This window comes from Kangiella shandongensis (assembly GCF_020005365.1).
Classification (GTDB): domain Bacteria; phylum Pseudomonadota; class Gammaproteobacteria; order Enterobacterales; family Kangiellaceae; genus Kangiella; species Kangiella shandongensis.
This window is the reverse complement of record NZ_JACNML010000001.1, coordinates 346,027-434,682: the sequence shown is the minus strand read 5'-3', so window position 1 is coordinate 434,682 and position 88,656 is coordinate 346,027. Positions and strand designations below refer to the sequence as shown.

Sequence of the window (88,656 nt, the reverse complement as noted above, 5' to 3'; positions counted from 1 at the left end):
GTGATGTCAGTTACTTCCTGATGAATTATTACAACTGGGAGCGACCGCATCAATTTAATGATGGTCTACCACCGGCAAAAGCCGAGAAATTAGCTAAAAAGGTGTCCGGGTTTTGTTGACCACTACAGCCACTACAACAAGCTACGAAAAAAGCGAATGTAAGGGGAAATTAACAGTAATAGAAGAAGATAAAGCGTTAAGTAAGGTAAATGTGGATATATTCTACGCCCTCTCGGGAGTTAAATAATTAGGGTCAGCTAGCGTAGGGTGCGTTGCAACGCACCGTTTTTCTGGGGTGCGTCACGACGCACCCTACGTTTACTGCGGAAAGGACGGTTATAAAGTAAGAGCACATGTAAAGATTAAAGGTGCTGGATTTGGCGGAGGCTGGCCTGTAGGGGCGACTGGCTCGGAGATAACTTTGAATGACCCTTCTGATAATGCTTACGGTAAAAGTTTGGAAGGTACAGCTATGGTGACAACATTGGGTGCAAGCGTAGGAATTGGGTGGCAATATTATAGTGTTAATTTTGGTACTGTTTCTGCATCTGGGTTTTCAATAACTGGTGGATTTGAGGCTGGTGGAACGGCTCTAGCGGGGCATAGCGAAATTGATAATACGCCTGGTACTTTTAAAAGATCAAAGTGTGGCTGTAAAGATGAGTAATACATTATTCGTATTATTCCTTTTCTCAGTAATACTAAATATTTTTTCTTCAATTGTTCTTGTGAGCAAATTGAAGAAATTTTATCCTGAGCTTTACAAGAAATATAATTATCCAGACGGGATTTTCATATCTTCAAAGAATGCTGAATTTTTCGGAGAGTTTGTCCTTACAAGTTGTTATAAGCATTATTTGGATGTGAAGCACTACAAGTTTGTGTATATAGTAAGAATTACCAGTGGACTTGGATTGCTATTATTTATAATGCTTTGTGTATCAATTCTTTCAGGTAAAGGATAAAAGGTAAGCAAGCGTAGCCTCGAAAGAACGTAAGCTAGCGAAATAATTGGGGTCAGAGTCTGACGAATCCCCACAAAATAGATAATTAATTCATAAAGTTAAGGAACATTCATGACGTTTGGTGATCAGATCTATCGCCAAACAAACCGTCACAAGGAAACGCCATGAATGTTGAAAAAGTATTGCATAATTTGCTCGGAAAATCCTCCCTTAACTGCCATAAATCACGATTAAAAGCACTGGCCACCAACGTTGACTCCTTACTTCATGGCCAGTGCCTGTCCGTCACCGGCTTAGGCCGTTCAAGCAGACGACAGTGTCTTACCAAGCACGCCATTAAACAGAGTGATCGGCTCGTCGGAAATCATCGTTTAGAACAAGACAGCTCACGGTTTTATCAAGCTATTTGCCGCCAGCTTATTAAGCACCGGCATCCTCGTATCTTAATTGATTGGTCAGACTTAACTGAAGATAGGGCTTATATTGTGCTAAGAGCATCACTGGTGTTCGACGGTCGAAGTATCACGCTCTATGAAAAAGTTCATAGCCTTAAAGAGTATGGTGGACGTAAAGTTCAGCATCAGTTTTTGCATAAGCTATCCCAGTTACTCCCCTCTAACTGTAAGCCCATCATTATTACTGATGCGGGCTTTCTAGTGCCATGGTTCAAAGTGGTCGAGTCATTGGAGTGGTACTGGATTGGTCGACTCAGAGGCAGCATTATGGTGAAAAGGAGTGGCGCTTGGATTAAATGCAACACTTTATATGCTCAGGCAAACTCGCGCATAAAACGTATTACCGATACGGAAATAGCGATGAGTAATCCGCTTCCTTGCCATCTGTATTACACTCAATCTAGGCCTAAACGTCGTAAAAAGATGACCAAATTAGGCGCTGTTGCCCGCTCTAAGCATAGCCAGAAAAACGCACGGCGAGAATCATCGCCTTGGATGATTGTTACCAATCTGCCTTCGACACTCGCTAAACCTCAAACCGTCATTAACATCTATAAAACCCGTATGCAAATCGAAGAAAGCTTTAGAGACATGAAGTCACACCAATTTGGTTTAAGCATGCGCTACAGTTTAACCAGGAATGTGCAACGATTAACAAACTTATTACTGATTGGAATGCTGACAGCCTACATTACTTTAATCTTGGGCTACCAGGCTGAGAAGATGAAACTGCATTACCGTTATCAGGCAAACACCATAAAGAACCGAAGGGTGCTATCACTCCAATACCTTGCCCTACAAATTATTAATGACGTTGGACTCAGGCACTCTCATAGAGACTGGTTACAAGCAATGTCATTAATCAAAGAAAAACTGTACTATGAACTCAGCTAAATTCGTGGGGATCCGTCAGGGTCAGAGTCGATTTAATTATTTTGTGAAGGAGATTAAGGAAAGGTTATGTTTTATAAGAAATTAGCCAGCTAGCGTAGGGTGCGTTGCAACGCACCGTTTTCTGGTTGGCTGAATATTTGGTGCGTCACGACGCACCCTACGTTTACTGACTGTTTTGGCTTCTTTAACGAATGTCCTTCTGCTTTATTGGAGTATCTAGGGCTATGACATATTTTGTTCCTGTAGCCAAGAAGAGCAGAGTTGAGCGGTTGGTAAATCAGTGGGCAAAGAATGAGTGAAAGCTATAAACTAGCTACGGAGTGAGAGAGGGATGGATTGAAACTTTTTAAATACTTTTTGAGCTTAGTTGCTATATCTCCTGTTCTGATTGTGTTGGGCTTATATGTTTTGAAACCAGCTGACATGAGGATCTTTTGGGACTATTTAGCCAGTGACTTTGATAAACCAGAAATAATCATTAGTGAGCAGATATCCGATAACTTTAATGAACCTTATACTTATTCAATAAATTTGGATGAAGATCGGTATTATGAGGTTGGCTTCATTTTCAATGAAAACACTCAAAAATATAGACCGAAAGTATCTTTAGGGAAGATTGGATTCGATATATATTGTGGACAAGAGTTAATACTCAAAGAGACTGTGGATAATTACGTATATGCTAACTATCAAGCTGGTGACTTAGACTATTTAAGGAAGATAGTTATTGCGCGTTTCCCTATGGGTATGTTCACAGTAGATGATAATTGTCAGTTAACTATAGATATGACTCGTGCTAATAAAAAGGCACTTAGTGATAGAGCCAAGCTTTATTACGGTCTATCTAATTATTTGTAAAAAAGCCCCGATTACCGGGGCTTCTTTATTGCTACTATGCGGCGTCACGCTCATCTTGCGAAGCTTGATGGTCTTCATACATTTTTTCTAGTTTTCTGGAGTTAGCTAACAAGTACTCAAATGATGCTAGCGATGCCTTTGAGCCTTCGCCCATGGAAACTACAATTTGTTTGTAGGGTACAGTGGTGACATCCCCGGCGGCATAGATACCCGGCTGCGATGTTTCGCATTTTTCGTTAATAATAATCTCGCCGAATTTAGTGGTCTCAACTACATCACCTAGGAAGCTGGTATTCGGTACTAAACCAATCTGTACAAACACACCATCCAGGGCGATGCTGTGAGCGGTTTCTGTGGCTCGTTCCTGATATGAAATCGATGACACTTTACCACTGTCTGCATGAATTTCTTGCGTCGCGACATTTTTCAAAATGGTGATGTTGTTTTTGGCTTCTGCCTGGTCGACTAACACTTTGTCGGCTTTTAATTCTGGCATAAATTCAAACACGGTTACGGATTTTACGATTCCTGCCAAATCCAGTGCGGCTTCGATACCTGAGTTGCCGCCGCCGATGACTGCGACATCTTTGCCTTTAAAGAAAGGGCCATCGCAATGTGGGCAGTAGGCAACGCCGTTACCGATATTTTCTTTTTCACCGGGAATGCCGAGCTCTCTCCATTTAGCGCCAGTAGCAACAATCACTGTCTTAGTGTCAATCACTTCGCCAGATGAGAGAGCGATGTTTTTAATATCACCTTGATTAATTTCGGTCACTCGCAAGTGCTCTTTAATCGTAATGTCGTATTCGTTCAGGTGTGCCTGTAGTGCTCCGGATAATTCGGGACCGGTTGTATTCGGGACAGAAATTAAATTTTCGATGCCCATGGTGTCTTTAACCTGTCCACCAATGCGATCGGCAATCAATGTTACTTTAAGACCTTTGCGTGCGCTATAAATGGCGCTGCTGACACCTGCTGGACCACCGCCAATGACAACAACGTCCTGTAAAGGAAGCTTATCGCGCGAGTCAGTTGTTGCGATTGATGGCTCCTGCTCCAGTAATTTATCGATGAGCTCTGCTGCTGTCACTTTACCGTTAGCGAATAGTTTACCGTTGAGATAGACGCTGGGAACACCCTGAATATCTCGTTCTTCGATAACATCCTGGAACAGACCGCCATCAATCATTTCTGCTGAAATGTTTGGATTCAGCACAGCAAATTGATTCAGAGCCTGTACGACGTCAGGACAGTTATGACAGCTAAGGCTGACAAACACTTCAAACTTCATTTCCTGGCCCACTTTTTTGACCATGTTTTGCAGCGAGCTATCCAGCTTGATCGGCGTTCCTGCTGACTGCAGTACCGCCAATACTAATGAGTTAAACTCGTGACCCGATGGGATGCCTGAAAATTGAATTCCTGTGTCGGTACCATCGACTTCAAGCAGGAAACTGATTGGGCTGCGAACTTTGCCATTAAGAGATTCTTTATTAAGATCCCGTTCTTCGAACTGGAGCTTATCGCTAACACTGGCAAAGCCTTCTAAAAATTCTTTTAGTTCATTGCGCTTTGAATGTTCACCGGTTTGCAAGACGAAAGTCACCGTCTTCTGCATCTCTGCGGTATAGCCTTTCAAAGTTTCTAAGATTTGATTGTTGAGCATGTTAACTTTCCTTCTTACAAGTATTGGTTTCAGGTTCAGGCCTGATGAGCCTTTATAAACTCACCAGGCTATTGCTTGCCGGCTAGTGTGGATTAGATTTTGCCAACCAAGTCCAGCGAAGGTGCTAGAGTATCTTCGCCTTCTTTCCATGCTGCTGGGCATACCTGGCCTGGGTTATCGCGAACGTATTGAGCGGCTTTAATTTTACGCACCAACTCTTCAGCATCACGGCCAACACCTTCTGCTGTGATTTCCATTACTTGAATTACGCCATCAGGGTCAACAACGAAAGTACCGCGATCTGCTAACCCTTGACCTTCGCGCATAACTTCAAAGTTGCGAGTGATTTCGCCCGTTGGGTCACCGATCATGCCGTATTTAATTTTTCCGATAGTGTCTGATGTTTCGTGCCACGCTTTGTGAGTGAAGTGTGTATCAGTGGATACTGAGAACACTTCGACGCCACGCTTCTGCAGTTCTTCGTAGTGATCCGCCAGATCGCCAAGCTCTGTAGGGCATACGAAAGTGAAGTCCGCTGGGTAGAAAAAGAATACTGCCCATTTGCCTTCGATATCCTTGTTAGATACTTCGACAAACTCGCCATCTTTAAATGCTGTTGCGTTAAACGGCTTAATCTCAGTATTGATAAGTGCCATGTTTGGCCTCCTGTTAATTTATTTAAGGTTGTATGTGATTACGGTGTTAATTATAAAGACGGCTTGTGTTTAGTAAATTTGAATTAATTGATGTTTATATTCTAAAATACTGAATATGGATCGCGTTAGGATTTAATCATGATTTCGTTTAAACAGTTGATCTACGCTCTGGCGGCGGAAGAAACGCTACACTTCAAGAAGGCGGCAGAGAAGTGCAATATCAGTCAGTCGGCTTTAAGCACTTCACTGACACAGCTGGAAGAGCAGCTGGGCGTGCAGATCTTTGAGCGGGATAATAAAAAAGTGCTGGTCACGCCAATAGGGCAGGAAGTGCTAAACAGGGCGCGCGAGATTGTGATGCAAATGGACTCTCTGCAACATTTGGCTGAAGGTCTGAAAGAGCCGCTGAGCTCCCCATTATCGGTGGGTGTGATCCCGACTATTGCACCTTACTTACTGCCAAAAATATTTCCTTTGCTCAACGAAAAATATCCGCAAGCTGAGCTGCGTATTGTCGAGGAGCAGTCGCATGTGCTGGTGGATATGGTGCGCAAAGGGGAATTGGATACGGCCATCCTTGCTTTGCCATTCCCGCATAAGGGGTTATTAGCTCTGGAATTTTGGCAGGAAGATTTCTACTGGGTCACTCTTAAGGGAGACAAACACAGTCAGCAGAAGGAGATCACCAGTGATGAGTTGGTACAAAGTAATCTGATGTTACTGAAAGATGGTCATTGTCTGAAAGATCATATTCTAGACGCCTGTAAGTTGGGGGCTGATGCTGCTGAACATGGCTTCGGGGCGACGAGTCTGAATACATTGATTCAGATGGTTATGGGGCGGCTTGGAACAACGCTGATCCCTGAAATGGCGATGGAGCAGTTGATTTCACAGAATAATGCGTTGTCAGCGGTCCATCTGAACGAGCCAGGGCCACACCGACGAATAGCTTTTCTAATTCGTCCTAACTTTACTCGGTTATCAAGCGTCGAAGCATTAAAGGGTGTATGCCAAGAGGCGTTAGATAAGGCCGTAACTTAAGTCATAGGGTGAGGCTTCCCCCGGTTCTCGCCATGAATTCGCCTTGCGGGCTATAGGCTCGGTCGTGGTTTTGTGTATAATGCGGTGTTTTAATTTCCAGTATAAATTCTAGGTTTTCTAGCAGATGGAACAATTATTCGAGTTTTTTGGCAATCACCCTTTCTTAGGAACCGCGTGGTTAGCTTTCGCATTATTGCTTTTGGTTAGTATTCTAAAAACCGCAACCAGCGGCAGCAAGTCTTTGACACCCTTGATGGCGACTCAGCTCATCAATAAAGAAGAGGCGCAGGTTGTTGATTTAAGAGCTGTTGCTGACTTTAATAAAGGCCATATTCATGGTTCAGTTAATATTCCTTTCACCAAGTTGAAAGATAGTATTAAAGACCTTGAAAAATATAAGCAAACCCCCATTATTATGGTCTGTGCCACCGGTGTGCAGTCGGGCAGTGCGGCAATTTTATTGCGTAAGCATGGCTTTGAGCAAGTGCATAAGCTCAAGGGTGGCATTCAGTCGTGGAGTGGCGATAACTTACCACTAGCAAAAGGTTAGGTCTTTATTATGGCTAAAGTTGAGATGTACACTAAAGGTTATTGCCCTTTTTGTGTTCGCGCGAAACATCTGTTGGATAAACTGGATGTGGCGTATCGTGAGATCCCTATTGATGGTGATAGTGAGCTACGTCAGCACATGATCTCACTTACCGGCGGGCATACCGTTCCACAGATTGTAATCAATGAGCAACCCATTGGTGGTTGTGATGATTTATATGCGCTGCACGCAGCTGGTAAATTAGAGCCGATGCTAGAAGCTTAGTACGGCAAATTTATACTATTACAACAATCAAAATATCGATTTAATAAGAGAGTACAGTTATGGCAGAGAATGAAAATGCAGTAAATCAAGGTGAGCAAAACGTTGAAACTCCAGAAGGTATGCAGTTAGTTGTTCAAACTATCTATGCAAAAGACATTTCTTTTGAAGCTCCGAACTCGCCAGACATCTTTTTAGAGCAATATAAGCCGGACATTAACGTTAATTTAAATAATCGCGTTAAAGATTTAGAAAATGACAGCTATGAAGTTGAACTTCAAGTAACCGTGACGTCTAAAGTTGGTGAAAAAACAGCTTATATCGCAGAAGTAAAATACGGTGCTGTTTTCGGCATTAAAGGTATGGAAGACGAAGTTCGTAGTCGTCTGTTGAGAACTTTCTGCTGTGAGCAATTGTTCCCATATGTCCGTGAAGCAATTTCTGAGGCGGTTTCTCGTGGTGGCTTCCCGCGCTTTGTGCTCCAGCCGATTAATTTCAACGCTCTGTATGAGCAGGCGCAACAGCAAGCTGCTCAACAGCAGGAAGAAGCTAACGCTTAATGTCTGATCATAAGTCTTTTGCGGTTCTGGGAGCAGGTTCCTACGGAACCGCATTAGCCATTGTTTTAGCCAGCAATGGCCATCGGGTAAAAATGTGGGCGCGAGATATACAGCAGGCACACGCCATGCAGGAAGAGCGCTCGAATACTCGATATTTACCCGATGTGGCTTTTCCGGAGACCTTGCAGGTCTCGAGTGATATTGCTGAGGTCATGAGTGACCCAGCTGTGGTGTTGGTTGCGGTGCCCAGTCATGCTTTCCGCTCAGCACTGGAAAGCATCAAACCTTATCTATCTAACACAACACCGATAATTTGGGCCAGCAAAGGCCTCGATCCGGATACGGGTGAGTTGTTGGGTAATGTACTGATAGAAGAGCTGGGTGGGACGCAACCTCACGCAATTTTATCCGGTCCCAGTTTTGCCAAAGAAATGGCACATGGGATGCCAACGGCAATCAGCCTGGCCTCGAACCAGCGTGAACTTGCCGAAGAGCTTGCGCTCGACTTTCATAATGATCGCTTCCGCGTTTATATCAGTACGGACGTCATCGGCCTGCAAGTCGGTGGTGCGGTTAAGAATGTGGTGGCAATTGGTGCGGGTATCGCCGATGGTTTAGGGTTCGGCTCGAATGCGCGTACGGCGCTGATTACTCGCGGCCTGGCTGAGATGAAGCGCCTCGGCGTAGCACTTGGCGGTAAACCAGAAACCTTTAATGGTATGGCTGGGATGGGCGATCTGGTGTTGACCTGTACTGATGATCAGTCCCGCAATAGGCGCTTTGGTCTGGCTCTAGGGCAGGGCGGTGATCGCGAAGGGGCTGAACAAGCGATTGGGCAGGTGGTCGAAGGCGTTCGAAACGCTCATGAGATTCATATGCTGTCTGAGCGCGCCGGTGTAGAAATGCCGATTTGCGAAGCTATCTATAAAATCATTTACGAAGGCGAAGATCCGAAAGCGGCAGCGCACGAGTTGCTGACTCGAGATTTAAAAGCCGAGTCTTAACCTACTCCAAAGAAAAGACCAAAAGTATACCTAAATATAGATGATAGGCTGCGGGTATAAGAATAAACCAGCAAAAGATATAAACCCCAAAGTGTACCTTATTCTTTGCAAATAAGCTGTAAAGTATGTTGGGTAATGACTGGGCGATTAAAATTATAAAGCCTACCCAAAACAGATTGCCAGAAAAGGGGAAGTCAGTTAGGTGATGAGCGTGTCTTATAATATAAATGTGACTAAGAGTCTGAATAATCCAACATAACGCAAGGCCTATGCTGAGGGTAGCTTTGTTAGTAAATTTCTTGTACAAAGAATGTAGGATAAACCAAGGTAAAGTCCAAGCTGTAATAATTAACAGTAGCTCTTTTTGTGTCAATAAGTCCATTTCATGTAATCCTGCTGAATGAGTTTAATTTAGCGTAGTAAACCCCAGTTGCCTAAGTGCTTCAAACGCCATAATAGCCGCTGTATTGGATAAATTCAGGCTCCTGCTACCATCCTTCATTGGAATGCGTAATAGCGTCGCTGACAGCTCTTGCAGGATATGCGCGGGCAAGCCTCGTGTCTCGGGGCCGAAAATAAAATAGTCCTCATCCTGATAGTTGATTTCGTGATAGTGTTTTGAGCCTTTTGTACTAAGAGCAAACAGCCGTTGTGGTTGCTGGTCTTTTTTAAAGGATTCGTAATTATCATGAATAATAACGTTGGCCCACTCGTGATAATCGAGACCGGCACGACGCATTCGCTTATCGTCCAGCTCAAACCCCAGAGGTTTAATTAAATGCAGTTGCATACCGGTATTGGCACATAGGCGGATAATATTACCGGTATTTGGTGGAATTTCGGGTTCGAACAGGACTATGTGTAGCATCAGTTATTCTTCTTTCTTGGGATTATTCTGCTGGTTCCAGTATTGTAGTTTGCGGGTCAGTGTATTGCGACCCCAGCCTAAAATTTTAGCCGCTTTCTGTTTGTGATCCTGACTCAGGCGTAAGGCTGAGCGGGCTATGAACTGTTCGAACTCCTGTTGCATTTCTATCAGCACTTCGCTGTTACCCTGGTGATAATCGCTGTCGATTTTTTTTTCGATATGCTGTAGCCATAATGGTAAGTCACTGGCTTCCTTGTGACTGTCTAAAGCTCGCTGACAAAGCTTGATAACATGGTTGATATCAAATGGCTTAGGCAAATAGTCAAAAGCACCGAGCTCATGAGTTTTGCTGCCGAGATCGGTGTCGGCATAGGCCGTTATCATGATCACTGGTATCTGTGGCCAGTTGAGGTTAATGGTTTCCAGTAATTCCAAGCCTGTCATACCACTCATTTGAATATCCGTGATTACAAGATCGGGTTGCTGCTCCTTGATGAGCTCCAATGCCTGCTGGCCACTGTCACAGGCTAAGACTTTCATCTGAGCATTATTTAAGGCTCGCGCCAGCACCCAGCGAATGGAGCTGTCATCATCGACTACGAGCACGGTATGGCTTAATTCATTCGTTTGCGTCACGGTTTTTCTCCAGTGCGGTAGTGATGTCATTCGGTAGGCTGCTGTTTTTCTTTATGACGGGTAGGTAAATACTAAAACAGGTTTTGCCAGGCGCGCTGTTAAATTCGATTAATCCCTTTTGTTGCTGAATCAGGCTTTGTGCAATGCCCAGGCCAAGACCGCTACTGTTCTTTCCACTAATCAAGGGAAAGAAAATATTAGGCTGTAATTCTGCTGGAATGCCGGGGCCATTATCCTCAACCTGAACGCAGACCGTCAACGGGTACTGGGTATCGTCAATGGTGTGGCGTGGCAGAGCTCGGGTGCGGAGGGTGATAGTCGCTTCTTGTTGCGACTCGACGGCGTCAATAGCATTTTGCGTCAGATTGAGTACGGCCTGATACACTGAGTCTGGCGCGCAGTAAAAATCCGGCAGGCTGGGATCATAGTCGCGGACAAACTCGACATGTGGTGGCAGGTTAATTGTGCACAGCTCTAACACTTTTTCCGTGGTTTCATGGATATTCATTTCGACGCGAGTTGCCTTGTGAGTTGATAACAACATCCTATCGACAAGCTCGGTTAGGCGGTTGCTTTCGTGCTCGATAATATCGGTGAATTCTTTTATTGAGTGTGCTGAGTCGTTCACCAACATTGATGATTCGTGCTGCAGTAGCTGCGCCGCACCACGAATACCGCTCAATGGGTTTTTAATTTCATGAGCCAGCTTTTGCAGTAAACGATCACTGACCCGGCTTTGCTCGGATAGCCCTTGAGCGAGCCCTCGGTGTGGAAAATGCAGTGGGTTTTGCCATTCAACGATGAGGTAGGGCTCTCTCGCCGTAAACCAGTGACCGGTAAGATCGACGGTGAGCTGCTGACCATTGAGCAGTTCCAGATTGACGTCGTCGAGAATAAACTGCCCATTTTGTCTCAACCCTTCCATGATTTCGTTCAATGGCAGGCTGTCGCTGGCAATAAAGTAACTGTAACGCTTACCGGTTAACACCTTGCTGCTGGTCGAAAAGGCTCTTTCAGCGGCTTGATTCAGGTAGACGAAGCGACCATGGGCATCAAATACAACGATGGCGGTTGAAAGGTTGTCCAGTAAACGTTCAAACTGCATGGGCTGGAGCGTGTTCAGTGGTAATGTCCGTCAAGTATAACAGCACTACAGCAAAACGCACCGTTTTGGTGCGTTTTGCCTGCCAACTAATTTCTTCGTTTATTGTGCAACCTCGATGCCCTGAGTACGTGGAATGTTATTGGCTGGCTGGACTGAATGACTTCTTGCGTTTTATCATTGATGACATCAATAGAGGCGGTATGTGTGCCCCGATCGACATTGGTCAAGTTGAAGTAGGGTAACTTTTGCGCAGAGCCATAAGCTGAGCCATCAATGACCAGTTGCAGGCTATGCTCTGCTTTAAGTTGTGGCGTTATACCGGCAATAATATTGATATTACCATCATTGGCGCGGATCCCTTCGTCATTTTGAGGGCTGTCAATGGCCAGCACTTCGTATTGGAACGCTTCTTCAGAGTCTTCGTCATTTACCTCTTGTCTGGTCCTGAAACTTGACCTGGGGGTTTCTACGGTATTTTTATCGGTATTGACTTTAACTGGCGTAGAACCAGGAATAGGTTTATCGGTAAAAATGACGTTGCCATCCTTATCGACTTTTTTATATAAAACGGTTTCGTTGGCGGCCAAAGCTGTTAATACACCGGCGCCAATGACTCCTGCAAGAAGCATTTTTACTAGCGGCCTCATAGCTGATCCTTGGATTAATGACTCTACTCTTTAGTATCTTAAACTGGCTCTAAGCTGTCAAAATAAAAAGCCCGGACTGTGCCGGGCTTTACATCTCTGCTTGAATTTACAGCTGATTATTACAGACTGTAGTACAGATCAAACTCAACCGGTGATGGTGTCAGCTTTAAGCGCTCAACGTCACCGCGCTTAAGTTCAATATAAGCATCCAGCATATCGTCAGAGAATACACCGCCACGAGTTAAGAACTCACGGTCTTCATCCAGCGCATTTAAGGCTTCTTCCAGAGAGCCGGCGACCTGTGGGATTGACAATGCTTCTTCCGCAGGAAGATCATATAAATCTTTATCCATGGCGTCACCAGGGTGAATTTTGTTCTGGATACCGTCAAGACCGGCCATCATCAAGCCTGCGAATGCCAGGTATGGGTTAGCCATTGGATCTGGGAAGCGAACCTCGATACGGCGTGCTTTGGCGCTGCCTACGTGTGGTACACGAATTGATGCTGAACGGTTCTTAGCAGAATAAGCTAACATCACCGGTGCTTCGAAACCTGGAACCAGACGCTTATAAGAGTTGGTGGATGGGTTGGTTAGAGCATTCAGGGCACGAGCGTGCTTAATAATACCGCCAATATAGTAAAGTGCTTCTTCAGATAGACCGGCATATTTGTCACCAGCGAAGATGTTAGTGCCTTCTTTGGCTAATGACATATGGACGTGCATACCTGAACCATTATCACCATAGATAGGTTTTGGCATGAAGGTAGCTGTCTTACCGTAAGCATGGGCAACATTGTGCACGACATATTTATAGACCTGAATTTCGTCTGCTTTTTTCACTAAAGAGTTAAACTGAGTTGCGATTTCGTTTTGACCTGCAGTACCCACTTCGTGGTGGTGAGCCTCGATGACCTGCCCCATACTCTCAAGCACTAAGCACATTTGCGAGCGTAGATCTTGAGAAGAGTCGACTGGCGGTACTGGGAAGTAACCACCTTTTACGCGTGGGCGGTGACCAATGTTACCACCTTCGTATTCTCTGTCTGAGTTCCACGCCGATTCAGGGTCGTCCACTTTATAGAAAGAGCCGCCCATGTCCGTTTTAAACTTAACGTCTTCAAACACGAAGAATTCTGGTTCAGGGCCGAAGAATGCCGAGTCAGCGAGGCCAGTTGACTTCAAATACTCTTCCGCACGTCTGGCGACAGAGCGTGGATCACGATCATAGCCACTCATGGTCGCTGGTTCTAAAATATCACAGCGCAACAATAGTGTGGCGTCTTCATAGAAAGGATCCATCACGGCAGTATCCGTGTTAGGCATCAATACCATGTCTGATTCGTTGATTCCTTTCCAACCTGCAATTGAAGAGCCGTCAAACATCTTACCCTCGGTCAGCAGATCTTCATCTACTACACGAGCAGGGATAGTGACGTGCTGCTCTTTACCTTTTGTATCGGTAAAACGCAAGTCGACAAACTTAACGTCATACTCTTCAATCATTTTTAAAACATTGTCTACTGACATAGTAAAACACCCCGATTTCTTGATGATTAAGTTGAAACTGGCGTCATTATAACCAGTCCCTGAATTTAAAACTATTTAGAACCGAGTAAAAACGTGAATGTGGTGCACTAATTTGGTGCAAGCTGAGAGAAAGATGTAAGTAAAGTCCTGTATAAGTCAGTCCTGCATTTTAGAGACGTTTGTGTAGTTCAATAAATGTACAAATGTTCGCTGAGTTCGTGAAAAAAATTAACGAGTTAAACTCAATAAAATCAGCGCGTTAAAGGGATAATTTGATCATTTGATTTAATGAAGTCATATGTAAATTTTGTTGACCAAATAATTTTAATGTGGTACCTATAGCATACTCCAAGGCTGTATTTTGCCATGGCCCTTATCTTATGGGAGGCGAAAAAAGGCTTTGGGACAACAAAGAAAATTTACCAACTTATCTATAGGTAGGAATTTTATGACTAACAAGACAATGATAGCTAAGGCTGTAAAAGTCGCTTTATATAGCGGTTTTGCTGCTTCTATGGCTGTTAGCGCTCCAGCAACTTTTGCTGCTGACGAAGACGGCGCTGAAGAAGAAGCAGAACGAATTGTTGTTACTGGTTCACGCTTGAAGCGTTCAGACGTTGAAGGCGCTAACCCGATTACAGTAATTGACCGTGAAACTATTGAGTTGTCTGGTGCAACATCTGCATCAGAATTAATGCGTGAATTAACGTTTAACAGCTCTGGTTCTTTACGTCCACAATCTGGTAGTTCGGCGCAAGGTGTTTCAACCATTAACTTGCGTGGTATTGGCTCAGGTCGTACTTTGGTTCTGATTGATGGTCGTCGTTTAACGCACTCACCTTCAACAGGTCAAGGCCAGGATTTAAACTCTATCCCACTAGGCGCGATTGAGAGAATTGAAGTATTGACTGATGGTGCATCAGCGGTATACGGTTCTGACGCGATTGGTGGTGTAGTGAACGTCATCACTCGTCAAGACTACAATGGCGCAGAATTGATGGTGAGCAAAGGTGAAGTAAGCGTTCCTGCGGACGGTGGTGACCGTGAAACTGGTCATGCTCTGTTTGGTTCGTCTGATGGTACTACAAGCTTGCTCGCTGGCGTATCATGGAATAAGCGTGAGATTATTTTTGAGCGTGATTTCCCGTGGGTTGAATCAGGCACATCTATCTATGGTGCTAACTTTACTTCACGACGTGCGTTTGACTTTGTCGGTATCCCTGGCGCCTGTTCAGAAGAAAACTACTTCAGAGATGGTGCTCTTTGCCGTTATAACTTCAACGCTACGAATGCGACTGAAGCATCAAATAACAACGAGTCTATCTTCTTAAAAGCTCGTCACCAGATTAACGACGATTGGGAATTGTACTCTAACGCTAGCGTAAATAAGACAAAATCTTTTGGTCGTTATGCTCCGGTACCTGATAGTACATTCTTCTATGATAATCTTTTAATTGACTCTAACAGTTACAATAACCCAACAAACCCAGACGCTTGGTATTACGATCCAAATAACCCGAACTCGGTTGCTTATGACGCAAGCCTTGTAGGGGCTCAGCGTGATGTTGACATCTGGCACCGTTTTGCTGCGGTAGGTAACCGTGATAATACTGTGAATAACACTAACACTGATTTCCTTGTTGGTGCTACAGGTTATGTTGGTAGCGCAGAGATCGATTTTGGTGCGCGCCGCGTTCGCAACAGTACGAAAGAAATCGGTAACGGTTATCTAGCTGCTGCAACTGCATGGGGCTTTGTTAATGACTTTAACCCAGGTTATGCGGTTTACGGTGATAACACAAGCGCGTTTGATCCTGATACATATTACTATGGTTATAATGTTCAGCAACCATCGTCAAACCCTGAGTCAGTATTAAGTGGTTCAGCTGTTACTACGTCGCGTGAAAGTGATTTCAATATTGATGAAGTTTACGCCTCTGTAGCGTTCGACATCATGGAACTTGACGGCGGTGCAATGCAGATGGTTGTTGGTGCTGAGCGTCGTGAAGAGTTTTACCAAGATTTATACGATGCACAGTCTGAAGCTGGTTTAGTCGGTGGTTCTGCTGGTAACTCTGCTGGTGGTGGTCGTGATGTAAACGCTATGTATTTCGAGACGTTAATGCCATTCATGGATAACTTCGAAGTGTCTTTAGCGGGTCGTTACGATGACTACTCTGACTATGGTAACGATTTCTCACCAAAAATTGGTTTCCGTTATCAACCGACAGATGAACTAACGTTGCGTGCTTCGTGGGGAGAAGGTTTCCGTGCTCCAACATTGGACATCTTAACCCAGAAGCCTGCATTCTCTGCTGACTCGATTACTGATGCTGACACTTGTGACGTGTTGAACGGTGATCGTACTGATGAGTGTCAGATTAACGGCTTGTCTATTTCAAACCCAGATCTATCATCAGAGCAGTCAGAACAGTATGCAGTAGGTGCTGTATGGCAGCCAGTTGACTGGTTTGATATGACTCTTGATTACTCTTCAATTGAAATTGAAGACCGAATTACTTCATTCTCCGCGCAAACGGTTGTAAACCGTCGTGGTACTGAGTCTGGTATCTATCAGCCAGGTGATGCTAACTATGATCCTCGTCCAATTGATGAGGCTATGATCGTGACTCGTGAGTCGCAGCCTTGTGCAGTTGACCCAACACAGACTTGTCAGGTAATTACTCAGGTAGTACGTGGTAATGGTAACGAAGGTACTCTTAACACTAGCAGCATTGACTGGAACATGCATACTCGCTTTGACCTAGGTGGCGGTGTTTTCGATTCAACGTTGCAGATCAGCTATGTTGATGAGTATACCATCAATGATGGTGAAGATTTGGTTGGTATCGCTAGTCTTCCAGAGTACCGCGCTCAATTGCGTAACCAGTACTCTATTGGTGACTTCCAGTTTGCACTTAATACAAATACTATTGATGCAAACGGTTTAGGTGATAACCATGTGGGTAGCTGGACTACACACGACATTCAGTTGAACTATAACACTCCTTGGGATGGTCGCGTTACAGTAGGTGCACGAAATGTCGGTGAGAAATTACCAACGTTAGTGACTTATGATAACCGTGACTACAACATGGATTTATACCATGGTTATGGACGTTTCACTTATGTTCAGTACACACAGACTTTCTAATAGTTAGTTACAGTGTTGAACAGGAAAGGGCGAATTTATTTCGCCCTTTTTCTTTTTAAGGTTAATAAATGAACAAAATAGAACGACAACAAAATTGGTCAAATTACTGGAAAAAGCACTTTGCAGACTCCTGTTGCCAGGGAATAGAGTCAGAAAACTCAGACATTGAACAGTTTTGGTTGGATTGTGCCTTAGCGTTAAATACTGGTAGCAAGGTTTTAGATCTATGTACGGGTAAAGGAGATGCAATAAGGAAACTTATTGACTCGCAAATCAAACTTGGTAGAGATATTTCATCATTTACCGGGGTTGACTTGTCAGAGGTAGACAAGGGAAAGGTCAAGGATAAGTTCACAGATCTTACTAAGAACGTAGACTTTTTCTACAACACCTCTATTGAAGACATGCCTTTTAAGAGTGGGGCCTTTGATGTTGTTATCAGCCAGTTCGGGTTAGAATATAGCTTAAATCATCAGACATTGAAGGAAGTCTTTCGGGTTTTGACAGAGGGGGGGACTGCCCGTTTTATCGTTCATCACGCCGAGTCAGTGTTAACTGATGTGGCTAAAGATGAGCATCAGCATACCACTTATTTGTTAGAAGACTCATCGTTTTTTAGTGTAGTAGAGAAATTAATCCCTGTATTTGCCAAGTTGAGGAATCCGGCAAATATTGAAAAATTAAAGCAAGATAAAGAAGCGATAGAGCTTAGAAAACGCTTCAATATTGAAAGCAATTTGATAGCATCAAAAATTGAGAGTAGCGCCATACCAGATGTCTTGCAGGAATCGTTAACATTGTCAGACCTAGTTTTCAGAATGGCGAGAGAACAAGGTGCTGCAAAAGCAAAAGAAAAGCTTCAAGAGTTTATTAAAGAACTTGAACAGAGCAACTCGAGGATAGAAGAGTTGATAGAAGCTGCATTAACAAAGAAAGAGTTGATTGAACTTTGTGATACGGTTAAACAATTTGGGCGTAATGTGGAATCGATGATAGAGCTAAGAAGTGACAATCATAAAGTAGCCTGGGGGCTGATTCTTTCGTAAAAAACTTATTATCAGCTTTTGTCTTCTCAGGTGAAAGAGCTTCAGCCCCGTATAAGGTTTATTTTTTTATCTGAAAAATAATTTCATTATCCACTTCTTCTGTCGACAGGACCTGATGATCATTGATACGGCACCAGGTAGGGATATCATTGAGAGTACCTGGATCGGTACAGATGACTTCTAATATGTCGTCATCATTTAGCTCTTTTAATGCATTTTGAGTACGGATCACCGGCATGGGACAGAGCAGGCGACGACAGTCTAAAGTTTGTGTACTCATACATGCCACTCCTGCTTGACGTCTTCTGCCGGCATGGGCTCGATGTCCATGACAAACGAGCTACCTTGATAGTTTTCCACCTGTACCGTGACATGATCGGCATGCTTTCCGCCCGAATATCGGGCGGCAATTTGAGCCGCGAGTTTGATGTCGTCTTTATTGAATTCACCATCTAATAGCGTTAACGGCCCGCCATGGCTCACCGTATGGATGCTGGTAAATTGTTTTTTGTAACCGCGAAGGAAATTGTTTTCACCTTCCTCGCGACTAACAATAAGTTTAAAGTTCTTTTTCGGACGAATATGACGGCCAACTTTTAACAGCATAATATCGTCTAATTCGTAGCGACGCTCACCGCGTGCGTCCCAAAGATCGGCTAATTTCTTCGAGTAATTAGCATCGGTCAGGAAGCAGCAACCACCAGCCGGTTGAGCATAATCTTCAAAGCCAAACTTTTTGGCCAGTTCAAACTGTGGCTTGCGGCTTCGACCAGAAAAGTCATACAGCTCCTCTCTGTTAACCCATCCCTCACGCTCTGGTAGCGTCGGCATTAAATTTTGGGCACACAGGGGGCGTAGCAGCCTGTCTTCTGCGCCGGATTCTCGAGCGATAATCGGCATGGTTTCTTTGCGTTGTGATTTAGGGCGCTGACCAATGACTTCGCCAGTGATGATAAAGTCAAAACCGTTTTCTTCGGCCCAAGCCCAGGCCTGTGCCTGATTAACCATGAATATCTTGCAATCCAGACAAGGGTTCAGGTTAGCCCCATAACCATGTTTGGGGTTTAAAACGATATCTTTATATTCTTCAGAGATATCAATGATATGTAGCTTGATGCCAAGCTGCTCTGCTACCCATAGCGCATTGTTACGCTTTTGCTTATCTTTGTCCTTTTTGCGGATGGCATGGGTGTGACCTTCTACACAGAAACCTGTGAAGAAGTTGATACCCTCAACGTGGACGCCTTGTTCTTGCACCACTTTTGCTGCAAGGAGTGAGTCTAAGCCGCCGGATATCAGGGCAACGGCTTTACGTTGCTTCTGGGGCTTTTGAGTATTTTGTACAGATTTTTGGGTAGTCATAACAGAAAAACAACAACTTATAACATTGTGGGTGCTCAAAAAATGGACAGCGATTATATATTAGCTGAGCCCTGGAGGCAAAGGCAACGCACAAGAATTTTTACGAAGGGTTGTAAGTTTTTGAAAAAACTGGGATATTAGGAATTATAACTATAAGGAGGTCGTTCTGGAAAAGCCTTTTGGGACTTTGACGAGAAGGAATCACTGGAAGTTCGTCTCTAGTGCGGGGGTATTAGCCTTTCTGGTTAATTATTTAGCACTGATTCCAGTGTATGGAAACATGAGTATACATCTGGGGCAGATCTTTGTCGTGATTTGCCTGATAACCCGTGGCTCCTGGCCAGCAATCATCACAGCCATTTTTGCTGCTGTCGGACTTTATTCATCCACCCAAAGCTTTCCCCTGGTTTTACTGTCTCTATTAGAATCTATTGCTTTGGTATTGCTGTATCGCAAAGGCGTGCTTCTCATATTGGCTGATGTTATCTTCTGGCTCTTGATCGGGATCCCGGTGGTTCTAATGTCTATCGTGGTGTTTTTTGATATTAGTTCCAGAGAGTTTATGCAGGTCATTTTGATCAAGCAGGCCCTGACCGGGATATTAAATGTCTCTCTGGCGTCGATGATTCGCCCTTTTATTCCACTGCGTTGGTATGCCCTTAAACATCAAGCAGTACTGCCAAGGTTATCCAGTAGAATATTTGAGTTGGCATTAATCAGTATTGCGCTGCCCTCGGTGATTATCACGTTTATTTTAAGTGACAATACTGCGGACAGATTTGAGCAGCAGCTGACTAAGCAGCTGGATATTCGAGCAAAGCACCTGACTGAGCTTGCTCAGGAGCACACTCGTTATCACCAGAAAGCCATTCAAAACTTGGCGGAGGTGTTTAGCCATAAAGACACCACTGATAAATTTAAGCAGGAGATGCTTAATGTCTGGGGCAAGCAGTACCCGGGTCTCCTTACCATGATTGTCACTGATGAACATGGGATTGTAACCCAAGGGACGCCATATGCGAATTTTGAGGAATTATTAAAGCAACCGATTGAGAAGCGAGACGTGAGCGATCGAGATTACTTTAAACAAACCAGGCAAAGTTTGCAGGCTTATGTTTCAGGTGTGTTTAAAGGGCGAGGTTTTGGTGCCGATCCAATTATTGCTGTTAGTGCACCAATCGTTATTGAGGGGCAATTCAGAGGAATTGTTGAAGGGTCGCTGAATCTACCGGACTTTGAGAGAATTGACCATTTGGGTGATGAAACGTCGGTTCTGGTATTGGATGAGTCCAATCATGTAATATATGCCTCTGAGGAACTGCAGCTGAGGGCGCTAGACCGTCTCGAGCTGGCAGAAACAGGTCAGCCTTATACCAATAGCTTAAAGGCTGTGGAACTGAAAAATGGCGCTTATAACTATAAAAGAGTGAGTACTGATGACGGTTGGCGGATTTTTGTTTTGACGCCGTTTGATGGCTTAATCGAGTCCTATAAAAAGGACTTTTATGGACTAATCATTATTTTATTGATTATATCGGGTATTGCGCTTGAGGTAACGAGGCGTATTGCGTTACAGGTGACTCGACCGCTTGAGCGAATGGTTAATTATTTTGCCTTACATCGGCCAGTACCGCGTAAGCCTGCTTCATATTTTTCCAGCCAGGAAATTGAGTCGGTCAGACAGCAGTTGCTTGAGTCGCAGCAGTTAATGCTAGAGTTTCAGGACGAGTTACAGCAGCAAGTGGATGACAAAACCAGGGAACTGGTGTTATTGAATCAGAAGTTAGAAAAACTCAGCACGCATGATCCTCTGACAGGTATTCTGAATCGTCGAGGCTTTGAGCAGGTGGTGGATAAGGTCTATCAGCTGGCCTGCCGGAATAAAACGCCAATGACCTTGGCGATCATGGATCTGGATCACTTTAAAGCGGTCAATGATGGTTATGGGCATTCGGCTGGTGATCGGTGCCTGATCCGCGTCGGTAAGGTCTTAGGGGATGTGTTTAAACGGGATACTGATTTTGTCGCGCGTTTTGGCGGTGAAGAGTTTATTGTCTTAATCGTTGGTACTGACGTTGCAAACCACTTACAGCTGTTAGAAAAGCTGAGACAGAATATCGAGTCAATGACGGTCGAGCATGGTGAAGAGCATATCCAGTTCACTATCAGTATCGGTGCTTACAGCCAGGTGGAGCAGTTTAATCTGGATTATCATCAAATGGTGTCGAAGGCGGATAAACTGCTCTATGAGAGCAAGAGACTGGGCCGTAATCGTATCACCACTGATAAACAATAAGACGCTACCAATAAATATTTGATTATTTTCTGTGCGAATGACGCTATCTGGTATAGAATGGCGCCAATTTTTTTGTGTAGAAGATATTTATGATTGATAAGTTACGAAACATTGCGATTATTGCTCACGTTGACCATGGTAAAACGACCTTAGTAGACAAGATGTTAGAGCAGTCTGGCACTTTGGGTGAGCGTGCTGGTGAGCAGGATCGCGTCATGGATTCCAACGATCTGGAGAAAGAGCGCGGAATTACCATTTTAGCGAAAAACACCGCCATCAAGTGGAACGACTACCGTATTAATATCGTGGACACACCGGGACATGCTGATTTTGGCGGTGAAGTTGAGCGCGTCATGTCGATGGTGGACTCGGTATTGTTGCTGGTGGATGCTCAGGAAGGCCCGATGCCACAAACCCGTTTTGTGACGCAAAAGGCATTTGCTCAAGGTTTAAAGCCTATCGTTGTCATCAATAAAGTCGATAAGCCGGGAGCCCGTCCAGACTGGGTTATGGATCAGGTCTTTGATTTATTTGACAATCTTGGTGCAACAGATGAGCAACTGGATTTTGATGTGGTCTATGCCTCGGCTATCAACGGTTGGGCCAGCATGGATGCCGAGCAGGAAGGCTCTGATATGACACCATTGTTTGAAACTATCGTCGACTGCGTATCCCCGCCACCAGCGAATTCCGAGGGTGGATATCAGATGCAGGTTTCACAGTTAGACTATAACTCGTATGTTGGGGTTATTGGCGTTGGACGCGTTAAACGCGGCACCGTCAAGGTTAACCAGCAGGTGACGGTGATCTCCGCCGACGGAACCAAGCGTAATGGTAAAGTCGGGCAGGTGCTGGGCTATCTGGGACTCGACCGTCATGAAGTGACCGAGGCGCATGCTGGCGATATTATCGCAGTATCCGGCCTGGGCGATCTAAAAATCTCTGACACTATCTGTGATCCTACCGCGGTAGAAGCGTTGCCGGCTTTGAGCGTTGATGAACCAACGGTTACCATGACTTTTCAGGTGAATACCTCGCCTTTCGCCGGTAAGGAAGGCAAGTTTGTGACGTCTCGTAACATTCTCGAGCGGCTGGAGCAGGAGCTAGTACACAATGTGGCTTTGCGTGTTGAAGAAACGGATGATCCGGATAAATACCGTGTTTCGGGACGTGGTGAGCTACACCTGGGTATTCTGATCGAAAATATGCGCCGTGAAGGTTATGAGTTGGCTGTATCCAGACCGGAAGTGATTATCCATGAGGTCAATGGTCAGCTGGAAGAACCCTATGAGACGGTAACGATCGATGTGCATGAAGAGCACCAGGGAAGTGTGATGGAGCGTTTAGGCGAGCGAAAGGCTGAAATGACCAACATGTCTCCGGATGGTAAGGGGCGTATTCGCATGGACTTTATGATGCCAAGTCGTGGTTTGATTGGTTTCCAGACGGAGTTCTTAACGCTAACCTCAGGCAGCGGCCTGATGTACCATACGTTCGATCATTATGGTCCGCATAAAGGCGGTGACATTGGTCAGCGAACCAATGGTGTTCTAATTTCTAATTCGCAAGGCAAGGCGCTTACCAATGCCCTGTTTAACCTGCAGGAACGTGGTCGCTTATTTACCAAGCATGGTGATGAAGTGTACGAGGGGCAGGTTGTCGGTATTCATAGCCGCGCCAATGACCTGACGGTCAACTGCTTAAAAGGCAAGCAGTTAACAAACGTGCGCGCCGCCGGTACTGATGATGCACAGGTACTGACGCCGCCGGTGAAGCTGACCTTGGAGCAGGCTCTGGAGTTCATTAATGATGATGAGCTGGTAGAGGTGACGCCTGATAATATTCGTTTACGTAAGAAACACTTAACGGAAAGTGAGCGCAAAAGAGCCGCAAGACCGCCGAAAAGCTGATAGATTAAAAGCCGCTGAAATCCAGCGGCTTTTTTGTAATGACAGTTACCGATGCTATGCTATAGTGATAGCCCATAATCAGATTAAAAGTTAGGAAAACTTTATGACTCAGGCAAGGTGTTTGCTGGTTACTTTGTGCAGTGTTTTAGCCCTGTCAGCGTGCAGCTCGACCAATGGCAATGGCTTTTTAAAAACCATGAGCCGTTTGCTGGGTGGGCAGCCGGATAAAACTGTCTTTATGGAGACTAGCGTTAAGGAAGAGTTGCAGTATGAGTATCGTCTTTGTCTGGATGATTATGAGGGCAATGAAGAAGACATGAGCCGCTGCATGCGACAAGCGTACGCCCGGATCGCTGAAGAGAAAGGTATCGGTGAGCGCCCTGAGGGTGGTGAAGTTATCATCGAAGAAGTGAACGAAGATGACGTCATCGACGAAGATAAAGAAGAGCCAGAAAATAATAATTAATTGCTATGATTGCATTAATACAACGAGTCACTGAGTCAAAAGTTGTTGTTGGAGATGAGATTGTCGGTGCTATTGAACAAGGCATTATGGCACTAATCGGTGTTGAGCGGGGTGACGACAAATCCAAAGCAGATAAGCTATTAAAAAAAATGCTGGGTTATCGTATTTTTGCCGATGAAGACGATAAGATGAACCTTTCCGTTGAGGCTATTCAGGGAGGTTTATTGTTGGTACCGCAGTTTACCTTAGCCGCAAACACCAAAAGTGGTATGCGTCCGAGCTTTTCCAGTGCGGCGCCGCCCACTGTCGGTGAAGAGCTATTTCACTACTTGGTCGAACAAGCCAGGCATCAATATCCACAAGTCAAAACAGGGCAGTTCGGGGCCGATATGAAGGTCCACCTGGTGAACGATGGACCTGTGACTTTCACCCTGCAGGTATAAGTTTAGTCGCCGTTGAGCTCATCTGGCGAAGAGCTTTCTATTAACTTTTTGAGCTGTTCTAAGTTGTGTTGATGGCCTTTATCAACGGAAGAGCTCATTAAAAATAATAGCGCATTTTGTACAATGCCTTTACCCGAGTACTCGAGAGTCAGATCAACCTTGGTTTGATCATTGTCGACAGTGCTAAATTGTGTAGTACTGGTGCCTTTAAGCCACTGGTTGTCATAATGATAAACAATCCGCTCGCCTGATACAATTTCCGCTAAAGTCTGATCCAGAGTTGTAACTTCTTCGGTTGCCGCGGTAAAAGTTAAGCGATGTTTGTTACCAATCTCGTTCGGCTGACCTTCCAGTTGTTCAATGCTGTGAAAATTACTCATCCATTGCTTATAGAGTAATGGACTGTGGTAAACCGCAAATACTTGCTTCTTAGGAGCATCAATCACAACGGATGCCTGACTCTTAAAGTCTGTCTTAAAAATACCAATCGCCACTAGCGTTAATAGCAGTACACCAATAAAAATAAAAAAATACTTTACGATTTTCATAAACAATCTCAGGGTTTGTTATTTCGGAGTTCACTGACTACAGTATACAGCCGTTCTTTCGATGCTTCATCAGCAGAAATCGGTTCACCAATTGTTAGGTGAACTTTAGTTCTTAATCGCTTAATGCGGTCGATGAGTTTATTCACGGTTTTGCGACTGAACAGGCTCTGCCAAAGTCCCTGTAGCGCCATTGGTATAACGGGTACCGGTGACTGTTCCAGTATGCGCTCAATACCAGATTTAAATTCATTTATTTCACCGTCGGCAGTCAGTTTTCCTTCCGGAAAAATACAGACGATCTCGCCTTGCTCTAAAGCTTCTGAAATTTGATACATGGCTTCATTTAATAACTCAGGGTTTTCGTGACGGCCTGCGATTGGGATGGCTCTCGCCGTCTTGAAGATAAAACTCAGGATCGGTATTTTAAAGATTTTATGGTACATCACGAAGCGCATCGGGCGGCGCACGGTGCCGCCAATAATTAAAGCATCGACATAGCTGACATGATTACAAACGACAACACAGGAGCCTTCTTCTGGAATGTTCTCGAGTCCGGTTTTTTTTACGCGATAAACCGTATTAATTAATATCCATATTAAAAACCGCATTAAGAATTCAGGGATTAAGCTAAAGATATAAATGGCGACGACGGCATTTAAAATGGAGGTTAAAAGAAACAGTTGAGGAATTGTCATGCCACTGCCAAGAGTGACGGCGGATAAGGCGGCAGACAGCACAATAAAAAAAGCGTTTAAAATGTTATTACCGGCTATCACTCGTGCTAAATGTGTTTTTTCACAACGCTCTTGTACTAAAGCGTATAGAGGGACGATAAAGAAGCCACCGAATACTCCTACCAGGGCGCAGTTGATGATAGTCCTAATCGAGCCTTCTTGACTTAAAAAAGCCATGGGACCTAATTCGCCTGCATATCCCGTGGTTGGGTTGGCGAAATAAATGTCCAGCGCAAACCAGGTCATGCCGATAGCACCGAACGGTACCAGCCCTAATTCGACTTTACGGCCTGAGAGGAACTCACAGAGGGCAGAGCCTAAGCCGATACCAACGGAAAACGTTGCCAGAATCATGGTTGCAACATTTTCATCACCGTTCAGACTTCCCTGTGCAAACTTTGGTATCTGGGTCAGGAATAAAGCACCATAAAACCAGAACCAGGAAATACCGAGAATGGATAGGAATACCACGCGGTTGGTTCTGGCGTATTGAAAGGTTTTCCAGGTTTCGGTAAGCGGGTTCCAGTTAATGGTCAAATCGGGCTGTGCCGGCGGCGTGTAAGGGATGTATCGGCTGGATAAGTAACCGCTGAGGGAAACAAATAATAATAATCCGCATAATATCTTGATGCCAATATCATCCAGTCCTACCAGTATGCCGCCAATCACGGTGCCGATAATAATGGAGAGAAAGGTTCCCATCTCGACTAAGCCATTGCCGCCCAAAAGTTCCTTATCGGATAGGTGTTGTGGCAAGATACTGTACTTGATGGGACCAAACAGACTCGACTGAAAACCCATTAAAAATAAGATGCCTAATAAAAACCAGATATTGGCGGTATAAAAGCCGAATGCGGCGAGTGTCATGATCAGTATTTCTAAAATTTTTATTTTCCTGATTAACCACGACTTTTCGTATTTTTCCGCGATTTGTCCGGCTGTGGCCGAGAATAGAAACATTGGGATAATAAAAAGCGCCAGAGCAGAGTTCGTCAATACATTCGGATCTGTGTCGCCTGTAAAAGCAGTGTTGAATGCAATGAGCATGATGATGGCTTGCTTGAACACATTGTCATTCAATGCCCCTAACGCCTGGGTGATAAAAAATGATGAAAAAAACTTTTGTTTAAATAACGAAAATTGATTCTGTGCCATGATCCTTCCCTGGCTAGTATGTTTTAAGCGATAAATTAAAGAAACGAACGGTATTGTTATAGCAATCGGCAGCCAGCTCTTTGAGTGGCTGTCGTCGACATTGTGCAACTTTTTGGGCTACGTGCGGTAATAGACATGGTTCGTTACGATTGCCCTGTAGCTGCTTCTTTTGCTCCCGTGTTAAGTCGCGCGGCGTTAAGTAAGGGGCGTCGGTTTCAAGCATCAGCCTGTCATTGGGAATGGTATCCACCATCTGGGCCAGCCCCTGACCACGGCGTTCATCACAAATCCATCCAGTGATCCCAATGTATAACCCCATGGCGATATATTGCTCCAGACTTTCGCGAGAGCCTGTGAAGCAATGTATCACGACAGGCGGTAACTGGTCGCTATAGTGCTCCAAAAACTCGAGCATCGTGTCGCCAGCATCTCTTTCATGAATGAATAATGGTTTTTGTAGTTCACAGGCCAGTTTTAGTTGCTGCTGAAAAACGTCTATCTGAGTTTCTTGCGGTGAAAAGTTGCGGTTGAAATCCAGACCACACTCACCAACGGCGACAACTCTGTCGTTAGAAAGTAGTTGTCTGAGCCGTGCTAAATCATTTGGCTGAAAGTCTTTGGCATCGTGTGGATGACAGCCGACGGTTGAATATAAGCCGGGATATTTGGTCGTGAGCTCGAAAGCCTGCTCGCTTTCCTTTGGTGATGTCCCGGTAATAATCTGATGAGTAACACCTACGGCATGGGCTCTTTGTATCACTGCATCCATGTCATCATTAAAACGCTTGTTGGTAAGGTTGACACCAATATCAATAAACTGCATACGCTTGTCGTTATAAATGTTGTATTGTGGTTTGTGCTTTTGAGTTCTTGTTATAAACTATTTTCAACAGAAATTATACCTATTAACTCAGGGAGTCCCATGACGATTGAGACAAGTCGAGTCACTAATGTGCTGCTATCCATTGCCGCGACTTTTATTATTATTGCCGGACTTAAAGCTGCCAGCAGCTTTGTGGTACCCGTTATCCTGTCGTTGTTCGTTTCCATTATTATTGGACCGTTATATTTTGCGTTAGCGAACCTTAACATTCCGAAAACCAGCAAAACTTTGCCAGACTGGATTGCCATGATTTTAGTCGTTCTCTTAATGTCAGGGCTCTTTTTCCTGATGGGGCGCTTTATCGGTAATTCGGTAGAGCAGTTTTCGGTGAAGCTACCTGAGTATGAGTTAATGTTGAAGGATAAATTTGCAGGAGTATTGCTTTGGCTGGAAGGACTCGGTTTCAATATTCCAGAGGAGTCACTCGCCGAGCGCTTTTCCCCCAGCACCATCATGAGTCTTTCGGCATCGGTGCTCAATGGCTTGGGCGGAATGGTCAGTAATGTGTTTTTAATCGTCCTGACTTCGATCTTCCTGCTCATGGAGGCCAGCGTCTTCGGCGAGAAGATGCAGCGGGCCTTTCCGAAGGCTGAAAGTAAAGCGCATACGGGCTTGAATGAGGTGATCCAGAAGATTAAACGCTACGCCACCATTAAGTCGATTGTCAGTTTGCTCACAGGTGTATTGATTAGCTCCTGGCTCGTTATTCTGGATGTGGAATATCCTTTTGTCTGGGGACTGGTCGCCTTTATATTTAACTTTGTGCCTAATATCGGTTCGATCATTGCGGCAATCCCTGCGGTGTTGATGGCATGGTTAACTCAAGATTCTATTTCAACCCCATTACTGGTTGCGGCAGGTTATCTTTTGGTTAATTTTGTTGTGGGTAATATTGTAGAGCCAAAATTTATGGGCAAAGGGCTGGGGCTGTCGACTTTGATCGTGTTCCTGTCGCTATTGTTTTGGGGCTGGGTTCTTGGGCCGGTGGGAATGTTACTATCGGTACCGCTAACCATTATAGTTAAAATTATTCTGGATAGTAATAAAGAGACCCAGTGGATTAGTATTATGCTGGGTGATAAGTGACCTGTTTTACGCATTTCATGAAGTAGATAAAATTGGTATCCCTATGAAAGTGGATCCGTGCCGGTTGGTTGTGAGTTTAATTAGAGTTGATCTTATCCTGAACCAGGATCGCAGGGAGTATTTTTAGAGCATTTATGGGCTCGATGACAGGTTTATCTTCAGCATGCAAAAAATTCCCCAGCGGAGCTGGGGAAAGCGGGGGAAGTGCAGTATTTAGAGACTACTGCCTGTCTGGTTAATCAACATCGTTATTGTTGTCGTTTTTCTGCTGTGTTGGTTCATAGGTCACTACCTTGTCACCACCACCTAGTGCTTTGTACAGTGAAATAACATTGGCCAGCTGAGCTCGTTCGGTTTCCAGTAGTGCCTGCTCAGCGCTAAATTTATCCTGCTGTGCGTTGAGCACTTCAAGATAACTGGCCAAGCCTGCTTTGTATTTCGCTTCAGCTAACGCCAGTCGCTTGCGTTGAGCTTTAACTAAAGAGCGGTTGGCCTCCAGTTCGCCAACATAGGTCGAGCTATTGGTGGTTAGCTGGTAGACTTCTGAAAAGGCTTGCTGTACCGCTTTTTCGTACTCTGCAACCAGTCGTTGCTGTTGTGCATTGGCGACGTCTAGATTGGCCTGAAGGGCGTTACCAAAAATGGGAATACGTATCGACGGCATAAAGCTCCAGGTATTGGAGTCGCTCCCAAACAAACTGTCGAACTCGGTGCTGGAGAACCCATAATCCCCTGTTAGAGTAATCGAAGGGAAAAAGGCAGCCCGCGCTGCACCAATGTTGGCATTGGCGGCGTAAAGGCTTTGCTCGGCGGCAAGGACGTCGGGGCGAGAGAGTAATACTTCAGAGCCGATGCTTGCAGGAAGCTCGAGCGCCATTTCAGTCAGCTGTAGCTCTTTCGTATCCAGGTTTAGAGAAGCTAACGGTTTTCCCAGAAGCAGCTCCAGAGCACTCTTGGCCGCGGCATGAGCACGCTCGAACTGAGCTTTCTGTGCTCTCACCGTCGCCAGTGAAGCCTGTGCCTGTGCCAGATCCAACTCACTGGCGATTCCAGTGTCTAAACGTTTTTGGATTAAGTCGAGGCTATCCTGGCGACTTTGCAACGTCTGTTCGGCCAAGTTAAGGCTGCGGTGAGCTGATACCCAGCTGTAATAGGCGTTAGCCGTTTGTGCGATGATACTGAGCTTAACGGATCTGGCTGCCTCAACCCCTGAAAGGTACTGAGCTAATGCTGCATCATTTAAAGAACGAACACGACCAAATAGATCAAGCTCGTAAGATACTAAACCTACCTTCGCATTATAGACATCGACCAGGTTGTCATTGCCTTCCACATTGATGGAGTTCTGGCTGCGCATCTGGTTTACTTCACCGTTGATTGAGGGAAATAAGTCCTCACGCTGAATTTGATAGCGCCCTTCGAGCTCTGCCATACGAGCAATGGCAATGCGCAGATCAGTGTTTGATTCCAGCGCAGTTTTGATCATCAAGCGAGCATTAGTGTCAGGGAAAAACTCTTGCCAGGCGTCGAGAGTAAACGCGGCATGAGGCGCTTCAGGCAGCTGCCCGAAGCTTTGTTCAATTGAAGCCTGTGGTCGCTCATTAGCCGGCCCCATGGATATGCAGCCTGACAAAATCAAGCTGGCTGCCAAGGCTGTAACACGGGCTACACTATTCTTAGTCATCTTTGATCTCCATGCCTTTGGCGGCGAGTTCGTAATGTTTTAGCTTTCTTGGGAATATCTTGCGCACCAGTAAGTAGAATACTGGGACGAAGAAAATTGCCAACGCTGCAGCAGAAATCATACCGCCCATCACACTGGTACCAATCGCCTGGCGGCTGGCGGAGCCTGCGCCTGTGGCTATGACCAGCGGGAATACGCCCATGATAAATGCCAGCGATGTCATCAGGATCGGACGGAGACGTAATTTACAGGCTTCTATGACAGCCTCTAACGCACTCTTGCCTTCACCCTGGGCTTCTCGGGCGAACTCAACAATCAGAATCGCGTTTTTCGCTGACAAACCGATAATGGTGATTAAACCTACTTTAAAGTAGATGTCATTCGGCATAGAACTCAGTTCGGTAAACAGAATCGAGCCTAAAATGCCGAGCGGCACGACCAGCACGACAGCTAATGGTACGGACCAGCTTTCATACAGTGCGGCCAGCACCAGGAAAATGACCAGGAAGGATAAGCTGAATAGCAGGGTCGTCTGATTACCCGCTACCTTTTCTTCCAGTGATTGCCCCGACCATTCGTAACCGACACCTTTTGGCAGGTTCTCGGCGAACTGTTCCATCAGTTGCATGATATCCCCGGAACTAAAGCCAGGAGCACCACTGCCAGTTAAGGGTATTGACGGCTGTCCGTTATATCGAGTCAACTTAGCCGGTGCTTCGGTCCATTTGGCGGTTGCAACTTCTGACAGGTTTACCAGTTCACCCTGATTGTTGCGGATCTGCATGCTCAGAATTTCTTCTGGCGTGGAGCGTGTTTCAGCATCCGACTGTAACCAGACCTGACGCACTTTTTGACCCTCAACATAGTCGTTGATATAGGCAGAACCTAAGGCAATTTGCAGCGTGTTGTTTAGCTCGCCGATATCGACACCTAAGGAACGGGCTTTGATCCTGTCGACTTCGAAGGTCAGTAGCGGTGCCGGTGGTAGCGTGTCAGGACGGATTTCCGCAAACTTGCCTGACTGCGAGGCCATGCCAATGAGCTGATAAGCCGAGCCAATCAGTTGCTGTATGCCGACACCAGACTTGTCCTGCAGCTGGAAGTCAAAACCGCTGCTGTTACCCAGTCCTGGAATCGGTGGCATATTAAAGGCAAAGGTGTTGCCTTGCGGATACTTCATAAACTCAGCCGTGGCTGCTGCCGCCAGTTCATCGGCATTCCGCATCTCTTCACGTGCTTCCCAGGGCTTTAAGTTAACGAACGTAATCGAGGTGTTTTGTCCGGTACCGAAGAAGCTGAAGCCCGCTACGGTGATAATACGTTCGACCTCGGGCTGCTCAAGGAACCAGGCGTCGGTTTTTTCGGTTAGCTCCAAGGTTCTGGAGCGAGTAGAACCCGATGGCATTAACGATGAGGCGACGATAAAACCCTGATCCTCAGACGGTACAAAGCCCGTTGGCATACTGGCGAAGCGCCAGCCAACAAAAGCGGTGATCAGGGCGAATACTGCCATAGTAACGATCAGGCCCATTTTACTGAACAGCTTCTTCACACAGGACATATAGACGTCAGTAAATTTACCAAAACCGAGATTGAACCAACGGAATGGTGCCCATTCTTTTTTGCCTTCTTTTTCTGCTTTGAGTAAGCCCTGTGCAACGGCTGGGCTGAGCGACAGCGACAGGAAGGCTGAGATCGAAACGCTCAGCACGATGGTCAAAGAGAACTGCTGGTAAATTCGTCCGACCGAGCCTGTAAAGAAGGCCATCGGAATAAATACCGCAACCAGTACTGCCGTGGTACCGATAATCGCGCCAGAAATCTGTTTCATGGCTTTCTTGGTGGCCTGATACGGCCCGATATCTTCTTCATCCAGAATACGTTTGATATTCTCGACTACGATAATGGCATCATCGACCACAATACCGATGGCCAGCACCATGGCAAACATGGTCAGCATATTAATCGAGAAGCCAAGCAGGTAAAGTCCCATGCCGGTACCAATCAATGATACTGGGACTACAATTAATGGGATAATGGTGGTGCGCCAGCTTTGCAGGAACAGGAACATAACCAGTGTGACCAGGAACACGGCCTCGATCAGCGTTTGTACTACCTGACTAATCGAACCTTCGACGAAAATGGATGTGTCGTATGGAATCACCCACTCGACATCTTCGGGGAAGTATTGCTCAAGCTCGGTCATCTTAGCTTTAACGGCTTCCGCAGCCTCTAAGGCATTACCGTTATTGCTCAGCTTTAAGGCAAAGGCGGCAGAGTCCTGGCCATTCAGCATGGCTGCCGAACCATAACTATTCGCTCCACGCTCGATTTCAGCTACATCTTTGAGGCGCACAACAGCACCTTCGGTAGATGAGCGGAGGATAATGTTCCCAAACTCCTCCGGTGTCGACAGGCGCGAAGGGACTAAGATCGTAGCGTTAATTTGCTGCTTACTCGGTGATGGTAATGAGCCAAGTTCGCCAGTCGCCAGCTGTGCATTCTGATCGCGAATCGCTTGTGATATTTCGCTCGGTGTAATGGCATAAGAGGCCATTTTTTTGGGGTCGACCCAGACGCGCATGGCGTAGGTTGAGCTGAAAAGCTGTGCGCTACCGATACCATCAATTCGTCGCATTTCACCTAACAGAGCACGATCCACATAATCACCTAAGTCAGTGGCGCCGTGGGTACCGTTAGGAGAGTAGAGCGATACAACCATCAAAAAGTCAGGTCGTGTTTTATCAATGTTCACACCTTGAGTGCGCACAGATGCTGGTAGTCGTGCCTCAACGCGCTTGAGCCGGTTTTGTACCTCTACACCGGCAATATCGGTGTCAGTTCCGGTAGCAAAGGTTAAAACAATGGTCGAAGTGCCGGTACGTGAGCTTTCTGACTTGATATAACGTAAGCCCTCGATACCATTCATTTCCTCTTCAATCACACTGGTGACCGTATCTTCGATAACCTTAGCTGACGCACCTGGATAAGTTGCTGTCACCGTGACTTGCGGTGGTGAAATATCCGGATAGGCCATCACTGGCAGATTCTGGATCGCCAGAGCGCCTCCGAGTAGTATCAACAGTGATATCACCCATGCAAAGATGGGGCGGTTAATAAAAAACTGTGCCATATGAGTTCCCTACTTTTGCGTGTGCGTCGCTTGTGGTTTGTTCGGCAAAACTTGTACAGGTGTTCCCGGCTGTAGGAACTGGGTATTACTGACAATTACCTGATCGCCAGCTTTAAGACCGCTCTTAATAACCCAGCCTTGTCCCATCATCGGACCAAGCTCCACAGGCTGCATGGCCAGCTTGCCGTCTTTGACGACTTTCACCATTGCACCCTGTGCAGTGACCTGAACGGCTTTTTGTGGCACTTGTAACAGTGTCTGTGAGTCAGCCACAGGCGCCTTAACGCGAACAAACATGCCCGGCAACAACTTGTGAGCAGGGTTTTTCACGGTTGCACGCAGGAGCACCGAGCCAGTGTCTGGGTTTACCGATAAGCTTGAAAATTCGAGCTTGCCGGGGTGTTCGTAAGGTGTACCGTCGTTAAACAGAATCTCGACCTGTTGCGAGCTGGAGTCGGTGGCATCTGAACCAGCGAATAATTCGCGCAGTTTATTGATTTCAGTTGCCGAGCGGGTGAAGTCTACATAAACCTCATCCAGCTGCTCAATGGTTGCTAAGTGTGTTGCTGCCGAGGCGCTGACCAGCGCACCTTCGGTGACGAGAGCGCGTCCGATGCGACCAGAGATGGGAGCTTCCACCGTGGCATAATCCAGACTGATTTGTGCTTTATTCAGTTGTGCCCTGGCTTGTTCAACCATGGCTTCGCCCTGTTGATTTTGCGCGACATAGGTATCGTACTCCTGTTGACTGACGGCACCTTGTTTCAATAAGTCGGCATAACGTTTTAACGTCTGCTGGTTAAGCTTTTGTTGTGCTCGAGCCGTACTTAAATCTGCTTTGGCAGCTGCAACGTTGGCTTTCATGACGCGGTCATCAATCTGAAACAGTGGCTGACCTTTTTTCACATCTTCACCTTCGGTGAAAATTCGCTTTTCGAGGATGCCGTCGACTCGGGCGCGTACTTCGGCCGTTCGAATCGCTACGACACGACCTGGTAAGTTTTGGGTGATGGTAGTGGTATCTGCTGTCACTTCAGCCACCTGTACCGGTACTGCCTGCGGTTTTTGCTGCTGGGCTTCTTCAGCAGCAAAGCTGGTGCTGATAGTTGCTGCGATAATTAATGTACTTAATAGGGTTACTTTTCTCATAACAGTTCCTTCGGGCTTATTGCTTGGGGTTGCGTAGTGCAGCCCAGGCAAAGTCGACCATAAATTCAATTCTTTCTTCGGTGATTTCTTCCTGATGTACATAGTGATAGTGCATTAAGTAACTGATGCCACCATAAATCGATAAATGTTGTTCCAATACGTCTGGTGAGCGTATGGCACCATCTTCATAAGCGTCTGCATATAGCTTGATAAACGGCTCGTAAAGTGGGTGTAACTTATCTCGCGTTTCCTCCAATATCACAGGAGAGAACGCATACAAATGTATAAATCGGAAGTAAGGGCAGTTATCCAGCATGAATCGGATCGTGTTGGTATAAACGTTGCGAAAACGTTGTTCATAACTTGCTTCACGATTATGGTGCTCGAGTAAAAACGTCACTTCCTGTTGTTTTACGTAGAGGAAGCATTCGTTAATCAGGTGTTCCTTCCCCTCGAAGTAGTTATAAACGCTGCCCGTAGCTACTTCTGCCTCTTTTGCAACCAGAGCCATGGAAGAGCCTTGCAGGCCGCGTTCTACAAATAAACGAATCGCTGCCTCAAGAATTTGGTGTTTCTTGGACATATCAATGATATTCTAAAATGAACGTTCATTCATTTTAGGCGGGGAGCTGGTGTGACGCAAGGTTAAATTTGTAAAAAGTGTGTGACACTTGAGTTAACTCTTGGCCCTGATAGGAATGAATAGACACCAGGTTTTAGCATGGTAGTATCGTTAAGGTACTGAAAATAAAAAAGAATCGTTTCGATATTTTTATATTTTATATGGTGGATAAATTAATTACAGATAGAGGGGCTCGATGAATAAATTTAGATTTTATATAGTATTACTTGTCTGTATTAGTGCTTCAGTTCAAGTTTTAGCAGAAAATTATGAGCAGGGCATTGTGGTCGAGTCAATGCCTAACGTGTTGTCACCGAGGGAGCGAGTTTCACCAATTAATCAAATACTGGAGTACCGACTGGAACATTTACTGCCTCGGCTGATGCAGCAGTCCGATCTGGATATGTGGTTGGTGATTAACCGCGAATACGGTGAAGATACACTATTCTATACGCTAGTACCGGAGCCGACGTTTGCTGCACGACGTACAACGCTATTGGTTTTCGTTAAAAACGGGGAGCAGGTTGAGCGTTTTAGTGTTAGTCGTTATCCGATAAAAGGTTTTTATGAAACACGCTGGCAGGGAGGTACAGACAAAGAGCAGTGGCAGCGGTTAGCCGAAATTATTAAAGAATATGGACCGAAGAAGATTGGGATTAATGTCAGCCAGGAGTGGGCTGTTGCTGATGGTTTATCGCAAGGTCTTTATAAAAACTTGATAGATTACCTTCCCATAAAGTATCAACAGCGACTGGTTAGCGCCGAAGAGCTTGTTATCCGTTGGTTTGAAACGCGGACAGAGCCTGAGCTGGAAGTCTATCCGCATATTGTGAAGATAGCCCGTGGAGTTATCGCTGAGGCTTTTTCCGATAAAGTGATTGCGCCGGGAGTAACCACTGATCAAGACGTTGCCTGGTACATCCGAGAGCGATTTGAAGCATTAGGCTTAAGGCCTTGGTTTCAGCCGTATGTGACAGTGCAAAGGCGCGGAGATGAAAACGATGAAGATTCTCCTTTCTTTGGTAAATCCAATCGCACCATTCTACCGGGCGATATTATTCATACGGATGTTGGTATCTGTTATTTGAGACTGTGTACGGATACGCAGGAGATGGGATATGTGGCAAAATTCGGGGAGTCCTCTGTGCCACAAGGGTTGGTGGAAGCTTTAGCTGTGGGCAACCGATGGCAAAACATTCTGACTGAACAATTCCAGACCGGTCGTAGTGGCAATGAAGTTTTACAAGCAACCCAGCAGGCTTCAAGAGATGCTGGCATAAACTCGAGTACCTATACTCATCCAATAGGGTATGTCGGGCATGCAGTCGGTCCAACTGTTGGCATGTGGGATAATCAGGGGCCGACGCCAGTAAAGGGGGAGCGGCCACTGTATGATAATACCGCTTATGCCATTGAGGGAAATGTTAAAGTGGAGCTGCCAGAGTGGGATGATCAATTAATACAAATTATGCTCGAGCAGTCAGCCTTGTTCGATGGTGATAAGGTGATTTATCTCGGAGGTAGGCAGACAAAGTGGCATTTTGTGCGGTAGGATTTTCTTGAAATAGAATAAAAGGCAGCCTAATGAGCTGCCTTGCTTTTCTTTGAAATATGAATCGTCTTCCATACCTTGGCAATTAAAATGTCGTCAGTATCCATAATATCCACCTCAAAAACGGGCTCAATTTTGTCTTGTGTGGTTAATTGTTGTTTAAACTTATTAACCTGCTGATCATGAATTTTGAACTCAGCGAATACATCCTTACGCCCGGGCTTGATAAATTTTATTTCTGATTTCTTATCCCAGACCACATAGTCACGTCCCATTTGATGCAAAAACAGTAACATGTAAAACGGATCGGTCATGGAAAACAGAGAGCCGCCATAATGAGTATTGACATAGTTACGGTTATACCAGCGTTTGCGTAGACGAGCTTTGGCGAAAGACCAGTCGTCGGCTAGCTCTGTGACACGAATACCTGAGGCCCAAAATGGCGGCCAACAGTTTAAGACTCGTTTAAGAGTTTTCGGTTTTAATGCTTTCATTTAGGCTGTAAATAAAAAGATTTGGTGAACTTATTGAAGCAGATACTATCAGTGTGTGCAATAGAGAGGATTATTTATTACTGTTGCCTGAAAGATTTTACACCGATATAAACTGTAACGAGAAAAAATAAGATATTAATAACTATAATAATTATGCTTCGAACACTTCCTACAGGAAAAACTTGTGATATGAAAGGTAACGTACTAACACTAAAAACGGTGGCTACAATAGGAAAAAGTGCTAACGGCAGAATTCCCCAGATTTTTTTTAGTAATAACCCAATAACGGATAATGCAGGTAGCACAATAAAAAGTATCGCTAAAGCGATGATGCCCAGTTCAAGCTGTGACTGAAACTTGGGGAATCCATTCTGTAGGTAAAATGTGTAAATACCATGAGAACTTATAGCGCTTATTAGAGCTATTAACGAAATAACTAGGGCAATTTTTAGATAATTATTTCTTGTCATTTTTTTTCACCAAAATTCGAACAGTATAACCTTGTGTATTGCCGTGGGCACTTTCATGTCGGGGAATTTCTACTATCCAGCGCTGCCCATACAAATGCAGGATGGCTGCTTTAAACAAATAAAACTCCTCATCTTTTAAAGCGCCAGTCAGAGGCGCAATATACCCTTGAGACGGATTGTGTTTGGGTTTTGTCTTGATGAGCTGCTTGTTTTTGCGATCATAAGGGTAGCTGTCAACTTGAACGGGCGATGCCTGAGTTGGTAGTGGTGAGGCAGAGCCTTTGATACCTATGATAATCTGATTTCCTGCAGAAAAGTCGGCAACACTCCCTTGCCCAAATAGTGTTTCCTGAGTTTTCCATTCTTCATGATTAAAGTTGTCAATTTCGTGAAATATCAATGAGTTTCGTTTGGAAAAAATATAATTGATATTTTTATGGTTATCAGAACGGGTGTAGTTAATCCCAATACAGTGTGTATCCGCGATACAGTCATCCAGTTTTTTTGCATCTTTGGGGCTCATTCCCATAGGATATTGCTTGGATATTGATAAATTTTCAGCGCTTTGAATTTTTGTTGCATTTATTTTTGCATCTTTAAGGGCGGTTAATAATAAAACTGAATTATGCAGTTTTATTATAAATGTGTACGGCCTTATCCAACTGACACTTTTCTTGGCAATTACTGATAACTGATTAGAGAGGATATTTCTACTAATATTAGGTAGTTTATCAATTACAGTTTTTGCTTTATCGCTGATGAGTAGTTTTTGCCGGTATGTATCTTGCTTTAAAGCAGCCGTTATGTCCGTGTATTCTGTGCTTTCCATGTCTTTGATTACAGCGAAGTTTTGAAAATTATAAGGCTAAAGTATTTTAAATAAATCTTTCGGTTATTCTAGTGTGATGTGGTTCACGATAACTGACGACTTGGAATTCGTTAGGAGCTTTCATCATTTGGAACTTTTGCTTTCTTGGGCGAGTATGCTTTGGCAAAGATCAGACCAAGTTCGAAGAGTACCCACATAGGGATGGCTAACAGCACCTGTGAAATCATATCCGGTGGCGTTAAGAGCATGGCGAAAATGAAAATACCGACCACCATATAAGGTCTGGTACTGGCGAGTTTTTGATGGCTGACGAGACCGGACCAAATTAATAGCATGGTGGCAATGGGTATTTCAAAAGCCAGGCCAAAGGCAAAAAACAGCTTTAACGCTATTGATAAAACGCTATTGATATCGGGTAGGTAGCTGACTCCTTCGGGGCCGATACTGGATAGAAAGCCGAAAATAATAGGGAAGATGACGAAGTAAGCAAAAGCGATTCCAGCGTAAAACAGCAGGATACTGCTCACCAGTAACGGCACGGCAAAACTTTTTTCATGCTTATATAGCCCAGGCGAAATAAAAAGCCAGGCCTGGTTCAGGACAAAGGGCATAGCAATGAATACAGCAGTGACAAAAGCTAATTTGAATGGCGCAAAAAGTGGGGCCGTCACATCCGTAGCGATCAATGTCGATTGTTCAGGTAATTGATCAACTAGCGGCTGAGATAACCACTGGTAAAGCTCATTGGCAAAAAAGGCCAGCCCAATAAAAACGACAACAATGACTAATACGGAGCGCAGTAATCGAGAGCGAAGCTCAATAAGGTGAGACAGCAATGGCATTTCGGATGAATTGGAATCGCTCATGGTAGTTTCTATGCGTCACTCTTATCAGAATCAGAGGTTTTACTATTGTCTATCAGTTCTTTGGCTTGTTTTTTTGTCTTGGCTTGAGCTTCTTCGGCCGCTTTAATTTTTTGTTCCGCTTCGTCGCGTAACTTTTGCAGATCGGAGCCTTCTGCCTGACGTTTGATCATGGCTTCATGCTCAGCGAGTTTCTTTTTCATTTCATCAAGCTCTAACTCTCGATTCACCTGATGATTAAAATTGGTGACTGTTCGTTTGGCTTTACCGGCCCAGCGCCCAAAGGTTTGCATTGCCCTGGGAAGGCGCTCTGGTCCCAGCACAAGGAGTGCCAGGATCATGACCAGAAGGAGCTCTGAAAAACCAATATCAAACGGCATGGGGGCGGACTGTTAAGATTTCGAATTAGTTTCTGACTCTTTTTTTTCTTCTGAGAAGTCGGCATCAGATTGTTTACTTTGATCTTTCAGCTGGTCCTTATCCTCAGAACGCTCTTCTTTTTCTTCATCTTTAAATGCTTTTTTAAAGTTTTTAAAGGCAGTACCAACGTCTCCGCCCGCGTTACGCAGTTTTTTGGTACCGAATAATAGTAGGATAATCACCAGAATGATGATCAGTTCCCAAATTCCGAATTTACCGAACATTTGAACCTCTGTTTGCTTTTATTGGCACTTGGTGATTACACAAATGGTAAGCGACCACCGCCACCTAAAATATGGATATGTATATGATACACTTCTTGGCCGCCTTCATCACCTGTATTGATAACCGTACGGAAACCTTTTTCACAGCCGGCCTCTTTAGCAAGTTGAGGGACTTTGCGCATCATATAGCCGAGAATCTCCTGATGCTCATCGGTTACCTCTGCCAGGCTAGCGATGTGCTCCTTGGGGATGACCAGTAAGTGAACCGGAGTTTTAGGAGCAATATCCTTGAAGACAAAAATTTTTTCGTCTTCGTAGACCTTGTCTGAAGGAATTTCGCCATCAATGATTTTACAGAAAATACAGTCACTCATAATCGAATACCAGTTCCTTGATCGTTTAAAACTACTTTAATTTCTTGGGCCATAAGCTTTTAGCGAGGAACAAAAATGAAACGACACCCGTTCCCGCAATAAGCAAGGGATAGGTTTGGCTCAAGTAGAACATACCACTGATTAAGCCAAAACCAATTCCTATAATAGCATCTCGTTGAGCTACATTTTGCTTCAGTTTATAGCGTTCCAGCTGAGTGAGCTCGCGTTTTAAACCGTCAAACTTTTCAAGCTCCTGCCCCAGGCGATGAACATTATCAAACAACATGCCTGGGATTTTAGGGGCTTTGTGCAGCCAGTCAGGAAACTGCTCTTTGACTTCCTGAAAAATGGCCTGCGGACCAACCTGTTCTCGCAACCAGCGTTTGAGGTAAGGTTGGGCGGTTTCCCACAGATCGAGCTCAGGGTAAAGCTGTCTTCCTAAGCCTTCAATATAAAGCAATGTTTTTTGCAACAGTACCAGCTGCGGCTGTACCTGCATATTAAAACGGCGTGCGGTTTGGAATAGCTGGATCAGAAAGTGGCCAAAGGAAATCTCGGCTAGTGCTTTCCCAAAAATCGGTTCACAGGCAGCGCGTATGGCCGATTCAAATTCAGGGATGGAAACATCGTCGTCGATCCAGCCGGACTCGACATGTAATTCTGCAATGCGCTTATAGTCTCGGTCAAAAAATGCCAGAAAGTTTTGTGCTAAATAACGTTTATCATCTTCGTCCAGCGTCCCCATAATGCCACAGTCGATGGCGATATATTTTGGTTTTTCAGGATTGGAAGTGTCAACAAATATATTACCCGGGTGCATGTCGGCGTGGAAAAAGCTATCGCGGAATACCTGCGTAAAGAAAATCTCTACGCCTCGATTGGCCAGAACCTTCATGTTAACGCCTTCATCTTTTAGGCGCTGGACATGACCAATTGGAGTACCCGATATCTTTTCTATCACCATTACTTTAGTGCGAGTGAAGTCCCAATAGACTTTAGGCACATAAAGCAGTTCTGAATCGTTGAAGTTATGGCGTAAATGTGAGGTGTTGGCGGCTTCGATACGTAAATCAATTTCCCGCTCAAGCGTTGCATCGTATTCTTGAACGACTTCTTTGATTCTAAGCCGGCGTGCTTCACTGGAGTATTTTTCTGCCCAGTTAGCCAGTTCATGCATCATGCTCAGATCGCGTCGGATCTTTTGTCTGATGTTGGGGCGTAGTACTTTGACCACGACTTCTTCACCGCTTTGCAGTGTTGCTTCGTGAACCTGTGCTATAGAAGCCGAAGCTAACGGCTCCGAACTAAACTGACTAAATACCTGACTAATTGTTGTGCCAAGGTGTTTTTCGATAACTGACTGAGCAACTTCTGAAGAAAATGGCTCAACCTGATCCTGTAGTCTGGCCAGTTCATCGGCGATATCGGGCGGAATGAGGTCGCGGCGGGTCGACAGCATTTGACCCAGCTTAACGTAAATAGGGCCAAGTTCGACTAGCGCCATACGTAATCGCTGGCCACGTGGTTTATCTTGTGCTTTTTTACTGAAGCTAAGCGAAAACAGTTTAGCAATGGGACGAAGTATGGCTAATGGCGTTGGTGCCAGAAACTCATCGAGTCCATAACGCACCAGGGTCCGATTGATTTTTAAAGCATGGTGAAGCTGACGGATCGTGTTCATGGTGCGTCAGGACTCCTTAGCTTGTTGCTGGCGCTGATAAAGACGCTCGACTCGCATCGCAAAGCGTTCGACATCGGACTTGAGGTCGGCGATATCGTCATAAAAGTTTTCCAGCTCAATGGATGCGGGAACCGCTTTAGCTTCAAATCGAAGAGACTCACTGAAATTGCTCTGGGCGGTGTTAGCGGTTTTGCTGAGCCACTGGTGGAGTGACTTTCCGCTTTTAAAAAACTGATAAGCGGCAATATCCCCAATGTACTGTGATAAGTGTTCTTCCCAGTCGATGTCTAATTCGTTAAAAAAGTTTTGAAACGATTGCGCCGTACTGATTTCACCAGAAAAGCGTACTTCACCTTTGAAGATTGGGTCGCTGTTATCGTTCGAGGCTAAGTTAAAGAACGATAGCAGATTGCCGGATAGCTCTGCCTGGGCTTCTCTTTCGATGTCACTTTTAACCAGAATATAGCCTTCATCAATAATAAAAAATAATCGCTGTTCGATATCCGTAAAGTGAAATGCGATGACTTTGTGTTCAAGACGATCCAGTTTATTTAAAGCCTCTGGATCGAGCTTGACCACTTTATTAATAACCGTTTCTATCGTGGGAGCGAGTAGCTCAAACAGCATTAGAACTTCTTCCCTATGTGTAGTGCAACCACGCCACCGGTTAGGTTGGTGTATTCAACTTCATCAAAGCCAGCTTCAGACATCATGCCTTTTAAGGTTTCCTGATCCGGATGCATGCGAATCGATTCGGCTAAATACTTATAGCTCTCGGAGTCGTTGGCTACCATTTTACCCATGGCCGGCAATAACGAGAATGAATAAATATCATAGACTTTAGACAGCATTGGTAGGGCTGGTTTAGAAAATTCCAATACCAACAAACGACCGCCCGGTTTTAAGATACGGTACATAGAGCGCAGGGCTTTGTCTTTATCCGTAACGTTACGTAGACCAAAGGCAATGGTAATGCGGTCAAAATGGTTATCAGGGAAGGGTAGGCATTCAGCATTGGCCTGAACGAAATCAACGTTACCGACGACGCCAGAGTCAACCAGTTTGGAGCGGCCCACTTTGATCATAGATTCGTTGATATCCGCCAGCGTTACCTGGCCATTGGGGCCGACAATTTTTGAAAACTTGGCAGTCAGATCGCCGGTGCCACCAGCAATATCCAGAATGGTTTGCCCCGGACGCGCTGCGGCACGTTCAATGGTATAGCGCTTCCATAATCGATGAATACCGAAGGACATGAGATCGTTCATGACATCGTATTTACCGGCTACCGAATGGAAAACGTCTGCAACTCTTGCAGCTTTTTTATCTTTAGCAACGGTCTGGTAACCGAAGTGGGTCGTGTCTTCGCTGTGTTTATCGTTTTGTGCCATGATTAAGATTCTTTATCTGGTTTCGGTTGTGGACTATAAACCCCAACACTCGGATCGGCGGCGCGGCTTAAACCTGCTTGCTTAAGTCGGCTGACATAAGTCTGCCAGTTGGCCGAATAGTCGCGTCCCAATTCATACAGTGTTTGCCAAGTATACAGGCCACTATCGTGTCCGTCATCAAAGCTGAGTTTGATAGCATACTGGCCGACCGGTTCAATATCCGTTATCTGCACATCTTTTTTCCCACCCACCAGGGTCAACTCCTGGTTACCGTGCCCTCTGACTTCCGCCGAAGGCGAAAAGACCCGGAGGTACTCATAAGGCAATAAGTAGGTGTTTCCCGAAAAGCGGACTTCAAGCTGTCGTGACTTCTGGTGAAGTTTGATTGCACTCGGCGCTTCGCTCATGCAGTTTTGAACAACGGTTATTTGAACTGGCAACTATTGTAGCAGAGTTATTGAACAATAAGAAAATCTGGAAAACAGTTGTTTAATAATAAAGAAGCCGGCCCCTTGGGCCGGCTTCTTATATCATCTATAGGTTAGATGAAGGCGGTTAGGATTACTCCCATACCACGTTGAGAGTAACACCTGAATACGACTGGTAGCCGTATAAGCTGATATACCAACGATCTTCGGCAGGGTTAGAGAAAGAACATGTTTCTTCGTTACCCCACTGGTATGGACGGCAGTCGTACGACGATAGCGTTGGTTGCGCGCCTTGGCGAACATAAAGATCTGCATCACCAGAGCCACCGGTGATTTGAACGTCCAGTACGCTCATACCAGCTGGAATGTCGACATAGTAATGATTCCAGCTACCTTGAGCACCAGAAATATTGTCAATCGTCTCGCTACCACCACCTGGAGGTGTTGTACCACCACCATCGTGAGTTGCTACCAGGCTAGCCCCGGAGAAGCTGTTATAACCACGGACCATGACATAGTAAGTACCTTCCTGAGCTGTAAAGTTACAAGATTCGTCATTACCGTATTTGTATGGACGGCAGTCATAGCTTGAGGTTGTTGGTGCGCTACCAAATTTCACGTAAAGGTCTGCATCACCTGTGCCACCAGACATATCAAAGTTTACAGTTGTTGCGTCAGCTGGAACTTCGAAAGTGAACTCTAATTCTTCACCTTGAGCGCCAGAAATAGAAACCGCAACACCGTTTTCCAGTTCTGAACCTGGATCCGGATCCGGATCTGGAGATGTGCCATCAAACAGACTGTAAGCTAATAGGTTCGGTGAGCCTGATTTCGCATCACTTACAACTCCTGGTGTTGCTGAGTCAGTAATAGCTTGAGTAACCTGGCTGACAGTCGCATTAGGATTGTCCGCTAAGTATAGTGCTGCAATACCGGCAACATGTGGTGATGCCATTGACGTACCGCTAATCGTATTGGAGCCACCACTTAGCCAAGTTGACGTGATATCTGAACCTGGAGCATAGATGTCTAGGCAAGAGCCATAGTTTGAGAAGTACGAACGAGAGTCACTAGAAGTCGTTGAACCTACGGTAATGGCGCTCGCTGCACGAGCTGGTGAGTAATTACACGCATCGCTGTTGTCGTTACCTGCAGCAACTACCGTTGTAACACCAGCATCCGTTAGACGTTGAACTGCTTCGTCGGTTGTACTGGAGGCACCGCCGCCTAGACTCATATTCGCTACAGCTGGTTTAGTGTGGTTATCAGCAACCCAGTCCATTCCTGCGATAACGCCTGAGTTAGTACCGCTACCTTGACAGTTTAGTACTCGAACACCGATTAAGCTAACGCCTTTAGCAACACCCCAGGTGTTACTACCTACAGTACCGGCAACGTGAGTACCATGACCATGACAGTCTGTTGCATCCCCGTCATTATCAACCGTATCAACACCGCTTGTTGCACGACCACCAAAGTCACTGTGGCTATTATCAATGCCGGTGTCGATGATGTAAGCGTTCACACCTGATGCTGTTGTGTTGTAAGTGTACGAATTACTTAATGGAAGATCGCGTTGGTCGACACGGTCAATACCCCAGGTTGGGTTATTTTGAGTCGCATTAATCGACATGATCTGATCTTCTTCAACGATCTTAACGTTCGGATCCTGTGCAAGCTTCTGGGCCTGCTCGGCTGTCATGTTGTAAACGCCGCCCTTAAGTACCGATTTGTAGGTACGGGAAACACGAGCGTTGTACTTCATACTCAAACGGTCATTGACCATCTGCACAGCTTTCAAGTTTGCTTGAGAGCTGAATAGCCCCTGATGTTCTTGAACCACATCATCTTTCAGTACAACAATGTACTGTCCTTCAATTGCGTTTGATGGGTTGTGCGCGGTTTTAAACTGTCCGGCATAAGCGCCAACAGCACCCGTCGCAAGTAGTACCCCTGTAACTACTTTGGTTAGTTTCATAGTTTTTAACCCCTTAGTGTTAATTATTTTTTATGCTTTTGTAAAAAAGCTCTTGGACTGTATAAAAATTGTTCGGTTAAAACAATTTTATTTATGAATTATCTAGGTTTTCATTAGAATTTTTTGAGATCAATCAACTTTGTACAAGGCGTTACAAATAATGCAAAAATGAAAGTTAGTAAGCACTTGTTCTGGGTCCCTTGTTCTATAAGGAACCAGAAACAGTTGGGAAATAAGTTATTGATTTATCTATAAGAAAGAATATTGGTTTGTATTGGGAGAAGGGGATAGGGAGTTGTATGTCGCAAGTTAGTGCTAAGGTTCCCCGACCGTAGCCGGGGAATCTAATACAGATATCTGTTAGGTTTTAATTAGAAACAGTTACCACATTGGTACAGGTAGAAGTGCCCGCTTCACAGACCTGATAATCGAAACTGGCTTTACCTTTGGTGCCTGTGTTGTCTGTATAGGATGTGCCACTGACGGAGGCAATATTGGAACCATCGCGGAATACATCGAAACTGCTGGCACTTGATCCGGTCCAGTTTAGATCGGCATAGATAACACCTTTCTGCTTATACGAACTGGCCGTTAAGTTAAAGTCCGGCGGTGGTGTTGAACCATCGTCATAGCTGCCGACCAGGCTAACCCCGCTGAAGCTGCTGTAGGCATGAACGCTGACGTGGTAAGTACCGGCCTGTGGTGTCGCAAAGCTACAGGTTTCTTCATTACCGGACTGGTATGGGCGGCAGTCATAACTGCTGGAAGTTGGCTCTGAGCCATACTTGACGTATAAGTCTGCATCACCAGAGCCGCCACTAATCGTGAACTCCAGATTGGACGCTCCTTCAGGCACGGTCATGACGTAGCGTAACCATTCTCCCGTATTGGCCGCCAAGTTATCTACCGGTACGCCGTTTTGCAGTTCTTCACCGCCGCCGATAGTAATGGTTTCGGTTTTACTGCTGGTGGCGTCACTGTCATCGGTTACGGTGAGGGTTACGTTGTAATTACCGGATGCGGCGTAAGTATGGCTTGGATTGACGGTGCTTGATGTATTGCCATCGCCGAAGTCCCAGTGGTGAGAGGTAATACTACCGTCACTGTCACTGGAGTTGTTGGTGAAGTCAGCGGTTAAACCACTGATGGTAACGCTGAAGTCGGCAGTCGGCGGAATGTTGCTACCGTCCGGTACGCCGTTAGCCGGAACATTGCTGCCTAGATCGGTAATGACGTCATCAATCGGAACCCCGCGGTTGGGACAGTTAGCGCAGTGGTGCAGTGCGACTACCGTGTTGTCATTGTAACTGAGTACCGGGGAGCCCGAGGAGCCGCCCTGAGTATCACACATGTAACCGACGTCGCTATCGCCGCCGGTACAGGCCGGTTCGTCCAGGCTCATTACCTGACAAACGCCGTTATCGCCGGAAGCGGTGGATTCAATCGCAATGCGTTTACCTTGAGCGCCGGGGTGTTGTGGAATATAGATGCGCTCACCGACCTGTGCTCCAGAAGCACGCATTTGCAGAAAGCCATAGGTGCTACTGACGTTCGTTGGCAATTTAACCATGCTGTAGTCGAGTGCAGAATCAGTTTGGATCAGATCGGCAGTATCGGCCTCCACGGTTCCGGGGCAATCAAACCAGCCGGAACAGTCTGTGCCGCAACTTCCTTCTGCCATAAACTCATAGTCTGTGTTTGCCGCATCGGAAGCATTACCAATACAGTGGTTGTTGGTCATCAGGTGACCTTCACTACCGACTAACCAGCCTGTACAGGCGCTGGAACCATTAATCAATAATCGAGCAACGGCTTTACCTTTATTATAGGCTTCGCTCTCAGTACTGGAGTAGCATTGTGCCCAGTCAGAGTCGTCGGTGCCACAAAGCGCTTCCGGCTCAAACAGGTTTGGTTCGCCGCTTTCAAACTTGTCATATCCTCGAGCATAGCTGTCGATCGCTACGGCCCCTTGACCTATTGGATGCTGTGACAAGATTTCAACAATGGCCGTATCGCCCGGGATGTGCTGTGCCCAGAATCCTTCACGGTTGTCGAATCGTGGCTTACCCCGGCCCGTATAGGCTTTCTGACGTGAGCCATCGGGTGAGCGCACGACAAGCTTCGCACCCTGAGGAAGATTAAAACGCTTAAAATGTACGGCAATATAGCTGGCCCCCAGGTGGCGGATTTCCTGTCGCCAGGCGACATTGAGACCGGACTGGCTGGCTTCGTAGCGGTTGTTCATCGCTGTGAAATCCACTTCTTCACCAACTTTTACCCGACCTTGCGCGTCCCGAGGGGTATCGCGCTTAGTACAGGAAACGCTTGAAGCGGCTGAAGTCTTTATGGATTCAAGCAGTGGTGGTGACTTGTCTTCAGCTAGTGCCGGTAATGTGAGGCCGGCAAGGGTTATGGTGAGTAATAATTTACGAAACATATCGAGCTTCTCCTTGTTAGTTTTAGGAGGTATGGAGCATTAGAATTTAACGTTATAGCTTCCAACATCGTCCGCGCTCCACGCAGACATCGAACTTAAGTAGCCCCCCTATAACCACTTAAGATAATTTACCTCTTTATATTAGAGTTTTATGAAATGTATAAAAAATATACGGCACAAACAATTTGATTTATATATTTTGATAGATTGAATGGTGAAATGCGGAAGCGAGTCATTTTTGTACAAACTGTTACAAAGTGACGGTGGAGTGATCAGTCGGAGGGCGGAGAATAAAAAAAAGGCCAGTAAAGACTGGCCTCGTGATAACAGTTATGCGGAGGTTACAGAATAAAACGACTCAGATCTTCGTCGTCGGCGAGCTCTGATAACTGCTTGTTGACGTAGTCAGCGTCAATAACTAACGGCTCGTCGTCACTTTCGCTGGCTTCGAACGATACTTCATCGAGTAAGCGCTCCATAACCGTGTGTAGGCGGCGGGCGCCAATATTTTCAGTGGTTTCGTTAACCTGGAACGAATACTCGGCGACTTTCTCAATACCGCTATCGGTAAACTCTATGTTCTTACCTTCAGTGGCGAGTAGCGCCTGATATTGCTTTGTCAGCGCCGCATCCGGCTCGGTTAAAATACGCTTGAAGTCGTCCGGCGTTAGTGCTCGAAGTTCGACACGAATGGGGAGACGACCCTGCAGCTCTGGGATTAAATCGGAGGGCTTAGACAAATGGAAGGCACCAGAGGCGATAAACAGAATGTGGTCGGTTTTAATCATGCCGTATTTGGTATTAACCGTACAGCCTTCCACCAAAGGAAGCAGGTCTCGCTGAACGCCTTCTCGCGATACACCGCCATCCTGATTTTCACTGCGCTTGGTTACTTTATCAATTTCATCAAGGAATACGATACCGTGTTGTTCTACCGATTCGACCGCTTTGATCTTCAGCTCTTCCTGATCGATCATTTTGGCCGCTTCTTCTTCGGTCAACATTTTCATCGCATCTTTGACTTTGACCTTACGTTTTTTACTTTTGCTAGGGCTCATGTTCTGGAACATGGACTGCAATTGACTGGTCATGTCTTCCATGCCTGGGGGAGCCATAATATCAACGCCAACCGCCATCTGCGCAACATCAATTTCAATTTCCTTATCGTCTAAATCACCCTGCCGCAATTTCTTACGGAAAACCTGACGGGCGGAAGAATCTTCTGTTTTGGGTTCTTCGTCCTGATTCCACGGTTCGTCGGACTTACGAGCAGGGGGGAGCAGAGCATCAAGCACTTTCTCTTCGGCGGCATCCTGAGCGCGGTTTTCGACTTTTGCCATCTCCTGTTCGCGCAGCATTTTGAAAGCTGCGTCGACCAGATCGCGAATGATCGATTCAACATCACGACCGACGTAACCGACTTCGGTAAACTTGGTAGCCTCAATCTTAATGAAAGGGGCATTGGCCAGTCTCGCCAGACGGCGGGCAATTTCTGTTTTACCGACACCGGTCGGGCCAATCATCAAGATGTTTTTGGGTGTGATTTCATTGCGCAAGTCTTCTTCAACCTGCATGCGACGCCAGCGATTACGCAGCGCGATAGCGACAGAGCGTTTGGCGCCGCTCTGACCAATTATGTGTTTGTCCAATTCATGGACAATTTCACGAGGTGTCATAGACATAGTGTGTTCTCTTTAATTCGGTTTAGTTTGTTCCCTAATTTGGGAGATCTATACATGCATTATCAGTTAGCGAGTTGGATTAATACTCGAGTTCTTCAATCGTTTGGCTATGGTTGGTATAGATACAAATATCACCCGCGATGGTTAAGCCAGTTTCAACAACTTCACGTGCATCAAGCTCCGTTTTTTGTAGCAGAGCTTTCGCTGCCGATTGTGCAAAAGCACCACCGGAGCCAATTGCTATTAAGTCATCTTCAGGCTGAATGACATCGCCATTACCCGTAATAATGAGGGAGTGTTCTTTGTCGGCTACGGCCAGCAAAGCTTCCAGCTTGCGTAAGGCGCGATCGGTACGCCAGTCTTTAGCCAACTCTACCGCTGCACGCATTAATTTGCCGCCATGGGCTTCTAACTTGGTTTCGAAGCGCTCAAACAGGGTAAAGGCATCGGCAGTACCACCAGCAAAGCCGGCGATGATCTGATCGTTGTATAAACGACGCACTTTCCGCGCATTTCCTTTCATGATGGTATTACCGAGCGATACCTGACCATCACCGCCGATAACGACTTTGCCGTTTCGGCGTACGGATAAAATGGTAGTTCCACGATATTGTTCCAAAATATTCTCCAGAGATATTTTTCTATCAGTTAGGAGCTAGATGGGGTCGTGGGGTATGAATTCAAGGAGTTTTCAGCAGAATAGCGGGGCAAAAAGTGTTGCAGAATATGAATCGTGGCATTATTGACATTAAAAGGCCCTTTCTGCTGTTGTAGAAAGGGCAGCTTTCGATTAGATAGAGATGTCCCATGAATACTGAGAGTCGAATAGCTCATCAGAGCCTTCAAAATCAAGCTTCAGCTGCTCGTTAACGAAACCAACTTTCTTCACTTTTATGGCGTCGTTTGGTGAGGTGTTGATATTATCCGTGTGATTTTGTTCTTCAACACCATAAGCCATGACAAAGATGTTCTTTATGTTATTCGTTTGGATTTTGTTAGAGTTAAACTTGATTTCGGTGAGTAGGTAAGGGTACCACTGCCATTGTTGTTGGTTTGGAGAAGACTTGTCAGAGAGGACAAAGAAAACCGGTTCGCCACTTTTTATTTTTTCCTTCTCTGAGGCTGTCAGTCGAGATGGTGTGTAAATGATTGTTAATGTTTTCGAAGCATCATCCCAAAAAGCAACCTGATCCTTTAGCGGCAAGGTTGCATTGTTCTTTGTAAAGTGTCCCAGCCCCTGTCCGGCATATACGGTTGTCGCCATTACGAGTAGTGCGGTGATTGCTAACAGTTTTGTCCTGATGGATGTCATTATTATTCCTCTTTGTTTACATGTTGAGAGATAGTTTGACTTGTGAGTGACTCTCTTTTTTACTGACGTTAAGCAGTTTCACGGTTTGATAGTAAGCGGGTAATTGTTTTTTGTCTAGAAATCGCATCAGACTGGCGATTTCAGGGTTGGTATGTGCTCCGGCAGAGATATTGGCGGTTAGAAAACAAAAATCTTGTTCACACTGAACGTCAATAATTTCAGTTGAAGCATTATCGGCATTAAACTGATGAACTAGATTGGTGACAAATGCCGTACGCTCGTAAGCCGTGGCGGGTATTACCTCTTCTTTGGGCTCTGTCGCCTGAACTTTTGATGATGTTTCAATGATTTGCTTTAGCCGAGCAACTTCATTTGTTTTGGCTTTTAGCTCTTTTGTAAGTTGTTGCTTCTGCTCTGCCTGCTGGGCAATCCGTTGTTTTAATTTTGCCAGTTGCTCTGAATACTCTGTGGCTTGAGGCGGTTGGCTTTTATTGGCCTGTGTGGTAACTGGATCAGAAGTCCGTGTTCCGGTATAGGTAAAGTAACCAATTGTGTAGCCGAGCAGAATAGCGGCTATTAGTGAGACTATCATTGCTAAAGCACTTTTTTTCATCGAGGTTCCTTGTTATGTTGAATCGCTACCAGATCTGACAGTTTTGGTAATTGTTATCTTGCAGTTTGTGGCGATCACTTTCCGCATTCCGTTTGCTGTTATAGGGGCCCAGACGAATGCGATGCCAGCCACCTTTGGTCAATACGGTGGCCTGGAATCCTATAAAAGCCAGTTCAGCTTTCATTTTCTCTGCATCAGGTAGCGACTTGAAAGCACCACACTGCATAATATAGGTTTTGTTGCTATCCGTCGTTTTAGGCTTTGTAACCTCGACTTCGACTTTTTTGTTGGTTAAAGCTTCATGATAGGTAAACTCGGGATCATCACTCTGAGTGTCTGTGCTCTTTTCGGGCTGGTCGTCTTTAGTCTTAGCGGTCTGCTCTTTGTTAATCACGGACTCTTCGGGAGTAATGGCTTCTTTCAATAGCTCAGGCTTTTGGAGCAGGGCCCAAAGGAAAACGAGGAACAGGGTAATCACAATACCACTAATAAAAACAATAGCTGGTGATAGTGGCTTTTGGGATTTATTAGTACGCGGCGTACGCGTATTGGTTTTTTTTCTTGGACGCTTACGTTTAGCGTAATCCTTAGTCATTTTGAGTTCTGTATGCCTGGTCGCAAAGGAAAGTGAAGACTTACGCCGTATTGTAAGCAGTAAATGGGTTAAGTCCAACTGACATCAGCAATAAAAAGTAAAAATGTGATAAGGACAGGCATTAAAAGACTTCTTGCGGATCGATATCCAGTGACCAGCGTACTTTTCTTGCCGAAGTTAATTGTTCGAGAGAGGGCGTGATGGGAGCCAGACTATTTTGCAGCACTTTACGTTGTTGGTGTTGCACGATCAGTTGAGCTCGCATTTTTCCCGCTCTTTTGGTCATCGGCGCTGGGAAGGGGCCAAATACAGTTAAGTTGGTGGTGTTGAGCTGGTGTTTAACGTCAGTAAGAAAAGCCATTGGTAAATCGAGCTGACTGGCTTCGGCTCGAAAGATTGCCATGGCGGCATAAGGGGGGAAGCAACCTTCTTCACGTTCCTGTAAAATTTTTTGGCTGAGTGTCTGATAGTCCTGAGTAAAGAGGTTTACCAATAATGGGTGATCTGGATGGTGAGACTGGATAATGACTTCGCCCTGCAGATCTTTGGCGCGCCCCGCCCGGCCAGCAACCTGGGTTAGCAGCTGCGCCGTCCGCTCAGTGGCCCGAAAGTCAGCGCTGAAGAGACAACCATCGGTGTCTATCACCCCAACCAGAGATAATTTAGGGAAGTGATGTCCCTTGGCCAGCATTTGCGTGCCAACCAGAATATCCACTTCATTGTTGCGAATGGCTTTAAGATAGGATTGCATCGCGTTTTTGCGGCGAGTACTGTCTCGGTCAATCCGCATGATCACTTGGTCAGGAAATAGCTCCGCCAATGCATTTTCCAGACGTTCGGTTCCCAGGCCCACTGGATTCAGCTGAGGGGACTGACACTGGGGGCAGGTTTTAGGGATAAAGTGTTGCTTATCACAGTGGTGGCAGTGCAGTCGCTTAAAGTGCTGGTGATAGGTCATGTGGCGATCACAGCGCTGACAATCGGCGATCCAGCCACATTCGTGACACATCAGAGTTGGTGCAAAACCTCGTCGGTTGAGAAACAGGAGGCACTGCTGACCTTGCTCCAGGTGACGCCGCATATTGTCAATTAACGGTTGCGAAAGACCCTCTTTAAGGTAGCGTTGCCTGACGTCCAGTACCTTGATGTGGGGGGGCTTTGCATCGCCTGCGCGCTTAGTTAACCGTAAAGGGGTCAGCTTATCCTGCTCAACGTTATGCAAAGACTCCATCGAAGGTGTTGCGCTACCTAATATAATGGGGGCGCTTTCATATTGTGCCCGTACCATTGCCAGATCACGTGCAGAGTAGCGGAAACCTTCTTGCTGTTTATAAGATAAGTCATGTTCTTCATCCACGATAATAAGGCCGGGATTAGCCAGCGGTGTGAATAGAGCTGAACGAGTTCCAACAATAATAGAAATATGACCGGCTTTGGCCTTAAGCCAGATATTAAGGCGCTGTTTATCCGTTAAACCGGAGTGCAACATCGCCACGCCAACCTGGAACCGTTTTTCCAATCGTTTCAGAGTTTGTGGGGTTAAGCCAATTTCGGGTACCAGCATTAATACCTGCTCATGACGTTCGAGCACCTGCTGGATCAACTGCAGGTAAACTTCTGTTTTCCCGCTCCCAGTGACTCCATTTAGAAGAAAGCCTTTAAAAGAGCCAAGGCTGGGTGAGATGGCATCAATAGCCGCTTGCTGTTCGACGTTAAGTGCCAGGTTGCTCGAATAATTGCCAGCTAGAGGTTCCTCTATGCTGGTTGATACCTCAACCTGACGTTTTGCTAACCAACCTTTTTTGACCAGACCATTGAGGTAAGAGACGGTAAAATTATGTTGAGCTACCTCCTGCTCATGGATGACACCATTTTTATCGAGACACAGGGTTAATACTTTACGCTGCTTTACGGCATTTGAGCGTAAAGAGTCTAACGCCTGTCGTCCCTGTTCAGTGATATGCCATGACCACTCGTTCTCGAGTTGTGCCGGCGCACCCTGATTTAGCAGGCTGGGCAAACAACTTGAGAAAACGTCTCCAATCGGGTGCTGATAGTACTGAGCCGCAAACCGTATCAGTTTAAATAACGATTTTGGAAGTAAGGGCTCACTATCGATGGGTTTGCTTATATACTTAAGCTTGTTTTCGGCGACGCTGCTTTGTTCTGGGTGGCTGAGAACCGTTGCTACGAGCTTTTGCCGCCCAAAAGGAACCATAACGCGAGCACCAACAGGAGGCTTTTCTTCTGGGCAGAGATAGTCAAAAGTCCTTCGAAGTGGGGTTGGGACAGCTAGTCTGATAAACGGTTTATTATTCATCGTGTGGCGCCGGAATAAATGTGCCTTAAGGATAGGAAGCGACAGCGTGAATAGCAACAAAAATTTCTGGCTTCAGCCGTAAGCGAGCCGTGTGAATAATGTGGTGTATAAATGTTGCGCTACTGGTAGGACTTGTTGTTGTAAAAAAATCTGATAGTGTATGGCGGTCAATTAGCAAAACTAATGCAGGTTATATGAAGGCATTCAGAAAAATAATGGTTTTATTTGAAAGAGGGGAGTGACTATGAAAATTGGCAATATTGCGTTTATTGTGGGATTGATCATTGCTGTTGTCGGTGGTGTTGTTGATATCAGCTGGTTCCCATTATTATTGGTAGTGATCGGTTTGATTGTTGGATTGCTGAACGTGACAGGTAGCGAAACTCGTAGCTTTTTGATCGCTTGTATCGCTTTCCTGATGGCGACGACCGCAATTGCACCGCTTGAAGATGCTTTAAATAGCTTCAGCAGTATGGGGACTGTTGTTAGCATGATTATGTACAACATCGGTTATATGGTGGGTGCTGCTACATTAATCGTTGCGATAAAAGCATTGTTTGAGATGGCAAAAGATTAGTACATAACGAATAATAACCTAATAATAATAGAGTAGAGTATTAGCGGCCTTCGGGCTGCTTTTTTCTTTTCTGAGTTAGGCGTTTTCAATTATCCCAAATGCCTTAAATCTAAAAATAACTCAAGATATTTCTTGTTATGGCTTTAAAGTCATATTTGCATTGCTTGTTAACAAGTTTTCTTATTTTCTATTTATCAAGCATTCTGGAGTGACAAAAAATGTCACCATTTGCCAGATATTCTCATTGATTAAGTACTAGGCTATTTTGCATGAGAATGTATGTCGCGGAAAATAAAGTTTTTCTTAATGGTATGCAAACTATATAACCTTATGATTATTAAGGTTTTGTGATTAACTTTTGTTGTTTTTGTATAAAATACAGTCAAGTAATGCAAAAATGATTCGTTTTTTCGCACTTTTGTGTGATACAGTTCACATCGAGTCGATCGCACCAAGTCCAATTCTAGGGGGTTTTTGTGAGTTATTTGAAAAAATCTGTAGTTGCTGCAGGTTTAGCAGCAGCTTTGTTTACCGTTTCACCAGCCAAATCGGCAAGTTTAAATGTTGATACTGACGTTTCGATTCCAGACGTCTTGATCCTATATGCTTACACCGACATTGACTTGCAGTTTGCCGCAGGTGAGTTTGCAACTTTACTTGACGGTAGCTGTACTTCTGATGATTGTGCTTCTCCGTTAACAACTGCCGAAGCAGGTACTATTACCAGCGGCGTTGCCGATCTTAATATTACTCCGGACTTAGCCGCATCAGGAACGTCTGCTTCTATTACCATTCAGAACAGTTGGGCGGTTCGTGCGTTAGGTTACGGCACTTTCAATGCTTCTGTGACTGATAACGGCAGTGAGTCTGCGGTGTCTGGTTTAGCGGTATCTCCAGCAACGGGTACGCCATCAATGACAGCAACACCAGGTGATGTATCTTTCGATATCGATTTGACATCTACAGACCTTGATGATGGTTTAATTGAAGCAAATTACACCATCACGGTAACCGGATCATAATTATCGGTTATCAAGAAGGGATTATGAATATCAGGAATAATAAGCCGAACCTTCTGTGTTCGGCTTTTTTGTCTATAGCTACGGTATTTTTTCTGGTGGAGCCATCAGAAGCTAAGATTAGCTGTTATGGAATGAATTTCTCTGACACTGTCACGAGAAGTGATATTACCGGGAGTGCTGGCTCTGATCAGTCTTCTCCATTAAGTGCTGCTAAAGCAGGTTCACTGGTAAGCGGTACGGTTGATCTTAATATTTCAATCGATATAGCTACCCTGATTAATAATCAGGTTACGATCGAAAGTGCTGACTGGGTCTGGTACGTTGAAGCGAATCCGTCGGATGGATTATCCGGTAACATCACCGCGGATTACCAGTTTCTATCCGCCACCGGTTCAAATGATCAAATCTGTAGCGACAGTAATGTCAACTCTTGTATGACTGTTGTCGGCGTGGAGCCGATAGCTGAGGTCGAAAGGCGTAAAACTTCCGGCCGCCATAGAGGTAATATTCTGGAGAGTTCGGCCGGAGTTCGCTTAACTCTGGATCTGTCTGAGTTGGAAACAAGTGGAAATTATTCTGCACAAGTACTGATTGACTTGTATCATGATGGTTCAAGTCTTGCATGCAGTAATTGAGGGTTTTGTGTTGAAGCTTTTTATCAGATTTATATTACTTTTCGTTGTTTTTCTCAATATCGCTGAAGCGGCTGAGCCGAAAAAAGGGTTACAGCCGCAGCTGGCACTATCACCATCGCGCGTTGAAATTGATGCCGATGAAGGACGCGCAACGAAAAGTGTTACAGTACTTAACTTGGGGAATGAGTCCATGCGGGTTCAGGTGTCAGTACAAAACTGGGATTTTGATCAAAACAATAACTACCGGGCTCTACCGCCGAATGAACAAAGTTTGGATCAATGGCTGATTATTAACCCGGTTCAGTTAGAAATACCGGCGAAAGGCCAACAGACGGTCCGTATGGCAGTGCGCCCAAGAGCTAAACCTGAAGATGGTGAGCATCGCGCCATGGTATTTTTTAGGCAAATTAACGCTGAAGAGAAAGAAGGCGTTAATGTTCTATTTAACATTGGCGTACCAGTCTATGCGTATTTTGGTGACGTGCAGCGTACCGCCACATTGCATGGCATGAGCTTTGACCCGGAAAAGCAGTCGTTAACTTTCGATATTACCAATACCGGTAATGCTTATGTCAGGCCTGAAGGTTACTACATGCTGGTTAACAGTGAATCGGAGGTTCCGGACCAGACCTTGCTGGCGCGCCTGAATGCAAAAACAGGAGAAGTGAGTGGGAGCAAGCCGTTTGCCATGGGCAAGATTGCTTCTAAACCCGTATTTGCCGGAGAGCGTCGGCAATTAGCGGCTACAATAGCTCCGAAAGAGGACGTCTCGAAGCCGTATAAGTTGGTGGTTAAAGCTAAAGTGGCCGAGCAGCTTTTTGGGAAAGTTTATACCATAAAAAACGACAAGTAGTTCAATTGAAGAATCGAGCATGCGTGAACCAAGTGTTGGGGGCTGTACTTTGTGTACTGGCCCTATTGCCTGTGGCGCATGCGGAACCAAAACCGCAATCCCGTTCTGCGTTTGGCTCTGAAACAAATAAGCTCGCTTACCACCGTCCACGGGAACTTGACGATGCACTTCTTGAGCCGTCCTGGAGCGCAGCTGGTACATCGGGTTCTTCATACGGCTTCCAAAAGATATTGGTCGGCCTGGAAGTTAATGATGAAGAAGTCCTGGTACTGGACATTATCAAAACCTCCAGTGATTATCTGGTGCCTATCAAGGAGGTTTTTCCTGCGATAGGAGCTAACTATACTTTGCAGCACGGCATTATGACTATCCAGGTTCCGGGTAGCGACGTTGAGGTTTCTTCACGAGTTACCTATCGTATTGATGGTGAGTTATGGGCGTCTTTGAGCACATTAAACGAATACTTAAAGGTTAATGCACGTTTTGACCCGACAAAATATGCGGTGAACTTTTTACCGCCGTGGCGGCAGAAAGGAAAAGGTGGTGACGGCAAGTCAACATTGGCACTTGAGCCTGAGTTTTATCCAGATGAGTTCAGTTTGCGCCAATTTCGTGTTTCCCATGAAGTGAATTCTCACAAAGAAGGTGGCCCACTCGATTTTGATATTGACTCTGAACGAAGCGAGCTTCTAGCGAGCGGTGCTGCGTGGGATGGTTCCTGGTTATTTGAAGCAGAAAAAACAAGTGAACAGAGTTGGCGCCCAAAGGAATATTTCTGGTTAAAAAGGGACAGCCAACAGCAGTGGTTGTTAGGAAAGCAGGTGGTTAGCCCTTCAGTGGTAGCTCCCAGTGTGACGTTAACCGGAGCTCAGTACTTTTACAGCAATCAGGACATTCCCTACGATCCCTATCAGGATATCAGTCAGTCACGTTTTTTTCGTGAAATAGGCTCGTCGGTACAGACTATTCGCGGTAGTGCTGAGCCGGGCTCCATCGCACAGCTCTTGATCAATAAGCAGCTGGTGGATGAAACCTTCGTTAATCTGGATGGGAGTTATGACTTTGGACAGGTGCGCTCTGAGTCGGGCTTGTATAACGAGATCGAAGTTCGGATCATTGATGCGGTAACGCGAACTGAGATTGAGCGACAGGATAAAACCCGGCTCGGCTCCGATAGTTTGTTGAATGAAGGACAGGTGGTGACAAGCGCCGCTTTGGGTAAAAAAGGAAATTGGCTGGATCCTGATTTTCAGGAAGAGGGTGAGGCTGGTATGTTTTTATACCGCTACGGTGTTAGCGATGATACGACGGTAGAAGCCGGTTACTTATTGGACGATGAGGATACGTTTACAGCTGGGGTCGCCTCAGCCCTGGGCAACCATTTTGTCGGTGCTTATCGGGTCGCTAATCGCAACGGGGCTAATGCCCAGCAGCTTGAGTTAGATGGTTCCGGCGAACGTTGGCGTTTATCTACCTTCATCAAACAGCAAGACGCCGAGTTTATCCAAGGACAGGCAGAAGAGACTACTACTGCCAACAGTTATTACTACTACATGCCTGAGGACAATCTTCGCCTGGAATTGATAGGACGTTATCAAGATAGAAATAGTAATGAAGAGGAAGTCAGTTATATCAAGCCCGGTATTTTTTATAGTCCGACCGATAATTTTTCGGTGGCTATGCGTCCAGATTATGATGGGGCTTATCGAACCGAGTTGTACTATCGGCCTTATCCGGGAAAGCGTTTCCGGGTGACGCATCGTCCGGATGAACAGACTGTGCGCTTTGATTACGATATTGATGACGATGTTCAGGGTTATATGTCAGGGCGTATGTACAAAGGGGCTATTGAAGAACGGGATGTCAATAATACCATTATCGAAGAAGCGGTGGGTTTTTATTGGCAGCCGAGAGACTGGACCCGTTATGATCGTCTGCGGGTCGAGCTGAATCACTCAAATCAATATGGCATGGGAGTATTTGCTGAATACCGTACTCAACTGACATCCGGCCTGTATTTTGATTTAAGGTTACGTGATGCCGACCCTCGATTTGACGGTGGTTTCTCCGCCTTTGCTCGTCTTTCGCTAGACTTTGCAGTGGCTGGGGATAAGCTTGTGCCTGCAACACAACGTCGCAGTTACAATACCCATGGTACTATCGCTGGGCGACTCAACACAGGGAAAACGGATTGTGACTTTGAACATGTCAGCGTATTAGTGGATGGTGCTAACCGTAAGGTGCCGGTCCAGGGCTGTACCTTCTATTTGGAGAATGTCACTCCGGGGGTTCACACTATTGCCTTGGATGGAGAGTATTTACCTATTGAAATTGTGCCTGATACACGCAGTTATGTTGCTCGAGTCGCACCATCATCGGTAACCCGTATCGATTTGGATCTTAATACCGAGTATAGCGCTGCAGGTAAGGTGACTTTGAGTAATGGTGATGCGGTTGCCAATATACGTGTCAGTCTGGTCGTTCAATCTGGTGAGCTGATCATGGAAACTTTGACAGATCAGTTCGGCTATTTCCGTGTTGATGGTCTTTCCAACGGCCAGTACTCTTTGCGGATTATTGGTAATGAAGGGCAGGTATTAACACAAAGGTCTTTTACCATCGAAAACGACTTCCTGTTTGGGCTGGATCTGCAGTTACCATCGAAGCTGCCATTGAAATAGTGGGTCATTTAGCTGAGTTCGTGACAGTGGCCGGGACTTGATCTTGGCGCTATCTCCGCGTATGATCGCGCTTCCTAAATATTCGAGTGGTGTTTGGCGTAGCAAAATTCAAATGCTATAGCCCAAATGGCGACTCCAATGACGAGAGATAAATTATGAAACAAGGTATTCACCCAGAATATAAAACCATTAAAGCAACTTGCAGTTGCGGTAATGTTATTGAAGTTGGTTCAGCGGGTTCTGACATCAGCCTGGACGTTTGCTCAGCTTGTCACCCATTCTACACTGGTAAACAGAAAATGGTTGATTCAGGCGGTCGTGTTGATCGTTTCCGTAAGCGTTTCGGAACTCGTAAGCTTAAGTAATTCGTTACTGAGCAAGCTTCAAATAAAAAAAGCACCGATATCGGTGCTTTTTTTATGGCTGCAAGGATTATTGTGGAAGATAATCGACTAGAATATCGAGCCGGGCTCTGGTGGTTCCTGATTCTCTTCCTGTTCTACCGGCTCCGATTCAGAGTCATCTTGCAGAGAGTCAATGAGCTGATCTAATTGCTCTTGCTCAAGCTGCTCTGGTTCGCTTTCCTCATCAGTGTTGCGGTTGATGTCATCACTGTAGAGCTGCCCAAAGTCAGTTGTTCCCTGACTGCTTTCTGATGGCACACTGTCGTCTCGGAAATATTCAAAGATAGCATTTTGTTGGCCTAGCGCAGCTAACTTACCGGTTTTCGGATCAATTTTGGCAGAGACGACACCAGGAGGCTGAATAATTTCCTGTTCAGGCACTCCGTCGAGGGCTTTTTCCATAAACGAAGCCCAGATAGGTAGAGCGGCTTTACCACCATATTCGTAACGGCCAAGGCTGCGTCGATGATCGGAGAAGCCCATCCAGGCACTGGCCACCAGTTTATCGTTAAAGCCGGAGAACCAGGCATCCTTATAATCATTAGCGGTACCAGTTTTACCTGCCAGATCGTGGCGCTCCAGCAAAGGGCTGTTACGGCGGCGCAGTTGTGTGGTTGCGGTGCCGCTATGGATCACGTCTTTCATCATATCGTAGAGAATAAAAGCGTCTCGGGGATCGATGACTTCCTGTGCAATTTTGTTTTCAGGGAGCGGTAGTGCCGGATAGTTACGGATCTCGGGAGAGTACTTAGCGTCACGGATCTGATTATTAATACGAATTTGCTCGCATTGTTCACAGACGACTTTCGGCGTTGCCTGATAAAGAACATCACCATAGGAAGTGGTGATTTTTTCAATATAGTAGGGCTCTACCTGATAGCCACCATTAGCCAGTACCGCGTAAGCGGTAGCCATTTCCATCGGTGTAAAACTGGCTGTTCCCAGCGCTAGTGACTGGTACGGGTCCATGTGCTCATCGGGTAATCCGATTTTAACCAGGAACCGTTCCGCATAGGCTGGGGTGATACTATCGATCAAGCGAGTCGAAATGGTATTAATCGAGCGCTTTAACCCCACTCTAAGTCGAGTAGGCCCATTATATTTCAGATTATCGTTTTGCGGGCGCCATACTTCATCAATTTCATTATTGACCTTAACGTAGGGTGCATCATTGACCAGGCTGGCGGCATTAAAGCCTTTCGAGAACGCGGCGGCGTAGATAAATGGTTTGATATTCGAGCCCGGCTGTCTTCGTGCCTGAGTGGCCAGGTTAAATTTATTGGACAGATAATCAAAGCCGCCGACCAGCGAGGTGACTCCACCATCTTTTGAGCGTAATGAAATGAAGGCTGCTGAGGCTTCTGGCAATTGACTGAGGTGCCATTCATCTTCTTTGATATGGCGAATCCGTACCACATCGCCTGCTGAAGCGAACTCTTTGGCAGATTTCGGCTTGTAGCCAATACGGGTGTCGCTAATAAATTTTGCGGCCCAATTTAAGCCTTCCCATTCAATGGTGAGTTCCTTGGCTTCTTTACTCAGTACCTTGATACTCTTGTCGGCTACTTCAAGGATGATGGCTGGTTGGAGGCCTCCAATTTCCGGTGTTGAATCCAGAATTTGCATCAATTCATTGACCTCTTTTTCAGCAAAATTTTCGATTTGCTGCTCTGGCCCTTTATAACCATGACGGCGATCGTAAGTCAGTAAGCCTTCACGCAGGGCGGTATTAGCATAGGCTTGGTGCTGGGAGTCGATAGTCGTGACAATATCCAGTCCGTGATTATAGGCAATGTCTCGACCAAAACGATTGATGACGTCGAGGCGGACCATTTCAGCAACGTATGGGGCTTCAATATCGAGATCGGCGCGGTGCTTTTTAGCTGTTAGCGGTGTCTCAATCGCCAGCTCGTAGGTCTTTTGATCAATGTAGCCTTCGTCGAGCATACGGCTGAGAACCAGATTACGTCGACCAACTGCCCTGTCAGGATGTGAGATCGGGTTGTAGGCAGATTCACCTTTGAGCAGTCCGGCCATCATCGCTGCTTCAGGCAGAGTCAGTTCACTCAGGTGCTTACCATAATAAACTTCTGCTGCGGCAGCCAGCCCATAAGCACGATGACTGAAGTGCACTTTGTTGGTATAGAGTTCGAGGATTTCTTGCTTGGATAGCTCTCGTTCCATGTGAACGGCGAGAAACATCTCAATCAGCTTACGCTTTAACCGCTGATCGCGGGTCAGGAACATATTACGCGCAGTCTGCATGGTTAGCGTACTGGCCCCTTCTGAAAACTCACCAGTAGTGGCGGCGACTTTTAGAACACGTAATAAGCCTTTGACATCAACTCCGCTGTGTTCATAAAAGCGCTGATCCTCGGTTGATATCAGGGCGTTTATAAAGCTTTCAGGGATTTGCTCGAACTCAACGGGCTCCCTCCTGACATCGCCAAACTCACCAATGAGCTTGCCATCGGCAGTAAAAATGCGCATAGGCGTTTGCAGCTTTACATTTTTCAATGAGTCGATTTCAGGCACTTGCGGCGTCGCATAGAGGAAAGCACCGATCACCGTCATGATCACAAATATTGTGATAAAACTCACAAATAAGGCTAATTTCTTCAATATATTGATGGTCATTTTTTTTGAAAGATTTATGGTGGAGCGATATAGCTGGTTTATGAATTGTGTACCAGTATACCTTTTCTAAAAAAAAAGGCTGAATTTTTTTGTAAATCAGTGTAAATATAGTATCTTAGAAGTGTTAGTTAATAAAAAAGTTTAACTTTTGAGTGAAATTGGATTCACTTTTGGGGACGTGTCTTAAACACTCAACTTAAGATAAATGAAGAAATAAGGGACATTGTTGAACCAACTAAATGAGGCATAGGATTTATGGTTCTGGGGTTATTCAAAAAGAAACAAGTACCAGTTATCGGTATTGATATCAGCTCGACTGCTGTGAAAGTCCTACAGCTGGGTAAATCTGGTGGTCGTTATCGTGTTGATAGATATGCCGTTGAACCATTACCGCAAGGTGCTGTTGTAGAGCGTGATATACGTGATACCGAGGCCGTGGGTAATGCAATCAAAAAAGCCGTGCAAAAAGCACAGGCTAAAACCAAAGATGCTGCGGTAGCGGTATCAGGCTCAGCGGTCATCACTCGTTCCATTCAAATGGAAAAAGGTCTTACGGATCAAGAGATGGAAGACACCATCAAAGTTGAAGCCGATCAGTATATTCCTTATCCATTAGAGGAAGTTAACCTGGACTTTGAAGTGCTTGGCGACTCGGCCACTGATGATGGAATGGTGGATGTGTTGTTAGCTGCTTCCCGTAGCATTAATGTGGATACTCGCATTGACGCACTGGAAATAGCGGGTCTGACACCGAAAATCGTTGATATCGAGGCTTACGCTATTGAGCGTGCGTACCAGCTCACCAAGAAAAAGACGATTGAGCATATGGAAGATTCGGTAGTAGCAATCGTTGATATCGGTGCGACCATGACCAGCTTGAATGTACTGCAGAATGGTCAGGTGATATATAATCGCGAGCAATTGTTTGGTGGTAACCAGTTAACGGAAGAAATTCAGAGCCGTTATGGTTTATCTTATCAAGAAGCTGGCTTAGCTAAGAAGCAGGGCAGCTTGCCAGATGATTATGAATCCGAAGTGTTAATGCCTTTTGCTGAAATTATTACGCAACAGGTTGGTCGAGCACTCCAGTTCTTCTTCTCCGCCAGTGAATTCAGCTCTGTGAATGAGGTTATTTTGGCTGGCGGCTGTGCTTCGATTGATGGCCTTGATGGCATGATTCAGGAGCATTTGGGCACTCCAACCCGTGTCGCAAATCCTTTTGCGGATATGTCAATATCGTCTCATGTGAACACACAAGCATTAAGTGCTGACGCACCGGCAATGATGATAAGCTGTGGACTAGCATTAAGGAGTTTCGACTAATGGCACGTATTAACTTACTCGATTGGCGTGAGGAGTTACGCCAAGAGCGGAATAAAGAGTTTTGGATTACATTCGGCTTAATGGTCGTATTGGCCGCACTGATATTTGTTTTAGTGCACTTCGTTATGCAGTCCAGAATTGATAACCAAGATAAGCGTATCAATAAGCTCAATACCGAGATTGGTGTGCTGAAACAGCAAACGAAAGAAATTGAGAAGCTGAAGAAAGAAAAGGAAGAACTCATTAAGCGCATGAACCTGATCACAGACTTGCAGCGCAGCCGACCTGAAGTGGTGCGTATGTTTGATGAATTGGTTCGTGTTACTCCTGAGGGGATAAACCTGTCGACTTGGCAGCGGATAGAAACGACTGCCGGAAAAAATAAAATTTTACAGCACAAATTAATTTTTACCGGTCAGGGTGAAACCAACCCTCGAATTTCTGAGTTTATGCGCAAGATGGATACCTCTGAACGTTTGCAGACCAGTTCTTTAAAAGACGTTAATAAGCAAACGAAAGGGCTCCCGGCACAGAACTTTACGCTTGAAGCAAAACAGGTTATTCCAGGCAAAGCGACAGTTGAGGAGGGGAAATAATGGCTGATTTAAGTCAATATCAAGATTTTAGTAATATTGGTTCCTGGCCCCTCCCTGGAAAAATCGTATTTATTGCGCTGGCAATGGTTGTCGTGCTGGGGCTGGGCTATTACTTTGATACGAGTGACCAGCTCGGAGAGTTGGAATCCAAAAAACGTAAAGAAGTCCAGTTGCTCGATGATTACCAGCGGGAATACGAGAAAGCGGTTAATTTAGATGCGTATCGCAAGCAAATGGCGGAGATGAAAGAAACCTTTAAGGGGCTTTTAGAGCAGCTGCCAAAAAATACGGAAATCCCAGGGTTATTGGATGAAATCTCGTATGCCGCTTCCGGTTCAGGAATCGAGCTGTTGTCACATAAATACCTCAATGAGAAGAAAAAGGAGTTTTACATTGAAAAGCCTATCGAAATCATTGCTACGGGAAGCTATCATCAAATAGCTGACTTTGTCAGTCGCGTCTCGAAGCTTCCGAGAATCGTCACCTTGCATAACTTTAAACTTGAGCCTGCCTCGAGTCCTCGTAATCGCCGAAGAGGGACTCCCACAGAAGCAGAGGGGGGGGCTGAACAATTGAGTTTCAGTGTCTTGGCTAAAACGTATCGTTATGAGTCTGAGGAGGGGTAACAGTGAAGTCTTTAAATAAAACCAGTGTCCTTCTCGGAGTCATCATGTCTTTAGCTTTGTTGTCAGGATGTGAAGACGAGGGGATGGAAAGCCTGGATAAGAAAATTGCTGACATTAAAAGCAAAACTAAAACCAGTATCGAGCCATTACCAAAAGTCGCGGCTTATGAGCCTTTTACATACTCGGCTTCGGAGCTACGCAGTCCATTTGCACAGCTCGATCCAGAACACGAATCGCGTACCATGTTAGTTGATGGAAACTGTGAGTCAGACGTCCGACCGGATCCGAATCGTCAAAAGCATGAAATGGAAAAGTATGGTCTGGATGCGATGCAGTACATGGGCATGATAGCCAATAAGAAAGAGCTTAGAGGCTTAGTTAAAATATTAAGTGGTGATAGTGCGGGTGTGATACAGCCGGTTCACGAAGGTGAGTATATCGGTTTGAATAATGGTCGCATTAGCAAAATAGAAAGTAATCAAATCACCATTGAAGCGATTATTCCGAATGGACGAGGTTGTTGGGAAAATCGAACACAGTACCTGGTCTTGGGACAGTGAGGGCTGAATGATGCGAATTATAAATGAAGAACGGATGAACAAGTCAGAATTGGGTAAAACGACTATGTTGATAAAGATGAAGAAGTTAGTAAAGAGTTGTTCAGTGTTGGCGGGAGCTATGCTGTTTTCATGGGGTGTCCATGCCAGTCAGTTACAGTCGATTGACTATAATGTGTTACCTGGCGACAAGGTAATGGTACGGCTGAGCTATTCTGATGTACCACCAACGCCACAGGAGTTTACGACTGACAGCCCGGCTCGAATCTCAATGGATTTTGCTGGAGTCAGCTCTGCACTCGATTATAAGACAAAAGATGTTGGGGTCGGCGCAATCGGCTCTGTAACGGCTATCGAAGCCCAAGATCGAACTCGTGTGGTGATCAACTTGTCCGAATTGGTTTCCTATAATAGTCAAATCCAAGGGAATGCTTATGTAGTGACTTTGGATGCGGGGGCCTCTACAGCTCAGGCTGGTACTTCAAAGTCCAGTAGAGACGCAAGCTATACTGCGAATTCTCAGTTCGATATCACAGGGGTTGATTTCCGTCGCGGCACTTCTGGAGAGGGCCGTGTTCTGGTTAGTCTTGGCTCACCAAATGTTAACGTTGATCTGCGTCAGGAAGGTCGAACGGTGATTGCAGACTTTATTGGTAGTGATATTGATCCTGATTTTGTTCGCCGTCTGGATGTTATTGATTTCGGCACGCCCGCCCAACTTGTCGAAACCTCACGTCGAGGCGATACGGTGCGTTTATCTGTGCGTGGTAATGATCGTTTTGATTACCTGGCATATCAGGCCGACGATCTTTATACGATCGAGCTGAAGCCGCTGACTAAACAGGAAATTGAAAAGCGTGAACGTGAGAAGCCGAAGTATACAGGTGAACGCTTAACCCTTCAGTTCCAGGATATGGACTTAAAGGCAATATTGCATACTTTAGGTGATTTTGCCGGGATCAATATTGTCATCAGTGATGACGTTCAAGGCTCTATGGCCCTGAATCTGGTCAATGTGCCATGGGATCAGGCTCTGGATATTATCCTAAAATCTAAAGGCCTTGATAAGCGGCAGGAAGGTAACGTCATGATGGTTGCTCCTGCAGACGTTATCGCGGCGCGCGAACAACAGGAGCTTGAAGCCAATAAGCAGCAAGAAGAGTTGGCTCCGCTTAGAACTGAGCTGATACAAATAAATTACGCAAAAGCTGCTGAAATTGCTTCGTTACTATCGCCATCTAAATTAACAACATCAAATTCAACGGGTTCAACGTCGGCTGATCAAACTGTCGGTGTTTTATCTGCGCGTGGCGCGGTATCTATTGATGTTCGTACTAATACATTAATCGTAAAAGACGTTGCTTCAAAGATTGAAGAGGTCAGAAACTTGGTTTCTCAACTCGACAGACCGGTTGAGCAGGTATTAATTGAAGCCCGTTTAGTAACTGCGAGTGATGGCTTTGCCCGTGATTTAGGTGCTCGCTTTGGTGTGACGGATAAGTTTAACTCGAGAGAGGGTACCGTATCAGGAACGATCGGCGGAGCTGTCGTAAATAACGATAACATTATTGTGGAAGGTGAAGACCCTAATAGCATCGGTTCTATTCCTGAGAGACTTAACGTGAACTTGCCTGTGGCGAACCCTGCGGGCTCATTAGGCTTATCTTTTGCGAGGCTTGCCGAGGGGATTATTGTCGACATGGAGCTATCGGCCATGGAAGCTGAAAATCGTGGTGAAGTCGTGGCAAGCCCGAAAGTGATTACAGCCAATCAGAAAGAAGCCTTTATTAAAGCAGGTGAAGAAATTCCATACTTGCAGGGCGGCTCTTCCGGTGCTTCAAATATTCAGTTTAAAGAAGCTGTATTAGAACTAAAAGTAACACCACAAATTACCCCGGATGGCAGAGTGTTCCTTGATTTATCAATCAGTCAGGATACACGTGGTGATGAAGTTGTGTTTACGACAGCTGATGGCTTTGCCGTGGGCGGTGCTCCTGCAATTAATACCCAGGAAATAGGTACCCAGATCTTGGTAGACAATGGTGAAACCATTGTCTTAGGTGGTATCTTCCAGCACCGGACCAAGTACGATGAAACAAAAGTTCCGCTATTGGGCGATATTCCTCTATTAGGCTGGTTGTTCAGAAATACGTCTCGTGAAGATGCGAAAGAAGAGCTGTTAATTTTTGTGACACCAAAAATTATCAAGCGGGGCTTGAAAAACTAGTCTTTCATACCCAAATACTAAAAACCCGGGTATAATCGCGTACCTGGGTTTTTGGTTTTTAATATTTGGTTAATTAAAAGAGTTCAATATTAATAATGAAAGGTAAGCGCAATATCTTCCTAGTAGGACCAATGGGTGCGGGTAAAACCACCATTGGAAAGCAGTTAGCCGAAATCTTGAAGCTTGAGTTTGTGGATAGTGACCATGAACTTGAGGAGCGAACCGGTGCGCCTATCGATTGGATATTTGATATCGAAGGTGAAGAAGGGTTCCGAGTGCGCGAAGAAAAGGTTATCGAAGAATTAACGCAACGCCAGGGAATCGTACTCGCTACTGGCGGTGGAGCAGTGGTTTCGGATAAGAGTCGTAATCATTTAGCGGCAAGAGGGGTTGTTGTGTACCTTGATACCTCGATTGAGCAACAGCTTGAAAGAACTCGTCGAGATAAGCGCCGGCCTCTGATCCAGAATGAGAATCCAAGAGAAACCTTGGAAGCATTAATGGCTGAAAGGGAACCTCTCTATACTGAAATCGCTGATCTAACGGTTGCGACTAACATTAGCTCTGTAAAGTCTGTGGCTAAAGAAATCGTTGAGCTGATGGAACAGCCCATAGCATAGATAAAAGCTTTGAAAATTCTTGATTTAAGTTTCGTTCCAAAAAAATCTAGTTATCAAATACTTATCGGCAAAGGGTTGTTGACTGATAGTAAAGTCCTGTCAGAAGTTATAAAGGGGCAACAGGTTTTCATCGTAACAAATGAAACTGTTGCCCCTCTCTATTTAAACGTCCTGAAAGTTGCTTTAGAGACTTTCCAAGTCTATAACTATATATTGGAAGATGGTGAAGAGTTTAAGTCATTTGCCAATTATCAGCGTATTCTGGAGTCGATGCTTGACTCTGGCTTGCGCCGAAATGCCACTTTGATTGCATTAGGTGGTGGAGTCGTTGGCGATATGGCTGGGTTTGCCGCAGCTACTTATCAGAGAGGGATCGACTTTATCCAAATCCCTACCACTGTTCTTTCTCAGGTAGATTCTTCCGTCGGCGGTAAAACTGCCGTAAACCATCCTCAAGGTAAGAATATGATTGGTGCTTTCCATCAGCCGAGTCGTGTTATTACCGATATTCAAACTTTAGAGACTTTACCTGTAAGAGAGTTTAAAGCTGGAGTCGCCGAAATTATCAAAGCTGCGGTACTTTATGACGCCAGTTTCTTTCAGTGGTTAGAGTCTAATGTAGAAGCAATCTTGAAGCATGATGAGGACGCTTTAAGTTACATGATTCAGAGATCCTGTGAAATAAAAGCTGACGTGGTTAGTCAGGATGAAAGGGAGCAGGGAATACGGGCGTGGCTAAATCTGGGACACACTTTTGGACACGCTATCGAGCGGTGTCTTGGTTATGGCAAAATACTGCATGGTGAAGCCGTTGCCATTGGCATGGTTTTAGCCGCTGAATTTGCCGAGTCTAGTAAGCTCTTAACGAGTGAAGAGTCCGAAAGGATAAGGCTGTTGATTAGTCAATTTGGATTGCCTGTATCATTGCGTGACTTTAATCAGGTACTGACTTCCTCGAAATTAGTTAACTCAATGATGATGGATAAGAAGAATGTTGACGAAGATCTCACTCTAATTTTGCCAAAATCCATCGGTAAGGTTACTATTAATCATTCAGTCGCGTCTCAGAAAGTTGAACAATTTCTCAGGCAGTATGTAGCATAAGGTATTGCTTCAAATGGCTTTTTCTCAATCGCTTAACCCAAACGTATTCGAAAAGCATAACCGCGTTTTATATTTACCAGAAAGCTGGAATCGCTTAATGAGCCTGATTAAATATCAAGTGCCCAATGGTGGTTTCGCGCTGATGGAAGGGCAGTTTGGTGCTGGTAAATCGTCTTTCGGTAAAATATTCGAGAAAAAACTGGTAGTCGATGACGCTATTGATTGTCAGCTTATTCAGGTCCATCCTCTGAGTACCATCCAGCAAATTAAAGCGCAGTTACCAAAGCAGCTGGATAAGCCCTTACTGGTCATCATTGATGACGCCCATGAGGCTTCGACGCTATTGTTGCAAAAGTTGACGGTTCCAACGGAAAACGTCTATTGGCTGCTGTTAGCTGAGCCAGGTTTAGGGGATCGAGTCGAGTCATTTTCTGAACGATGCGTTGACCTGCCTTTATTCTCAAAAGAAGACTGTTTTGAGTTTTTACAGAAGCAGTTACAAGATCAGCCAAAGTTTGCGCAAGTCTCTCAAATGCAGAGTGATACCATCTGGTATTCAAGCGAAGGACTGCCAAAAGATATTGTTGAGAATGCAAAGAAGAATTTAAGTTCCTTGTTTTCAGGCCAGGAAAGCAATGAAAACTTTGAACGAGCCAACAAAAGCTGGTACATGACTGTTGCTTTAGGTGCTGCTGCGGTGGTGTTTATTATTCTCTTGGTAGTAAATATTGCCAGTGAGGATGACGAACAGGTAACAGGCTCCAATCCTCAGGAGTTGGTTATTGAGAAAGCTCAAGACGCGTCGACAGATAATGCCAATATAACGGTGTCAGAAGACGTAGCGGCTGAAATTCAGGGAGCTGAACAAGCGAATCGCGATCTGAGCGATGAAGATAACAATGTAAATCCCTCCGATATAGAACAGAGCGTGGGTGAGGATAGTAAGCTATCAGAAGAAGAGGTAGCTGCAGCTGCAGCAACGCCCGATCCCATTGAGGATATTGCACTGAAAGTCGCGGAAAAGCCAGACCCAGAGTCTGTGACAGCCGACGTGAATCAGGACTTCAAACAATGGTTATCGAGTCAGTCACAAGATGCTTATAGTTTACAGTTGTTCTCTCATTCTGATGAGCAAGCTGCCAGGGCGTTTCAGAGTTCTTTAGATTTAGCAGATAGCTACGTTTATGCTGCAGATATTGATGGCAAACAGCGCTATAGAGTTCTATGGGGCGCTTTCCCTACACGCGCGGAAGCGGAGCAGTCAATTGAGGCATTGCCGCCTGAGATTCTTGCACAGAAACCTTGGGTAAGACAGCTTTCATCTATTGTCAATGAGTTGTCAAAGGGTGGAGAAGAGCTTTAGCGAACGTCTTTTCTTTAGATTTAGGCTGTTTTCGTATCGGCTAAGCTTTATAATAGCGGCCATTGTTTATAGACCTGTGCCTAGACATGAGCCAACCTTTAAAAAATGATCGCTATATCAAAGCCACCCTTCAGCAGCCGACGGATTATACCCCTGTATGGATGATGCGTCAGGCGGGGCGTTACCTGCCTGAATACCGTGAATTACGTGCCGAAGCCGGTAGCTTTATGGACTTGTGTACCAATCCAGAGCTGGCCTGCGAGGTGACCTTGCAGCCTTTACGTCGCTTCCCTCTGGATGCAGCGATTCTTTTCTCAGATATTCTAACGATTCCGGATGCTATGGGGTTAGGCTTGTATTTCACCCCGGGCGAAGGTCCTGCTTTTAAAAAGGCGGTGAGAGATGCGAAAAGTGTTAATGCATTACCCATTCCCGATCCAAATCAAGAACTGAAATATGTTACGGATGCCGTATCGACCATTCGCCGTGAACTTAAAGGGCAGGTACCTTTGATTGGTTTCTCCGGTAGCCCCTGGACGTTGGCCACTTACATGGTCGAAGGCGGTACAACTAAGAACTTCTCTGAAGTTAAAGGGTTGATGTACGAGCAACCCAACGTTCTGCGACAATTGTTAGACAAACTGGCTGACTCAATTATTGTATACTTGAATGCTCAGGTAGAGGCCGGGGCGCAAGCTTTGATGATTTTCGATACCTGGGGCGGCGTTTTAACACCGCGCGATTACCAAGAGTTTTCGCTACGCTACATGCAGAAAATTGTCGATGGTTTAGTCAGAGAAAAAGACGGTCAGCGTATCCCTGTCACTCTGTTCACAAAGGGTGGTGGTAAGTGGTTAGACTTAATGACCGCGACAGGTTGCGACTGTCTGGGGGTTGATTGGACTACGGATTTGGCCGAAGCACGGCAACGAGTAGCTGGTAAAACGGCTTTACAAGGTAACATGGATCCATCCATTTTGTACGGCTCAGACGAGCGAATTCGGCAGGAAGTCGAAACAATACTTACCAGTTATGGACAAGGCAACGGTCATGTGTTTAATTTAGGGCATGGGATTCATCAAACCGTGAACCCAGAGAAAGCCGGTGTTTTTATCAATGCTGTACATGAATTGAGTAGAAAATATCATCAATAAGAAAGAGAAAATAGGGTGTTATGCTTAAGGAAAGCCATTTTGATCCACCTTGGTGGTTAAGGAACCGACATTTACAAACCTTCTGGGCGCCGCTTGTGCCGCGGCTTCCGTTACCTCAATTGAGCAGACAACGGATAGAGCTGAGCGACGGTGACTTCCTTGATATGGACTGGGTTAATCCCGACCGTGATGCGCCAACGGTTGTACTTTTACATGGGCTTGAGGGGGATAAAAACTCCCCTTATTTGCGTCGGATGTTGTTCCAAATTCAGCAGCGCCGCTGGCGCGGGGTTTTAGTCTATTGGCGCGGTTGTAGTGAAGAAATGAATCGTCTGGATAAAACCTATCATTCTGGACGAAGCGACGATCTGGATGAAGTTATTGCTCATATCCAACAGCAGAAATCTCCCGACAAACTGTTTGTTGCAGGCTATTCATTAGGCGCCAATGTCTTGTTAAAGTGGCTCGGAGAGCAAGGAAGTCAGGCTGCGATCAGTGCTGGCTGTGCTGTCTCGACACCGTTTGATCTGGGGATTTGCGCTGACTCGATTGAGCAGGGGCTGTCGAAACTATATAAGTTTTACCTTCTTACATCAATGAAGAAGCGGATTGTAAGAAAGTTCACGCCGGCTCGTTTGTTGGAGTTGCTCAACTTATCGCCTCGGGATGTTATGGCGATTAGTTCATTCCGCGAATTTGATAACCGTATCACTTCTTACCTCAACGAATTTGAAGATGCGGATGATTATTACCGTCAGGCATCAAGTATTCATTATCTGGGTGGTATCCGGCGCCCCTCTCTGATCCTTCATGCCGCTGACGATCCTTTCATGTCGCCAGAAATCATTCCGCATGAGGATCAGCTGTCCGATAGTCTGGAACTTCGCATTAGCGAACATGGTGGTCACGTAGGTTTTGTCGCCTCTCCGACTAACAAAGGCGTGAGTTTTTATCTGGAGCAAACGATTTTAGAATATTTTGATCGGTTCCTGTGACATCGGGTGTAGGGTTAGTGAGTAACAACTTTTTTATGCTATGCTGAATTATCATTAACTGACTGATTATTTTGATATTTCGGTATGACTATTCAAGCCTCACTAGAGCACTTGCAGCAACAGCATCAGCAGTCTCCCTACCCTGCAATCCGGCAGCGTTTAGAGTTGCTGAGAACCCTAAAAAAGCTGCTGAAGGATAATGAAGCAGAAATCATCCAGGCAATCAGTAAGGATTTTGGTTACCGCTCTCCTTATGAAACCGAGCTTGCTGAGATATTCCCAGCATTAAAGACGATTAGTTACGCTGAAAAACACTTGGCCAACTGGATGCAATCTGAACGACGTTCAGTCAGTTTATGGTTCCGGCCAGCGAAAGGTTCGATTATGTATCAGCCCTTAGGTGTTGTCGGGATTATCGTTCCGTGGAATTATCCGTTATATCTGGCTCTTGGTCCTTTGGTAGCCGCGCTTGCTGCGGGCAACCGAGTCATGCTGAAAATGTCGGAATATACGCCGCAGTTCAGTTTACTTTTTGCCAGGTTGTGTGGAAAGTATTTGGGGAATGATTGGGTTAAGGTGGTTTATGGTGGCCCTGAAATGGGGGCCGATTTTTCACGTTTACCATTTGATCATCTACTCTTTACTGGCTCCGCTACTATCGGCAAAAAAGTCATGCAGGCCGCCAGCGACAACCTGACCCCTGTAACGCTGGAGCTGGGTGGTCAATCTCCTGTCGTGATTGATGACAAATATTCTTTAACAGTTGCCACCGAGCGGCTTCTTTTCGGCAAGTTGCTCAACGCTGGGCAAACCTGTCTGGCTCCCGATCATCTTTACTTACCAGAAGCTAAGCAGGAGTTATTTATAGAGCAGGCTAGAAAAACGGCAGAAGCTTTTTATCCGGAGTGGGAAGAGCTGGGGTATACCTCCATTGCCTCGACCAGGCAATTTGAGCGATACCAGACGTTGTTCAACGATGCACGGGATAAGGGGGCAACGATTATCCCTTTATTTAGTACTGGCAGAAGAGTTGAACGCAAAGTACCGCCTGCGTTAGTGTTTGACACCAGTCCCGAAATGCTCATTCGACAGCAGGAAATCTTTGGCCCGTTACTGCCCGTCATTCGCTACCAGGATCATAACGAGGTTATCAAGGCGATTAATGCACAGCCACGTCCCTTGGCATTGTATTTATTTAGTCATGATAAAGAGTGTATTCACCGCTATATGACCGAGACCATTTCCGGTGGGGTAACTTTAAACGATACCATTCTTCACGTGAGTCAGGAGAGTCTGCCATTCGGAGGCGTTGGTGCCAGCGGCATGGGGCATTATCATGGTCATGAGGGCTTTAAAACCTTCTCCAAGGCAAAGAGTATTTTTATGCAGAGCCGCTTCGCAGCGACCAGACTTATGTATCCGCCTGCGGGCCGGCTGGCTAAGTTTTTATTATCATTAATGAAGAAGTCATAGTTATGACTAATGGCGGTGTTAATTGTCCAACTCTGGGCTTTTATCAGGACTTGCAGTAAGATGGCGGCAACACTGAGAGTTAACTGATGAGTTATGAAGAAGACGGTTTTATACCCAGGAACATTTGATCCGATCACCAAAGGTCATATGGATCTCGTACAGCGTGCTTGTCGACTGTTTGATACGGTAGTGATAGCGGTGGCTGCCAGCCCTTCGAAAAAGCCATTATTTGATCTAAAAGAAAGAGTCACCATGGTTCGCGATATTTTTAAAAACAATCCGCAGGTTAAAGTGGAGGGCTTTAGTGGCTTGTTGGCGCACTTTGCCAAAGAGCAGGGCGCGTTAGCTGTGTTGCGAGGCATTCGAGCGGTGTCTGACTTTGAATTTGAGTTCCAATTGGCTAATATGAACCGGCACCTGGATCCGGAGCTGGAGTCCATCTTTTTAACTCCTTCAGAAAAATATTCTTATATTTCGTCTTCTCTGGTACGAGAAGTTGCCGCACTGGGCGGCGATATTACGGCTTTTGTGGATCCCGCTGTACAAAGTGCACTGGAAGATAAATTTTCAAGATAACCCTCGAAGTTGCGTACGATATAAGCGATAATAGTTGTGTTTAATCGTAATAGTGGTATCAAATAATTATGTCATTAAAAATTACTGACGAGTGTATTAACTGTGACGTTTGTGAGCCTGAGTGTCCTAATGAGGCGATTTATCAGGGCGAAGAGATCTATGAGATCGATCCAGACAAATGTACAGAGTGCGTAGGCCATTACGACGAGCCGCAGTGCCAGCAGGTATGTCCTGTCGATTGTATTCCGTTAGATGACGATAATCCGGAAAGCAAAGAGCAATTAATCGCCAAGTATGAGCAATTAACTGGCGAAGCCTACGTTGAAGTCTAATTTAAGAGCCGCTGTCTGTCATTGGCGGCATTGAATCATATTAAGATACCCATGCGCCTTATCGACTGGCTGCGTCAAGAACCATTTACCTTAACCCTTTCTTCTGGCTTCTTTAGTTTTTACGCTCATACAGGCGTGTTAAATGCGTTGGAAGATGAGGGGCTACTGCCACAGAGACTGACCGGTTCCAGTGCCGGTGCTTTGGTCGCATCCTGTTGGGCTGCAGGGCTAAGCTCAGCAGACATTAAAGCGATTCTTTTTCAATTGAAACGACAAGACTTCTGGGATCCAGGGCTGGGGTGGGGCTTATTAAAAGGTGATAAGTTTCGTGGCATGCTGGAGGAAACGCTGCCGGTCAGGCAGTTCGAAGATTGTCGAGCTTCGTTGGCTCTGTCGGCCTATGATACTAAGAGCAAGTCAACAGTTGTGTTAAGCAGTGGTGAACTGATTCCTGCAATTTATGCCTCGTGCGCCATTCCGGTGATGTTTCAGCCATTAAATTTTAACGGCTACCGGTTACTGGATGGTGGCATACAGGATCGACCAGCAATGGCAGCGATAGAATCGAAAGAAAGAGTGTTCTACCATCATATTGTTTCAGTTTCTCCATGGCGAAAAAAGAATTCTAGGGCATTGAAAATTCCACAGAAAGCCAATCTGGTAGCGCTATCCTTGTTTGATCTACCGCGATGTGGACCTACCAAGCTAGAGAAAGGTGCTGAAGCTTTTCTGGCCGCTTATGAGGCCACTGGACGAGCGTTATATCGGGAAGTGGTAGATAATCAGGTTAGCTTGGCAATATGACGTTTAAACCGATTCCATTTCAACGATAACGGGCCATTTACCTTGCATCACAATGTGTCCTGTATAGCGTTGTGCGCCATCGGTGGCGAACTCAAACTGATAGCGGCGTAAGAACCGTACTTTGCCATCGGTGTCTTTATCAAAATATACTTTCTTTAGTGCGACATACCCGTCAAGGTTCTGCACAGCAGCCTCCTGACAGGCTTGCTGTGCAGCTTTATAAGCATTTTCCTGTATGCGTCGGTTATATACCCAAAAACCTACAGCGAGGGCGATACATAGAATAACGAGCAAATTGGTCATAATTAATTGCCAAACAGTGGTTGTTGCTTCTTTTTGAATTTAGAAAACACCATATCGTAAGAGTCTTTACTTAAATCTTCCAGTTGTTTTTACTTAAAATGACTTAAGGCCTGTATACAGGACTCTCGTATATGCCATACTGCTTCAAAGCTGAGGTGCGACAGCTCGTTGCTGTCATCAATGTGCTGTTTGATAAATTTCTGGTGAGTCGATACTTTATGATCACCTATGTGGTTGGGTTTAATATTCAGCTCGAGTAAGAAATCGTCAATCGGCTCTGCGTCTGTAAGGTGTCTTTTGGTAAAGTCAAAGCGTTGACCATTGGCTCTAAGGTAGCAGTGGGCTTCTGGAATATAGGAAAGTCCATGCCGCTTCAGTTCCGCTCCAACGCCAGGAGTATTTCTCTCTGACATTTTGTAAATCCCAACCGTGAGCTGTACCGGCAGGTTTAGTTCATCAGCTAATGCTTTGAGTAAGGCATGTTTGGTACTGCAGGCCCCTTTTTTCTCTTTGAGGACAAGCTGCCAGTCTGCTCTGTCCGAGTTTCTACCATAGGGCAGTCGCCACACGTAATGGCAGGCTTGATGAAAATCTTGACAGCCCTGGCTATAGAACTGAGCGGAGATACCTGAGTTGTGTAGCAGTTTGTTATTGGGCAGTTGAGATAGTGTCATTGGAGTTATCGGGTTGCAGCAGGCAATAAAAAAGGCGACCGAGGCCGCCTTTTTCGGACTTAAGCTGTCATAACTTAGTCACCAGTGATCCAACGAGCAACGTTTACTTTTGAAACGCCAGCTGCATTGGCCTGGTCAACAGCCGTTACCAATACGTCGTTGATCGCTTCTTCATGAACTCGTACTAAAACCGGAGAACGGGGATCGACCGCTAACTGGGTTTCAATGTTTGCACGGATCGCTTCAGGATCGACAGAGCGGTCGTTCATGAATACGTTACTTTGACCGTCAATCGACACCACGATTAAAGGTGGTGGATTTTTCGGAGGAGTTGAGTCCTGGTTGGTACTTGGACGAGCGATCTCAACTGTGTCTTCTTTGACGAATGATGTGGTTACGATAAAGAAAATCAACATGATAAAAACGATGTCGAGCATCGGTGTCATGTCAATTCCAGTTTCGTCTTCTTCGCTTCTATGTTTTCTACGCATAAATCTTTATCCTGTCGCACTTTTGTTGCTTATTGGGGCATAAAATTTGCCGATTAAGCACTTGGCCCACAAAGGCGGCATTTGGTTTAGTTAAGTCATTTAAGTATAACCGCCACATTAAATGTGATCCAGCATAAAATGTCTAGTCTATTTTATGTAAAAATTACTAAACCGTGGCGTGTGGCGGTAAATCGTTATGCTGCTAGTGCCATGGTGCTACATTAACGTTAATGGCTCCAGCTTTATTAGCCTGGTCAACGGCTGATACCATGCTGAAATTTTGAGCATCAGCATGGACCTTAACGATAACTGGCGCTGTCATTTCTTTGACTAATTGGCTTTCGAGGTTGGCCTGTATGGCTTCTAAGTCAATGATTCTATTGTCAAAAAATACCTGGTTCTCGGCATCAATCGTTACCACCAGAGGCTTTACGTCTTTGCCACAGTCTTGCTGGCAATTAGCACTGGGCTGAGCAATATCAATGGATTCGGTTTGGATGAAGCTGGTGGTGACGACGAAAAATAGCAGCAGAATAAAGACGATGTCTAACATGGGTGTCATGTCGGTCTGTGTATTTTTTGATTGTTGATGTTGTTGAAAGCGTTGTTTAAATCGAGCCATAACAGTTCCCCTTGCTGTTGAATGAACAGCGCTGGAACATGGCTGAATACGCAGTCATCTGACCAGCGCTTAATGACAAAATAGCAGACTACTGGCGGGAAGGCAATCTAGACGGCTATTTCTGGCACTGAGGGCAATAGAAACTGGAGCGCTGGCCCAGAGTGATATTTTTGATGGGGCTTTGACAGCGTGGGCAAGGCTTGCCTTCACGGCCATAAACATTCAGTTCCTGTGCAAAGTAACCCGGTGAGCCGTCGGATGCTGTAAAGTCCTTCAGGGTGGTGCCACCTTGCTTAATGGCTTGCTCGAGCACTTGCTTGATGTTGAAGGCCAGTAAACGGCAGCGCTTCACACTGATTCGGTTAGCCGCTCGTTTGGGATGGATGCCGCTTAAGAATAACGATTCGCTGGCATAGATATTGCCGACCCCGACAACCACTGCATTGGTCATAATGGCGTTTTTAATGGCACCTTTCCGCTTGGCCAGCTTCTGGTGAAGATATTCGCCATCGAAGGCTTCTGACAAAGGTTCTGGTCCTAGAGATTTGATGACCTCAAGAGATTGTCTTTTCGGCTGCCATAGAATAGCGCCAAATCGGCGCGGATCGTTCAGCCTCAATGCTTTGCCATCATCGAACACGACTTCAAAGTGGTCGTGCTTTTTTAACGGCGTATCGGCATCGACTACGCGCATAGCACCGGACATGCCCAGGTGCATCACCAGACAACCGTGCTCGAACTGCCATAGCATGTATTTTGCACGACGCCGAATATCACCACTGACCCGGCCTTCAAGCTGCTTGACTTCATTAGGAATAGGCCAGCGCAGTTGAGGCTGATAGATATTAACTTCGGCAACGGTTTTGTGGGTAATATGCGTTGCTAAGCCACGTGTTGTGGTTTCGACTTCAGGTAATTCTGGCATGTCGTAGAACAGGATTTAATATTTAGAATTATTGTAATGCAGAATAGAAAAAAGCCCAGTCAAAACTGGGCTTTTTATGCGTTTTCTTGGAGGCAGAAAACTGTGAAGCTGTATTAAGCTTTTGGTATTACTTAATTTTTGCTTCTTTGTACATTACATGCTTACGAATGGTTGGATCGTATTTTTTGATCTCCATTTTACCAGGCATGTTTTTCTTGTTCTTGTCGGTGGTATAGAAATGACCTGTACCAGCACTAGAAACTAAACGAATTTTATCGCGCATCTTAATCGCTCCTTATACTTTTTCGCCACGAGCACGCAGTTCAGCTAGCACAGTCTCGATACCTTTCTTATCGATAATGCGCATACCTTTTGCTGATACGCGTAATTTTACGAAACGCTTTTCAGACTCTACCCAAAAACGGTGAGTGTGTAGATTTGGTAAAAAACGACGCTTTGTACGGTTTTTTGCGTGTGACACATTATTACCTGTCACTGGACGCTTACCCGTTACCTGACAAACTTTAGCCATGATATAGCCTCCAAAAAATAATCATTACATTACGGCGGCACATTGTTCGGCCACCGAGACTCTTCAAATAGGGCGCACTTTATACCAGAAAGCGTTCCCTTTGACAACTAAACGGTCAATAAAAGACGGATTTATCCGTGTTTTCGGTGAAAACGGATAAAATTTCATAAAAGACCGTGCTCCGCAAAAGAATAGCTCTTGTTGTGGGCAATGATAATGTGATCCAAGGTGCGTATATCCATCAGCTCTAAGGCCTGTTGGATTTTGTCGGTGATGTGTCTATCTGACGGGCTTGGATCGATACAGCCACTGGGGTGGTTGTGCGCCAAAATCACTGCGGCGGCATGATAGCTCAATGCCTTTTCAACCACAACCCTTGGGTGCACTTCGGAACTGTTGATGGTTCCTTGGAACAGAGTGTCCTGAGATAACAGTTGGTGCTGATTGTTTAAAAATAGAACCATGAACTGCTCTCGTTTGTGATGACCCAGGGTTATGCTTAAAAATTGTTTCACCTGCTCTGGGTTGGAAAAACTGTGGTTAAGTCTCAGGTTTTGTTGTAAATACCGTTTGGAGAGCTCCAGACTGGCTTGTAGCTGACAGTACTTTGCTGCTCCCATGCCCGGTTGTTGTGTGAACTCTTTAAGACTGGCTCCGAGCAGCTGGCGTAGACCACCGAACTCGTTGAGTAAGTGGCGAGACAGCTCAACAGCATTATAGCCTTTGGTGCCAGTGCGTAGGAAAATAGCGAGTAACTCAGCATCTGAAAGGCTGGTTGCGCCATGCCGTAATAGGCGCTCACGTGGTCGCTCCTGCTGTGGCCATTCCATGATTTTCATAATAACTTCCTTGTTCCTGTTAAATGTAGCATTCGTGTTTTGCTTCAGTCATGCTGAGTGTAAGCCCGGGAAGTCCTTTTGTAATTAAGAATTTCACTATAATTTTTGTGCGTAAAAGCGTAAACTTGTAAGCCATTACAAGTTAAATCAACTGGTTAGCATGAGTTTGCAAGGTAAGAACATCCTGCTGGGGATAACGGGCGGAATCGCTGCGTATAAAAGTGCGGAATTGAGTCGTCTCTTGATTAAAGCCGGTGCCGAGGTTCGTTGTGTGATGACGCAGGGCGCAAAGGCTTTTATTACACCGATGACTTTCCAGGCCCTGACCGGAAACCCAGTACACGAGCATTTGTTGGATGCCGAGGCAGAAGCAGGCATGGGACATATTGAATTAGCCCGGTGGGCAGATTTGATCTTAGTTGCTCCGGCAACGGCCGATGTTTTGTCGAAGTTAACGGTCGGTGCAGCTGATGATTTGTTGACAACATTATGTCTAGCCACCGCAGCGCCCGTGGCGGCGGCGCCGGCAATGAATCAACAAATGTGGGCTAACCCTGCGACTCAGTCTAACGTCAGTATTTTGACAGAGCGAGGTATCACCATTTGGGGGCCCGGTTCGGGTGATCAGGCCTGTGGCGATGTCGGACCTGGTCGTATGTTGGAGCCGGGTCAACTGGTGAGTCGAGTGGAGCGTTTTTTCTGTGAACAAATACTGCAAGGTCAGCATTGGGTGATTACAGCAGGACCGACGGTTGAAGCCATCGATCCGGTTCGTTATCTGGCAAACCGAAGTTCAGGCAAAATGGGATATGCTATTGCTGACATGGCAGCACGAGCTGGTGCTAAAGTGACATTAATCAGTGGCCCAGTGTGTCTCGAGCCTCCTCTCGGTGTTGAAAGAATTAAAGTAGAAAGTGCTCAGACCATGTTTGGTATGGTTCAAGATAAGCTGGATGCTAATTCAGTCTTTGTTTCTTGCGCTGCTGTTGCTGATTACCGTCCTACAGTTGCCGCTGAACAAAAAATGAAAAAGAGTGGAGACGAAGGATTAACCATTGAGCTGACACAAAACCCAGATATCTTAAAATGGGCCGCCCAGCAAAGCGGTGCTTTTTGTGTCGGCTTTGCCGCAGAAACACAACACGTTAGTGATTACGCGAAAGCCAAAATGGAGCGCAAAGGTATCACCATGATTTGTGCTAACGATGTGAGCCGTTGTGATATCGGTTTTTCTTGCGATGATAATGAGCTGCAGGTTTTTTATAAAGGAAAAAATGAAGTAAAAGAGCATAAGTTGGGACCCGCAAGTAAGTCTCAGGTCGCTCAAGACTTGATTGCGTTAATTCATCAGGTACGTAAAGAGAATTAATAAAGAATAGGACCGCTTATGGGCAGCGGAAGGGGAGTATTGGATGACAAAAGGTAAAAGTTTAGCAAGCTTTTTTATTATTCCTTTAATAATTGGACTGGTTATTTTGGTTGGAATTTCGGCCAGTCTATATTTCTTAGGGATCGAGAAGCCACTAGAGTCTCAGGCAAAACAGCTGCTTGAGTCTCGCATTTCTGAGCGGGCTAACCTTATTCAGCAACGTGTTGAACAGATTCAGAATGCGCTGACTTTGTCGGCGGACTCGGTTTTCGGCGAAGAAGATCAGGACGTGATTAATAAAATAAAGAAGCAAGTTCCCCGACTGGACAATATTGTCCTGTTTGATAGCGCTGCTATTCAGCCATCAACTGCTTCTGAGCCAGCAATAACACACGTTATTATTGACCTATTGCGTCAGGTCGAAAAAGGAAGCTCGGTTCCTCCAGAGCTGATTTTAAGTAATGGTCAGCCAAGTTATATCGCATTTGTCGAGAAGTTAGCCGATGGGCGTTTACTGTTAGCGACGTTGAGTTTGTCTGAAGTACAGGCGTTACTAGGAAAAGCAGACAACTTAAGTCGACTGGAGTTACGGCAAAACTTTGGTGATACCGTACATACGGTTGCATCAGTAGGAAGCGTTGATGGAGAGGGTCGGCCTTTAATTGTTTCACCAAGCTTTGGCGCTAACTGGACGTTAGCTCTGTGGCAGAGGATCAGCACCTTCAGTACGGATGCAGGTAAGATTCCGTTGCTGTTATTTATCGCTGCAGTGCTTGCTTTTCTTATCGCAGGATTGCTTCCTTTGATGAGTATGAAGCGTTTGTTTAAAAGCGATGCCCGACACTTTATCCAGGGTATAAAAGACGGCAGTGTGGCGAGTAGGAAATATCAGTTGAATTATTTTAATGAGCTGGCTGCGGGTTATTCCCGAGTGGCGCATGAGAAAGCTCATGATGAGCACAAAACAGGTTCGCATGATGGCCGTGATGAGGCATTTCATCAGGTTCAAGCAACTGAACGAAAGCCGCGCCGAGCCCGCCCTGTGGTTTATGCTGATGAAACGTCTTCTTCAGATGAGCTGGAGCAGGCTGAGGCTTTGCTATCGTCGACTTCAGAGTCGAAGACATCGACCTCCAGCGAATTGCCATTTAATGAGGAAGGTATTTCAAAGAGTATTAGCTCGGATATTTTTCGTGAGTATGATATTCGTGGTGTGGTAGGAAAGAATTTAAATGCCGAAGTTGTTTATCTTATCGGCAAGGCGATAGGAAGCGAAGCCTATTCGCGGGGGGAGCAAAGCATTGTTGTGGGGAGAGATGGGCGCTTATCAAGCCCTGAGCTTCATAAATCACTAGTGAAAGGGTTACAGGCTAGTGGACGTGATGTTTTAGACTTGGGCATGGTTGCGACACCGTTGGTGTATTTCGCTGCTAATACCTTAAATTCCCGCTCTGGTGTGATGCTAACAGGCAGCCATAATCCGGCCGAGCACAATGGTCTGAAGATTGTATTGGCAGGTGAAACATTATATGGCTCACAGATCCAGGAGTTACTGAAGCGTATCCAGACGCAGGAGTTCTTCAGCGGCAGTGGTGAGGTTACTGATGTTTCTGTAGAACAGGAATATTTACAGAAAGTTCTAGCTGATATTGAGCTGGATAAGCCTCTTAAAGTTGCCGTAGATTGTGGCAATGGTGTAACCGGAGATTTTGCTCCTAAGTTGCTGCAAGCGTTAGGTTGCGAGGTCATAGGCCTGCATACTGAAATCGATGGTACCTTCCCCCATCATCATCCCGATCCTAATCACGCCAGCAATCTAGAAGAACTTGTGGCGACGGTCGTCTCAGAAAAAGCAGACATCGGTATTGCTTTTGATGGCGATGGAGACCGCTTAGGAGTAGTGGATAATCGCGGTAAGATCATCTGGACTGACCGTTTAATGATGTTGTTTGCGCAGGATGTGCTGTCACGAAACCCTAACGCCGAAATTGTCTATGACGTAAAATGTACTCGCTACCTGCCAGATGTTATCCGTCTGGCAGGAGGTCAGCCTTTGATGTGGAAAACTGGTCACTCACTCATGAAGGCCAAGATGCGCGAAACGGAAGCTCCTCTCGGCGGAGAGGGAAGTGGTCATATTTATTTTAACGAGCGTTGGTTCGGCTTTGATGACGCTTTCTATGCAGCGGCTCGCCTGTTACAGTTAGTCGCTCGATCAGGAGAATCATCTTCAGCGCTATTTAGCCAATTGCCTGAAGGAGTTTCATCGGAAGAAATTAATGTACCTGTACCAGATAAGATAAAATTTAAACTGGTAAAAGCTCTGGTAGTAAAAGGAGATTTTGGTGAGGGCAAGGTTAGCACTATTGATGGACTGAGGGTGGATTATAGCGATCGATGGTTGTTAGCCAGGGCTTCAAACACAACACCAAGTATTGTGGTCAAGTTTGAAGCGGATAATGAGGCGGCACTGGAAGCTGTGAAAGATGTTTTGAGGCAACAGTTATTAAAAGTGGCACCAAAACTAAGATTAAATTTCTAAAGAAAATAAATTTGAGAGAAACATGGCAGCAAAAAATTCATCAAAAAGAAAGAATGAAATATTGCAGGCATTAGCGTTAATGCTTGAAAAAGATCCTGGGGAACGTATTACAACAGCTAAACTCGCGAAGCAGGTGGGAGTTTCGGAGGCAGCGTTATATCGTCACTTCCCAAGTAAGGCAAGAATGTTTGAGGGACTGATTGAGTTTACGGAAGAAGCAATCTTTTCACGCATGAACATAATTGCAAAGGAGCAGAGTGCTCTTAACCTGCAGTGTCAGCAGACGTTAAGCTTGATATTAACTTTTGCCAGTCGCAATCCAGGAATTTGTCGCCTGTTAACCGGTGAAGCTTTGTCTGGGGAGCATGAACGATTAAGAGGCCGCATCAGCCAGCTGTTTAATCGGGTAGAGACTCATCTTAAGCAGTTATTCAGGCAATATGAAGTCGCTGTAAAAGGACGATACAGCCCGGATGCAGGGAGCCGGGCTAATTTGCTTATAGCCACTGTTGAGGGACGAATACAGCAGTACGTCAGAACGGATTTTTCTCAATCACCCTTAGCGAGCTGGGATAGCCAGTGGCAATTATTGGAGCCGATTACAGTTCTCAGCGCCTAACTATCGTGCTGTGATATATACTGTATAAACTCTTCTTTCAGCTGGGTAACCTTTTTGCTGTTACAAAAAGTCTGCCCAGCTTGTGAATCAAAACATTGTACTTCGAAAACGATCTGCATCGAGTCTTTTTCTGCTGGTACCCGAGTAATGGACAATCCTAACTCCTTTTCCGACTGGGGTTTACTCGATATGATCAGACTGTCAGTAACGATTTCGAGCTTGTTTGAAGCATTTTCATGCGCAAAGATTTGGGCTCGTTTCCAGAAGCGCTCACATGCCTTGTGAGAGTTGCAGGGAACTTGAATGGCGGCTCCCTGATCAGAGTGTCGGCTGTAACCCTGAACCACGCTTTTGGCTTTTAACTCTTTAAAGCGTACCAAGTCGTTTTTAAATTGCTGTTTAATGCCGTCTGCCTGTTGTTTGTAGCCAAGTATCGACTCATCATTTTCTTCGATTTGTTCTTTTGTTGCTGTGATTTGCTTGAGTATCGTTTGCGGTACGGCTTTGCCTTTACGCTCATAATCTGCCGCACTGCTCTGTAATTCAGAAAGCTTTCTCTTGAGCGATTTGTTATGACCGTTAAGAATCGAAATATTAATTTCCAGAGGAGCCAGCTGATTTTTCTCAGTGCGTTTAATATCTTCGATGGTGCGGTATTGACGTAACAACAGCTGATCCCGGCGGCGTGCTTGCCGTGCTTTTTCTTTTTGCTCGTCAAGCTTGTCCTGTTGTTGGCGTTTTGCTTTTTGTTGCTCTGGCGTCAGAGCGGGAGCAACCCGTTCTATCAGGCGACCGTCTTCATTAATTATGTCATAGCCGGACTTTATTGCTGAATTTGGTAAATAGTCTTTAACCACAAGCCTGCCATTATTGTCTTTAAATCGATAGAAATTTTTTGCGTCTGCCGCAAAGGCAGCAGCGCATAAGATAAAACTGACAATAATGTGTTTAAGGTTCATGATTCTCCTACATCCCTATTCAACACCATAAGTCTCACGATAGCCGAGGACTTTAGGGTAATAGTGGCTGAATTTTGGGTGATCTTTTAAATAAGTTAATAAGTCAGCTAACTTTATAATAGAAAACACAGGTATTCCGTAATCTTGTTCAACTTCTTGTACTGCAGATAGTTCGCCGGTACCTTTTTCTTGACGATCCAGGGCTATCAGTACGGCTTTCGGGGTGGCCCCTTGCGTTTTAATGATATCGATCGATTCTCTAATGGCAGTTCCTGCGCTAATGACGTCGTCAATGATCAGCACGTCTCCTTTCAGTGGACTGCCGACGATATTACCACCTTCGCCATGATCTTTTTTCTCTTTGCGGTTAAAACTATAGGGGGCACTGATATCGTGGTGTTCCGATAAAGCTACAGTTGTACAACTCACCAAAGGGATGCCTTTATAGGCGGGACCAAAAATCACATCAAAGGGAATCTGCTGTTGAACAATGGTTTGAGCGTAGCAACGACCCAGCTGAGCTAAGTCATGACCGTTATTAAATAGCCCTGTATTAAAAAAATAGGGACTAATGCGACCACTTTTAAGGGTAAACTCACCAAATTTGAGGACTTCTTTTGCCAGTGCCAGCTCTATAAATTGCTTTTGGTAGTCGTGCATACTGAGTATGGAAATGTCTTATGGAATCAGAGAGCTATGATAACCCTATTTATAGACAAAAAAAACAAGAGGTAATATAAAAAGGCGACTTACTTGTCGCCTGAACCTTCTTCTAATTGTGTTATTGTTATTACTACCCCCATTTACTGTTTTTGGCATTAGCTTTTGAATCTGTCATCCAACTTGCTACTGCGGATAAAGAGAATAGCGGAGAGCTAAAAACAAAAGTGTGACCAATGTCACATTAATACATTGTATCAAGATCTTGATTTTTAAGGATTTTATAGAGAAGCCTGCATAAGGTTATATGACAGGCTTTTAAGTATTAGAATTACTAATGAGTTGTAATTAAGTTTCCAAACTATATGAACTCTAACGCTATGGTCTTTTCTTCGACTCGTAGCACTCGCATCGGGTGTAAAACCATCTGCTCCTGATCTTCACCGAGAATGCCTTCGATGTGAACCTTGACCGCATCGCCTTTCCTAAGTTTATGGCTTTTTGAGTTTTTAACTAAGATTCCACCCTCTGAA

At 45.4% G+C, this 88,656-nt stretch carries 86 protein-coding genes (1 of these 86 only partly in view); 39 read left to right on the top strand and 47 right to left on the bottom strand.

Going from position 1 to position 88,656, the window contains the following annotated elements:
- The first annotated feature begins 421 nt into the window (after positions 1-421).
- The 3 genes from H7708_RS01925 (at position 422) to H7708_RS01915 (ending at position 3,172) form a co-directional block, all read left to right on the top strand.
- Positions 422-667 (top strand): hypothetical protein, encoded by a 246-nt coding sequence (locus H7708_RS01925; protein WP_223668778.1) that lies wholly within the window; start codon positions 422-424, stop codon positions 665-667.
- A 462-nt stretch (positions 668-1,129) separates the two neighbouring features.
- Positions 1,130-2,314, top strand: coding sequence for an IS4 family transposase (locus tag H7708_RS01920; RefSeq protein ID WP_223668777.1), 1,185 nt, complete (start codon positions 1,130-1,132; stop codon positions 2,312-2,314).
- Between the two features lie 336 nt (positions 2,315-2,650).
- Positions 2,651-3,172: a hypothetical protein gene (locus H7708_RS01915; RefSeq protein WP_223668776.1), complete on the top strand. Its 522-nt coding sequence runs from the start codon at positions 2,651-2,653 to the stop codon at positions 3,170-3,172.
- A gap of 34 nt (positions 3,173-3,206) precedes the next feature.
- Here H7708_RS01915 and ahpF read toward each other — a convergent pair whose 3' ends face one another.
- Together ahpF and ahpC are read right to left on the bottom strand one after the other, a co-directional pair.
- The gene (gene ahpF / locus H7708_RS01910; protein ID WP_223668775.1) at positions 3,207-4,838 is read right to left on the bottom strand and encodes an alkyl hydroperoxide reductase subunit F; all 1,632 of its coding nucleotides are present in this window, start codon (positions 4,836-4,838) and stop codon (positions 3,207-3,209) included.
- A 92-nt stretch (positions 4,839-4,930) separates the two neighbouring features.
- Positions 4,931-5,494, bottom strand: a complete 564-nt coding sequence (ahpC, locus tag H7708_RS01905) for an alkyl hydroperoxide reductase subunit C (protein ID WP_223668774.1) — start codon at positions 5,492-5,494, stop codon at positions 4,931-4,933.
- 138 nt (positions 5,495-5,632) lie between these two features.
- On the opposite strand from ahpC, the gene H7708_RS01900 reads away from it, so the two are divergent.
- The 5 genes from H7708_RS01900 (at position 5,633) to gpsA (ending at position 8,910) form a co-directional block, all read left to right on the top strand.
- The gene (locus H7708_RS01900) at positions 5,633-6,535 is read left to right on the top strand and encodes a hydrogen peroxide-inducible genes activator (protein ID WP_223668773.1); all 903 of its coding nucleotides are present in this window, start codon (positions 5,633-5,635) and stop codon (positions 6,533-6,535) included.
- 124 nt (positions 6,536-6,659) lie between these two features.
- Complete coding sequence (locus H7708_RS01895; RefSeq protein ID WP_223668772.1) at positions 6,660-7,085, top strand: rhodanese-like domain-containing protein; 426 nt, start codon at positions 6,660-6,662, stop codon at positions 7,083-7,085.
- Positions 7,086-7,094: 9 nt separating this feature from the next.
- Positions 7,095-7,349: a glutaredoxin 3 gene (grxC, locus tag H7708_RS01890; RefSeq protein ID WP_223668771.1), complete on the top strand. Its 255-nt coding sequence runs from the start codon at positions 7,095-7,097 to the stop codon at positions 7,347-7,349.
- A 59-nt stretch (positions 7,350-7,408) separates the two neighbouring features.
- The gene (gene secB / locus H7708_RS01885) at positions 7,409-7,906 is read left to right on the top strand and encodes a protein-export chaperone SecB (RefSeq protein ID WP_223668770.1); all 498 of its coding nucleotides are present in this window, start codon (positions 7,409-7,411) and stop codon (positions 7,904-7,906) included.
- Positions 7,906-8,910 (top strand): NAD(P)H-dependent glycerol-3-phosphate dehydrogenase, encoded by a 1,005-nt coding sequence (gene gpsA / locus H7708_RS01880; protein WP_223668769.1) that lies wholly within the window; start codon positions 7,906-7,908, stop codon positions 8,908-8,910. Before secB ends, gpsA begins: the two co-directional genes overlap by 1 nt.
- A gap of 406 nt (positions 8,911-9,316) precedes the next feature.
- Here gpsA and trmL read toward each other — a convergent pair whose 3' ends face one another.
- The 5 genes from trmL to glnA all read right to left on the bottom strand — a co-directional run bounded on the left by trmL (position 9,317) and on the right by glnA (position 13,695).
- Positions 9,317-9,778 (bottom strand): tRNA (uridine(34)/cytosine(34)/5-carboxymethylaminomethyluridine(34)-2'-O)-methyltransferase TrmL, encoded by a 462-nt coding sequence (gene trmL, locus H7708_RS01875; RefSeq protein ID WP_223668768.1) that lies wholly within the window; start codon positions 9,776-9,778, stop codon positions 9,317-9,319.
- A gap of 3 nt (positions 9,779-9,781) precedes the next feature.
- A complete protein-coding gene (locus H7708_RS01870; protein WP_223668767.1) occupies positions 9,782-10,444 on the bottom strand; it encodes a response regulator in 663 nt (220 codons plus the stop codon).
- Positions 10,398-11,519: a nitrogen regulation protein NR(II) gene (gene glnL / locus H7708_RS01865; protein ID WP_223668766.1), complete on the bottom strand. Its 1,122-nt coding sequence runs from the start codon at positions 11,517-11,519 to the stop codon at positions 10,398-10,400. Before glnL ends, H7708_RS01870 begins: the two co-directional genes overlap by 47 nt.
- Positions 11,520-11,605: 86 nt before the next feature.
- On the bottom strand, positions 11,606-12,166 hold the full coding sequence (locus tag H7708_RS01860; protein ID WP_223668765.1) for a DUF4124 domain-containing protein: 561 nt from the start codon (positions 12,164-12,166) through the stop codon (positions 11,606-11,608).
- Positions 12,167-12,285: 119 nt separating this feature from the next.
- Entirely contained in the window at positions 12,286-13,695 is a 1,410-nt protein-coding gene (gene glnA, locus H7708_RS01855) for a glutamate--ammonia ligase (protein ID WP_223668764.1), read from the bottom strand.
- A gap of 448 nt (positions 13,696-14,143) precedes the next feature.
- Here glnA and H7708_RS01850 point away from each other — a divergent pair, with 448 nt between their 5' ends.
- Both H7708_RS01850 and H7708_RS01845 read left to right on the top strand, forming a co-directional pair.
- Positions 14,144-16,849, top strand: a complete 2,706-nt coding sequence (locus tag H7708_RS01850) for a TonB-dependent receptor domain-containing protein (RefSeq protein WP_223668763.1) — start codon at positions 14,144-14,146, stop codon at positions 16,847-16,849.
- A 68-nt stretch (positions 16,850-16,917) separates the two neighbouring features.
- Complete coding sequence (locus H7708_RS01845) at positions 16,918-17,895, top strand: class I SAM-dependent methyltransferase (RefSeq protein ID WP_223668762.1); 978 nt, start codon at positions 16,918-16,920, stop codon at positions 17,893-17,895.
- Positions 17,896-17,953: 58 nt separating this feature from the next.
- Here the strand turns inward: H7708_RS01845 and H7708_RS01840 are convergent, their stop codons facing one another.
- Both H7708_RS01840 and H7708_RS01835 read right to left on the bottom strand, forming a co-directional pair.
- Complete coding sequence (locus tag H7708_RS01840) at positions 17,954-18,175, bottom strand: sulfurtransferase TusA family protein (protein WP_223668761.1); 222 nt, start codon at positions 18,173-18,175, stop codon at positions 17,954-17,956.
- Positions 18,172-19,257, bottom strand: a complete 1,086-nt coding sequence (locus H7708_RS01835) for a tRNA (5-methylaminomethyl-2-thiouridylate)-methyltransferase (RefSeq protein ID WP_223668760.1) — start codon at positions 19,255-19,257, stop codon at positions 18,172-18,174. Before H7708_RS01835 ends, H7708_RS01840 begins: the two co-directional genes overlap by 4 nt.
- A 280-nt stretch (positions 19,258-19,537) precedes the next feature.
- Here H7708_RS01835 and H7708_RS01830 point away from each other — a divergent pair, with 280 nt between their 5' ends.
- The 4 genes from H7708_RS01830 (at position 19,538) to dtd (ending at position 24,372) form a co-directional block, all read left to right on the top strand.
- Positions 19,538-21,553, top strand: coding sequence for a sensor domain-containing diguanylate cyclase (locus H7708_RS01830; RefSeq protein ID WP_223668759.1), 2,016 nt, complete (start codon positions 19,538-19,540; stop codon positions 21,551-21,553).
- Between the two features lie 89 nt (positions 21,554-21,642).
- Positions 21,643-23,463: a translational GTPase TypA gene (gene typA / locus H7708_RS01825; RefSeq protein ID WP_223668758.1), complete on the top strand. Its 1,821-nt coding sequence runs from the start codon at positions 21,643-21,645 to the stop codon at positions 23,461-23,463.
- Positions 23,464-23,566: 103 nt separating this feature from the next.
- Positions 23,567-23,929 (top strand): hypothetical protein, encoded by a 363-nt coding sequence (locus tag H7708_RS01820; RefSeq protein ID WP_223668757.1) that lies wholly within the window; start codon positions 23,567-23,569, stop codon positions 23,927-23,929.
- Positions 23,930-23,934: 5 nt separating this feature from the next.
- Positions 23,935-24,372 carry a D-aminoacyl-tRNA deacylase gene (gene dtd / locus H7708_RS01815; RefSeq protein ID WP_223668756.1) on the top strand — a complete coding sequence of 146 codons (438 nt, stop codon included), beginning with the start codon at positions 23,935-23,937 and terminating at the stop codon, positions 24,370-24,372.
- A 2-nt stretch (positions 24,373-24,374) separates the two neighbouring features.
- On the opposite strand, the gene H7708_RS01810 is transcribed toward dtd, so the two are convergent.
- From H7708_RS01810 to H7708_RS01800, 3 genes are read right to left on the bottom strand one after another with little or no spacing between them, the layout of a single operon-like run.
- Positions 24,375-24,920, bottom strand: coding sequence for an SRPBCC family protein (locus tag H7708_RS01810; protein ID WP_223668755.1), 546 nt, complete (start codon positions 24,918-24,920; stop codon positions 24,375-24,377).
- 8 nt (positions 24,921-24,928) lie between these two features.
- A complete protein-coding gene (locus tag H7708_RS01805; protein WP_223668754.1) occupies positions 24,929-26,809 on the bottom strand; it encodes an MFS transporter in 1,881 nt (626 codons plus the stop codon).
- A 13-nt stretch (positions 26,810-26,822) separates the two neighbouring features.
- Complete coding sequence (locus H7708_RS01800) at positions 26,823-27,632, bottom strand: TatD family hydrolase (protein ID WP_223668753.1); 810 nt, start codon at positions 27,630-27,632, stop codon at positions 26,823-26,825.
- Positions 27,633-27,731: 99 nt separating this feature from the next.
- Between H7708_RS01800 and H7708_RS01795 the strand changes: the two genes are divergently transcribed.
- The gene (locus tag H7708_RS01795) at positions 27,732-28,778 is read left to right on the top strand and encodes an AI-2E family transporter (protein ID WP_223668752.1); all 1,047 of its coding nucleotides are present in this window, start codon (positions 27,732-27,734) and stop codon (positions 28,776-28,778) included.
- Between the two features lie 235 nt (positions 28,779-29,013).
- Here H7708_RS01795 and H7708_RS01790 read toward each other — a convergent pair whose 3' ends face one another.
- Genes H7708_RS01790 through H7708_RS01775 form a run of 4 tightly spaced genes read right to left on the bottom strand, consistent with a single transcriptional unit; the run spans position 29,014 to position 35,327 of the window.
- Positions 29,014-30,462: an efflux transporter outer membrane subunit gene (locus H7708_RS01790; protein ID WP_223668751.1), complete on the bottom strand. Its 1,449-nt coding sequence runs from the start codon at positions 30,460-30,462 to the stop codon at positions 29,014-29,016.
- Positions 30,455-33,595: a multidrug efflux RND transporter permease subunit gene (locus H7708_RS01785; protein ID WP_223668750.1), complete on the bottom strand. Its 3,141-nt coding sequence runs from the start codon at positions 33,593-33,595 to the stop codon at positions 30,455-30,457. The genes H7708_RS01790 and H7708_RS01785 overlap by 8 nt, the downstream gene beginning before the upstream one ends.
- A gap of 9 nt (positions 33,596-33,604) precedes the next feature.
- A complete protein-coding gene (locus H7708_RS01780; protein WP_223668749.1) occupies positions 33,605-34,744 on the bottom strand; it encodes an efflux RND transporter periplasmic adaptor subunit in 1,140 nt (379 codons plus the stop codon).
- Positions 34,745-34,760: 16 nt separating this feature from the next.
- Entirely contained in the window at positions 34,761-35,327 is a 567-nt protein-coding gene (locus H7708_RS01775) for a TetR/AcrR family transcriptional regulator (RefSeq protein WP_223668748.1), read from the bottom strand.
- 235 nt (positions 35,328-35,562) lie between these two features.
- Between H7708_RS01775 and H7708_RS01770 the strand changes: the two genes are divergently transcribed.
- Positions 35,563-36,918 carry a M24 family metallopeptidase gene (locus H7708_RS01770; protein WP_223668747.1) on the top strand — a complete coding sequence of 452 codons (1,356 nt, stop codon included), beginning with the start codon at positions 35,563-35,565 and terminating at the stop codon, positions 36,916-36,918.
- A gap of 29 nt (positions 36,919-36,947) precedes the next feature.
- Here the strand turns inward: H7708_RS01770 and H7708_RS01765 are convergent, their stop codons facing one another.
- The 19 genes from H7708_RS01765 to H7708_RS01675 form a co-directional block, all read right to left on the bottom strand.
- A complete protein-coding gene (locus H7708_RS01765) occupies positions 36,948-37,412 on the bottom strand; it encodes a DUF4442 domain-containing protein (protein WP_223668746.1) in 465 nt (154 codons plus the stop codon).
- Positions 37,413-37,489: 77 nt separating this feature from the next.
- Positions 37,490-37,882, bottom strand: coding sequence for a hypothetical protein (locus tag H7708_RS01760; RefSeq protein ID WP_223668745.1), 393 nt, complete (start codon positions 37,880-37,882; stop codon positions 37,490-37,492).
- Positions 37,869-38,711 (bottom strand): hypothetical protein, encoded by an 843-nt coding sequence (locus H7708_RS01755; RefSeq protein WP_223668744.1) that lies wholly within the window; start codon positions 38,709-38,711, stop codon positions 37,869-37,871. Before H7708_RS01755 ends, H7708_RS01760 begins: the two co-directional genes overlap by 14 nt.
- Before the next feature lie 110 nt (positions 38,712-38,821).
- The gene (tatC, locus tag H7708_RS01750) at positions 38,822-39,577 is read right to left on the bottom strand and encodes a twin-arginine translocase subunit TatC (protein ID WP_223668743.1); all 756 of its coding nucleotides are present in this window, start codon (positions 39,575-39,577) and stop codon (positions 38,822-38,824) included.
- A gap of 8 nt (positions 39,578-39,585) precedes the next feature.
- On the bottom strand, positions 39,586-39,954 hold the full coding sequence (gene tatB, locus H7708_RS01745) for a Sec-independent protein translocase protein TatB (protein ID WP_223668742.1): 369 nt from the start codon (positions 39,952-39,954) through the stop codon (positions 39,586-39,588).
- A gap of 12 nt (positions 39,955-39,966) precedes the next feature.
- Positions 39,967-40,218 (bottom strand): twin-arginine translocase TatA/TatE family subunit, encoded by a 252-nt coding sequence (gene tatA / locus H7708_RS01740; protein ID WP_223668741.1) that lies wholly within the window; start codon positions 40,216-40,218, stop codon positions 39,967-39,969.
- A gap of 35 nt (positions 40,219-40,253) precedes the next feature.
- Positions 40,254-40,592 carry a histidine triad nucleotide-binding protein gene (locus H7708_RS01735; protein WP_223668740.1) on the bottom strand — a complete coding sequence of 113 codons (339 nt, stop codon included), beginning with the start codon at positions 40,590-40,592 and terminating at the stop codon, positions 40,254-40,256.
- Between the two features lie 31 nt (positions 40,593-40,623).
- Positions 40,624-42,273 carry a ubiquinone biosynthesis regulatory protein kinase UbiB gene (gene ubiB, locus H7708_RS01730; RefSeq protein WP_223668739.1) on the bottom strand — a complete coding sequence of 550 codons (1,650 nt, stop codon included), beginning with the start codon at positions 42,271-42,273 and terminating at the stop codon, positions 40,624-40,626.
- Positions 42,274-42,279: 6 nt separating this feature from the next.
- Positions 42,280-42,900 carry a ubiquinone biosynthesis accessory factor UbiJ gene (locus tag H7708_RS01725; RefSeq protein ID WP_223668738.1) on the bottom strand — a complete coding sequence of 207 codons (621 nt, stop codon included), beginning with the start codon at positions 42,898-42,900 and terminating at the stop codon, positions 42,280-42,282.
- Complete coding sequence (gene ubiE, locus H7708_RS01720; protein WP_223668737.1) at positions 42,900-43,664, bottom strand: bifunctional demethylmenaquinone methyltransferase/2-methoxy-6-polyprenyl-1,4-benzoquinol methylase UbiE; 765 nt, start codon at positions 43,662-43,664, stop codon at positions 42,900-42,902. Before ubiE ends, H7708_RS01725 begins: the two co-directional genes overlap by 1 nt.
- 2 nt (positions 43,665-43,666) lie before the next feature.
- Positions 43,667-44,071: a gamma-butyrobetaine hydroxylase-like domain-containing protein gene (locus H7708_RS01715; protein WP_223668736.1), complete on the bottom strand. Its 405-nt coding sequence runs from the start codon at positions 44,069-44,071 to the stop codon at positions 43,667-43,669.
- 154 nt (positions 44,072-44,225) lie between these two features.
- Positions 44,226-46,070, bottom strand: a complete 1,845-nt coding sequence (locus H7708_RS01710; RefSeq protein ID WP_223668735.1) for a S8 family peptidase — start codon at positions 46,068-46,070, stop codon at positions 44,226-44,228.
- A 367-nt stretch (positions 46,071-46,437) separates the two neighbouring features.
- Positions 46,438-48,507: a PKD domain-containing protein gene (locus H7708_RS01705; RefSeq protein ID WP_223668734.1), complete on the bottom strand. Its 2,070-nt coding sequence runs from the start codon at positions 48,505-48,507 to the stop codon at positions 46,438-46,440.
- A 341-nt stretch (positions 48,508-48,848) separates the two neighbouring features.
- The gene (gene hslU / locus H7708_RS01700; RefSeq protein WP_223668733.1) at positions 48,849-50,189 is read right to left on the bottom strand and encodes an ATP-dependent protease ATPase subunit HslU; all 1,341 of its coding nucleotides are present in this window, start codon (positions 50,187-50,189) and stop codon (positions 48,849-48,851) included.
- Positions 50,190-50,268: 79 nt separating this feature from the next.
- Positions 50,269-50,808 carry an ATP-dependent protease subunit HslV gene (gene hslV, locus H7708_RS01695; RefSeq protein ID WP_223668732.1) on the bottom strand — a complete coding sequence of 180 codons (540 nt, stop codon included), beginning with the start codon at positions 50,806-50,808 and terminating at the stop codon, positions 50,269-50,271.
- 171 nt (positions 50,809-50,979) lie between these two features.
- Positions 50,980-51,501, bottom strand: a complete 522-nt coding sequence (locus tag H7708_RS01690; RefSeq protein ID WP_223668731.1) for a hypothetical protein — start codon at positions 51,499-51,501, stop codon at positions 50,980-50,982.
- 16 nt (positions 51,502-51,517) lie between these two features.
- Positions 51,518-52,114 (bottom strand): hypothetical protein, encoded by a 597-nt coding sequence (locus H7708_RS01685; protein WP_223668730.1) that lies wholly within the window; start codon positions 52,112-52,114, stop codon positions 51,518-51,520.
- A 25-nt stretch (positions 52,115-52,139) separates the two neighbouring features.
- The gene (locus H7708_RS01680; protein WP_223668729.1) at positions 52,140-52,709 is read right to left on the bottom strand and encodes an SPOR domain-containing protein; all 570 of its coding nucleotides are present in this window, start codon (positions 52,707-52,709) and stop codon (positions 52,140-52,142) included.
- A 121-nt stretch (positions 52,710-52,830) separates the two neighbouring features.
- A complete protein-coding gene (locus tag H7708_RS01675) occupies positions 52,831-55,029 on the bottom strand; it encodes a primosomal protein N' (RefSeq protein WP_223668728.1) in 2,199 nt (732 codons plus the stop codon).
- 244 nt (positions 55,030-55,273) lie between these two features.
- Between H7708_RS01675 and H7708_RS01670 the strand changes: the two genes are divergently transcribed.
- The 6 genes from H7708_RS01670 to rpmE all read left to right on the top strand — a co-directional run bounded on the left by H7708_RS01670 (position 55,274) and on the right by rpmE (position 61,162).
- Positions 55,274-55,606, top strand: coding sequence for a hypothetical protein (locus tag H7708_RS01670; RefSeq protein WP_223668727.1), 333 nt, complete (start codon positions 55,274-55,276; stop codon positions 55,604-55,606).
- Positions 55,607-56,082: 476 nt separating this feature from the next.
- Complete coding sequence (locus tag H7708_RS01665; protein ID WP_223668726.1) at positions 56,083-56,628, top strand: hypothetical protein; 546 nt, start codon at positions 56,083-56,085, stop codon at positions 56,626-56,628.
- Positions 56,629-56,651: 23 nt separating this feature from the next.
- Positions 56,652-57,263, top strand: coding sequence for a hypothetical protein (locus H7708_RS01660; RefSeq protein WP_223668725.1), 612 nt, complete (start codon positions 56,652-56,654; stop codon positions 57,261-57,263).
- Between the two features lie 10 nt (positions 57,264-57,273).
- A complete protein-coding gene (locus H7708_RS01655) occupies positions 57,274-58,116 on the top strand; it encodes a fimbrial biogenesis chaperone (RefSeq protein WP_223668724.1) in 843 nt (280 codons plus the stop codon).
- Between the two features lie 5 nt (positions 58,117-58,121).
- Positions 58,122-60,797 carry a carboxypeptidase-like regulatory domain-containing protein gene (locus H7708_RS01650; RefSeq protein ID WP_223668723.1) on the top strand — a complete coding sequence of 892 codons (2,676 nt, stop codon included), beginning with the start codon at positions 58,122-58,124 and terminating at the stop codon, positions 60,795-60,797.
- Between the two features lie 155 nt (positions 60,798-60,952).
- Positions 60,953-61,162, top strand: coding sequence for a 50S ribosomal protein L31 (gene rpmE / locus H7708_RS01645; protein WP_223668722.1), 210 nt, complete (start codon positions 60,953-60,955; stop codon positions 61,160-61,162).
- Positions 61,163-61,249: 87 nt separating this feature from the next.
- Here the strand turns inward: rpmE and H7708_RS01640 are convergent, their stop codons facing one another.
- Entirely contained in the window at positions 61,250-63,802 is a 2,553-nt protein-coding gene (locus tag H7708_RS01640) for a penicillin-binding protein 1A (protein ID WP_223668721.1), read from the bottom strand.
- Between the two features lie 291 nt (positions 63,803-64,093).
- On the opposite strand from H7708_RS01640, the gene H7708_RS01635 reads away from it, so the two are divergent.
- From H7708_RS01635 to H7708_RS01570, 14 genes are all read left to right on the top strand, one after another.
- On the top strand, positions 64,094-65,161 hold the full coding sequence (locus tag H7708_RS01635; protein WP_223668720.1) for a pilus assembly protein PilM: 1,068 nt from the start codon (positions 64,094-64,096) through the stop codon (positions 65,159-65,161).
- Complete coding sequence (locus H7708_RS01630) at positions 65,161-65,757, top strand: PilN domain-containing protein (RefSeq protein ID WP_223668719.1); 597 nt, start codon at positions 65,161-65,163, stop codon at positions 65,755-65,757. Before H7708_RS01635 ends, H7708_RS01630 begins: the two co-directional genes overlap by 1 nt.
- Positions 65,757-66,383 (top strand): type IV pilus inner membrane component PilO, encoded by a 627-nt coding sequence (locus H7708_RS01625; protein WP_223668718.1) that lies wholly within the window; start codon positions 65,757-65,759, stop codon positions 66,381-66,383. Before H7708_RS01630 ends, H7708_RS01625 begins: the two co-directional genes overlap by 1 nt.
- 2 nt (positions 66,384-66,385) lie before the next feature.
- Positions 66,386-66,943 (top strand): pilus assembly protein PilP, encoded by a 558-nt coding sequence (locus H7708_RS01620; protein ID WP_223668717.1) that lies wholly within the window; start codon positions 66,386-66,388, stop codon positions 66,941-66,943.
- Positions 66,944-66,950: 7 nt separating this feature from the next.
- Entirely contained in the window at positions 66,951-69,167 is a 2,217-nt protein-coding gene (pilQ, locus tag H7708_RS01615; protein WP_223668716.1) for a type IV pilus secretin PilQ, read from the top strand.
- A gap of 95 nt (positions 69,168-69,262) precedes the next feature.
- Complete coding sequence (gene aroK / locus H7708_RS01610; RefSeq protein WP_223668715.1) at positions 69,263-69,787, top strand: shikimate kinase AroK; 525 nt, start codon at positions 69,263-69,265, stop codon at positions 69,785-69,787.
- A gap of 15 nt (positions 69,788-69,802) precedes the next feature.
- On the top strand, positions 69,803-70,891 hold the full coding sequence (aroB, locus tag H7708_RS01605; RefSeq protein ID WP_407929714.1) for a 3-dehydroquinate synthase: 1,089 nt from the start codon (positions 69,803-69,805) through the stop codon (positions 70,889-70,891).
- A 13-nt stretch (positions 70,892-70,904) separates the two neighbouring features.
- On the top strand, positions 70,905-72,254 hold the full coding sequence (locus H7708_RS01600) for an SPOR domain-containing protein (RefSeq protein WP_223668713.1): 1,350 nt from the start codon (positions 70,905-70,907) through the stop codon (positions 72,252-72,254).
- Between the two features lie 86 nt (positions 72,255-72,340).
- Positions 72,341-73,408 (top strand): uroporphyrinogen decarboxylase, encoded by a 1,068-nt coding sequence (gene hemE, locus H7708_RS01595; protein ID WP_223668712.1) that lies wholly within the window; start codon positions 72,341-72,343, stop codon positions 73,406-73,408.
- Positions 73,409-73,428: 20 nt separating this feature from the next.
- Complete coding sequence (locus H7708_RS01590; protein ID WP_223668711.1) at positions 73,429-74,403, top strand: hydrolase; 975 nt, start codon at positions 73,429-73,431, stop codon at positions 74,401-74,403.
- 84 nt (positions 74,404-74,487) lie between these two features.
- Entirely contained in the window at positions 74,488-75,876 is a 1,389-nt protein-coding gene (locus tag H7708_RS01585; RefSeq protein WP_223668710.1) for a coniferyl aldehyde dehydrogenase, read from the top strand.
- Positions 75,877-75,969: 93 nt separating this feature from the next.
- Positions 75,970-76,452, top strand: a complete 483-nt coding sequence (gene coaD, locus H7708_RS01580) for a pantetheine-phosphate adenylyltransferase (RefSeq protein WP_223668709.1) — start codon at positions 75,970-75,972, stop codon at positions 76,450-76,452.
- A gap of 68 nt (positions 76,453-76,520) precedes the next feature.
- Positions 76,521-76,784, top strand: a complete 264-nt coding sequence (locus H7708_RS01575; RefSeq protein ID WP_223668708.1) for a YfhL family 4Fe-4S dicluster ferredoxin — start codon at positions 76,521-76,523, stop codon at positions 76,782-76,784.
- 21 nt (positions 76,785-76,805) lie between these two features.
- A complete protein-coding gene (locus tag H7708_RS01570; RefSeq protein WP_223668707.1) occupies positions 76,806-77,588 on the top strand; it encodes a patatin-like phospholipase family protein in 783 nt (260 codons plus the stop codon).
- 3 nt (positions 77,589-77,591) lie between these two features.
- On the opposite strand, the gene H7708_RS01565 is transcribed toward H7708_RS01570, so the two are convergent.
- The 8 genes from H7708_RS01565 to radC all read right to left on the bottom strand — a co-directional run bounded on the left by H7708_RS01565 (position 77,592) and on the right by radC (position 81,974).
- The gene (locus tag H7708_RS01565) at positions 77,592-77,891 is read right to left on the bottom strand and encodes a DUF3301 domain-containing protein (protein WP_223668706.1); all 300 of its coding nucleotides are present in this window, start codon (positions 77,889-77,891) and stop codon (positions 77,592-77,594) included.
- 89 nt (positions 77,892-77,980) lie between these two features.
- The gene (locus H7708_RS01560; RefSeq protein WP_223668705.1) at positions 77,981-78,565 is read right to left on the bottom strand and encodes a hypothetical protein; all 585 of its coding nucleotides are present in this window, start codon (positions 78,563-78,565) and stop codon (positions 77,981-77,983) included.
- Between the two features lie 74 nt (positions 78,566-78,639).
- Entirely contained in the window at positions 78,640-79,056 is a 417-nt protein-coding gene (locus H7708_RS01555; RefSeq protein ID WP_223668704.1) for an ExbD/TolR family protein, read from the bottom strand.
- Between the two features lie 202 nt (positions 79,057-79,258).
- Positions 79,259-79,678, bottom strand: coding sequence for an ExbD/TolR family protein (locus tag H7708_RS01550; protein WP_223668703.1), 420 nt, complete (start codon positions 79,676-79,678; stop codon positions 79,259-79,261).
- Between the two features lie 115 nt (positions 79,679-79,793).
- Positions 79,794-80,603 carry a bifunctional DNA-formamidopyrimidine glycosylase/DNA-(apurinic or apyrimidinic site) lyase gene (gene mutM, locus H7708_RS01545; RefSeq protein WP_223668702.1) on the bottom strand — a complete coding sequence of 270 codons (810 nt, stop codon included), beginning with the start codon at positions 80,601-80,603 and terminating at the stop codon, positions 79,794-79,796.
- A 127-nt stretch (positions 80,604-80,730) separates the two neighbouring features.
- A complete protein-coding gene (gene rpmG / locus H7708_RS01540; RefSeq protein WP_223668701.1) occupies positions 80,731-80,886 on the bottom strand; it encodes a 50S ribosomal protein L33 in 156 nt (51 codons plus the stop codon).
- A 12-nt stretch (positions 80,887-80,898) separates the two neighbouring features.
- Positions 80,899-81,135, bottom strand: coding sequence for a 50S ribosomal protein L28 (gene rpmB, locus H7708_RS01535; protein WP_223668700.1), 237 nt, complete (start codon positions 81,133-81,135; stop codon positions 80,899-80,901).
- A 164-nt stretch (positions 81,136-81,299) separates the two neighbouring features.
- Positions 81,300-81,974 carry a RadC family protein gene (radC, locus tag H7708_RS01530; RefSeq protein ID WP_223668699.1) on the bottom strand — a complete coding sequence of 225 codons (675 nt, stop codon included), beginning with the start codon at positions 81,972-81,974 and terminating at the stop codon, positions 81,300-81,302.
- 160 nt (positions 81,975-82,134) lie between these two features.
- Between radC and coaBC the strand changes: the two genes are divergently transcribed.
- The 3 genes from coaBC to slmA are packed head-to-tail and all read left to right on the top strand — an operon-like array spanning position 82,135 to position 86,504.
- Positions 82,135-83,343, top strand: a complete 1,209-nt coding sequence (coaBC, locus tag H7708_RS01525; protein WP_223668698.1) for a bifunctional phosphopantothenoylcysteine decarboxylase/phosphopantothenate--cysteine ligase CoaBC — start codon at positions 82,135-82,137, stop codon at positions 83,341-83,343.
- 43 nt (positions 83,344-83,386) lie between these two features.
- Entirely contained in the window at positions 83,387-85,885 is a 2,499-nt protein-coding gene (locus H7708_RS01520) for a phosphomannomutase/phosphoglucomutase (RefSeq protein WP_223668697.1), read from the top strand.
- Between the two features lie 22 nt (positions 85,886-85,907).
- The gene (gene slmA / locus H7708_RS01515; RefSeq protein ID WP_223668696.1) at positions 85,908-86,504 is read left to right on the top strand and encodes a nucleoid occlusion factor SlmA; all 597 of its coding nucleotides are present in this window, start codon (positions 85,908-85,910) and stop codon (positions 86,502-86,504) included.
- Here slmA and H7708_RS01510 read toward each other — a convergent pair.
- The 3 genes from H7708_RS01510 to H7708_RS01500 all read right to left on the bottom strand — a co-directional run.
- A complete protein-coding gene (locus H7708_RS01510; RefSeq protein WP_223668695.1) occupies positions 86,501-87,463 on the bottom strand; it encodes a hypothetical protein in 963 nt (320 codons plus the stop codon). The two genes, slmA and H7708_RS01510, sit on opposite strands and share 4 nt — an antisense overlap.
- Positions 87,464-87,478: 15 nt before the next feature.
- Entirely contained in the window at positions 87,479-88,123 is a 645-nt protein-coding gene (pyrE, locus tag H7708_RS01505) for an orotate phosphoribosyltransferase (RefSeq protein WP_223668694.1), read from the bottom strand.
- A 361-nt stretch (positions 88,124-88,484) separates the two neighbouring features.
- Positions 88,485-88,656: the 3' portion of a PilZ domain-containing protein gene (locus H7708_RS01500; protein ID WP_223668693.1), read on the bottom strand. 173 nt of this gene lie beyond the right edge of the window; only the last 172 of its 345 coding nucleotides appear in the window; its start codon lies off the right edge, out of view — the gene reads right to left on this strand; its stop codon occupies positions 88,485-88,487.

Bases quoted from the DNA above. Each gene is read 5' to 3' on its own strand.
- glnL (WP_223668766.1), bottom strand. From the start codon at position 11,519: ATGCAGTTTGAACGTTTACTGGACAACCTTTCAACCGCCATCGTTGTA.
- H7708_RS01800 (WP_223668753.1), bottom strand. From the start codon at position 27,632: ATGCAGTTTATTGATATTGGTGTCAACCTTACCAACAAGCGTTTTAAT.
- mutM (WP_223668702.1), bottom strand. From the start codon at position 80,603: ATGCCAGAATTACCTGAAGTCGAAACCACAACACGTGGCTTAGCAACG.
- H7708_RS01520 (WP_223668697.1), top strand. From the start codon at position 83,387: ATGACAAAAGGTAAAAGTTTAGCAAGCTTTTTTATTATTCCTTTAATA.
- H7708_RS01845 (WP_223668762.1), top strand. From the start codon at position 16,918: ATGAACAAAATAGAACGACAACAAAATTGGTCAAATTACTGGAAAAAG.
- H7708_RS01780 (WP_223668749.1), bottom strand. From the start codon at position 34,744: ATGAGAAAAGTAACCCTATTAAGTACATTAATTATCGCAGCAACTATC.
- H7708_RS01710 (WP_223668735.1), bottom strand. From the start codon at position 46,070: ATGAAACTAACCAAAGTAGTTACAGGGGTACTACTTGCGACGGGTGCT.
- H7708_RS01775 (WP_223668748.1), bottom strand. From the start codon at position 35,327: ATGTCCAAGAAACACCAAATTCTTGAGGCAGCGATTCGTTTATTTGTA.
- H7708_RS01765 (WP_223668746.1), bottom strand. From the start codon at position 37,412: ATGAAAGCATTAAAACCGAAAACTCTTAAACGAGTCTTAAACTGTTGG.
- pilQ (WP_223668716.1), top strand. From the start codon at position 66,951: ATGATGCGAATTATAAATGAAGAACGGATGAACAAGTCAGAATTGGGT.
- H7708_RS01760 (WP_223668745.1), bottom strand. From the start codon at position 37,882: ATGACAAGAAATAATTATCTAAAAATTGCCCTAGTTATTTCGTTAATA.
- ubiE (WP_223668737.1), bottom strand. From the start codon at position 43,664: ATGGCACAAAACGATAAACACAGCGAAGACACGACCCACTTCGGTTAC.
- H7708_RS01725 (WP_223668738.1), bottom strand. From the start codon at position 42,900: ATGCTGTTTGAGCTACTCGCTCCCACGATAGAAACGGTTATTAATAAA.
- H7708_RS01555 (WP_223668704.1), bottom strand. From the start codon at position 79,056: ATGCGTAGAAAACATAGAAGCGAAGAAGACGAAACTGGAATTGACATG.
- grxC (WP_223668771.1), top strand. From the start codon at position 7,095: ATGGCTAAAGTTGAGATGTACACTAAAGGTTATTGCCCTTTTTGTGTT.
- H7708_RS01590 (WP_223668711.1), top strand. From the start codon at position 73,429: ATGCTTAAGGAAAGCCATTTTGATCCACCTTGGTGGTTAAGGAACCGA.
- H7708_RS01600 (WP_223668713.1), top strand. From the start codon at position 70,905: ATGGCTTTTTCTCAATCGCTTAACCCAAACGTATTCGAAAAGCATAAC.
- H7708_RS01690 (WP_223668731.1), bottom strand. From the start codon at position 51,501: ATGACATCCATCAGGACAAAACTGTTAGCAATCACCGCACTACTCGTA.
- H7708_RS01635 (WP_223668720.1), top strand. From the start codon at position 64,094: ATGGTTCTGGGGTTATTCAAAAAGAAACAAGTACCAGTTATCGGTATT.
- radC (WP_223668699.1), bottom strand. From the start codon at position 81,974: ATGAAAATCATGGAATGGCCACAGCAGGAGCGACCACGTGAGCGCCTA.
- H7708_RS01630 (WP_223668719.1), top strand. From the start codon at position 65,161: ATGGCACGTATTAACTTACTCGATTGGCGTGAGGAGTTACGCCAAGAG.
- H7708_RS01795 (WP_223668752.1), top strand. From the start codon at position 27,732: ATGACGATTGAGACAAGTCGAGTCACTAATGTGCTGCTATCCATTGCC.
- H7708_RS01670 (WP_223668727.1), top strand. From the start codon at position 55,274: ATGAAAATTGGCAATATTGCGTTTATTGTGGGATTGATCATTGCTGTT.
- H7708_RS01830 (WP_223668759.1), top strand. From the start codon at position 19,538: ATGAGTATACATCTGGGGCAGATCTTTGTCGTGATTTGCCTGATAACC.
- H7708_RS01625 (WP_223668718.1), top strand. From the start codon at position 65,757: ATGGCTGATTTAAGTCAATATCAAGATTTTAGTAATATTGGTTCCTGG.
- H7708_RS01715 (WP_223668736.1), bottom strand. From the start codon at position 44,071: ATGAGCGAAGCGCCGAGTGCAATCAAACTTCACCAGAAGTCACGACAG.
- H7708_RS01810 (WP_223668755.1), bottom strand. From the start codon at position 24,920: ATGAAAATCGTAAAGTATTTTTTTATTTTTATTGGTGTACTGCTATTA.
- H7708_RS01560 (WP_223668705.1), bottom strand. From the start codon at position 78,565: ATGACACTATCTCAACTGCCCAATAACAAACTGCTACACAACTCAGGT.
- tatC (WP_223668743.1), bottom strand. From the start codon at position 39,577: ATGAGCGATTCCAATTCATCCGAAATGCCATTGCTGTCTCACCTTATT.
- H7708_RS01785 (WP_223668750.1), bottom strand. From the start codon at position 33,595: ATGGCACAGTTTTTTATTAACCGCCCCATCTTTGCATGGGTGATATCA.
- ahpC (WP_223668774.1), bottom strand. From the start codon at position 5,494: ATGGCACTTATCAATACTGAGATTAAGCCGTTTAACGCAACAGCATTT.
- H7708_RS01675 (WP_223668728.1), bottom strand. From the start codon at position 55,029: ATGAATAATAAACCGTTTATCAGACTAGCTGTCCCAACCCCACTTCGA.
- H7708_RS01840 (WP_223668761.1), bottom strand. From the start codon at position 18,175: ATGAGTACACAAACTTTAGACTGTCGTCGCCTGCTCTGTCCCATGCCG.
- rpmE (WP_223668722.1), top strand. From the start codon at position 60,953: ATGAAACAAGGTATTCACCCAGAATATAAAACCATTAAAGCAACTTGC.
- pyrE (WP_223668694.1), bottom strand. From the start codon at position 88,123: ATGCACGACTACCAAAAGCAATTTATAGAGCTGGCACTGGCAAAAGAA.
- tatB (WP_223668742.1), bottom strand. From the start codon at position 39,954: ATGCCGTTTGATATTGGTTTTTCAGAGCTCCTTCTGGTCATGATCCTG.
- H7708_RS01770 (WP_223668747.1), top strand. From the start codon at position 35,563: ATGAATAAATTTAGATTTTATATAGTATTACTTGTCTGTATTAGTGCT.
- gpsA (WP_223668769.1), top strand. From the start codon at position 7,906: ATGTCTGATCATAAGTCTTTTGCGGTTCTGGGAGCAGGTTCCTACGGA.
- tatA (WP_223668741.1), bottom strand. From the start codon at position 40,218: ATGTTCGGTAAATTCGGAATTTGGGAACTGATCATCATTCTGGTGATT.
- rpmB (WP_223668700.1), bottom strand. From the start codon at position 81,135: ATGGCTAAAGTTTGTCAGGTAACGGGTAAGCGTCCAGTGACAGGTAAT.
- H7708_RS01920 (WP_223668777.1), top strand. From the start codon at position 1,130: ATGAATGTTGAAAAAGTATTGCATAATTTGCTCGGAAAATCCTCCCTT.
- hemE (WP_223668712.1), top strand. From the start codon at position 72,341: ATGAGCCAACCTTTAAAAAATGATCGCTATATCAAAGCCACCCTTCAG.
- H7708_RS01565 (WP_223668706.1), bottom strand. From the start codon at position 77,891: ATGACCAATTTGCTCGTTATTCTATGTATCGCCCTCGCTGTAGGTTTT.
- H7708_RS01835 (WP_223668760.1), bottom strand. From the start codon at position 19,257: ATGACTACCCAAAAATCTGTACAAAATACTCAAAAGCCCCAGAAGCAA.
- H7708_RS01705 (WP_223668734.1), bottom strand. From the start codon at position 48,507: ATGTTTCGTAAATTATTACTCACCATAACCCTTGCCGGCCTCACATTA.
- coaD (WP_223668709.1), top strand. From the start codon at position 75,970: ATGAAGAAGACGGTTTTATACCCAGGAACATTTGATCCGATCACCAAA.
- H7708_RS01820 (WP_223668757.1), top strand. From the start codon at position 23,567: ATGACTCAGGCAAGGTGTTTGCTGGTTACTTTGTGCAGTGTTTTAGCC.
- hslU (WP_223668733.1), bottom strand. From the start codon at position 50,189: ATGTCTATGACACCTCGTGAAATTGTCCATGAATTGGACAAACACATA.
- H7708_RS01510 (WP_223668695.1), bottom strand. From the start codon at position 87,463: ATGAACCTTAAACACATTATTGTCAGTTTTATCTTATGCGCTGCTGCC.
- H7708_RS01680 (WP_223668729.1), bottom strand. From the start codon at position 52,709: ATGACTAAGGATTACGCTAAACGTAAGCGTCCAAGAAAAAAAACCAAT.
- aroK (WP_223668715.1), top strand. From the start codon at position 69,263: ATGAAAGGTAAGCGCAATATCTTCCTAGTAGGACCAATGGGTGCGGGT.
- ubiB (WP_223668739.1), bottom strand. From the start codon at position 42,273: ATGAACACGATCCGTCAGCTTCACCATGCTTTAAAAATCAATCGGACC.
- secB (WP_223668770.1), top strand. From the start codon at position 7,409: ATGGCAGAGAATGAAAATGCAGTAAATCAAGGTGAGCAAAACGTTGAA.
- H7708_RS01895 (WP_223668772.1), top strand. From the start codon at position 6,660: ATGGAACAATTATTCGAGTTTTTTGGCAATCACCCTTTCTTAGGAACC.
- H7708_RS01850 (WP_223668763.1), top strand. From the start codon at position 14,144: ATGACTAACAAGACAATGATAGCTAAGGCTGTAAAAGTCGCTTTATAT.
- H7708_RS01870 (WP_223668767.1), bottom strand. From the start codon at position 10,444: ATGACATCACTACCGCACTGGAGAAAAACCGTGACGCAAACGAATGAA.
- coaBC (WP_223668698.1), top strand. From the start codon at position 82,135: ATGAGTTTGCAAGGTAAGAACATCCTGCTGGGGATAACGGGCGGAATC.
- slmA (WP_223668696.1), top strand. From the start codon at position 85,908: ATGGCAGCAAAAAATTCATCAAAAAGAAAGAATGAAATATTGCAGGCA.
- H7708_RS01735 (WP_223668740.1), bottom strand. From the start codon at position 40,592: ATGAGTGACTGTATTTTCTGTAAAATCATTGATGGCGAAATTCCTTCA.
- H7708_RS01860 (WP_223668765.1), bottom strand. From the start codon at position 12,166: ATGAGGCCGCTAGTAAAAATGCTTCTTGCAGGAGTCATTGGCGCCGGT.
- ahpF (WP_223668775.1), bottom strand. From the start codon at position 4,838: ATGCTCAACAATCAAATCTTAGAAACTTTGAAAGGCTATACCGCAGAG.
- typA (WP_223668758.1), top strand. From the start codon at position 21,643: ATGATTGATAAGTTACGAAACATTGCGATTATTGCTCACGTTGACCAT.
- H7708_RS01660 (WP_223668725.1), top strand. From the start codon at position 56,652: ATGAATATCAGGAATAATAAGCCGAACCTTCTGTGTTCGGCTTTTTTG.
- glnA (WP_223668764.1), bottom strand. From the start codon at position 13,695: ATGTCAGTAGACAATGTTTTAAAAATGATTGAAGAGTATGACGTTAAG.
- dtd (WP_223668756.1), top strand. From the start codon at position 23,935: ATGATTGCATTAATACAACGAGTCACTGAGTCAAAAGTTGTTGTTGGA.
- H7708_RS01805 (WP_223668754.1), bottom strand. From the start codon at position 26,809: ATGGCACAGAATCAATTTTCGTTATTTAAACAAAAGTTTTTTTCATCA.
- H7708_RS01685 (WP_223668730.1), bottom strand. From the start codon at position 52,114: ATGAAAAAAAGTGCTTTAGCAATGATAGTCTCACTAATAGCCGCTATT.
- H7708_RS01900 (WP_223668773.1), top strand. From the start codon at position 5,633: ATGATTTCGTTTAAACAGTTGATCTACGCTCTGGCGGCGGAAGAAACG.
- H7708_RS01755 (WP_223668744.1), bottom strand. From the start codon at position 38,711: ATGGAAAGCACAGAATACACGGACATAACGGCTGCTTTAAAGCAAGAT.
- H7708_RS01790 (WP_223668751.1), bottom strand. From the start codon at position 30,462: ATGACTAAGAATAGTGTAGCCCGTGTTACAGCCTTGGCAGCCAGCTTG.
- trmL (WP_223668768.1), bottom strand. From the start codon at position 9,778: ATGCTACACATAGTCCTGTTCGAACCCGAAATTCCACCAAATACCGGT.
- H7708_RS01550 (WP_223668703.1), bottom strand. From the start codon at position 79,678: ATGGCTCGATTTAAACAACGCTTTCAACAACATCAACAATCAAAAAAT.
- H7708_RS01575 (WP_223668708.1), top strand. From the start codon at position 76,521: ATGTCATTAAAAATTACTGACGAGTGTATTAACTGTGACGTTTGTGAG.
- rpmG (WP_223668701.1), bottom strand. From the start codon at position 80,886: ATGCGCGATAAAATTCGTTTAGTTTCTAGTGCTGGTACAGGTCATTTC.
- H7708_RS01585 (WP_223668710.1), top strand. From the start codon at position 74,488: ATGACTATTCAAGCCTCACTAGAGCACTTGCAGCAACAGCATCAGCAG.